Annotated in this window: 95 protein-coding genes, 1 tRNA gene, 1 other RNA gene and 5 pseudogenes (1 of these 102 running past the window's edge); 48 read left to right on the forward strand and 54 right to left on the reverse strand. The window is 41.4% G+C overall.

Annotated features, from left to right (window positions below):
- The 3 genes from AC0L6H_RS16530 to zapE (AC0L6H_RS16540) all read left to right on the forward strand — a co-directional run.
- Positions 1–570 carry the 3' portion of an ATP-dependent DNA helicase gene (locus tag AC0L6H_RS16530; RefSeq protein WP_473390256.1) on the forward strand. The gene continues 186 nt to the left of window position 1, outside the view, so the window shows 570 of its 756 coding nt (coding positions 187–756); its start codon lies beyond the left edge, outside the window; it ends in the stop codon at positions 568–570.
- A 1466-nt stretch (positions 571–2036) separates the two neighbouring features.
- Entirely contained in the window at positions 2037–3053 is a 1017-nt protein-coding gene (gene zapE, locus AC0L6H_RS16535; protein ID WP_473390257.1) for a cell division protein ZapE, read from the forward strand.
- Complete coding sequence (gene zapE / locus AC0L6H_RS16540; protein WP_473390259.1) at positions 3050–3379, forward strand: AFG1/ZapE family ATPase; 330 nt, start codon at positions 3050–3052, stop codon at positions 3377–3379. Before zapE (AC0L6H_RS16535) ends, zapE (AC0L6H_RS16540) begins: the two co-directional genes overlap by 4 nt.
- 492 nt (positions 3380–3871) lie before the next feature.
- Here zapE (AC0L6H_RS16540) and AC0L6H_RS16545 read toward each other — a convergent pair whose 3' ends face one another.
- Complete coding sequence (locus AC0L6H_RS16545; protein WP_214451484.1) at positions 3872–4486, reverse strand: TetR/AcrR family transcriptional regulator; 615 nt, start codon at positions 4484–4486, stop codon at positions 3872–3874.
- 154 nt (positions 4487–4640) lie between these two features.
- Here AC0L6H_RS16545 and AC0L6H_RS16550 point away from each other — a divergent pair, with 154 nt between their 5' ends.
- The 5 genes and pseudogenes from AC0L6H_RS16550 (at position 4641) to AC0L6H_RS16570 (ending at position 11303) form a co-directional block, all read left to right on the forward strand.
- Positions 4641–5708 carry an efflux RND transporter periplasmic adaptor subunit gene (locus tag AC0L6H_RS16550; protein ID WP_214451483.1) on the forward strand — a complete coding sequence of 356 codons (1068 nt, stop codon included), beginning with the start codon at positions 4641–4643 and terminating at the stop codon, positions 5706–5708.
- 5 nt (positions 5709–5713) lie between these two features.
- Positions 5714–8068, forward strand: coding sequence for an efflux RND transporter permease subunit (locus AC0L6H_RS16555; RefSeq protein WP_473390261.1), 2355 nt, complete (start codon positions 5714–5716; stop codon positions 8066–8068).
- Positions 7998–8753: an efflux RND transporter permease subunit gene (locus tag AC0L6H_RS16560; protein WP_473390263.1), complete on the forward strand. Its 756-nt coding sequence runs from the start codon at positions 7998–8000 to the stop codon at positions 8751–8753. The genes AC0L6H_RS16555 and AC0L6H_RS16560 overlap by 71 nt, the downstream gene beginning before the upstream one ends.
- An 885-nt stretch (positions 8754–9638) precedes the next feature.
- Positions 9639–10101 (forward strand): annotated as a pseudogene (rnhA, locus tag AC0L6H_RS16565) (ribonuclease HI).
- A complete protein-coding gene (locus AC0L6H_RS16570) occupies positions 10101–11303 on the forward strand; it encodes a class I SAM-dependent rRNA methyltransferase (RefSeq protein ID WP_473390264.1) in 1203 nt (400 codons plus the stop codon). Before rnhA ends, AC0L6H_RS16570 begins: the two are co-directional and overlap by 1 nt.
- Before the next feature lie 258 nt (positions 11304–11561).
- On the opposite strand, the gene AC0L6H_RS16575 is transcribed toward AC0L6H_RS16570, so the two are convergent.
- The 4 genes from AC0L6H_RS16575 to AC0L6H_RS16590 form a co-directional block, all read right to left on the reverse strand.
- A complete protein-coding gene (locus AC0L6H_RS16575) occupies positions 11562–11864 on the reverse strand; it encodes a PilZ domain-containing protein (protein WP_473390266.1) in 303 nt (100 codons plus the stop codon).
- Between the two features lie 59 nt (positions 11865–11923).
- On the reverse strand, positions 11924–15820 hold the full coding sequence (hrpA, locus tag AC0L6H_RS16580) for an ATP-dependent RNA helicase HrpA (RefSeq protein ID WP_473390268.1): 3897 nt from the start codon (positions 15818–15820) through the stop codon (positions 11924–11926).
- Positions 15821–16951: an isoaspartyl peptidase/L-asparaginase family protein gene (locus AC0L6H_RS16585; protein WP_473390269.1), complete on the reverse strand. Its 1131-nt coding sequence runs from the start codon at positions 16949–16951 to the stop codon at positions 15821–15823.
- A 129-nt stretch (positions 16952–17080) separates the two neighbouring features.
- Entirely contained in the window at positions 17081–17332 is a 252-nt protein-coding gene (locus tag AC0L6H_RS16590) for a hypothetical protein (RefSeq protein WP_473390271.1), read from the reverse strand.
- Positions 17333–17758: 426 nt separating this feature from the next.
- Here AC0L6H_RS16590 and AC0L6H_RS16595 point away from each other — a divergent pair, with 426 nt between their 5' ends.
- From AC0L6H_RS16595 to AC0L6H_RS16640, 10 genes and pseudogenes are all read left to right on the forward strand, one after another.
- On the forward strand, positions 17759–18082 hold the full coding sequence (locus tag AC0L6H_RS16595; protein ID WP_473390272.1) for an exonuclease domain-containing protein: 324 nt from the start codon (positions 17759–17761) through the stop codon (positions 18080–18082).
- Positions 18022–19209: an exodeoxyribonuclease I gene (gene sbcB, locus AC0L6H_RS16600; protein WP_473390273.1), complete on the forward strand. Its 1188-nt coding sequence runs from the start codon at positions 18022–18024 to the stop codon at positions 19207–19209. The genes AC0L6H_RS16595 and sbcB overlap by 61 nt, the downstream gene beginning before the upstream one ends.
- A 40-nt stretch (positions 19210–19249) precedes the next feature.
- On the forward strand, positions 19250–20797 hold the full coding sequence (locus AC0L6H_RS16605; protein ID WP_473390275.1) for a DUF342 domain-containing protein: 1548 nt from the start codon (positions 19250–19252) through the stop codon (positions 20795–20797).
- 232 nt (positions 20798–21029) lie between these two features.
- Positions 21030–22676 carry a DUF342 domain-containing protein gene (locus AC0L6H_RS16610; RefSeq protein WP_473390276.1) on the forward strand — a complete coding sequence of 549 codons (1647 nt, stop codon included), beginning with the start codon at positions 21030–21032 and terminating at the stop codon, positions 22674–22676.
- Positions 22677–22933: 257 nt separating this feature from the next.
- A complete protein-coding gene (locus tag AC0L6H_RS16615; RefSeq protein WP_473390277.1) occupies positions 22934–23326 on the forward strand; it encodes a MerR family transcriptional regulator in 393 nt (130 codons plus the stop codon).
- On the forward strand, positions 23323–24495 hold the full coding sequence (locus AC0L6H_RS16620; RefSeq protein WP_473390279.1) for an isovaleryl-CoA dehydrogenase: 1173 nt from the start codon (positions 23323–23325) through the stop codon (positions 24493–24495). The genes AC0L6H_RS16615 and AC0L6H_RS16620 overlap by 4 nt, the downstream gene beginning before the upstream one ends.
- Before the next feature lie 12 nt (positions 24496–24507).
- The gene (locus AC0L6H_RS16625; protein WP_473390280.1) at positions 24508–26115 is read left to right on the forward strand and encodes a carboxyl transferase domain-containing protein; all 1608 of its coding nucleotides are present in this window, start codon (positions 24508–24510) and stop codon (positions 26113–26115) included.
- A gap of 65 nt (positions 26116–26180) precedes the next feature.
- Positions 26181–26970: pseudogene (locus tag AC0L6H_RS16630) on the forward strand (enoyl-CoA hydratase/isomerase family protein).
- Positions 26963–28981 (forward strand): acetyl/propionyl/methylcrotonyl-CoA carboxylase subunit alpha, encoded by a 2019-nt coding sequence (locus AC0L6H_RS16635; protein WP_473390281.1) that lies wholly within the window; start codon positions 26963–26965, stop codon positions 28979–28981. The pseudogene AC0L6H_RS16630 and the gene AC0L6H_RS16635 overlap by 8 nt, the downstream one beginning before the upstream one ends.
- Positions 28982–29007: 26 nt before the next feature.
- Positions 29008–29919 carry a hydroxymethylglutaryl-CoA lyase gene (locus tag AC0L6H_RS16640; protein WP_473390283.1) on the forward strand — a complete coding sequence of 304 codons (912 nt, stop codon included), beginning with the start codon at positions 29008–29010 and terminating at the stop codon, positions 29917–29919.
- Between the two features lie 14 nt (positions 29920–29933).
- Here AC0L6H_RS16640 and AC0L6H_RS16645 read toward each other — a convergent pair whose 3' ends face one another.
- Positions 29934–31142, reverse strand: coding sequence for a hypothetical protein (locus tag AC0L6H_RS16645; RefSeq protein WP_473390284.1), 1209 nt, complete (start codon positions 31140–31142; stop codon positions 29934–29936).
- A 164-nt stretch (positions 31143–31306) separates the two neighbouring features.
- Here AC0L6H_RS16645 and glgC point away from each other — a divergent pair, with 164 nt between their 5' ends.
- Positions 31307–32569, forward strand: a complete 1263-nt coding sequence (glgC, locus tag AC0L6H_RS16650) for a glucose-1-phosphate adenylyltransferase (protein ID WP_473390286.1) — start codon at positions 31307–31309, stop codon at positions 32567–32569.
- A gap of 9 nt (positions 32570–32578) precedes the next feature.
- Here glgC and AC0L6H_RS16655 read toward each other — a convergent pair whose 3' ends face one another.
- Positions 32579–33391 carry an alpha/beta fold hydrolase gene (locus AC0L6H_RS16655; protein WP_473390287.1) on the reverse strand — a complete coding sequence of 271 codons (813 nt, stop codon included), beginning with the start codon at positions 33389–33391 and terminating at the stop codon, positions 32579–32581.
- A gap of 7 nt (positions 33392–33398) precedes the next feature.
- Complete coding sequence (locus AC0L6H_RS16660; RefSeq protein WP_473390289.1) at positions 33399–34484, reverse strand: AraC family transcriptional regulator; 1086 nt, start codon at positions 34482–34484, stop codon at positions 33399–33401.
- 75 nt (positions 34485–34559) lie between these two features.
- Between AC0L6H_RS16660 and AC0L6H_RS16665 the strand changes: the two genes are divergently transcribed.
- Complete coding sequence (locus AC0L6H_RS16665; protein ID WP_473390290.1) at positions 34560–35717, forward strand: alkane 1-monooxygenase; 1158 nt, start codon at positions 34560–34562, stop codon at positions 35715–35717.
- Between the two features lie 82 nt (positions 35718–35799).
- Here AC0L6H_RS16665 and AC0L6H_RS16670 read toward each other — a convergent pair whose 3' ends face one another.
- Entirely contained in the window at positions 35800–37113 is a 1314-nt protein-coding gene (locus AC0L6H_RS16670) for a spinster family MFS transporter (protein ID WP_473390291.1), read from the reverse strand.
- A 173-nt stretch (positions 37114–37286) separates the two neighbouring features.
- Between AC0L6H_RS16670 and AC0L6H_RS16675 the strand changes: the two genes are divergently transcribed.
- Positions 37287–38090 carry an acyl-CoA thioesterase gene (locus tag AC0L6H_RS16675; protein WP_473390293.1) on the forward strand — a complete coding sequence of 268 codons (804 nt, stop codon included), beginning with the start codon at positions 37287–37289 and terminating at the stop codon, positions 38088–38090.
- A gap of 23 nt (positions 38091–38113) precedes the next feature.
- On the opposite strand, the gene AC0L6H_RS16680 is transcribed toward AC0L6H_RS16675, so the two are convergent.
- Positions 38114–38965: an HDOD domain-containing protein gene (locus AC0L6H_RS16680; RefSeq protein WP_473390294.1), complete on the reverse strand. Its 852-nt coding sequence runs from the start codon at positions 38963–38965 to the stop codon at positions 38114–38116.
- A gap of 247 nt (positions 38966–39212) precedes the next feature.
- Between AC0L6H_RS16680 and AC0L6H_RS16685 the strand changes: the two genes are divergently transcribed.
- On the forward strand, positions 39213–40496 hold the full coding sequence (locus AC0L6H_RS16685; protein WP_473390295.1) for a glycosyltransferase: 1284 nt from the start codon (positions 39213–39215) through the stop codon (positions 40494–40496).
- Between the two features lie 13 nt (positions 40497–40509).
- On the opposite strand, the gene AC0L6H_RS16690 is transcribed toward AC0L6H_RS16685, so the two are convergent.
- Entirely contained in the window at positions 40510–42195 is a 1686-nt protein-coding gene (locus AC0L6H_RS16690; protein ID WP_473390297.1) for an aminotransferase class V-fold PLP-dependent enzyme, read from the reverse strand.
- A gap of 107 nt (positions 42196–42302) precedes the next feature.
- On the opposite strand from AC0L6H_RS16690, the gene AC0L6H_RS16695 reads away from it, so the two are divergent.
- Positions 42303–42947 carry an energy-coupling factor ABC transporter permease gene (locus AC0L6H_RS16695; protein ID WP_473390298.1) on the forward strand — a complete coding sequence of 215 codons (645 nt, stop codon included), beginning with the start codon at positions 42303–42305 and terminating at the stop codon, positions 42945–42947.
- Positions 42948–42977: 30 nt separating this feature from the next.
- Here the strand turns inward: AC0L6H_RS16695 and AC0L6H_RS16700 are convergent, their stop codons facing one another.
- Positions 42978–43541 (reverse strand): phosphoribosyltransferase, encoded by a 564-nt coding sequence (locus AC0L6H_RS16700; protein WP_473390299.1) that lies wholly within the window; start codon positions 43539–43541, stop codon positions 42978–42980.
- Positions 43542–43612: 71 nt separating this feature from the next.
- Positions 43613–44809 (reverse strand): lipoprotein-releasing ABC transporter permease subunit, encoded by a 1197-nt coding sequence (locus AC0L6H_RS16705; RefSeq protein WP_473390301.1) that lies wholly within the window; start codon positions 44807–44809, stop codon positions 43613–43615.
- Between the two features lie 216 nt (positions 44810–45025).
- On the opposite strand from AC0L6H_RS16705, the gene AC0L6H_RS16710 reads away from it, so the two are divergent.
- Genes AC0L6H_RS16710 through AC0L6H_RS16730 form a run of 5 tightly spaced genes read left to right on the forward strand, consistent with a single transcriptional unit; the run spans position 45026 to position 53449 of the window.
- Positions 45026–45610: a PilZ domain-containing protein gene (locus AC0L6H_RS16710; RefSeq protein WP_473390302.1), complete on the forward strand. Its 585-nt coding sequence runs from the start codon at positions 45026–45028 to the stop codon at positions 45608–45610.
- A 58-nt stretch (positions 45611–45668) separates the two neighbouring features.
- A complete protein-coding gene (gene mfd, locus AC0L6H_RS16715; protein ID WP_473390304.1) occupies positions 45669–49166 on the forward strand; it encodes a transcription-repair coupling factor in 3498 nt (1165 codons plus the stop codon).
- The gene (locus tag AC0L6H_RS16720; protein ID WP_473390305.1) at positions 49159–50547 is read left to right on the forward strand and encodes a CsiV family protein; all 1389 of its coding nucleotides are present in this window, start codon (positions 49159–49161) and stop codon (positions 50545–50547) included. Before mfd ends, AC0L6H_RS16720 begins: the two co-directional genes overlap by 8 nt.
- Positions 50548–50575: 28 nt before the next feature.
- Positions 50576–51103 (forward strand): cob(I)yrinic acid a,c-diamide adenosyltransferase, encoded by a 528-nt coding sequence (locus AC0L6H_RS16725; RefSeq protein ID WP_473390307.1) that lies wholly within the window; start codon positions 50576–50578, stop codon positions 51101–51103.
- A 42-nt stretch (positions 51104–51145) separates the two neighbouring features.
- A complete protein-coding gene (locus AC0L6H_RS16730; protein ID WP_473390308.1) occupies positions 51146–53449 on the forward strand; it encodes a penicillin acylase family protein in 2304 nt (767 codons plus the stop codon).
- A gap of 44 nt (positions 53450–53493) precedes the next feature.
- On the opposite strand, the gene AC0L6H_RS16735 is transcribed toward AC0L6H_RS16730, so the two are convergent.
- The 8 genes and pseudogenes from AC0L6H_RS16735 to thrS form a co-directional block, all read right to left on the reverse strand.
- Positions 53494–54108 (reverse strand): hypothetical protein, encoded by a 615-nt coding sequence (locus AC0L6H_RS16735; RefSeq protein WP_473390310.1) that lies wholly within the window; start codon positions 54106–54108, stop codon positions 53494–53496.
- Between the two features lie 8 nt (positions 54109–54116).
- Complete coding sequence (locus AC0L6H_RS16740; protein WP_473390311.1) at positions 54117–54413, reverse strand: integration host factor subunit alpha; 297 nt, start codon at positions 54411–54413, stop codon at positions 54117–54119.
- 5 nt (positions 54414–54418) lie between these two features.
- Positions 54419–56806, reverse strand: coding sequence for a phenylalanine--tRNA ligase subunit beta (pheT, locus tag AC0L6H_RS16745; protein WP_473390313.1), 2388 nt, complete (start codon positions 56804–56806; stop codon positions 54419–54421).
- A 12-nt stretch (positions 56807–56818) separates the two neighbouring features.
- Positions 56819–57799 (reverse strand): phenylalanine--tRNA ligase subunit alpha, encoded by a 981-nt coding sequence (gene pheS / locus AC0L6H_RS16750; RefSeq protein ID WP_473390314.1) that lies wholly within the window; start codon positions 57797–57799, stop codon positions 56819–56821.
- Positions 57800–58137: 338 nt separating this feature from the next.
- Entirely contained in the window at positions 58138–58494 is a 357-nt protein-coding gene (gene rplT, locus AC0L6H_RS16755) for a 50S ribosomal protein L20 (protein WP_473390315.1), read from the reverse strand.
- A 23-nt stretch (positions 58495–58517) separates the two neighbouring features.
- Positions 58518–58715 carry a 50S ribosomal protein L35 gene (rpmI, locus tag AC0L6H_RS16760; RefSeq protein WP_473390317.1) on the reverse strand — a complete coding sequence of 66 codons (198 nt, stop codon included), beginning with the start codon at positions 58713–58715 and terminating at the stop codon, positions 58518–58520.
- A 117-nt stretch (positions 58716–58832) separates the two neighbouring features.
- A complete protein-coding gene (gene infC, locus AC0L6H_RS16765; RefSeq protein WP_473394562.1) occupies positions 58833–59372 on the reverse strand; it encodes a translation initiation factor IF-3 in 540 nt (179 codons plus the stop codon).
- A gap of 117 nt (positions 59373–59489) precedes the next feature.
- Positions 59490–61417 (reverse strand): annotated as a pseudogene (gene thrS / locus AC0L6H_RS16770) (threonine--tRNA ligase).
- 304 nt (positions 61418–61721) lie between these two features.
- Here thrS and AC0L6H_RS16775 point away from each other — a divergent pair.
- From AC0L6H_RS16775 to AC0L6H_RS16785, 3 genes are all read left to right on the forward strand, one after another.
- A complete protein-coding gene (locus AC0L6H_RS16775) occupies positions 61722–62744 on the forward strand; it encodes a DUF3080 family protein (RefSeq protein ID WP_473390318.1) in 1023 nt (340 codons plus the stop codon).
- Between the two features lie 130 nt (positions 62745–62874).
- Positions 62875–63645, forward strand: a complete 771-nt coding sequence (locus tag AC0L6H_RS16780) for a class II aldolase/adducin family protein (protein WP_473390319.1) — start codon at positions 62875–62877, stop codon at positions 63643–63645.
- Positions 63646–63684: 39 nt separating this feature from the next.
- On the forward strand, positions 63685–64863 hold the full coding sequence (locus tag AC0L6H_RS16785; RefSeq protein WP_473390321.1) for a mandelate racemase/muconate lactonizing enzyme family protein: 1179 nt from the start codon (positions 63685–63687) through the stop codon (positions 64861–64863).
- 32 nt (positions 64864–64895) lie between these two features.
- Here the strand turns inward: AC0L6H_RS16785 and AC0L6H_RS16790 are convergent, their stop codons facing one another.
- From AC0L6H_RS16790 to AC0L6H_RS16820, 7 genes are all read right to left on the reverse strand, one after another.
- Positions 64896–65774: an amidohydrolase family protein gene (locus tag AC0L6H_RS16790; protein ID WP_473390322.1), complete on the reverse strand. Its 879-nt coding sequence runs from the start codon at positions 65772–65774 to the stop codon at positions 64896–64898.
- Positions 65775–65787: 13 nt separating this feature from the next.
- Entirely contained in the window at positions 65788–66513 is a 726-nt protein-coding gene (locus AC0L6H_RS16795; protein WP_473390324.1) for an SDR family NAD(P)-dependent oxidoreductase, read from the reverse strand.
- A 145-nt stretch (positions 66514–66658) separates the two neighbouring features.
- Positions 66659–66934: a DUF2845 domain-containing protein gene (locus AC0L6H_RS16800; protein ID WP_473390325.1), complete on the reverse strand. Its 276-nt coding sequence runs from the start codon at positions 66932–66934 to the stop codon at positions 66659–66661.
- Between the two features lie 398 nt (positions 66935–67332).
- Positions 67333–67980, reverse strand: coding sequence for a peptidylprolyl isomerase (locus AC0L6H_RS16805; protein WP_473390327.1), 648 nt, complete (start codon positions 67978–67980; stop codon positions 67333–67335).
- Positions 67981–68340: 360 nt separating this feature from the next.
- Positions 68341–68417, reverse strand: a tRNA-Val gene (locus tag AC0L6H_RS16810).
- Positions 68418–68526: 109 nt separating this feature from the next.
- Positions 68527–69021 (reverse strand): hypothetical protein, encoded by a 495-nt coding sequence (locus tag AC0L6H_RS16815; protein WP_473390328.1) that lies wholly within the window; start codon positions 69019–69021, stop codon positions 68527–68529.
- On the reverse strand, positions 68996–69598 hold the full coding sequence (locus AC0L6H_RS16820; protein ID WP_473390329.1) for a hypothetical protein: 603 nt from the start codon (positions 69596–69598) through the stop codon (positions 68996–68998). The genes AC0L6H_RS16815 and AC0L6H_RS16820 overlap by 26 nt, the downstream gene beginning before the upstream one ends.
- Positions 69599–69836: 238 nt before the next feature.
- Here AC0L6H_RS16820 and AC0L6H_RS16825 point away from each other — a divergent pair, with 238 nt between their 5' ends.
- The 5 genes from AC0L6H_RS16825 to AC0L6H_RS16845 are packed head-to-tail and all read left to right on the forward strand — an operon-like array spanning position 69837 to position 72675.
- Positions 69837–70220 (forward strand): ACT domain-containing protein, encoded by a 384-nt coding sequence (locus AC0L6H_RS16825; protein ID WP_473390330.1) that lies wholly within the window; start codon positions 69837–69839, stop codon positions 70218–70220.
- Positions 70221–70273: 53 nt separating this feature from the next.
- On the forward strand, positions 70274–70648 hold the full coding sequence (locus AC0L6H_RS16830; protein ID WP_473390331.1) for an ArsC family reductase: 375 nt from the start codon (positions 70274–70276) through the stop codon (positions 70646–70648).
- Complete coding sequence (gene dapE, locus AC0L6H_RS16835; protein WP_473390332.1) at positions 70638–71768, forward strand: succinyl-diaminopimelate desuccinylase; 1131 nt, start codon at positions 70638–70640, stop codon at positions 71766–71768. The genes AC0L6H_RS16830 and dapE overlap by 11 nt, the downstream gene beginning before the upstream one ends.
- A 22-nt stretch (positions 71769–71790) precedes the next feature.
- Positions 71791–72486, forward strand: a complete 696-nt coding sequence (locus AC0L6H_RS16840) for a M15 family metallopeptidase (protein WP_473390333.1) — start codon at positions 71791–71793, stop codon at positions 72484–72486.
- A 12-nt stretch (positions 72487–72498) separates the two neighbouring features.
- Positions 72499–72675 carry a DUF2897 family protein gene (locus AC0L6H_RS16845; protein ID WP_473390335.1) on the forward strand — a complete coding sequence of 59 codons (177 nt, stop codon included), beginning with the start codon at positions 72499–72501 and terminating at the stop codon, positions 72673–72675.
- Between the two features lie 34 nt (positions 72676–72709).
- On the opposite strand, the gene AC0L6H_RS16850 is transcribed toward AC0L6H_RS16845, so the two are convergent.
- The 6 genes from AC0L6H_RS16850 to pgm form a co-directional block, all read right to left on the reverse strand.
- A complete protein-coding gene (locus tag AC0L6H_RS16850) occupies positions 72710–73030 on the reverse strand; it encodes a heavy metal-binding domain-containing protein (protein ID WP_473390336.1) in 321 nt (106 codons plus the stop codon).
- Complete coding sequence (locus AC0L6H_RS16855; RefSeq protein ID WP_473390338.1) at positions 73031–73453, reverse strand: HIT domain-containing protein; 423 nt, start codon at positions 73451–73453, stop codon at positions 73031–73033. It lies immediately after the preceding gene.
- Entirely contained in the window at positions 73443–74504 is a 1062-nt protein-coding gene (gene astE / locus AC0L6H_RS16860; protein WP_473390340.1) for a succinylglutamate desuccinylase, read from the reverse strand. Before astE ends, AC0L6H_RS16855 begins: the two co-directional genes overlap by 11 nt.
- 48 nt (positions 74505–74552) lie before the next feature.
- Entirely contained in the window at positions 74553–75869 is a 1317-nt protein-coding gene (locus AC0L6H_RS16865) for a putative bifunctional diguanylate cyclase/phosphodiesterase (protein WP_473390341.1), read from the reverse strand.
- Positions 75870–76019: 150 nt separating this feature from the next.
- Positions 76020–78584 carry a glycogen/starch/alpha-glucan phosphorylase gene (locus tag AC0L6H_RS16870; protein WP_473390343.1) on the reverse strand — a complete coding sequence of 855 codons (2565 nt, stop codon included), beginning with the start codon at positions 78582–78584 and terminating at the stop codon, positions 76020–76022.
- Positions 78585–78782: 198 nt separating this feature from the next.
- On the reverse strand, positions 78783–80417 hold the full coding sequence (pgm, locus tag AC0L6H_RS16875; RefSeq protein ID WP_473390344.1) for a phosphoglucomutase (alpha-D-glucose-1,6-bisphosphate-dependent): 1635 nt from the start codon (positions 80415–80417) through the stop codon (positions 78783–78785).
- A 217-nt stretch (positions 80418–80634) separates the two neighbouring features.
- Between pgm and AC0L6H_RS16880 the strand changes: the two are divergent.
- The 3 genes and pseudogenes from AC0L6H_RS16880 (at position 80635) to AC0L6H_RS16890 (ending at position 84639) form a co-directional block, all read left to right on the forward strand.
- Positions 80635–81544: pseudogene (locus AC0L6H_RS16880) on the forward strand (AAA family ATPase).
- A gap of 15 nt (positions 81545–81559) precedes the next feature.
- Positions 81560–82639, forward strand: a complete 1080-nt coding sequence (locus AC0L6H_RS16885) for a DUF58 domain-containing protein (protein WP_473390346.1) — start codon at positions 81560–81562, stop codon at positions 82637–82639.
- A complete protein-coding gene (locus AC0L6H_RS16890; protein ID WP_473390348.1) occupies positions 82636–84639 on the forward strand; it encodes a transglutaminase TgpA family protein in 2004 nt (667 codons plus the stop codon). Before AC0L6H_RS16885 ends, AC0L6H_RS16890 begins: the two co-directional genes overlap by 4 nt.
- A gap of 400 nt (positions 84640–85039) precedes the next feature.
- Here AC0L6H_RS16890 and fusA read toward each other — a convergent pair whose 3' ends face one another.
- The 4 genes from fusA to AC0L6H_RS16910 all read right to left on the reverse strand — a co-directional run bounded on the left by fusA (position 85040) and on the right by AC0L6H_RS16910 (position 89799).
- Positions 85040–87133: an elongation factor G gene (fusA, locus tag AC0L6H_RS16895; RefSeq protein WP_473390349.1), complete on the reverse strand. Its 2094-nt coding sequence runs from the start codon at positions 87131–87133 to the stop codon at positions 85040–85042.
- 166 nt (positions 87134–87299) lie between these two features.
- Positions 87300–88454 (reverse strand): 23S rRNA (cytidine(2498)-2'-O)-methyltransferase RlmM, encoded by a 1155-nt coding sequence (gene rlmM / locus AC0L6H_RS16900; protein ID WP_473390351.1) that lies wholly within the window; start codon positions 88452–88454, stop codon positions 87300–87302.
- Positions 88423–88797: a DUF423 domain-containing protein gene (locus AC0L6H_RS16905; protein ID WP_473394564.1), complete on the reverse strand. Its 375-nt coding sequence runs from the start codon at positions 88795–88797 to the stop codon at positions 88423–88425. Before AC0L6H_RS16905 ends, rlmM begins: the two co-directional genes overlap by 32 nt.
- 117 nt (positions 88798–88914) lie before the next feature.
- Complete coding sequence (locus AC0L6H_RS16910; protein WP_473390352.1) at positions 88915–89799, reverse strand: transcriptional regulator GcvA; 885 nt, start codon at positions 89797–89799, stop codon at positions 88915–88917.
- A 207-nt stretch (positions 89800–90006) separates the two neighbouring features.
- On the opposite strand from AC0L6H_RS16910, the gene AC0L6H_RS16915 reads away from it, so the two are divergent.
- Entirely contained in the window at positions 90007–90297 is a 291-nt protein-coding gene (locus tag AC0L6H_RS16915) for a hypothetical protein (protein ID WP_473390353.1), read from the forward strand.
- Positions 90298–90333: 36 nt separating this feature from the next.
- Here the strand turns inward: AC0L6H_RS16915 and AC0L6H_RS16920 are convergent, their stop codons facing one another.
- Positions 90334–90744, reverse strand: a complete 411-nt coding sequence (locus AC0L6H_RS16920) for a DUF4826 family protein (protein ID WP_473390355.1) — start codon at positions 90742–90744, stop codon at positions 90334–90336.
- Between the two features lie 92 nt (positions 90745–90836).
- Complete coding sequence (gene ydiJ, locus AC0L6H_RS16925) at positions 90837–93941, reverse strand: D-2-hydroxyglutarate dehydrogenase YdiJ (protein WP_473394565.1); 3105 nt, start codon at positions 93939–93941, stop codon at positions 90837–90839.
- Positions 93942–94191: 250 nt separating this feature from the next.
- Here ydiJ and AC0L6H_RS16930 point away from each other — a divergent pair, with 250 nt between their 5' ends.
- Positions 94192–94344 (forward strand): hypothetical protein, encoded by a 153-nt coding sequence (locus tag AC0L6H_RS16930; RefSeq protein ID WP_473390356.1) that lies wholly within the window; start codon positions 94192–94194, stop codon positions 94342–94344.
- A gap of 144 nt (positions 94345–94488) precedes the next feature.
- Here the strand turns inward: AC0L6H_RS16930 and ppsA are convergent, their stop codons facing one another.
- Entirely contained in the window at positions 94489–96861 is a 2373-nt protein-coding gene (gene ppsA / locus AC0L6H_RS16935; RefSeq protein ID WP_473390358.1) for a phosphoenolpyruvate synthase, read from the reverse strand.
- 194 nt (positions 96862–97055) lie between these two features.
- Here ppsA and ppsR point away from each other — a divergent pair, with 194 nt between their 5' ends.
- On the forward strand, positions 97056–97868 hold the full coding sequence (gene ppsR, locus AC0L6H_RS16940) for a posphoenolpyruvate synthetase regulatory kinase/phosphorylase PpsR (RefSeq protein ID WP_473390359.1): 813 nt from the start codon (positions 97056–97058) through the stop codon (positions 97866–97868).
- 19 nt (positions 97869–97887) lie between these two features.
- Here the strand turns inward: ppsR and AC0L6H_RS16945 are convergent, their stop codons facing one another.
- Together AC0L6H_RS16945 and AC0L6H_RS16950 are read right to left on the reverse strand one after the other, a co-directional pair.
- Complete coding sequence (locus AC0L6H_RS16945) at positions 97888–98214, reverse strand: RnfH family protein (protein WP_473390361.1); 327 nt, start codon at positions 98212–98214, stop codon at positions 97888–97890.
- Complete coding sequence (locus AC0L6H_RS16950) at positions 98214–98645, reverse strand: type II toxin-antitoxin system RatA family toxin (protein ID WP_473390362.1); 432 nt, start codon at positions 98643–98645, stop codon at positions 98214–98216. Before AC0L6H_RS16950 ends, AC0L6H_RS16945 begins: the two co-directional genes overlap by 1 nt.
- 184 nt (positions 98646–98829) lie before the next feature.
- Between AC0L6H_RS16950 and smpB the strand changes: the two genes are divergently transcribed.
- Complete coding sequence (gene smpB / locus AC0L6H_RS16955; protein WP_473390363.1) at positions 98830–99297, forward strand: SsrA-binding protein SmpB; 468 nt, start codon at positions 98830–98832, stop codon at positions 99295–99297.
- A 78-nt stretch (positions 99298–99375) separates the two neighbouring features.
- Positions 99376–99742, forward strand: a transfer-messenger RNA (tmRNA) gene (ssrA, locus tag AC0L6H_RS16960).
- A 146-nt stretch (positions 99743–99888) separates the two neighbouring features.
- On the opposite strand, the gene AC0L6H_RS16965 is transcribed toward ssrA, so the two are convergent.
- From AC0L6H_RS16965 to AC0L6H_RS16975, 3 genes are read right to left on the reverse strand one after another with little or no spacing between them, the layout of a single operon-like run.
- Positions 99889–100692, reverse strand: a complete 804-nt coding sequence (locus AC0L6H_RS16965; RefSeq protein ID WP_473390365.1) for a DODA-type extradiol aromatic ring-opening family dioxygenase — start codon at positions 100690–100692, stop codon at positions 99889–99891.
- Positions 100693–100709: 17 nt separating this feature from the next.
- Positions 100710–101654, reverse strand: coding sequence for a glutathione S-transferase family protein (locus tag AC0L6H_RS16970; protein ID WP_473394566.1), 945 nt, complete (start codon positions 101652–101654; stop codon positions 100710–100712).
- Between the two features lie 60 nt (positions 101655–101714).
- Positions 101715–102206: a DoxX family protein gene (locus AC0L6H_RS16975; protein ID WP_473390366.1), complete on the reverse strand. Its 492-nt coding sequence runs from the start codon at positions 102204–102206 to the stop codon at positions 101715–101717.
- A 151-nt stretch (positions 102207–102357) separates the two neighbouring features.
- Here AC0L6H_RS16975 and AC0L6H_RS16980 point away from each other — a divergent pair, with 151 nt between their 5' ends.
- On the forward strand, positions 102358–103266 hold the full coding sequence (locus tag AC0L6H_RS16980) for a LysR family transcriptional regulator (protein ID WP_473390368.1): 909 nt from the start codon (positions 102358–102360) through the stop codon (positions 103264–103266).
- A 535-nt stretch (positions 103267–103801) separates the two neighbouring features.
- Positions 103802–104773, forward strand: a complete 972-nt coding sequence (locus AC0L6H_RS16985) for a calcium/sodium antiporter (protein WP_473390369.1) — start codon at positions 103802–103804, stop codon at positions 104771–104773.
- 77 nt (positions 104774–104850) lie between these two features.
- On the opposite strand, the gene AC0L6H_RS16990 is transcribed toward AC0L6H_RS16985, so the two are convergent.
- Both AC0L6H_RS16990 and AC0L6H_RS16995 read right to left on the reverse strand, forming a co-directional pair.
- Positions 104851–105681 (reverse strand): putative bifunctional diguanylate cyclase/phosphodiesterase, encoded by an 831-nt coding sequence (locus tag AC0L6H_RS16990; protein WP_473390371.1) that lies wholly within the window; start codon positions 105679–105681, stop codon positions 104851–104853.
- On the reverse strand, positions 105639–107213 hold the full coding sequence (locus AC0L6H_RS16995; RefSeq protein ID WP_473390372.1) for a PAS domain-containing protein: 1575 nt from the start codon (positions 107211–107213) through the stop codon (positions 105639–105641). Before AC0L6H_RS16995 ends, AC0L6H_RS16990 begins: the two co-directional genes overlap by 43 nt.
- Before the next feature lie 267 nt (positions 107214–107480).
- Between AC0L6H_RS16995 and AC0L6H_RS17000 the strand changes: the two genes are divergently transcribed.
- Both AC0L6H_RS17000 and AC0L6H_RS17005 read left to right on the forward strand, forming a co-directional pair.
- Complete coding sequence (locus AC0L6H_RS17000; RefSeq protein ID WP_473390373.1) at positions 107481–107612, forward strand: hypothetical protein; 132 nt, start codon at positions 107481–107483, stop codon at positions 107610–107612.
- A 65-nt stretch (positions 107613–107677) separates the two neighbouring features.
- Positions 107678–108214 carry a hypothetical protein gene (locus AC0L6H_RS17005; protein WP_473390374.1) on the forward strand — a complete coding sequence of 179 codons (537 nt, stop codon included), beginning with the start codon at positions 107678–107680 and terminating at the stop codon, positions 108212–108214.
- Between the two features lie 84 nt (positions 108215–108298).
- On the opposite strand, the gene rpsO is transcribed toward AC0L6H_RS17005, so the two are convergent.
- The 6 genes and pseudogenes from rpsO to rimP form a co-directional block, all read right to left on the reverse strand.
- Entirely contained in the window at positions 108299–108568 is a 270-nt protein-coding gene (gene rpsO, locus AC0L6H_RS17010; protein ID WP_473390376.1) for a 30S ribosomal protein S15, read from the reverse strand.
- A 132-nt stretch (positions 108569–108700) separates the two neighbouring features.
- Entirely contained in the window at positions 108701–109684 is a 984-nt protein-coding gene (gene truB / locus AC0L6H_RS17015; RefSeq protein ID WP_473390377.1) for a tRNA pseudouridine(55) synthase TruB, read from the reverse strand.
- Between the two features lie 3 nt (positions 109685–109687).
- Positions 109688–110116 carry a 30S ribosome-binding factor RbfA gene (gene rbfA, locus AC0L6H_RS17020; RefSeq protein WP_473390379.1) on the reverse strand — a complete coding sequence of 143 codons (429 nt, stop codon included), beginning with the start codon at positions 110114–110116 and terminating at the stop codon, positions 109688–109690.
- A gap of 99 nt (positions 110117–110215) precedes the next feature.
- Positions 110216–112823, reverse strand: a pseudogene (gene infB / locus AC0L6H_RS17025) (translation initiation factor IF-2).
- A gap of 22 nt (positions 112824–112845) precedes the next feature.
- Entirely contained in the window at positions 112846–114339 is a 1494-nt protein-coding gene (gene nusA / locus AC0L6H_RS17030; protein ID WP_473390380.1) for a transcription termination factor NusA, read from the reverse strand.
- A 35-nt stretch (positions 114340–114374) separates the two neighbouring features.
- Complete coding sequence (gene rimP, locus AC0L6H_RS17035) at positions 114375–114833, reverse strand: ribosome maturation factor RimP (protein WP_473390381.1); 459 nt, start codon at positions 114831–114833, stop codon at positions 114375–114377.
- Positions 114834–115343: the final 510 nt, after the last annotated feature.

Genomic DNA, 115343 nt, shown 5'->3' on the forward strand with positions numbered 1-115343 from the left:
TGTCATAGCCTCTATGCCATGTCGCCTGAAACCACGCAGATCGTCGGTTCCACAAGAGCCATGGTTGCGAACCTGAATCTACACTGCCAGAATTTCGTTAACCCCAATGGTAAGCGACTTCAATTCAGCTTGTATGGTGACGAATACTTTCTCGATCTGAGAGAGGGAGACCCGATTCTGTTCACCAAAAATAACTACAACATCGGCATCCAGAATGGTTCCCTTGGCATCCTTACATCGACAGAAAGCGACGCCAACGAAGAGGAATCGAGCTTTGGAACGGTAACACTGGATACGGGCGAGACCATAGCCATCACTGAAGATGTACTGGATTGCATGGAATTGGGCTACGCAATTACGCTGCACAAAGCACAGGGTTCTCAGTTCCCCCGCATCATCGTGGCTTTGCAGAAGGGGCGAATTACGGATCGGGCCTGGTTGTATACTGCGATTACCAGGGCTGAGTCTGAGGTGCATATTGTGGGGTCAGCGAAGGACTTTATCGGCATTATCAGAACAATCAGTAACGCCAATCGAAGAAACAGCTATCTGGAATGCCTGTTGAGGTAGGGATTCGGGGGTTGGCTTAATTCAGCACAAGATCCCCCTCATCGCCGGTCGCGACCCATCGGCTCCTCAGTGTGGATTGACAAAAATGTATCATACTTTGTGGGCGTTTCGACTGGCTTGATCGTCCAAGATAGCGGACATAGCGATTTATTGTGGTTTAGTCTCTTTGAGCGAATTGCAGCCGTTAGATCTTACTCAGCCGAACGGCTGCTTTGCCCAAGTAACCGGTCGTTTCATTTAAGGCAACAATTTGACAGTTAATGAGCAAATTGCTGCTTTGGTTGACTGGCAAAAAACATCCAAAAGCAGACATAGCACTTTAATTTCGCAATTCCTCTACTAATAGCCTACCTTCGCATGACATTTTGAATTAACACGTCATACAAAACTTACACAACTCAATATTTAAACAATCTGAGCTAGCCTAAAAGACAACTGTAACCAAGGAGTGGTAAAGATATTTTATTTTTCTTTTACTCCGGTTGGTAACACAGATAATGTTCAAGTATGAATAATGAAAACACCAAATTTCTAGAAACCATGCTATATGTTTAACTAATTTACCAATAGGATAGAAATACAGGCTAAAAGGGGAAGGAGTAACCATATGTTTTCATTTATGCGCAGTTATATGCTGTATGTGTTTTATTGGATATGTATCAAAGAAGCGGAAAGAGAGAACCGAAAACCTTCATCTGCTTCTGGATTCGGAGCTGTCGTTGTCGTTTTTAGTTATATTCCTTTTGGCATTTATGTATTTCTCCTAAACTTATTTCCAGAAAAAACATCTTATGTCTACGGTTATTTAAGGAATCTATTTGGTATATTTTCGAGCCATAAAGGTGAGGTCAGTGTAGGTATGCTTCTGGCCATATTACCTATCTCAATCGCTCTTTGCTACATTGTCTGCTGTTATCGAATCTCTTTCGAGGATATCCCTAAGAGACTAGAAAGGTATCAAGTGCTTAGCGAGTTTAGTTGGTTCAAGGTTCTAATTCCATATTTCATACCAGGAGTGTTTTTTTTGATATATTTGTTGTTTACATGAAGATGGCGTAGACGTTTAGAAAAAAACTGAGCGCAGTTACCTTCAGATATGGATATAACTAAGGCGGCTAGGGTGAGTGGCGACAATTCGGCGGCCGAATTAAGCCTTTAGAAGCCGCTTGTTTTGAATTCCTAATTACGTTGAAACATTTGATTAATAGACGAAAAATAGCCGACTTTCACTCCCATAAGAATACAAATTAGATGTCAATATGGGAAATACGAGGCATCTTGTATTTTAATTTTAGGAAAAATGACGTTTTATTTTATCTATACTCTGAAGCCTAGGCGTTGCCACATTGCACTAAACATGTTGTCGACTTGAGTCTCTAATACAAATCCATTTGATACCCATATAGAAATCTAACGTACCATATCATCACGTTAATAAACTCATCAATTCCATGATGAAAACGATAATGATAAAGAAGATGATGATAAAGGCAATGATAGCACAACGTCACGTCGCTCGGCTGTGCTTCTCGAAAGGCCCCGTGGCAGCGGCTTATGAACTCAAGGTGGACGCGGGAGAGGCGCGACGAGATGAAGCGCAAGTCGCTCTGGCGGCAAAATTCGATGCCCTGCACGAGTCTCTTGCATCGCTCCCACCAGTGCCCGTGCGTACGTACAATCCGACAAAGAGAAGCTGTATAAGCAGCAGTTCACTATTACTTTTGCTGGCGCGCTCCCTAGCATCCGCCCAGTCCTTTCTTCGAAAGAAGTTCCATTTTTGGCTTTTTGGTCCACCACCGCGAGGCATGTACATTCATGGACCGGTAGGGGTAGGAAAAAGCTTTCTAATGGATCTATTTTACGCGTCGGTTGCTGTTCCTGATGATGATTCTTGCTGTAATAATGACAACCACAAACACGCAAAAATTACCAAACGCCGTGTCCACTTTCATGAATTCATGCTAGACGTCCATCATCGAATCTTTGTCTACAAACAGAAGCACCCACGAGGTGATGCGATTCCCGTCGTTGCGCAACAATTGGCACAAGAGGCCCAACTCCTCTGTTTCGATGAATTTCAAGTGACAGAAATCGCCGATGCCATGATTTTGAAACGATTGTTTTCACTATTAATATCGGATTGGAATGTCGTGATGGTGGCCACCTCGAATCGAGCACCCGATACCTTGTATGAGAGAGGCATTAACCGATCCCTCTTTTTGCCATTCATCGACCTATTGAGACAGACGTCCGACATTATTTCCATGGAGGATTCCCAAAACGATTATCGGCTCGAAAATCGAGCAGATGGCCAATCCTATTTTTGGTCAAAAAAGGAGTTCAAGGCGATAATAAAATTAATCACAACTTCCAGGCTAAGTTGGAAAAAATATTTGGTGGCGCTGTATCTGGCATTGCATCCGGAACTGAGGGCGAGAGCATTCCTGTCCTCTTTGGTCGCACCGTCCAGGTCGCCCGATTGAATGACCGATGCGCCTGGTTTGACTTTTCCGATTTGTGCTACCAACCGCTCGGGGCAGCCGATTATATTTCCCTCTGCCGCCGATTTCCGGTCATCATCATGGAATGCGTTCCTCAACTGGACGCCAATCACCTCAACGAAGCGCGACGCTTCGTTACCCTCATTGACGCATGTTATGAATCTCGCACCCGCTTGGTACTCACGGCACAAGTCCCGCTCGACGAATTGTTTGTCGATTTTGAAGCGCAAGTCGAAAGCAGTGACGGAGATGAAGAATTGATTGTCAATGATAAGGGGGAAACTCGAGTTCCTTTGCGACGACCATGATTCGCACCAAAGAGGGAAAATATTATGAGTGGTCGGCGACGGGTCTAATTGGCGTGTCACTGGCACAATTATCGGCCGCAAATGACCTCGCCTTTTCCTTTCGGCGAGCCGCGTCCCGGTTGGTAGAAATGGGTGGAAAGGAATGGGGGCGGCAATGACGAGAGATATATACCGTACTTTCTAATTTGGAATGACCGAGGAACAACTGACAAGCCCTAATGTTTTTAGTCTATCTGTAGATCAAAGAAGGTTTGGTTCGACCCTTCTAATCCGATTGAATTTATCCACCCATCGACAATAGGGCTATATTGCCTCTCGAGTCTGCTCAGTAATTTCAAACTGAACAGGCCTACCAATTTTTGTTGAATCCGCTTTTAGAATAGAGAGCGGCTCGCGACGAATAGTCATTCCTAGCGCAATATCTCTCACACGCAAGGTCTGATGTTAAAATTGAAAGTTAGCACGACTACCGCAATCACATTGTTGATGCACTTAAGTAATGGCATAACGGCTCATAAACATTTGTAGCGTTTGCTCTTTGGCATGTTGGCGAACTTGATATGATGGTGCATCATCATTGCACAGCACGGTTGGCCAAAAAAGTGTCCCCTTTAGCAAACTGCCAATTTGCTCTGCGGCATAATCAACGTCGTCAATAGCGAACTTACCATCAGCTATGGCGGCCTTTAGCCAACGATGCAGAGTGGTTTCCTGCGCTCTCATGCGATCCATCTGATCTTTCATCTTGGCAGGAGAATAAAAGAAATGCCCCATTGCTAAGCGTGCGAGTGTAACAAAATCATGGTCGCACATCATGTTTGTCTCGGCTTCAATTAGCAAAGCCAACTGGCTTTCAATCGATTGATTTGGCGTATATTCGACCGATGCTCGCAACATGAACTGCTCCCACATTTCATGCAACAAACTTAATACTAGCGTTTCTTTGCTATCAAAATGGTTATACACCGTTCGCTTTGACACATTTGCTGTTTCAGCTAATTGGTCCATGCTAGTTGCCTGAACGCCTTGTTCTTTAAAGGTCTTCAGTGCTGCATTGAGTATGTCTTCGCGCTTCTGCTGGCTACGCGACTTCTTTACTTCGCTCATGTACTTCCTCCGATTACGTTTAATTTTACACTGCTCAGTTTACTTTACAATTTTTTTGATTATACTATACCGTATAGTTTACATTTTGGTGTTCCGTAAATTTGACACTGAATATCATTGTTATTAAAAAAGCTACTTTAAAAGAGATATCAACGTGCACAAAAACGTCTTCATTCGCACCAGTCTGCTGCTAGCAACCGCACTTTTCATTTCTGCCTGCAGCGACAGTAATTCCGAATCCACTAATGATGAAATCACGCCTGTATTGGTAAAAATGACGCCAGTACAAGCATTGAAAAATGAGCAACATTTTGAGTTTCCTGCAGAAGTTTCTGCGGTAAAAACCGTCGACATGCGTTTTGAGGTATCAGGAAGATTAATTGAAGAAAACCTTCGAGCTGGGAACGAAGTAAATAAAGGTGATGTGCTTGCTAAACTCGATCCAGAACCATTTCAACGGAGAGTGAAGGAGCAGGAGACAAGGTTTACTCAAGCCGATCGAGAATTAAAGAGAGTTCGCCAGTTAATAGAGAAGCAACTTGTTCCCCAATCTGCTTTAGACGATGCGCAAACCGCGTTTGAACTTGCTGAGATTGCGGTCAATAACGCCAAGCAAGATCTTGCCTATACTCAAATTTCAGCGCCATTTAAAGGGCAAATTGCACAACGTATCGTAGACAACAATAGTTACGTACAAGCGGGTGAAGTGATTGCGAGCATACAAGACCGCTCACAGGTGTACTTTAATATTCACGTTCCCGAGCGTTTATTCACGTTGTATGCGAGCCGTGACGGAGCAAAAGTGGAAGGCTCGATTTTAGCCCGACCAACTGACTGGGTAGATCTTTCCTATGTTGAGCATAGTGCTCAGCCAGATCCAGTGACTCAAACTTATAAAGTGGTCTTTAGCAAGTCAGCCGACCCTAGCAACCTAATCACGCCAGGTGCGCGAGCAAAAGTAAAAGTCCACTTAGATCAAGAAGGCAGCACTGATCAACTTATCATTCCCTACACTGCCTTACTGGCTGAACAAGATGACTTCTTTGTGTGGCGCTACAATCAAGAAACAAAGCAAGTCAACAAAGTAGCGGTTTCTGTTGTGAGTGTGCGCGGTGACTATGCCGGAATTGAAGGTGAACTATCTGAGGGAAACAAGGTTGTGTCTGCCGGTGTCAGTAAAATGCGTGAAGGCTTGCGCGTCTCAGAATACGTGGCGGAGTAAGCTTCATGGATATCGCAAAGTACGCTTTACGCTTCCCTGTTAATATCTGGCTGATTGTCGTTATTTGCTTGCTCGGTGGGCTTATTGCACTGAGCAATATTGGGCGACTAGAAGACCCCAGTTTCACTATCAAGCAAGTAAAAGTGATTACCTCTTTTCCAGGTGCAAGCGCAAAACAAGTCGAAGATGAAGTTACCGAATTACTCGAAACGACTATCCAACAAATGCCGCAACTATATCGCTTGAGTTCAGTATCCAGTCCGGGTACCTCAGATATCACAGTAGAGGTGCAGCCAAACTTTGATGGTGGTGAACTGCCACAAATATGGGATGAATTGCGCAAACGCCTGCGAGACGTTCAGAGCCAATTGCCACCAGGAGCACAAGACCCGGTTGTTTTTGATGACTTTGGTGAGGTGTTTGGACTTTATTACGCATTGACTGCCCCTGACTTTAGCGCCACTGAATTGCGGCACTTTGCTAAACAAATTCGCCGCGAGCTGTTGATGATTGACGGTGTTGCAAAAGTGCAAGTGAGTGGTGTGCGAGAAGAGCAAATTACCGTTTATATCGATACAAACCGCTTAGCGAGCTTGGGCTTGAGCTTTCCACAAATATCTCAATTGTTAACGGAAAACATCCGACCGTTTAACGGCGGTAGAGTACAATTAAATGGCAAAAAATTACGAGTGCTTGTGGATCAACCCTCCAGCCAGATCGAGGCTATTGAAAACCTGAGTCTTGTATTGGCAGGGACATCGCAGTCAATCAAGGTAAAAGATATCGCGACCTTAGCAGTTGAGCCAGCCGATATTCAAACAAACTATCTGCGTCACCAAGGTAATGAGGCAATCACCTTGGCTGTCTCTGCGCAAGACGGCGTTAATATCGTTGATGTCGGCCAACGAGTCAGACAGAAAATTGAGCTTATCCTCAGTAAGTTGCCGACAGGTATCGAGCTAGATGCGATTTATGATCAAGCAAAAATTGTTGATGAGTCGGTCGATGGATTCATTTTAAACTTAGTCATGTCAGTGGTTGTTGTGGTCCTAACTCTCTGGCTATTTATGGGTTGGCGTTCAGCACTCGTCGTAGGCACTACGCTAGTGGTCACGGTAATGGGAACCGTACTGATCATGTGGCTAATGGATTTAAGATTGCAGCGTATATCACTAGGCGCAATGGTCATTGCAATGGGTATGTTAGTTGACAATGCGATAGTGGTAGCCGAAGGCATGATGATGCAAATGAAGCAAGGCGCAAAACCACAACCTGCAGCAAGCTTTATTGTTAAAAGAACACAATGGCCTTTGCTTGGTGCAACCGTCATTGGCATAGCGGCATTTTCAGGTATTGGATTGTCGGATGACGCCACCGGCGAATTCTTATATTCACTTTTCGCCGTAGTGTTGATATCACTTATGCTCAGTTGGGTAATGGCAATTACCTTGGTACCGACGCTTGGCAAATTGGTTTTCAAAACAACACCTACGTCAGATCAGAACCAAAATGGCTCTCGTTTTCAAGACGGTTTCATATCAATTTTAAGAGGCTTCTTGCGTCATCGATGGCTAACGCTTTTTGGATTGTTATGCATCACTCTCGTTGCATTTATGAGTTTTGGCTTTGTGAAACAAGGCTTTTTTCCGCCATCCAATGCACCTTTGTTTTATATCCACTATTGGGGACAACAAAACGAAGATATTCGCAGCACTGAAAGCATCATGAAAAAAGTGGAACAGGAAGTGCTTTCTGAGCAAGGAGTGAAATCAATCACTAGTTTTATTGGCCGTGGTGCAGATAGATTTACCCTCACCTATGCGCCAGAGCCTGCCAATGAGAGCTACGCCATGATGCTGGTTCGGGCCAACGATAAAGATGAGATTGATACTATCATTGCTGATATGAAAGCTGCCCTTCCACAAGTGAGTCCTGACGCCAGTTTTTATTTTCAGCGCGTACAATTTGGCCCGGGCAGTGGCGCAAAAATCGGCATACGTTTCTCAGGCAATAACGGAGATGTACTCCGAGAACTCGCCAACAATGCAGTTGAAATCCTAGAAGCTGATGGTCAAATTCAAGAGGTTCGTCATAACTGGCGTGAGTTGGGTTTGAGTTTGAATACCCAATTTGATGACATTAACGCAGGTATTGCGGGCGTGAGTCGCGCTGATTTTCGTGACACCATCGAATACGCAACCACAGGTTTACAGCTTGGTAAGCTATACGATGAAGATTACGCTTACCCTATTCGTGCTAAAATGGCGAATGCTCAGCAGGACCCATTAGATGCGATTCGTAACAGCCAAGTTTGGAGCTTCTCAACAAAGCCGATATGTCCCATTTCGACAAGTATCTAAAGGCATTGAGTTAGAATCCGAAGAAGTACAAATCCATCGTCGCGACCGTGTCCCAACCATCACTATTTGGGCTGAGCCAGGCAGTGATGAGACCGCTGCAGACGCCTTAGCAAGAATATGGCAGCCCATTCAAGACATGCAATTACCCGATGGTTATAAGCTAGAGTGGGGCGGCGAGTATGAAAGTTCGGCAGACGCCCAGCAAGCGCTAGGTAAAGGCTTACCGGCAGGATTTTTAGTCATGTTCATCATATCGGTACTGCTATTTGGCAGAGCCAGACAGCCCCTCATTATCTGGGCCATTGTACCTATGGCAACTGTCGGTGTTGTTTCAGGTTTATTGTTAACTGACATGCCATTTGGCTTTATGTCGCTGCTCGGCTTTTTAAGTTTATTTGGCATGTTAATCAAGAATGCCATCGTTTTACTGGAAGAAATTGACTTACAAATCGAAGAAGATAAGCCCATTAAAGATGCCATTCTTGAGGCCTCAGCAAGTCGATTGCGACCTGTTACCTTGGCGGCCATTACGACCATATTAGGCATGGCTCCTCTGTTGTCTGATGCATTTTTCGCAGACATGTCTGTGACTATCATGGGTGGTTTGGCTTTTGCTACAGTATTAACGCTCATTGCTGTTCCTGTGATGTATAGTTTGCTGTATCGAGTGTCATTCAGAAAATAGCTCCGATGTTACGATCTTATTTCGACTTCAAAAAATAGTATTTGGGAGTGAATATTTAGGTTAGGAGCGCTACTGAATCGCGACGTGAGCATATCGACCGACCGCTTTCTGCCTCACAGGAGCCAGTCAAGGCTTCAATAATTATTATTAAAATGGATATTAAATTTTAGCGAAATTTTAAACCCGCTATGACGGCTTTTGGCTCACAGCTGCCTGTCAGATAACTTCTACCCAACGACTGCAAATGGCACAAAGGGATCGTTCAGCAACAGGATTTCGATGTTCTGGTTATGGCACAAACTTCTCCATCAGGCTTCACGCTGGCCCGACTGCTTTTGGCTCGAAAGGGATGGTCGAAGTATATCAATCATTAAAAATAGTATGATACTTTTTTGTAAAGTATGACACTTTATTGTCAGCCTACACTCAGCCTGTTGCCGCATGGGTATTCTAGCACATCGCTGGTCTGAAAATACCTGCTAGGGTGAATTGACGGGCGTCTTTTTGCCCGGCAAGAGGGCGCGGCGAGCGACCCTAAAATGTAAAGGTAACTATAAGAATTATAAAGGTTGTTTACATTAGTATGAGATTTTGTAGGCGTAAAGAAAGGATAAGATAGGTTAATACCTTGTATATACTGACTTTATATTCACTCACTCACTCGTTTACAAACGCGGAGAGTATATAGAAAATTACAATTTGTCGATTGCCTTGTTGGGTTGGTTTAAGCATAAAAAATATCTCTTTTTTTGGCATACCTTTTTTTGTATGGCAATAGTATACTCTGGCGGATACAAGCTGCCCATACTAATACAGAATTTGTTTAATATTTTTATTGGCAACGCGCTACAACGAATTTCCACAAAATAGTGAATACCCTGCATTATGAAAAAAGTAAATATTTATACCGATGGTTCTTGCTTAGGCAACCCTGGTCCTGGTGGTTGGGCCGCGCTATTAGAGTTCAAGCAACAAAATAAGGAACTTAGTGGCGGTTTTGCGCATACCACTAACAACCGTATGGAACTGCTTGCACCCATAAATGCACTAAAACAACTAAAAGAAAGCTGCCAGGTAAATATCTACACCGACAGCCAGTATGTAAAAAACGGCATCAATCAATGGATTCACAACTGGAAGAAAAAATGGTTGGCGAACTGCCAACAAAAAAGCGGTGAAAAATGCAGACTTATGGCAACAACTCGATAATGAGTGTGAACGCCATGAGATTCAGTGGCATTGGGTTAAAGCACACAATGGTCATGCTCAAAATGAACGTGTTGACGATTTAGCTCGAGAAGCTGCAGGTAAAAAAGGCCTCCCAATTGACGGTGGGTTTACAGAATAATGAACCCAAGCTTAATTCTAAAAGAAGAACGTGAAAAATCATTGCTACGTAAACATCCTTGGATATTTGAAGGAGCTATTGAACATGAAGTAGGCACGCCTAGATTGGGTGCTACTGTCGATATAATATCAAGCAAAGGTCAATGGTTAGCGAAAGCGGCCTACTCCCCACATTCACAAATAAGAGCGCGGGTATGGAGCTTTGATAAAGATACCATTATCGACAATACATTTTTTAAAAATAAACTGCTGCGCGCCTACCAAATTCGTCAACCATGGTTAGCACAAACACAAACTAACGCCTATCGCATAGTTGCTGGTGAGTCCGATGGTTTGCCCGGCATTACGATTGATGTCTATGATGATGTTGTGGTCATGCAGGTCTTAAGTGCGGGCGGGGAAAAACATAAATCCAAACTAGTACACGCTATTAAAGGTTTATTTCCAAAGGCCTGTATTCATGAACGCAGTGACGTTGAAGTGCGAAAAAAAGAAGGATTAGAACTGCTAGTACACACACATGTGGGTACATTACCAGATAAAGTCGTTATAACTGAAAACGAGGTAAAAATAGAGGTTGATTTAATCAATGGCCACAAAACAGGTTTCTATTTAGATCAGCGCCTTAATCGCAAAATTGCAGGAAGTTATTGTACAGATAAACGCGTTCTAAACTGTTTTAGTTATTCAGGTACCTTTGGTGTTTATGCAGCGCTGAACGGCGCGAAAGAAGTGATAAATGTGGATGTTTCGCAATCGGCTCTCGATACAGGTAAACGCAACTTAGCCTTAAATTTACAAGGCGAAAATCAGCACAATGTACGAGATATCAAAGCCGATGTTTTTGAGCATTTGCGCACTTATCAGCAATCTGGCGAAAAGTTTGATGTCATCATTATGGACCCGCCTAAGTTTATTGAAAATAAACGTCATTTAACTAAAGCTGCCCGAGGCTATAAAGACATTAATCGATTAGCCTGTGAATTATTAAATGAAGGTGGCCTGCTCATCACTTTTAGTTGTTCGGGCCTAATGCCTTCTGACTTATTTAATAAAGTTATCGCCGATGCCGCTCTTGATGCGAATACATGTTTAAGTATTGTACAACGTCTACATCAAGATTATGACCATATGGTGGCTAGCTACTTCCCTGAGGGGTATTACTTGAAAGGACTCGTTTGTGTAAAAAACACTCCGATGTAAGGGTGCTTGCATCATTCCCGCCGAGGCGTAATGCTGTTCGTTTAACATACAATACGAACATATCCGTCATTCCCGCGGCGGCGTAATGCTGTTCATTTAACATACAATACGAACATATCCGTCATTCCCGCGGCGGCGGGAATCTGCCAATACATCCTTTAACTATCTGATTTTACAGTGTTCCAAGGAGGTTCCCGTCTCCGCAGGAATGACGTTTTTGATGTTTTTTTGCTTAAACGATTAGGTGTTTGCGAGTGCTTAATTCATCTCGCTAATTTCGGCGCCTACTAAGCACGCTTCATCACTCATTTCATCGCATCTAATGACTTTTGCTTTTGCGACTAAGGAGGCTATCTGCTCATTGCTAGATTCAATAGTAACTTCTAATAGTGCGCCCAGTTCTATGTTTTTTGCTTGCAATTCAATCGAAAGGCCTGTCGCACTGATATCTCTGCATACTGCATTAGTGCTTTGATTTGAAGCTGCATCTATTACATTGACGAGGCATGGCGAATTCACCATCATTCTATAGAAATTTCTTTTGTCGTCGTAACCTAACATGAATACTCCTGAATAAACCCTTTGTTATCTTACTTTTATATGACTTACGTTATACGCTGTCAACTACTGTTTTCAAGTTCTTGCAACTTAATCGAAATTCTTTTTAGCGAAATTGGATACTTTGTTCCTAGCTGTTGAGCGAAAAGTGAAATTCGAAATTCTTCAATCATCTCGCTTACGATGTATAAGTCATCACTTTTGCGTAGTTGTTTCTCCAACTGCGTTTTAGTCTGTTCAAAAAGCCGCACCGCCTTGTCAATTTCTAACTGGTTCATGCGGTCACGGCTAGCATCTACTTTCAACTTTTCACAGCGATGTAATAAACCTTTAAGGTAGCGGTTCCAATCAACTAACTTGGCTAAACCATATTCAAATACAAACCCTTTAAAGACGAGTTGCGATAGATGCTGTTTAATGTGCCCAACATGAGCAACTAAATTTAATGGAATAGAACCTTTACAGTGCTTTTGAATTTGATTTGCTATTGCCAAGCCTGTTTCAACCTGCGTGGCAATCTCTAGTGCTTTGTCATTCAGTGCCATGCGCACCTTGTCTTCCGCTTTCTTGTACCCTTGTTGGCTGCGGATCTGAGTGGCACCACCAAATTCTTGTAGCAAATCATTTATAGAAGCATCAATAATGTCATCAATCAGCATCTGTATTTGGCCAAAAGGGTTAAAATACAGACTTAATTTCGCCTTATTCGGTAGTTTCTCTTGTAAATACTTCATTGGCGACGGTACATTGTTTTTTATCAATTTAATCAGCCCCAATTGATGAGACAACTTGGCCTCTTGAGCACTGGTAAATAATTTAATGTCTATACGCTTGCCGCTAGCACTTAGTCCTGGAAACGCTTTAACTTCAAAACCACTTTGGGATTGCGTATAAACTTCAGGTAAAGCCTCGATATCTAGACTCGTAATATCCTGCTTTTCAATATCACTGGTCACTACTTTATCAATGGTATCTTGCAAGCGCTCACGCAATTGTTCTTTAAGTGCTGGCAAGGATTTGCTGACTGCAATTTGATGGCCCTTGCTATCGACAACCTTAAAGTTCATTGTAAGGTGCGTATCTAAATCTTCACTTGAAAAGTCGTCACTCGACAGCTGTATTCCTGACATACGAAACAATTTCAACGCAAAGGCTTGGGTGATACTTTGAATATTGCCTTGCTTGTCCATAAGCGCTAAATCATGCATACATGCATTGGCATAATCAGGTGCAGGAACAAAGTTTCGCCTTAAGCGTTTAGGTAAAGATTTGATGAGGGCAACAAGCAGTTCATGGCGCAAACCCGGTACCAACCAATCAAATCCAATATTCTGTACTTGATTGAGCAACTCAATGGGAATGACCACCACCACGCCATCCACATCTTTATTCGGTTCAAACTGATACTCCAGTGGCAATACCAACGAGCCTTGTTGCCACGTATCGGGGAAAGACTCTTCGGTGATATCACTAGCATCACGTTTTAACAATTGATGTTTTTCAAAGTTAAGTAAGTCAGGCGTTTGCTGACTCGCTTTGCGCCACCATTTAGTAAAGCTAACTTCGCTACAAACATTGGCATTCACTCGTTCGTCATAAAATGCGACAAGGTCTTCTTCATCAGCCAATATGTCACGACGGCGTGTTTTCTTTTCAAGGAGCTGGATATCCTCAATTAAGCTCTGATTTTCACGTAAAAAAGCATAGTTTAATTTGCTTTCACCTTGCACCAAAGCATGCCGAATAAACAATTCTCGGCTATGTACTGGATCAATCGAGGAATAGTTAACCAAGCGTCTTGACACAATTGGCAGCCCAAAAAGTAAGGCATTCATATACGCCATAACGGCGCCGCGCTTTTTACTCCAATGGGCTTCAACATAATTTTTTTTAAGTAAATGCTGAGCTATGGGCTCTATCCATTGCATTTCTACGCGCGCAACTTGACGAGCGTAAAGCGTGGTTGTTTCGACTAGCTCACCTGCCATAATCCATTTTGGTTGGGTTTTGAACAAGGCTGAACCTGGGAAAATCTTAAACTTACTGTTGCGCGCACCCAAATATTCGTGATTGAGATCTTTTAGCCCTAATTGCGACAATAGGCCAATAGCCATCGCGGTATGAATTTTTTGGTAGTCAGCTTCAATCTTGTTTAAATTGAGGCCAACTGATACCAACATGTGCTTAACTTGATGCGTAATGTCTTGCCATTCACGCATGCGCTGATAATGAATAAAGTGCTGCAAACACCATTTACGCAATTGATTTTGCGTCAATTCTTTTTGTTGCTGTTTAAAGTTCTGGTAAAGATTTAACAGACTAATCAAATCAGAATTTTTATCTTTAAATTCACTGTGAGCTTCGTCTGCTTTTTGTTGTTTATCGTGAGGCCGTTCACGCGGGTCTTGAACGCTTAGGCCCGCGGTAATCACCATAACCTCGTAAACACAATCAGTTTGCCCTGCCGCTAAAAGCATGCGTGCATATTTAGGATCAAGTGGGAAACGCGCCATTTTGCGACCTACTTCGCTTAAGCGTAATCGTCGTTGCTTAAAATTAACCGCTTGTAACTCTTGTAACAAACGTATGCCGTCGGTAATGAATTTTTCTTGTGGCGCTTGGATAAAGTCAAATGCTTGGATCTCACCTAGCCCCAAATTTAACATCTGCAAAATAACGCTACTTAGATGCGTACGCGTAATTTCAGGATCAGTGAATTCAGGTCTCGATAAAAAATCTTGCTCGCTGTAAAGGCGAATACATATACCTTCAGAAGTCCTGCCGCATCGCCCTGCGCGTTGTTTAGCAGATGCTTGTGAAATAGCTTCAATAGGCAAGCGCTGGACTTTAAGTCGGTGGCTATATCGAGACATTCGCACCAAACCGGTATCAATAACATATTTAATGCCTGGCACCGTCAAGGATGTTTCAGCGACATTGGTAGACAAAACAATGCGTCGCCTGCCTTGGGGATGAAATATCTTTTGTTGATCACTGGCACTTAAGCGCGCATAAAGAGGAATAACTTCAGTATGTTTATATTGCTTCTTTTGCAGAAATTGCTGAGTCTCGCGGATTTCTCGCTCACTGCTCAAAAAGACCAGAATATCACCTCGATCATGAGCGAATAATTCATCTACCGCTAATGCTATCGCTTCGGTTTGATCTTGCGCTTGTTGTTGCTCAATATAATCTCGATATTGAATGTCTACCGCAAAACTTCGTCCACTCACTTCCACCACAGGCGCATCATTAAAATGCTTTGAGAACCGCAAAGGATCTATAGTGGCTGATGTGATGATGACTTTTAAATCGGGTCTTTTGGGCAAAATACGCTTTATATAGCCCAATAAAAAGTCAATATTTAAGCTGCGTTCGTGTGCCTCATCAATAATGATCGTATCGTATTGAAGTAGTAATTTGTCTTGCTGAATTTCAGCCAGCAACATTCCATCGGTCAGTAATTTAAGTAAACTAATATCAGATACTTGATCTGAAAAGCGAACTTTACAACCAACAAGGTCGCCTACTTTTGTTTGTAGTTCTTCAGCAATTCTAGAGGCAACACTGCGCGCCGCCAAACGCCTTGGCTGGGTATGCGCAATCGCACCTCTCACGCCGCGCCCTAATTCCATGCACATTTTAGGTAACTGAGTCGTTTTACCTGAGCCCGTTTCACCGGCAACAATCACTACTTGATGCTTGCTAATTAGCGCTTTGATATCTTCCTTTTTATCTGAGACAGGCAAAGAAGGATATTCTATGTGCAAGTTTATATCGGCACGTGAGCTTAACTTTGTTTTTGCTGCGTTTAGCCTCGTATTCCAAGATTCTAAAGCTTGTGTTTGTTTTTCTTTGTCAGCTATTTTTTGTGCATTCAACAAATTACGCTTAAGGTGAAAGGCGTCTTTAATACTGCACGTCGACAGCTCATCCAATTTATTTTTTAAATCAATCATTTAATCTTTGTAAATTTTCACCGTTAGCTTACCTTGAGTATCAATACTCGCTCTGTACATTCCTGGCGTGTTAAAAGGCATCGCAATGTTGCCTTTACTATCAATGGCTATCACCCCGCCGCTGCCTTCCTGTGCATTTAATACATCAAATAAAACCGTATCGGCTGCTTCATTTAAGGCTACGCCTTGATACTTTACTCTGGCACAAATATCAGAAGCGACATTATGGCGAATGAAATATTCACCATGACCAGTTGCCGATACCGCACAAGATTGATTGTCTGCGTATGTCCCAGCCCCGATAATAGGTGAATCTCCTACTCGGCCAAATCTTTTTGCGGTCATCCCGCCGGTCGATGTACCCGCAACAAGGTTGCCTTGCGCATCTAAAACTACAGCACCTACAGTGCCAAATTTATAGTCTTGAAAAGCAATTAGGTCTTTGGTGGTCACCCTAGCTGCAGTGGGTTCATTTTCACTATCTATTTTTTGCTTCGCCTTTTGCAAGGCCTCAAACCTGCGCGTTGAATTAAAATAGCTATTATCAACAGTTTCTAGGCCATGCATCACAGAGAATGCTTCTGCACCAGTAGAGGTCAGCATCACGTGTGGTGATTTCTGCATTACTAATAACGCAGACAAGATGGGATTTTTAATCGTCGTTATACCCGCAACTGCACCAGCCTGTTTTTCTTTGCCATGCATGATGGAGGCATCTAACTCATGTTTTGCATCATAGGTATATACTGCGCCAATACCGGCGTTAAAAAGCGGTGAATTTTCCATCAAGGTAATGGCTGCGGTAACCGCTTCAGTGCCGTCTTTACCCGCTAAGAGTTGTTGGTGGCCCTTTTTAACCGCTTCACTCAACAACGCAATATAGGCCGCTTCGGTTTCTGGACTCATGTTCGACTTTAATATTGTCCCTGCTCCGCCATGAATCGCAATGGCTACTGTTGCCTCAGTCTTGTCAGAATGTACCGGTGGCGCGGCACTCAGTGTAGGTATTATCGCAGTGCAAAATAGCAAACTGATCAACTGTCTTGTTCTAAACAAAAAACGGATATTTTTTGTCTTTACAGATGTTGATGATTTAATGTGAAGTGTTGAATGGCTGGGTGTCGAGATCATGCGCTAATCCTCTTATTCTAATTAAGCACGCAGAATAAGAGGATTAGTCAAAAATGTCCAATGTCTTACAGCGATTTACGTAATTGTCCAATGATTTACGTAAATTAACTTACAAATGTTGATTTAAAGCTAGCGCCTAGCAGCTATAGCTTGCCATTTATTCAACTCAAGTTGAGGCGCGACTGAATTAAGCACCTGATGCTTAAACGCGTCGAAAGTCGAGTATTCAAATTCGTGGCAACTGGTCAACTCATTGTAAATGAGGCGTAGCTTTCGCATTGAAAAAAACGGTGCAATCCTATGTTCGACCGCCATAATGCCAGTATCATTGGGGCCGTACTCACCGAAAAAATCACTATTGGGTAGTATCGATTCTCTCATGGTATATCTCCTTATTGTTTTTTACATAATAATAGAAATTTACCCTCATGGTTTATCGCTTAAAAGCATATAAAAAGATTTTTAAGAACAAAAAGATTGTTGTAATTGGCAAGCTTATAACCCCTGCTACGCCCTAGCCTGCGTCAAATATTTGACGTGAGCTTTACATAAATAAATAGTCTATTGAGTATAAAAAAAGAAAAATTTAAGAATAACTATATGAGTTAATGACTTAGTGAGGAAGTGGATTTTAAGCGCTTGTTTTTAAAGTATTATTAAATTGATAAAAGAGATTCAATATCGCCAGTATATTTCTGTCAACTTGATACAAAGCATTTTTTCTAAGCTGAGATGCTAATATAAGAAAAAAGCTCAGTAATCGGCAAATAGATAACACTTAATAGCCGTGGACAAATACCTCTTATTATGAACGAACCTAGCATTCTTTGGCACGATTATGAAACATTTGGCGTTAACCCGCGAGTGGACTTCCCAGTGCAATTTGCGGCTATTCGCACTAACCTTGACTTAGAAATCATAGACAATCACATCAATATAAACTGGCTTTGTAAGATGCCCTTTGATTATTTGCCTCACCCGATGGCTTGCTTAGTCACCGGAATAACACCAGCATATAGTCTTGCAAAAGGAAGCTCTGAACCTAGCTTTGCAAAAAAATATACGCCCAAATGTCAACTCCCAATACCTGCGTCGCTGGTTATAACAGCATGCGCTTTGATGAAGAAGTGACGCGCCACATGTTATTTAGAAATCTATTCCCCGTGTATGAAAGAGAATTTGCCCAACAATACTCGCGCTGGGATATCATTGATTTGCTACGTGCTTGTTATGCACTGCGTCCAGAAGGCATTGAATGGCCAAGATATGATGATGGAAAACCATGCTTTACATTAGAAGCACTTAGTAAAGCTAACGAAATAGGACATGAAGCTGCCCATGACGCACTAAGTGATGTACATGCAACAATTGGCTTAGCCAAACTCATCAAAAACAAACAGGTAAAACTTTATGAGTATTACTGGCAATTGCGCAATAAGCATAAAGTCCTCGAGCTCTTGCAGCAGTACCAAAAAAATGTATTTGTCTTTGTTAGCGGCTTTATTTCGGGTCACCAGGGGGCATGCACACTCATTATGCCTGTGTGCGCACACCCCTTAAACAATAACGCGGTGCTCTGTATTGACTTAAGCCGTCCCGTCGATGCCTTTGCACAAAACGACAGTGAAATATTGCAGCAGGCGCTATTTTCAAGCACCCCCTCGTCAGATGGTGAAATAGTTGAAAAACCGAGAATGTATTCAATCTCTGCTAATAAGTGCCCTTTTATTGCTCCTATGAAAACCCTAGGCCGTGATAGAGCATTGGAGCTAAACATCGATATCGATGGCGCAGTTAAACGCTTTAAACAATTATCAACCCTCCCTTTTTTAGGTGAGTTATGCAAACAGGTTTTTAGTGACACCAAGCCAAAACCAATTCCTAGCAATGTTGACGAGCAATTGTATAGTAGCGAATTTCCTTCGCCTGCCGATACTACTCTTATGAAAACCATTAGAGACGCACTTCCAGAGCAGTTAGAAGGATATAGCGGCAAGTTTGAAAGTCATATTTTAAATCAAGTGTTTTTCCGATACCGCGCGCGCAATTTTCCGAACTTATTAAATGAAGAAGAAATTAAGCGTTGGCAGCAACACATTGAAGATAGACTGACTCGAAGTAACAAGACCGAGTGCTTATCTTTAACTGAATATTTCGCGAGTATTGATGAATTAAGTCAGCAATATCAACAATATCCAGAGAAAATGAAGATATTAAACTCGTTAAGGCAGTATGCATTGCAATTAACGACAATTTAATATTTTACAAGCCTCTTGATAATAAAGAAGCAAGGTGTATATGAAGGGCATTGAGTTCAGGTTGACCGAAAACGAACGCGAGGTCATCGTCAAGCTAGATCCACTACTTATTGAAGGTTGCATTGAGGCAAAAACACTTTTCCAAGCGTTTAACCTGTCGCCTTTTGCTGGCTATTATTTAGAAGAAGCCAAGGTTTTTGATGCGTGTGAAAGCTTAGACAGAGCAAAAGATGCAAATGAAATGTCGCCAATTATCGCTACTATTGCTAGCGTAAAAAATGCAGAAGTAGAAGTAAGCATTAATGGGGATAAAATGTCTGCAGAGCTTACCTTAATATCCCCGTTCATGGGCCAAATGCCAACACTCAAAGATATCTACACCTTTCTTGAGCGCAGTGAAGTTAGAAAAGGAATTAGTCACAAACGTATCAGCAAACTTATCGAAAATGCGTCTCAAGCGAAAGGTGGACTCAAGTTTACCCGTATAATTGCAAAAGGATTACCTCCTCGTAGCGGCAAAGACTCTTACATAAAATCTTTGTTCCCTAATGCCTTAGAGCGAGTGTTAACACCTAAATATAGCGCAGACAAAAAAATAGACATGCGCGACTATGGCGATATTTTATGTGTTCAAATGCATCAGGCCTTTGCGCGTAGAATGCCACCTACCAATGGACGAAAAGGTTTCACTGTTACCGGCGATGTTCTTCCTGCAGAACAAGGAAAGTGGCGTAAAATACATCATGGCAAACAAGCATACATTGATGACAAAGATGAAAACCTTGTCCTAGCTAAAATTACAGGCTTACCTAAAGTAAATAGCAAAAAAATCGACATTGATGATGTTTTTACCACAAAAGGCGTGAACGTTGCTACAGGCAACATCGACTTTCAAGGTTCGGTTATTGTTAATGGTGATATCACTGAAAAAATGCGCCTTGTTGCCAGTGGCGATATCACAATCGACGGCTTCGTTGAATCGGCCTACATAAAAGCGGGAGGTGATATTGTTGTATTGCAAGGTGCTAGTGGAAAATTGCAACACAACGATTGTCAGTTTGATGCGGGAGGCAATGTATATATTGGGCATGCGCAAGGCGTCAGTATACAAGCTGGAAATGATTTGATTGTCGACAAACAACTCGCCTATTCACATATAAGATGTGCTGGAAACTTAACTGTTGGCAAAATAAATCAGCCAATGGGAAAACTATTTGCTAGCACCATTTTTTGTGCCAAAACGATTAAGGCAGGCTATGTGGGTGCCGTCTCAGGCAGTGGCTTGCTGATAGATTATAGTGATGATTACAACACTATGATGGAAAAACACGAAAAATTAATCGCACATTACGATGATCTCGCATCAAAAAACGCGGACCATGAAATAAAAATCGCCAATATCAATAACCGAAAACCCGGTCAGGAATTAGAAGATAAAATGGCTCTTATGACTAAAGAGCTAGAACTCGAAAGAGTGTTCATTAATTGGCTTCGTTTAAACGTAGAAGAATCCAAGCAAAAATTAGACGCTTTTAATGCGCATGCAAAGGTAATCGCGACAAAAAAGTCTATCCAGGTGTTTCGATAAAACTGAATAAAAAGCAATGGGTCGCAAAAAAAGAATATGGTAAGTGTAAAATCATCCTAGACGGCAAAGATTGGGCCTACGTCCCACTTTGATAAGCTAAGCTTACGAGCACTCTACCCCTCACCATTTAATATTTTCATAAAATGGCCGATAACATGCTATCGAGCATGCAACGCGGACGTTAGCAAAGTAATGTCTGTTCATTTATCATTAAAGTAGAGTTAAATCATTAATGAAAGGCGTATCTTTATTTCCCAATGACAGCAAAACACAGCTATTAGTTGCTGTAGACCCTCTTTTGTTTAAAGGCTTTTTTGACATAGCAAGCTTTACTTCCTTTGTCGCAACATCGCCATACCGACACTACGTGCTTTCAAAAGACAGTATATTAGCCTTAAGCGATGAAGTGATGCTTGCCACTAGCGAGGGCCAAAATGACATTATTGAAAGCGTTATTGGTTCAATTGAACAAGCAAAGGTTGAAATTACCGTGGCGGAAGATAAGATGTCAGCTACTCTCTCTTTTACCAAAAAATCAGAGTCTGGTATACCCGATGTCAACACACTGTTAGCGCAGATACACGAAAAAGGTATAGTAAAAGGCTTAAGTCGCAAACGCGTACGAAACTTTTTACAACTTGCAATGGACAGTGAGATAGGTGCCAAAATATCTGAAGTCATCGCCAAAGGCCTTCCCCCTAAAGATGGCAAAGATTCATCTGTAAAACCCCTCGTTGCGAATGCATTTGAACGCGTTTTATCACCTAAAAAACTGCTGGGTGATAAAACAGATATGCATGAGTTAGTTAATATTTTATGTGTGGCAGCAGGGACAATAGTCGCCAAACGAATGCCTCCGACCCGGGGGCGTTCAGGCGTGACCGTTACCGGAGACATATTGCATGCTGTACGCGGTAAAATTAAATCCATCATACTGGGCGCGAACACCGCAATATCGCAAAAAAATGAAAGTGTTATTTTCGCCACTATGGATGGGCAAGCAAAATTTGACAACGGCATTATGTCTGTTGACGATACCTATATCGTCGAAAAAGATGTAAATCTAGGTACGGGCAATATCAAATACGGCGGTGCAGTGATAGTGAATGGCGATGTCACTGAAAGCATGGAGATTATTGCACAAGGTGATATCACCATTAACGGCTTTGTAGAATCGGCGTATATACGTTCAGCTGGCGATATTATTATTACACAGGGTGCCACAGGAAAAATGCATGATGAAGATTGCCAGCTAATTGCGGGCGGCAATATTTTTATACAGCATGCGCAAGGTTTAGATATTGTCGCGGGCAAAAATGTCAATGTAGCTAAGCAATTAGCATATTCGCGCGTAAGAGCAAAAGGCAGTATCACGGTAGGAAGTATTGACCATCCTATGGGTAACTTGTTTGCGAGTACACTATTTTGTAGTGCTACCGTTCAAGCCGGGACAATCGGCGCTGTTTCAGGCAGTGCAATGATGGTTAATTTCAGTGATGGCTATAATTTATTATCTAGTCGTAGTGACGCTCTAAACGAATTATTAACGCAGTTATCAAGCAACAATAGCAACCACGAGACTAAAGTTTCCGAGATTAACAGTGCACAGATCCCTTCAGCCTTGAAAGCAAAATTAGCCGCCCTTAACAACGAAGTAGAAGCAGAGCGATTGTTACTGGCATGGTTGCGCGGGGCGCAAGAAGAATTACAAGCACGTAAGCTTGAATTTGAAACAAAAGCACGTGTCATAGCGAATAAAGAGCTATTCCCTGGTGTGAGTATCAAATTAAATAAAAAAATATGGCGCGGGGAGCGCGAGCATAAACGTTGCCGTGTAATATTTGAAGATGGCAAATGGCTACATGATCCAATGGTGTAGTTGCCGCGTGGCCTGCCTATTTACGTCGGCAACTAAGTAAGGCATCTGTTATTTTGTTTAACAGCCTTGCAAACTAATTTAATAAATTCGACTGCTTATTCTTTCCTAGCGCCTTAAATTGCGGCGCTTGTACTCTAGTGCTGATACCTCAGTGAATCCAAACCGCACCCTTTACGTTTACGTGAGCTTGACTTTACGTAAACGTAAAGTAATATTACGCCATTATGTATAACAATGTTTAATGAGTTGTAAAAGATATGTCAGTACAAACCTTCAGCATAGGCGAATTAGCTAAGTGTTTCGATATTACCCCGCGCTCTATTCGTTTTTATGAAGAACAGAATCTTTTAAAACCGGAACGACGAAGCCAAAGCAGAATTTATTACGTAAAGGATAAAGTTCGGCTGAAACTCATACTTCGAGGCAAACGATTAGGTTTTTCATTAGCTGAAATCAGTACATTATTTGAACTCTATGATACTAACCCCAATTCAGCAGCACAATTAGAAAGAATGCTGCAACTGACAAAAACAAAACGTGCAGTTCTAGAACAACAACTTAATGATATTCAAATGTTAATGAATGAACTTGATGAAGTTGAATCTCGCTGCGAAGAAGAACTTAACGACCTAAAAAGAGGTGTTGCATGATTACCGCGCCCTATCCCAGCTTAAATTTTGGACTTGGTGATGACATTGATATGCTAAGAGAGCATGTTTACAATTTTGCACAAAATGAAATTGCACCATTGGCTGAAAAAGCAGACCATGACAATCAATTCCCAAACCAACTATGGCCTAAACTCGGTGAAATGGGCCTGTTGGGCGTAACAGTTAGTGAGGAATTTGGCGGTTCAGACATGGGCTATTTGGCTCACACTGTCGCTATGGAGGAAATTAGTAGAGCCTCTGCGGGTATTGGTCTTAGCTACGGTGCCCATTCTAACCTATGTGTTAACCAGCTTGCGAAAAACGGTAATCAGGCACAAAAAGAAAAATATTTAGCAAAGCTTGTGAGTGGCGAACACATTGGTGCGCTAGCCATGAGTGAACCCAATGCTGGCTCTGATGTTGTAAGCATGAAACTTCGCGCTGATAAAAAAGGTGATAAATACATTTTAAATGGCAACAAAATGTGGATCACCAATGGTCCAGATGCGAATACCTTTATCATCTATGCTAAAACCGATACCTCAGCAGGCTCAAAGGGCATTACCGCCTTTATCGTTGAAAAAGATACCCCAGGATTCAGCCAAGCACAAAAACTCGACAAATTGGGTATGCGTTCGTCAAATACCTGTGAATTAGTATTTGAAGACGCAGAAGTCCCAGAAGAAAATATTCTTGGTACTGTTGGCGGCGGCGTTCGCGTGCTAATGAGCGGATTAGATTATGAACGCTTAGTATTGTCTGGCGGGCCACTTGGGATCATGCAAGCGACCATGGATGCTGTAGTTCCCTACATCCACGACCGCAAACAATTTGGGCAATCCATTGGCGAATTTCAATTAATTCAAGGCAAAGTTGCGGATATGTATACGCAAATGAATGCGGCTCGCGCCTATGTTTACACAGTTGCGAAAAGTTGTGACCGCGGAGAAACTACGCGCAAAGACGCAGCAGGCGCAATCCTCTATTCAGCCGAATTAGCCACTAAGATGGCGCTAGATTCTATCCAGCTTTTAGGCGGCAATGGTTATATTAATGAGTATCCCACAGGACGTTTATTGCGTGATGCAAAACTGTATGAAATTGGTGCTGGTACATCAGAAATAAGACGTATGCTCATTGGCAGAGAGCTCTTTCAAGAATCTAAATAAAGGAGTCTTTACGTGCCTATTATTCAATCATTAATAAATACTAAAAGCGACGACTTTGCCAAAAATCGTGAACATATGTTGCTGCAGGTAAACGATTTACGTCAAAAAGTCGCTGATATTATGCTAGGGGGTGGCGAAGCCTCAAGAGAAAGGCATGTTTCCAGAGGCAAACTTCTTCCAAGAGAGCGCATTGAGGCCTTAATTGATAGAAATTCGAGCTTCTTGGAGATAGCCCAATTTGCAGCTTGGGAAGTCTATGATGATAATGTTCCTTGTGCCGGTGTGATTGCTGGCATCGGCAAAGTTCATGGCATCGAATGCATGATTGTAGCGAATGATGCTACCGTGAAAGGCGGCACGTATTATCCATTAACAGTGAAAAAGCACTTACGTGCTCAAACGATTGCGCAAGAAAATAATTTACCCTGCATCTACTTGGTAGATTCAGGTGGTGCTAACCTGCCACGTCAGGACGAAGTATTCCCAGACAAAGAACACTTCGGACGCATATTTTTCAATCAAGCGAATATGTCTGCCCAAAACATTCCGCAAATTGCAGTTGTTATGGGTTCGTGTACAGCAGGCGGTGCATACGTACCGGCAATGGCTGACGAATCGATTATTGTGCGAGAACAAGGAACGATATTTTTAGGCGGTCCTCCTCTTGTTAAAGCGGCAACTGGTGAAGTTGTTACCGCCGAAGAGTTAGGCGGTGGCGATGTGCATTGTCGAACTTCAGGGGTGGTTGATCATCTTGCAAATAACGATCAACACGCGTTGAGCATCGCCCGAGATGCCGTCGCGCGACTTAACAAACAGCATCCGCAATCCTTACAACGCCGACCAAGTGTGCCTCCTCGCTACGCCGTTGACGAAATTTACGGGATAATTCCCAAAGATAGCAAACAAACCTATGACGTCCGAGAAATCATTGCTCGAATAGTAGATGACAGCGATTTTCATGAATTTAAGGCACTTTATGGGACCACCCTTGTCTGCGGTTTTGCGCGCATCGAAGGTTTCGAAGTCGGCATATTAGGCAATAATGGCATTTTATTCGGCGAAAGCGCGCAAAAAGGTGCTCATTTCATCGAACTTTGTTGCCAACGTAATATTCCTTTGCTGTTTTTACAAAATATTACCGGCTTTATGGTTGGTAAACAATACGAATCAGGTGGTATTGCTAAACACGGCGCCAAAATGGTTACAGCGGTTGCCTGTGCACAAGTGCCTAAGTTGACGGTCCTTATAGGCGGAAGCTTTGGTGCCGGCAACTACGGTATGTGCGGTAGAGCGTACGATCCTCGCTTCTTATTTATGTGGCCGAACGCGCGCATTTCAGTAATGGGCGGCGAACAAGCTGCCGGCGTGCTAGCACAAGTAAAAGAAGGACAAGCACATCGCAACGGCGAGACTTTAAGTAAAGAAGCAATTGACGCTATTAAAAAACCGGTTGTTGACACCTACGAGCGTCAAGGACATCCCTATTATGCCTCAGCAAGATTGTGGGATGATGGCGTTATTGACCCTGCAGATACACGTAAAGTACTCGGTCTTGCACTTAGCGCTGCGAATAATAAAAGTGTAAACGCTACTAAATTTGGTATTTTTAGAATGTAAACAGTGCGCTAAATAGCAAGTTTAGGCGATATTTATGCCAACAAAAATTTAATGAGATTAGTGACATGAGCCAGGTAGAATTAAGTATAGAAAGTGCCATTGCAACGGTTACGCTTAACCGCCCCGAAGTGCATAATGCCTTTAACGAAGAGGTTATCTCTCGATTAATAGAATGCTTTGAAAGAATAGAGAACGACGATAGTGTTCGCGTCATGATATTGCAATCTACAGGGAAATCGTTCAGCGCTGGCGCCGATCTGAATTGGATGAAAAAAATGGCATCCTACAGCGAGGCAGAAAATTTAGCTGATGCGCAGCAATTAGCCCTAATGCTATCGAAACTTTACAATTTGCCTATACCGACTATTGCAAAAATTCAAGGAAGCGCATTTGGCGGCGCAGTAGGTTTAGTAGCTTGTTGTGATATCGCCATAGCAAGTCTAATGAGTAAATTTTGTTTGAGTGAAGTGAAACTCGGCTTAATTCCAGCAACGATATCACCCTATGTAATTAATGCAGTTGGCCCGCGTATTGCGAAACGCTTATTTATGACGGCAGATGTAATATCAGCGCGGCGTGCTAGGCGAATTGGCTTGGTGAGTGAAACCGTTAGCGAAGACCAACTTGACGCTGAGATCGCGAATATTGCTTCTAGTCTGTTAAAGAACGGACCTGTGGCAGTTTCATTAGCAAAAGCATTAGTTGATCAGGTCGCTTACCAGCCTATCAATGAGGCCTTACTACAATCTACAAGCAAACAGATAGCTGCTGTGCGCGTTTCTGCTGAAGGCCAAAGAAGGACTTAGTGCCTTTCTTGAAAAACGACCAGCCAATTGGATAGACACACATGATTAAAAAAATCCTTATCGCCAATCGCGGTGAAATTGCGTGCAGAGTAATGAAAAGTGCACGTAAACTCGGTATAGCAACGGTTGCTGTTTATTCACATGCTGATACCAACGCACAGCATGTAAAAATGGCCGACGAAGCAGTAAGCCTGGGCGAAGCTCCCGCGAGTAAAAGTTACCTAAATGGTGACCTCATTATTGAAAAAGCCAAAGCGCTTGGTGTTGACGCAGTACATCCAGGTTATGGATTTTTGTCGGAGAATGCGGATTTTGCTGACAAATGCCAGCAGAATAACATCATTTTCATAGGGCCAAAGTCAGCAGCCATTCGAGCTATGGGCTCAAAGTCTGCAGCCAAGACAATAATGGAAGCTGCCAAGGTGCCGCTAGTGCCTGGGTACCACGGAGATAATCAAGACGAAGCATTTTTGCATGAACAAGCGAATAGTATGGGCTATCCAGTATTGCTTAAAGCTGCGGCCGGTGGCGGCGGTAAAGGTATGCGCCAAGTATCCAAAGAGCAAGAGTTTACTGAAGCTTTGCATGCAGCCAAGCGAGAAGCAATGAACAGCTTTGGCGATGATATTATGCTGGTAGAGAAATATCTTACAGAACCTCGCCACGTCGAAATTCAAGTTTTTTGTGATAATCACGGCAATGGCGTGTATTTGTTTGAAAGAGACTGTTCTGTGCAGCGCCGACATCAAAAAATTATCGAAGAAGCGCCAGCGCCAGGCATGACTCAAGATCTTCGAAAACAAATGGGTGAAGCAGCTTTAAAAGCAGCATTTGCTATTGATTACACCGGTGCGGGCACAGTCGAGTTCTTACTCGATAAAGACGGCTCTTTTTACTTCATGGAAATGAACACTCGTCTTCAAGTAGAACATCCTGTAACCGAATTTATTACCGGTGAAGATTTAGTAGAGTGGCAAATAGCGGTTGCCAACAACCTTGTGTTACCAAAACAACAGAGCGAGTTGAGCATCAACGGACACGCCTTTGAAGCCCGGATTTATGCTGAGGACCCTGACAACGAATTCTTGCCATCCACAGGGCTTATAGAAGCTTTAATTGAACCTAAAACAAGCCAACACGTGCGCATTGATTCAGGCGTTGTTGCGCAAGACCAAGTGTCAATTTATTACGACCCAATGATCGCCAAGCTTGTAGTATGGGCTGAAACAAGAGACCAAGCACTAGCTTTGCTACTGCAGAGTCTAAAGCAATATATGATTTGCGGTGTAACCACAAACATTCCCTATCTAGTGAAAGTAGCAAATAGCGCCCCCTTTAGAGATGCCATTCTGACCACCGATTTTATTGAGCGCCATGCAAGTATAATTGCTGACACACCTAGCAACATAGGCAATGACGAAAACGAGCTTGATACAAACACAATCATTGCCATTTGTGCGATGTTAAGCGTGGAAAATGACCAGCCTGAAAACGGCAGTGGGCAAGGTACACACATTGTTGATTATCCTGGTTTTCGTTTAAATCATCATCGTAAGGAAACGCTAAACTTCAGCCTATTTGATAAAGAATACCAATATGTACAAAGCCATTTAAGTGAATCTACTTGGTCAGTGTGCATCAATCAACAAGATTACATTTACAGTGCTAGCAAAAGCGCAGGCAAATTGAAGGTTGAGACTGCCTCTCATATAGCGAGATATCAAATCTTTGAGAATAATGATACCGCATGGTTACTGGACCACACTGGTTTACTCAAAGTGAACAAGCCAATCCTCGATTTAGGTACCCAAGGTGAACAAGTTCATGCAGGTGACATCCTAGCGCCGATGAATGGCACCGTCGTTGCCATGAATGTAAAAGAAGGCCAAATTGTCGCTAAAAATGACCTATTGGTCATGGTAGAAGCGATGAAGATGGAACACAGTTTACGCGCTCCATTTGACGCAAAGGTAGCATCTTGTTTTGTTGATGCTGGTGACTTAGTCGATGGCGGTCAAGTACTTATAAGCTTAGTCGCCGAGACGGACGAAGAAAAATAGTATTCAATACCTATATTGAGAGAAATATGCACGAAAATTATCCTCAACAAGTGAATATCGTTGAAGTTGGTCCCAGAGATGGGCTTCAAAATGAAAAACAAGCTCTGAGTGTGACTGATAAAGTCGAATTAATCGATAGTCTAAGCACAACTGGGCTAAAACATATTGAATCAGGCAGTTTTGTGTCCCCTAAATGGGTCCCTCAAATGGCCAACTCGGATCAAGTCTTGGCCAACATTTCGCGTAAAAAAGGCATAATTTATAGTGCATTGACACCTAACTTGAAAGGCTATGAAGGAGCAAAAGCGGCTAAGGCTGACACCGTGGCTATTTTTGCAAGTGCGTCTGAAGCCTTTTCAATGAAAAACATCAATTGTGATATCGCGACTAGCATTGAACGCTTTAGTGACGTAATTGCTCAAGCACACAAAGACGATATTCCTGTACGTGGTTATGTATCTTGTGTTTTAGGCTGTCCATATGAAGGTGAAGTATCGCCGCAAGCGGTACTAGAGGTCAGCCAAACCTTACTGGACTTAGGCTGCTACGAAGTATCTCTTGGCGATACCATTGGTGTTGGCACTGCACTTAAAACCCAAAAGCTTTTAGCGTTATTGATGTCACAGATACCCAGTGATAAATTAGCTTTGCACTGCCACGACACCTACGGACAAGCATTAACAAACGTATTAATCGGGCTACAAGAAGGCGTTAGCACCTTTGATTCTTCTATTTCAGGGCTAGGTGGATGCCCATATGCAGCTGGCGCTTCAGGCAATTTAGCAACAGAAGACTTAGTTTATATGCTAAACAATATGGGCATAGCAACGGGCATAGACTTAGCTAAACTGGTAAAAGTTGGCGATAAGATAAGTACTCGCCTAAATCGTAGCAGTCAGTCCAAAGTAGGACTTGCATTAATGAGTCAATGTCGTTAACACATTGACTCGGTTTACTTTTCTTTTTTTACTTTAACGCTGTACGCCAAGCCGAGTACAAGGGCTACGAACATCACGAAAAGCGATATATTTACGCTGTAAAAAGATAGAAATGAATACAACAAGCCCGCTGTTAAAATAAATACGCCAACAACCGTGTTGCTAGTGGCCACAAATTGGGTCCGCTCATGTCCATTGGCGATGTCTACAATATATATTTTCCTACCTGTTCTCACGCCGTTGTGCCCTACGCCCAAGAGAAAAAATAAAGTAATAATTATCCACGACTCATCCAACAGTTCACTAAAACCTAGACTAACGATGATCAAACTGGCAGCAGCAATAATTGCGATAGCCGCGCCCACCCGCATACAGTGTAAGGCGCTTCTATCAGCTAGCTTACCCCAAATATAAGAAGTCAAGGTACCGGCGAGAGCCTGGGAAATAATCAAAAATGACAATATAGAAATAGCGCCACCGCTATAAGCTAAAGTGAACAGTGGAGCAAGTAACGCAGAATGCGATAATAAGCTTCGCATGACAATAAAATCTCTTAATGATTTATCTTTTAGAATCATGGTAAAAAGCGCCGGGCCGTTCTTGTCTTCGTTGCTCTTCTCGTCTGGCGCATCGACACAGGTCTTTAAAGGCCACAAAATAAAAATACAAAAACACTGTGCAGCCAATGCAAGTGCGGCAATTGCGAGCAACTTGTCACTCCCCATCTGGTTGCCAATGCTATCAATGTACCAAGCCGTGAAAGCGACGAACATGGCAATAAAACTAGAAATACTAGAGGCCGCGCCCACTAAACGCCCTCTTGCGCCTTTTTCTATATGTACTCCTTGAATGTCTTTCATGGTTAAGGAACATAAAGCACGACTAATACTCCATAGCGCCAAGCATAATACGATCACCACACCCGCTAGCATCCCTGATAAAAAGAAACCCGCTAATAACATCAAAAGGCTGCACAGCAATTGAGAAAACGCACCTAATCGCCACGCTCTGTGACGGTGCGGATAACGGCTAAGAAGCGATGCAAACAAAATTTGAGGAAGAAGCGCACCTGATTCACGTATCGGGACAAGCAAAGAAGTCAAAAACACAGGGGCACCAGCAAGATTTAATAAAGCCGGTAAGGTTGTTTTCGGAGATAAAAGTAAATCACTTACTTTGCTGGCAATTGAAGAAAGACCGATGCGTCTTGGGTTATTTATCACGTTTGTTCTCTTGATACTTTGGCTTATTATTACTGTCAATTTTTAGAAAAGGTTTTGATTTATATCAAGCAATACATGAAATCGCGACTTAAGTAGTTATTGCTCTATAGAAAAAAGTGACTTAGTATGGAGATACGTTAATAAGAAGTTAATGAAAATAAATTATGGAAAAACCTAATAATCGTTATATTAGTAATCTTACACGTGACACATACGCATTAGTCCTTGCCGGTGGAAGAGGTTCGAGACTGTATGAACTGACCAACTGGCGAGCGAAACCAGGCTTATATTTTGGCGGTAAATTTAGAATCATCGATTTTCCTCTCTCAAACTGCATCAACTCTGGCATTCGTAATATAGGCGTACTTACGCAATACAAATCTCATAGTCTTATTAGACATCTCGTGCGCGGATGGGGACATTTTAAGAAAGAATTAGGCGAGTCGGTCGAAGTACTGCCTGCCTCACAACGTTTTTCGGAAGACTGGTACCAAGGCACCGCTGACGCGGTTTATCAAAACATTGATATCATACGTGACGAGTTACCCAAGTATGTCATGATTTTGTCGGGCGACCACATTTACAAAATGGACTATGGCCCCATGTTGGCGCAACACGTTGAATCGGGTGCCAGAATGACAGTAAGTTGTATGTCAGTGCCCATCGAACAAGCCAGGGGCGCCTTTGGCGTAATTGGGGTTGACGAGAATAATCAGGTGACTGGTTTTATCGAAAAGCCCAGCGATCCTGCGCCATTGCTTGATGACCCTAATTCCTGCCTAGCTTCTATGGGAAATTACGTATTTGATACTGAATTTCTATTTGAACAACTAGAACTTGATTCTAAAAATGAAAATTCCGACCATGATTTTGGGAAAGATATTATCCCGAGCATCATCGACAATCACCGAGTATGTGCCTTTGACTTTATGAAAAGTGCCAAAAATGACTCTTACTGGCGTGATGTAGGGACTCTAGATAGTTTTTGGGAAGCAAATATGGAGTTAGTGGCGCCTATTCCTGAACTAAACCTCTACGATAAATTATGGCCAATTTGGACTTATCAAGAGCAACTTCCCCCTGCTAAATTTGTATGGGAACAAGATGACCGACGTGGTGAAGCACTCAATTCACTTGTTTCGGGTGGTTGTATTATATCTGGGGCAACTGTGCGCCGAAGCGTATGCTTTTCTAATGTCAAAGTCATGTCTTACTCTAGCGTAGAAGAATCAGTGTTGTTACCCGAGGTCGAGGTTGCGCAAAGCTGTATTATCAAAAAAGCGATTATTGATCGTGGCGCCATCGTGCCAGAAAATATGCACATTGGGGTAAATCACGATGATGACCGAGCACGTGGTTTCAGAGTATCTGAAAAAGGCGTAGTGCTAGTAACAAGAGAAATGCTCGCGGCACTTAAAAAGTCATAAATATGGGCTTTATTCTTGCAACGTCTTAATTGACTCTGCAATAAGCTCTGCCACTTCGAGTGGATATTCTAAGGGAAACATGTGTTTCCCTTTTTTACTTTCTATATGCCTGATATGCGGATTCGCTCGCAAAAAGGGCTTGCGCAATGTTGGTACACAAACATCGGTGTGCTTACCAGTAATGAGTACGCCTGGAATCTTAAGTTTACCTGCAAAACTAGGCAAATTATGCGGAATAGTGCGAAAAATATTTGCTTCAGTGTCAACATCAAAACTCAAATGTAGATGATCCTCATGTAATTTTGTGACCGATTTCACGTAGTCTTTTATGCAGTCAGGATCAAAATCTTTAAATAAAGCTTTCTTTGCAAAGTAATGATGTAAGTCATGTTCAGCATGCCACTTCCTATTCCTTAGCACGGTTATACCCGCAGGGGTGATTTTGTTGATCAAGCGATTGCCTTTTGCGAATCTAAAAATATAGCGAGCTAAACCCGTAATTAAAGGAGGGTCGAGCATGATAAGGCCGGAAAATAAATCTGGCCTTAAACAGGCACTCATGTAACTAACTACCGCGCCAAACGAATGCCCTACTGCCACCACTTTGTTGTGGCTTCCTTTGTTTTGTTCCACAAACTCAATCATCTCTGCTACTTGATTCTCCCAATTATCGTTTAACGGGTAGCGCGGATTGTGAGCCATTTTATCAATCGCAATAATCTCAAATTCATTGGGTAAATTATCAAATAGTTTCTTGTACGAACCCGCAGGAAAACCATTAGCATGTGCAAAATGAACTAAAGTACTTTGTGTTGTCGTCATACTTGCCCTATGTCTTATTGTTTGCGATAAATAGTGAAGGAGTGCAATTAAACCAGCGTTTAAAAGCGCGACGAAAATTAGCGATATCGACAAATCCCAAGGTACTTGCGGTTTGTGTCACTGAGTAGCCATAAATCAATAAACATTCTTTTGCGACCGCAGCTTGGTGCTCATCGAGCATCTTTTTGAAGTTTGTTCCTTCGTTTTTCAAGTATCTATGCAAACTTCTTGGACTCACGTTCAAAGACGAAGAAACATCTTCCAAACAAGGCCTAGAAGACTGATATTGCATCAAACATTGCTGTACTTTGCCACTAAAACTCGCATACTGCAGCCATTTTTCAAGTTCTTGTTCACATGCTTTTTCTGCTTGAATAAAGCTTAGTTTGTCGACGTTCGGTATTTTTAGGCGCAAACTTAGCTTATTAAAAGCAATACCACAGTAGCCATGGTTGAACTCAATATTTTTAACCGTTGAGTAATTATACTTTTCTACATAGCTAGGTGCTTCATAATCAAAAAATATTCTGGATATCGATAAACTCGGTACTGATTGCAAAAGAGCAGAAAAGATATTAAGCACGGCACCAGTAACAGCCTCAATCACAAAGCGGTGTAATTCATCCTGCCAATGCACGTCTTTCGCAAGGACAACAAGTTCATCCTCTATCTCCACTATACTAATTTCAATAAAAGGAATTCGAATGACTAAATAACGTTGCACAAACTTAATCATTTGTTCAATGCTTTCGCAATTTAGTAGCGCCAAACCAAAGGTTCCATGATGGGCAATTTGTAATTTTTTACCAACAGTCAGGCCCAAATGCGCCCTACTCTGATGAGAAAGCGCGACTTGCAATAGTTGGTCAAACTGTAAAGGGCTTATCTTAGTATCTGAAGAATATAAATTGGATTTAGTAATGCCCTGGACGGCTAACCAATCATCAATCGGGAAATCGAGATCTTGCAGTGCCTCTATTAAATGGCCTAAATAGTAAAGCGGGATATATTGCATCGTTGCAAGTTCATTACTCAGAATTGTTTGATAGCAAAATATACGTCTTTTTCTGCCAAATGGCAATAAATGACTCATTTTTGACACCACATGTGCTCACGCGATATTAAAAAAGCGCTCACAATGATCATATTGTCATAAGGAGTTCGTTGTATGTTGCACTACTTAAAATTTTTCCATTATTACTTCATTGTCTTACTTGCTTGCACCTGCTTATTGTTTGCTGATTATTTTATTTTAATCGGCTTTGCTGTGTTTGCAGGAATATATGTCATTGGTGATGCACTTTTAGGCGATGATTTAAGTACACCCACACTTTCTAACAAATCGGTCATTAATGTAATGCTGTACGGGTCTGTTCCCTTAAGCATCATTGTATTGAGCATAGCAGCGTGGCTAGTAAGCCCATATGAATGGCCAATCATGCAATCATTATCGCAATTTATTGCTTATGATTTTGCGCAGGCGAAAGCAAACACTAGCATGGTAGAACTAGGTGTCGCAGTTGTATTTTGTGGTCTAATGTTAAGTGGAATAACAACCGTTGTTGGTCACGAATTAGTCCACCGTGTTGGCAGTAAGCGGGATGTTTGTCTAGGTCGTTGGTTAATGAGCCTTACATTAGACGCAAACTTTTCTATTGAGCATGTTTATCATCACCATGCAAAAGTTGCGACGCTAGCCGATCCTGTTACCGCTCCGCGCGGCCGCAATGTCTACGCGCACATACTCTATGCAATAATGGGTACCAACGTCTCAGCGTGGAAAATAGAAAAGACGCGCCTTAGCCGAAAAAAATCTACTATATTTAGCCCACACAATAGAGTCATTAGAGGTTGGCTAATGTCAATTTTCTATCTGCTTGTTGTTGGTATTCTCGCAGGATGGCAAGCCACATTGTTTTTAGCCGCTATTGGTTTAACGGGAAAGTGTATTCTTGAGATAGTAAATTACATGGAACACTACGGGATCGTGCGAGATCCTCGTCAGCCAGTCAAACCCAAACACTCTTGGAATTCTAATCGAAAAATTTCAAATTGGGCAATGTTTAACCTGCCGAGGCATTCTCACCATCATGCCCAAGGCGCAGTACCTTTTGAAAAATTACAGCCAATGCCTGAAGCCCCGATGATGATAAGCGGTTATATTTCAACAATCGCGATTGCCCTAATCCCGCCGCTATGGTTTTCACTCATGAAGCCAAAATTAGCTTATTGGGATGCATACTTTGCCAATGCAGAAGAGTTGGCGATTTTAGAGAAACAAAAACAAGAGCGCAAGCAAGGTCCACTCGTTGCATTATTTTATTAATTAAGGCGGAAAAAAATAATAAGCCCACTTGTTTTATAGACAGTGGGCTTTTCATTGTAAGTAAATACTCGACCTAATTAGCTTATGCTTTTGCTTGGCGCGACTCCGCTTCTGCCCAATCTTTTTCTATCTTAGTTGAGGACCAATAAAACGTTAGAATAGATAATACATACGGCACCACTAAAAGCGTTAACGCGAGTTTAAGCCCCTGAGCCTCACCCATCGTTTCTGTAAACATTTGGCTTAAATAACCAACCAACGTCGGTCCTCCGCCTAAGGCTATAATATTTAGCACAAAGAAAAACAAAGCTGTAGACATGGCTCTGGCGTTCACTGGGGCAAGCGTTTGCGCAATAGCGAAACATGGGCCTAAGTACATACCACTGGTAAATAAGAGCACGGTAAGAAATGCAATCGAAAGCCAGCCATTGCCGACATAAAGCGATATCATAAAGCACGGCACCCCAATAATCATCGCATAGGTTGGCAATAGTGCATAACCCCGTCGATTTACGCTACCCCATTTATCTGCAATAACGCCACCTAACCAAACACCTAGCGCATACGCAGTACCATTCACAATACCAAAGGCTATTAATAGATGACCAATATTAATATCGCTATGAATACGAACATAAAAATCAATGATCCAGGTAGAAATCGCATAATTACCAAAAGACCCAAAGGAAATACCTAAACACATTCCCCACCATGTAGGTATTTTTAACAAGGTTTTTAGCGCTTGTGAAAAACGCATACTAGCCGTTGATCCGCTAGGGGCTATGGCACGAGTAGGATCCTTGACGGTCAACTTCATTAGGATAGCAAGCGCTATACCCGGCACGCCTACTGCAATCATTACTGAGCGCCAATCTGTTTGCCCGCCAGATAAAAAAAACGCCGCAGCAAAATAGGCAGCCATAATGCCAAATGGTATCCCTAAAGAATATATTGCTAAGGCTTTAGCACGTTCTGTAGGGTTATAAAGATCGGATATCATTGAGTGTGATGGTGGACTACCACCTGCCTCACCAATCCCCACGCCCACTCTCGCGATGGCTAATTGTGTAAAATTACTAGCAAAGCCAGAAAGCGCTGTAAATCCGCTCCAAACGGTAAGTGAAATAGTCACAATATTCACGCGACTGTAACGGTCGGCTAACCAAGCAATAGGAATACCCACCACCGTATACAGTAGCGCAAAGGCAAAGCCTTTCAATAAGCCTAAATGAAAATCACTCAAGCCCAAATCTTGTTTAATAAAAGGAGATAAAATTCCTAAGATCTGGCGATCAATAAAATTGAACGCGTATACTAAGGTAAGTATTAGTAGCACATATCGTCTATATGCGACCGAGGGTTCATTTGCGCTACTAATATCCTTATTTCTTTCCACAAGATTCTCACTTTTGTTTTTATTACAATGTCCCTCATTTGTTAATGAAATACAAATTTATGTGAATTATTTGTGAATATACAATTAACTAATGGACAAATGAGGCATATAGCACTTGCGCAAGCATCGTATTTAATCAACAATACAACTACTCCGACCAGATGAAAGTCCATATGCATATCGATCACTATTTAAATTTATGTAAGCAGCATGCCTCTCTTCCAAACCAGTCCTATACGCTTTCAAGCGAATGGTCACAAGGACGCACTGTATATGGCGGTATTTCAGCTGGCATGCTCTATTGTGCGGCTAAGTCTCACGTTGAATCTGGCCGCTTATTGCGCTCTATGTCCACCAATTTTGTCGGTCCATTATTAGCGAAAGCGGCATTTACGATATCCGTTGAAATTATTCGTAGTGGTAAAAATGTCAGCCAAATTCAAGCACGCGCCATTCAAGATGGCAAAGTGTGTGTCTTGAGTCAATTCTGTTTTGCTCAGGGAAGAAAGTCAAAAGTGGCAGTAGAAAACAATGAAAAGCACGATATGACAACGCCATCAAAAGCCAAATTCATTCCACAAATACCGAAGGTTACGCCAAAGTTTTTAAGACATTTTGACTTGTCCATCGAAGATGGTGGTCTGCCGTTTTTAGGAAGTAAGAAAAGCCACTACTTTGGTTGGATGCGCTACACGTCGCCACCTGAAATAATGTCAGAAGCCCATCTCATAAGTATAATAGACGCGTGGCCACCTACCGTTTTGCAAATGTTAAGACTGCCCGCGCCGGCGAGCACTGTCAGTTGGAACCTAGAATTGGTCTATCCGCACAAAGAAATTTTACCCACTGATTGGTTTGCTTACAAAGCACACACTCGTCAAGCGGCCGATGGTTATGGTCATACCGAAGCCAGTGTATGGGATGCACATGGTGAGCTCGTCGCTATTAGTCGACAGACGGTGGCCGTTTTTGACTAGCATGTTTATACTTAGATTAAAGCCTATGAGTGCGCTGGCTCAGATGACAGCATATTGAAAATGCTTGCTAAAGACTCATATTCTTCATGACACGCTTCTTCAACTTTCTCTAAGTCCTCATAGTCTAGTTGCAAACTAGTGTATAAAAACTCTGGAATATGGGCATCTGGCGTATAGTAGTCCGGATAAGTATTAACCACGGCAAGTGCATATGCCAACTGCATTATTTGTGACTCAATGGTTACCGCAGGAGCGTCATCGTGATGTTGCATCGCGATAGTTGATACCAATGCGTCAGGGATTAACCACTGTTGCAATAGCGACGCTGATACTTCTGCGTAAGAAAAGCCCAATACACTTTCTTGGCTCTGACGAGGCAGTACATCAACCTTCAAATGACTACACAAGCGCGCATGTTCGGGACTAACTCGCAGTACGGCAAGTTCACCAACATTATGTAGCAAACCGCTCGTATACAAACGCGCAACATCTTTTTCTTTGCAGCGCTTAGACAAATTTGCCCCATATAGGCCACATAAAATACTTTGCTTCCAAAAACTATTTACATCGATATATTTTTGATGCTCTTTCGTTAACATCTTACTCATTCCAAACGCTAGCGCAAATTCGTAAACAGATTTTGCACCTATCACCTGAATCGCTTTATCTAGCGATTCAATTTTACGTTCAAATCGAAAGATAGGGCTATTTGCATATTTTAATAAATGTACCGCTAAGCCAGGATCCGCAGACACGACTTTGGCAATATCTTTCATAGTGGAATCATCGCTATCAAATAGGATACGAAGTTGATTTGCGGTGCTTGGCACGGCAAATAATTCATTTGCACGTTGTGCGTATTCAATTGCGTTCATATTCGGACTATTACTCCAATCATCTTTAGCGCCATGTATGTTTAGTCGTGCGCATAAACTTACTAATAGGTATATCTTATGTTTTCGGCAATCTCATGACTTTCGGTAGTTTTTTTTAGCTTTTATTGGTCAGCAAGCCACGGCTCGCTTATAATATTGCCTTATCATTTCAGACAACATCTTATCTCTGCTTTTCGCTGAGCAACTCAAATTAACATGTTGTATGCATCTTTAGGATAATAAATAAATGCGCATATTATTTGTTGGTTTTGTTTGGCCCGAGCCAACATCCTCGGCCGCCGGTCAAAACATACTGAGTTATATAGAAACGGCGCGAGAAAACCAATGGGAAGTCAGCTTTTGCAGTGCTGCACAAAAAACCGAACACTGTTTTGACTTATCTAGCATAGGCGTAAGTACATTTGACATAAGCCTTAATTGCAGTAGTTTTGATCTGCAAGTATCAGAGATTTCACCAACGGTGGTTATCTTTGATCGCTATTTGAGCTTTGAACAATTTGCTTGGCGCGTAAAACAAAGTGTTCCATCCGCCCTTTTGGTCTTAGATGCTGAGGATTTGCATTGCCTGAGAATTGCTAGGCATAAGCTGCTAAAGCGCGACGAAAAAAAGCAGTCAACTAAGACATTTATGCGTAGTAAGGATATACAAAAACCTGAAAATATTGATTTGCTATATAGTGATACCGCGCTTCGAGAAATTGCGTGCGTGATGCAAGCTGATCTCACTTGCGTGCTTTCAAACTTTGAAAAAGATCTACTCATCAATGAGTTTCAGGTACCCGCTAATCAAGTTGCTCATTTGGCGTTTATATTGTCATGTGCAAGCAAAGCTAAAGTAGAACTAAAACGCCAATATTCGCAAAAACAGGATTTTGTATTTATAGGTAATTATCGCCACGCACCCAATTATCATGCACTTAAAATCCTTGCAGAACAATGCTGGCCAAAAATTTACCAGCAGCTTCGACAAAGCTATCCAGATATAGCCTGTCATGTATATGGAGCCTATATGCCCGGCAAAGTGAAGCAACTAGAAAATAAGAAACAAGGCTTAATCGTGCATGGTTTTGCAAGCAATCAGTTTAGCGTAATTAACCAGGCAAGAGTCATGCTAGCACCAATTACCTTTGGGGCCGGCGTAAAAGGAAAACTGCTTGATGCAATGCAATGTGCAACGCCGTCAATAACGACAATGCTTGGACAAGAAGGAATAACTGACATGCCTTGGCCCGGCATCGTGGTAAATAGTACTGATGAATTTATAGATGCTGCAGTAAACTTATATCAAGACGAGAAGAAGTGGCAAATATGTGTAGATAACGCAGATAGTATTTTACATCAGCAATACCAACGAAAATACAATCAATCAGCTTTCATCCATACGCTTGAATCGAAATTAGCAAGTTTAGATAAAGATAGACAAGGCAATTTCTTACAAAAAATGTTAAACCATCATCAGTTTCAATCAAGTAAATACATGAGCCAATGGATTGAAGCAAAAAATAAATAGGCAGCGATGTCCTTCATTGTTTTAACTGATAAAGGAACTTAATTCGTTTAATAATTTGTTGAACGCCGTCGCGACGTCCTTCGCTAAAGTAATTCGACAGACCGATTTCATGCAAATAGGCTGTAAAATCAAAGCTTTCGAGCTCGTCTCGTGAAAGCGCGTTTACCTTTTCTATAATTAACGCCAAGATTCCTCGAATGACTTTGCTTTGTGAACTACCTCGCAAGCCTTGATAACTTTCTTGCTTATTGCTTAAAGACAGCCATACCTTAGCCTCACAGCCGCCAATTTCAGTGCTCGCATCACATTGCTCTTGCGCTAACATAGGCAGTTTTTTACTATTTAGTAGTAGCAGTCTATGTTTTGCACTCCAATCTCTTGCCTGTGCAATAGCGTCGCCAATAAGCTTATTGTCATTCGCTACAGGCTGATTGGCTGCATCGCTTATTGGGTCTTTAGTTCCTTGCGTCAATAAGTCGAACAATTCGTATATCGCCGCCACGAACATATCTATATCATTGGCGTTTGTATAGCAGCCTATAGACAGTCGCGCGCAGCCTTCTATACCAATACTCTGCATTAGAGGCATTGCGCAATGATGACCGGCCCTAAGCGCAATGCCTTTGGTGCTTAAGAAACTTGCAATGTCATTGGCGTGAATTACTGGAGAGTAAAAGGACACTATAGCGATAGATGGGAATACACCCTTTGTTTGCTCACGAGCACCTATATTGCCCAAAATAACAATTTGCTTAGTTTCAATTAAGGGATATAGCTTTTCTAAGACGTAAGCCACCAATGCTTGTTCATGACTTTCGATTTTCGAAATGTTCTTGCGCAGGAATTTTGCGGCGCTCGCCATACCGATTGCCCCGGCTATGTTAGGCGTTCCGGCTTCAAACTTGGTGGGTGCATCCTGTAGTTCGAAATGCTCCCATGTAACCGAACGGATCATTTCTCCTCCTAACTTACTTGGCGACAATTTTTCAAGCCAAGTTTTTTTGCCATAAAGTGCACCAATCCCGGTGCCCGCGTACATCTTGTGGCCACTAATGGCATAAAAATCACAGCCTATTTTAGCTACGTCTATCTTGATGTGGGCGGCAGCTTGAGTACCATCGATCACACTAAGGACACCAACAGATGCGGCTTTCTCGCACAATAATGCAATAGGGTTAACATTTCCTAGTGCATTTGATACGTGCGCGATTGCCAATATCGCTACATTCTCATTAATATTTTTTATCGCAATATTGAAAAGGTCTTGGTCAAAACTGGCGCTTTTACCAAGCGATATTTTTTTCAATGTGAAATTATGTTTTTTGGCAAAGCTTTGCCAAGGAAGCAAGTTTGCATGATGTTCACTTTCAAAAAGTAGGATCTCTTTGCCATGCAAATCTTGAATATTGAGGCCGTTCGCAATTAAGTTAATGGCGTCTGTGGCACCACTGGTAAATACTATTTCAGAGGCATTATTAGCCCCTAAAAAATAACGAATCTCTTGTCTTGCTTCTTCATATTTGTTTGATGCTTTACGAGCGCTCTGGTATGCGCCACGATGAACATTCGCGTTATAGCAATCATAATATTCTTGCATGTCTTGCAAGCACGCATTTAACCTGTGGCTTGTCGCCGCGCTATCTAAATAAACTTCGTTGCGTTGAGTAAAAAAGGGAAATAATCCCCTAAAAGACGACATATTTTGATCTTACCTTATGTTTTCAACTGTATTAATTAGCCGTAGCGAGCTGAGCTTTGTTACAATACATCAATCCAGTAATCACATCGCCTTATACGGAATTCGTTTTGACAACTCTTCAAATTGTGTGTTTAGCAGTATATCTCATGGGCGCTTTCTTCATTGCCTCAAAAACTGATTTTAAACGATTACTAAACCAGAGAAAATGGCAACACATTATATTTGGATCTGCGGTCGCTGTGCTATTTTTGTGGGCATTTCGCGTCAGCATTTACGATGGCCTCGTTATTCACTTTTTATGGTTAACTACCCTAACCCTTGTGTTGGGTTTCCGCTGGGCGGTTATCGTCGGCACAACGGTACTGCTCATTTCTACCGCCATTGGAAATGAGCACTGGAGCATGATTGGCGTTAATGGTCTCATTGGCGTCTTACTACCCATTATTATTACTTACGCGATATTTGCTTTTTCATTTCACCGCTTGCCTCGCCACCTGTTTATTTACATTTTTTTATGTGCGTTTTTCCCCGGTGCAATCAGTATAGGCGCTAAAATGCTTGCGATGAGTGGCTACTATTATCTTGAAGGTGTTTATGCTTGGGATATTATTATGGACAACTATACCAAGATGACTATATTGATGATGTTCCCAGAAGCCTTCTTCAATGGCTTTAGCATTACCTGTTTGGTCATTTACAAACCTGATTTAGTGCACACCTATCACGACAAGTTTTATATAGAAGGTAAGTGAACAAAACTCACTTACCTTCTAATCAAGTTCCTAAAACAAGATATCGTGTAACTCAGACAATTCTGTTTTACCCGACATTATTTCTTCTTTAGTTAAGCCTGATAACTCATGTGGGAATACCAACCATTGATCGCTTTCATGTACAAAGTAATCGGGTACTAAAGATGACTCGGTTTTGTTATTTGCAGGCTTGTAATAAGGTGTTGCAATACGGATTTCTTTGGGCGCGTTTAATCTCATTAAAGTATGAATTTGATTGATGAGGGCTTCTATACTTCGACCCGAATCAAATACATCATCGACGATCAAAAGTTTATCACCTGCGTTCGCATTTTCGACCAAATAATGTAGACCATGTACTTTGATTTCTTTGGATTGCTGATTAATGCCGTAATAAGAGGAGGTACGCACAGCGATGTGATCAGTGGGCGCATTTTTATATTCGAAAAACTCTTGTACGGCTATCCCAATGGGTGCTCCACCGCGCCAAATACCAACAATAAAGTCCGGTCTGAAACCGTCTTCATAAACCTGTGAGGCAACTTTAAAAGAGTCCACTAACAATGATGATGAATTGATATAAACTTTGCTCACCTTACTTCCCTAATTTTCTGGCCACATTTTACTCATTGCGGTCTATTTAATATATGATTGAATGATAGCAATTATTCGCTGCGTAAGCTATTTGCGGGCGTAATTGATTGCGCTTTATACGCAGGATACCAACTCGCTAATAAACACAATAGAATAGAGCCGAGAGAGATGAATCCAAGCTGTGTTGCTTGAATATCAATGGGAAGGCCTTGTCCGTTTTCACCAAAAGCTAAAGTAGATCCCACTAAGCGCAAGATGTCGTTAAGCCACCAGCATCCGGCTAAGCCTAACAGTAAACCCGCTACTATCCCTTTTAAGCCGTTAAATATGCCATTAAGTAAAAAGATTTTCATTATATCGTGGGGCATCATGCCTTGGGTTTGTAAAATCGCGATATCGGCTTTTTTCTCGGATACTACCATAACCAGCGCCGACACCACGTTAAATGAAGCTACCGCAATTACCAACAATAGCATCAAAGACATCATGTTTTTTTCCATCTTAACCGCATCAAATAGAGGCCCTTGTCGCTCTCGCCAACTTTTAGATTTTATATTGTTTTCGGTCAAATAATTCACAATCGGTAAATAATCAAAGGCATCATTAAGATACAAACGCAGCATTTGAATATCTTCAGTTTTTTTACGCGATAAGCGCGCAAAATCGTCTAAATGTATGAAAATGACTTTATCGTCCATCTCTGAATTCACATCAAAAATAAAAGAAATAGTCACCATACGCTGACTTGGGATGCGTCCTAGGGGAGAATAAACACTCGCATCGGTGCTGATCAATCTAAGTTGCTGACCTAAATTCACATCCAAACTTGATGCTAATATACGGCTAATACCAACGTTAAAACTGCCCGAGACCAAGTTATCCCACTTACCTGCCACTATATTATTTGCAACAATGGAGTAGGGTTTTGCTGCCTGAGTTTGCGTACCTTGCAAAAACAAGCCCGACACTTTACTACGTGACTGTACAATCACCTCACTCTCGCCATAGGGGATTTTTGCCAACACTTTATCTGATAGGGGCAAAGGCAATTCAAGCTCGGTGCTAGTAGAAGCAACTATGTGGGGTAAAATGCCCAAAATCCGCTTTTTAAGCTGACCTTCTAAGCCATTCATCACCGACAAAACGACAATAAGTGAGGCAATACCCAGCGCGATACCAATGATTGAGAATCGATTTATAAAAGCGACAAAACTCTGTTTAGTGCCTGATTGGGAGAAACGAAACGCAATAAAAGCAGAAATTGACATCTAATATAGCTAGCCTAAGCAAAAGTGGGTGTTATTTGCCGCTAAGTTTACTATTATTTACCCCATACTGTATATGATCCCATTGGGTGAAAATACGTTTATATCACCTCATAATATGTGCGTGGTGAAATACTATTATATGTCTAGACTGCTATAAAACGCATAATGACTATTTACATCGCCTGCCGCTAAGGCTCATGAGTAAAGGAATCGCCCTTGTCTTCTTTAGACACAAAAAAAGAACAATTTTCAGCTTTTTATTTAATAGCGCATCCAGTTAAGGCTAATGTGATAGATATCGGGCCAGAACAAATCGCTCAAAGCAATGCAGAATTTGAACAAAATATGCCATATGCTTTTCGAATAGCGGGAGAGATGGCCGAGATCCAATCTCAAACATTGAAGCCCTTACGTGGATTGGGCGATAAAATGGAAGATTTGGTGGCTTACTTGCAATTTCAAGCCAAGAAAATTGATTTGATGATGTCATATATTTTGCAACAGCAAGACGAAGAAGAATACCGCGCAAATGCCGTTAAATTTGGTGGTGGCGGATGTATTATTGCGCACAATGATGATGTGCCCCTTGGTGAGACAAAAGCGATTAAATTGTTTTTAGAAACCGAGTCGGCTGCTATTTACGCCTATGGAGAAGCCATAGAAAGTGTAAAACAAGGAGACGAATATCACGTAAGTTATGTGTTTACGCATATACGGGCGCAAGATCAAGAATTACTCGTGCGCGCAAGTTTGCACCTGCAGACCCATGCCCTTAGAGCGGTGCACGCAAATCAGGAATAATTCTTTGTTGTTTACTGCATCTTCCCTACTTACAGAAATAAAGAGTACGTTTTAAGACATGTCATCACTTATACAACCGCGTCTACCAAAAACCAAGCAAGAACGCGCAATTACCGATCGCATCAAATGGTCTAGCTTAAGCGGAAGCGCTAAATCTCTCGCCCTTGCAAAAGCAGCGCAAGCACACAATGGTCCATTGATCGTAGTCACCACTGATACGGCACAAGCCTATCAACTAGAAAAGGAAATTCGCTTTTTTAGTGATGACAAATCCTTAAGCGTTAATTTATTTCCGCATTGGGAAACCCTTCCCTACGATCACTTTTCGCCGCATCAAGATATTGTATCGAAACGATTAGAAACCCTTTACTTGTTAAGTAAAAAACAAGCCGGTGTTTATCTAATACCAGTAAGTACCCTATTACAAAGGCTCGCACCTGTTACTTATGTTGGTCAGCATTTGCTGTATTTGGAGAAAGGACAAACACTTGACCCAACAGAGTTTAGACGCAACCTTGAAAAAGCAGGTTACTTGCATGTTGGCCAAGTCATGTCACACAGTGAATTTAGTGTTCGAGGCTCAATCATTGATTTATTTCCGATGGGCAGTGACAAGCCTTATAGAATCGATTTGTTTGACGATGAAATAGACTCAATGCGCTATTTTGACCCATCTACCCAACGTAGTTTAGATGAAGTTAACGCAATACGTTTGTTACCGGCAAGAGAATTTCCTACCGATAAAAACGCGATAAGCGGTTTTAGAACGCGCTATTTAGATCAGTTCACACAAACAGCAAATAATGATCAAGAATCAATATTGTATCAGGTCAGCAAAGGCACAATGCCCGGCGGGATTGAGTATTACCTCCCTTTATTTTTTGAACAAACCGCTAGCTTATTTGATTATTTACATGAAGATACCCTACTCGCCTTTGCTGATGATATTGTTGGTGCGAGCAAGCAGTTTTGGACTGATTTACAAAACCGCTATGAACAATATCAGTATAATTTGGCGCGACCTCTGCTGCCACCTGAGCAGATATTCTTAAGCCAAGAAGAATTAAACGCGCACTTAAAACAATGGCCCAGCGCAAAAATTAGCGCAGAAGTAAGTCCTAAATCAGCCAGTAACGTGCCTTTCTTTACTCAAGCGCTGAACAACATAGGAATCGATACCCTTGCCACAAACCCGTATTCGGCTATTCAAGCTGAAGTAAAACAAGCGAAAAGCCAAAAGAAGAAGGTAATCTTTGTTGCCGAATCAACGGGGCATAAAGAAAGCTTAATAAACATCCTCAGCAAAGCATCAATTGCGGTGGAAGCTGCTGCGTCCTTTGCAGAGGCGATGGCGAATAGACAAACACTTAGTATTGTAGTTGGTCAACTTGAAGATAGCTTTGACTGCAACGATAAAGCTAATCCGCTACTTCTAATTACTGAAAAGCAACTACTCGGGCACAAAGTAAGCCGCAAAAACAAACGCAGTAAAAGCAAATCGATAGATGAAAGCGCGATTATCAGAAACCTTGCTGAACTGTCTGAAGGTTCGCCTGTTGTGCATCTAGAACACGGTGTAGGACGTTTTCTAGGTTTACAAACCTTAGATGCTGGCGGTGTAACCACCGAGTATTTGAGTATTGAATATGCTAAAAATGCCAAGTTATATGTGCCTGTATCCTCGTTGCATCTTATTAGCCGCTACAGTGGTGGAGAGGCTGAAAACGCTCCCCTTCATCATTTAGGTAACGATACGTGGTCAAAAGCGCGTCAAAAAGCCGCTGAAAAAGTACGCGATGTTGCAGCGCATCTTTTAGATATTTACGCGAAGCGCGCAGCGAAACCCGGATTTGCTTACCCAATTGATTGGTTTGAGTACAAGCGCTTTGCTGATAGCTTTCCTTTTGCCGAAACGCCCGATCAAGAATCCGCGATAAACGCGGTGCTACAAGACATGGGTGGCAAAAATGCGATGGACCGACTCGTGTGTGGAGATGTTGGATTTGGTAAAACAGAGGTGGCTATGCGTGCAGCATACATTTGTGCAATGCATGGCAAACAAGTAGCGATACTCGTACCAACAACCCTGCTCGCTCAACAGCATTTTGAAAATTTTAAAAATAGGTTTTCTCAATTTCCCTTCGAAATTGAGGTAATGTCGCGTTTTGTGAGCCAAAAAGACCAAAAGCTGGTTATGCAAGGACTTCAAGAAGGCAGAATTGACATTGTGGTTGGCACCCATAAATTGCTCCAAAAAGACGTCAAATACAAAGACCTTGGTCTTGTCATTATTGATGAAGAACATCGTTTTGGTGTTCGTCAAAAAGAGCAATTTAAAGCCATGCGAGCTGATGTCGATATTTTAACCTTAACCGCTACACCCATCCCGCGTACGCTTAATATGGCGCTAAGCGGAATGCGCGATCTGTCAATTATTGCGACACCTCCAGCCAAAAGACTTGCGGTGAAGACCTTTGTGCAACAGCGCCATACTGAAATCATTCGTGAAGCAATCATGCGTGAAATATTACGTGGTGGCCAAGTATACTTTTTGCATAATGAAGTAAAAACGATAGAGAAAACGGCAGCGGAAATTGCAGAAATAGTCCCTGAAGCGCGTATTGCTATCGGTCATGGACAAATGCGAGAGCGCGAGCTTGAGAACGTCATGAATGACTTTTATCATCAACGTTATAACGTGCTTGTCTGCTCAACCATTATCGAAACAGGTATTGATGTCGCAACAGCTAACACGATTATAATCGACCGCGCGGATCATTTAGGCCTGGCACAGCTGCACCAGTTGCGTGGTCGAGTTGGACGTTCACACCACCAAGCGTACGCTTATTTGCTAACGCCTCACCCTAGACGGATGACCAAAGACGCCAGCAAACGCCTTGAAGCTATCGCATCATTAGAAGATTTAGGTGCCGGGTTTGCTCTTGCAACACATGATCTGGAAATTAGAGGTGCTGGCGAATTATTGGGCGATGACCAATCGGGGCAAATTAATGCGGTTGGTTTTAATTTATATATGGAAATGCTAGAAAAGGCGGTTGAAGCACTCAAAGAAGGCAGAGAGCCAAGTTTAAATGACACACTCGGAAAACAGACCGAAGTTGACTTACGCACACCCGCCCTATTACCTGAAGACTATATTGGTGACGTTAATATGCGCTTATCGATGTACAAAAAGCTTGCTAACTGCGATGATATGGACGAGATTGATAATTTACAAATTGAGTTGATTGACCGCTTTGGTTTGCTTCCGCAAGCTGCAAAGAATCTTGTGCAACAAACAGCCATTAAATTGTCAGCCGCGAGATTAGGCATTAATAAAATTGAAGCGAACGATCTTGGTGGTACTATCGAATTTGACCAAACGGCAAAAGTGGATCCAGCGGCATTAATTAAATTGGTACAAAGCAAACCGTCTCAATTCAGGTTTGATGGTCCGACAAAAATACGTTTTATGCGCAAAACACCGGCAAATAATGAAAGATTAGACTATACCGCAAAGCTTATAGAAACATTGGCCAAGAGCTGTTATGCGTAACTTAAAAAGATGGATAAAAATGATAAAGCAACGAAAAATAATTGTGACCATATTTGCATTTTTAATCGCGAGTTCTTTTGGGGTAAATGCACAAAGTGCCGACGAGCAAACATGGTGGTTCAATGTTGAACTTATCATTTTCAAACGCGCTTTATTGCCTACAAACACAGAAAATTTTGAGCAAGCACGCTTTGATATTGACACTGCTAACACAAGTAATTTCCTTTATTTGGCCGCCTTAAAAGAAGCACAAGGCGATACCTACTTACGAGGCTATTTGCCACAATGCAGCAAACCCTCACAAATTGAAGATAAATTCGACGCATCAGTGGACTTTGAATATCAAGCCAAAAACACGCTACGCTTTGCCGAGCAAACGCCAAGTCCTGAAACAGCGCTTGGCGAGCTTGACGGTCAGTCCCCCGATGAAATTGTATCGAATCTAAGCTTGCTCAAAAGCTTAAGCAAAGGTTTTGAAGACTTTTCAGCACAACAGCTAGCAAATAAACGAATCTCTGATGAGTTTGAAAGTTCCACTGTTAATCCTGACAATTCTAGTACTGAGATTAATAGCGAGGCTATAGCTTCGATAGAAAGGCAAATCGAGAACATCAATAAACAAATACAAGATATTGCCGAAAGTGAAGTTTCACTACTATGCATTAAAAATGAGGAATCTGCGCCACCCTTAACAGCATTTGGCTTAGAAAAGATAGGGCCGCGCTTATTTGCAAGCAACAGTGACTTTAATGCGCACATACAAATATTGACGCCAGAAGAGTTAATCTTGGATGATTATGCCCAAAAGGTTTTTCGGCAACGCGATATTAGCCCGCTGTTGTATACCGCATGGAGACAAGAAGTTGAGTTTGGTAGTGAGAACGCCGAGTTTGTTCGCGTTCGTGCAGGACAATTGCTTGAGACTAAGCAACAACAAGCTTATGAAGATTGGTTAAGAACTTATCAAGCTCTAAGTGAAGCTAGTGAAGAGGAAGACCAGAACCTATTTTTTGAGCGTTTGAAAACAGCGCTTAACGAAAAGCAGGATGTTGATTGGTTAGGCCATCACTTAATGATGAATAAGACGGATGAAAGCACAATTTCTGCGCAAAAGCAGTACGAGCTAGACGGCAAAATAAAAGTCTATTTGGATTATGTAAATCAAGTTCCGTACCTTCATATAGACAACGAATTCAATCATTACTCGCTCAATCTTGACGCAAACGGCAATAGTGAACTGACTTCTTATCCTCTTAAACAAAAACGAAGAGTGATAAGTAAACAAATACATTATTTTGATCATCCCGCATTTGGCATTATTGTGCGCTTGGAGCGATTTACGCCGCCCCAACCCGATATCGCCAATGAAAGTGCGCAATAACAGAACATATTGAATAAGGCAGGCTTACTTGAAGATTTACACTAAACAAGGCGATAAAGGCACCACAGCGGTCTTCACCAGTACCGTAACTAGAATAGACAAAGACGATATATTGCTTGACTGTTATGGCACGCTTGATGAACTCAATTCTTACTTGGGTTTGTGTATCGCTAATATGGATGGTGTAAAACTCAAAGCAGAGCAAGAAGATCTCTTAAATTGTCAAAAACAAATTTTTTCGATAGGTTTTGCGCTATCAGATAGTGATAAACTGCAGGCGAGCAGTGTGGAGGGATTAGAAGTCTCAATAGACAGACTAGAAGCACTTTTAAGCCCGCAAACAAGCTTTATATTACCTGGAGGTAGTGGTATTTCTGCTCATTTACATGTAGCCAGAACGATTGCAAGGCGCGCAGAGAGGCAACTTGTCAATGCATCAAAACACTATGATGTAAGTGCTATTGCGCTTGCCTATATAAACCGTTTATCAGACTACTTATTTGTTGTGGCGCGATATTGTAACGCGGAAGCAGGAATGAAAGACATTAAGGTCTAGATACCACCCTTAAATATAATAATAATAATAAGGTACATACACATGAAAGTCGTTAAATGGAGTTTACTGAGTCTTAGCGTAGTATTAATTATGCTGGCCATCATTGCTTATATTGGCCTACGAGCTAGTTTGCCAGAATTGTCAGCGACCATCCAAACCAAAGCAGTGTCCTTACCCGCAAGCTTGTCAAGAGATAGCATTGGAACCGCGGTGATAAACGCCAAAAACGAATATGATGCAGCCTTCGCCCTTGGCTATGCCCATGCTCAAGATCGCTTGTTCCAAATGGACTTATTACGTAGGCAGTCAGCAGGTGAATTATCACAAATTGTTGGACGCCGCGCTCTCGACTTAGATAAGAAACACCGCTTTCATCAATTTAGACAGCGCGCAGACAATGTTTTTGCAAAGCTTCCAAAACATGAACAAGATCTATTGCAATCGTATACCAAAGGGGTAAATCTGGCAGCCGAATCATTCGCCATTAAACCCTTAGAATATATCCTTACCGGCACTGAGTTTTCACCTTGGACACCTGCGGACAGTTTGCTTGCTAGCTACAGTATGTACATTGATTTGCAATTAGCACAAACAGAAATTGATTTTAGGCTGACTGTGGTCTCTAGGCTTTTTGGAGACACAATGTTTGATTTTTTTACCTTACCCAGTAACTACCAATCGGCTATTGATTATAGTGTTATAAAAACACAGTCAGTTGAAATTCCTAATGCGCCAGTGCCAAGAAATACGAATGAAAGCGCTGCACTCTACAACTATGACTCAGTCAAAGAGCAGCCCGACTATGGTAGTAATAATTGGGCAGTATCTGGTAACTTAACGCCGTCTCAAAGCGCGATGCTGAGCAATGATATGCACCTCAGTCTGCGCGTCCCCGCCATTTGGTATCGTGCACAACTTAACTACTTAAGCGAAAAGCAAGAGGTGTCGGTAACAGGCGTAACATTGCCAGGAACTCCGGCGATAATTGTTGGTTCTAACGGTAAGGTTGCATGGGGTTTTACTAATTCAAACGTCGACAATGTCGACTGGATCGTGCTAAATGACGACACCGAAACCAAACTTGTTACCGAAAACATCATGACGCCTGAAGGCAGTGAAAGCTTTAGTTTTCAAATGAGTAAATATGGACCCGTTCGTGAATTTGAAGGTCAGCGTTATGCGCTAAAGTGGGTTGCGCATCAAGCTTATGCCGTGAATATTCGCGTCGCTGACATGGCAAAAATGTCCAATATTGACGAAGCGCTAGCATTGGCGAAAACCGTGCGCATCCCCGTACAAAATATGGTAATAGCAGATAGTGAAGGAAAGATCGCATGGCAATTGACTGGCGCAATGTCAGAACGCATGCCTCTTGGCCGCAAAGCAATATTAGAATCCCAATACGATAATCGCTGGGAACAAGCTCAGTTCTCACCTGCTAGCTTTTTAAATCCTCAAAACGATCGTGTATGGAGTGCTAATGCACGCGTTATCAGTACCAAAGACTTAGCTCAATTTGGTGATGGCGGATATGCCTTGGGCGCGCGTCAAAAACAAATAGTGTCGCTTTTGATGCAGCAAGAGATGTTCACCGAGCAAGACTTTTACGACATCCAGCTCAATAATGATGCGCTATTTTTAATGCCGTGGCACAATATTCTATTAGAGGCGTTAAGCAATAGTCCACAAAAGTACGCAACAGACATCGATTACCTTAAAAATTGGGGCGCATGTGCTTGCCCTGAATCGGTAGGCTATACGTTGGTGCGACGTTTTAGAAGTGCAGTAATCAACCAATTGCTCGCTCCGGTTAATGATGCATTGAAAGAATATGATTTATCGACTTCATATATATTACGCAGTATTGAGCCAGCCATATGGACACTATTACAAAAACAGCCTCAAGACTGGCTACCTGCAAATGTAAGTGACTATACTTCTTTATTGATAAATGTGTATGACAATACGAAAACACGTCTTATAGAGCAGCACAGCGTTAGTGATAGCAATCTTCGCGATCTAGCATGGGGAAAAGTAAACACACTACAAGTTAAGCACCCTTTTGCATCTTCGGTAGGACCATTTAGCAGTTTTCTTAATATGGACGAGGTTGCAGGGTTTGGTGACAGCTATTTGCCTGCAGTTCAATCGAATAGTTTTGGCGCATCTCAACGATTAATTGTAAGACCGGGCAATGAAGATCAGGCGATTCTTACTATTCCAGGTGGGCAATCAGGCCATTTTATGTCGCGCTTTTATCGGACAGGTTTTGAACAATACGCAACTCAAGAAAATACTCCCTTATTGCCACAAGCGATTGAGCATGAAATTGTATTTTCACCTTAATGTCTGGTGCTCAATATTATAAAGGGGTTTACTTAACGAGACCGTTAAGGCATTTGGGTTTCTAGCGCATTTTCGGCTAAAACAAAGTTCTTCCACTGGCGTCTAGCTTCAAGTTCTGCGTTTCCTTCGTAGCCGCTAGACTCGAGTTCTTCGGTTACTTTACGAACTAATTCGTCGCGCTGTTTGACTAGCTTTATTGATTGTTTGTGTAAGTCTTCAAATGCTGGATAGTCCGCATAGACCTTGTCAACATCTTCAAACTCTAGGAATGCACGCTCAAACGCCGCTTGATAATTTGTCTTCATGCCGACAAAAGCTAAATATTTAAGCCCTTGTTCACCGCTTATAAGAGCAAGTTCATTGTCGGCTAATTCAACTTCTTCGCCAGCCGCTAAAAGCGTCTGTTGCCAAATACGTAGACCTTCTTCATCATTATTTGCCGCCGCTTCTGCTAAGGCTTGCTTAACATCGCTGGCATTTAATAATTCAGCAAGGCTGAGTAAAGGTGTGTTTTGAGCGTCCACGGGTCCATATGAGGAAGAGGCTTCCTCATATACTTTGTTGCTTTGTGATGTGTCTGCTGTTTGTTCAGCGCATCCACACACTAAAAAAGCACACAAAAACATTGGGCGCTTTAGTAACAACCTAAGTTCACCCATTGGCCATCCTATTTTGCAGCAGGAATATTCTCTACCCTACTCTTCAATTTTTGTCCTGGACGGAAGGTAACAACACGCCGCGCCTTAATCGGAATGTCTTCACCCGTTTTAGGGTTCCTTCCAGGACGTTCGTTTTTGGTCCGAAGATCAAAATTACCAAAGCCAGACAGTTTTACCTGCTCGCCAGATTCCAAACATTTCTTGATTTCTTCAAAAAATAACTCAACAAGATCTTTCGCTTCTTTTTTGTTTAGGCCTAGTTTTTCAAATAAATGTTCGGCCATATCTGCTTTGGTTAACGCCATAAATATTAATCTCTCAATGCTGCACTAAAATTGTCTCGCAAATGTCTAACTACTTTATCGACAGTATCTTGAATTTCTTGATCTTCCATTGTTTTTTCTACACTTTGTAACCAAATGGACAAGGCTAAACTTTTCTCACCTTCGTTTATTCCATCTCCGGTGTACACGTCAAACAAGTTTATGCCAACGAGTGCAGTTATTCCAATTTTTTCTATACTTTTTAGTAATTTACCTGTTTCAACAGCCTCTGAGACGGTAATTGCCAAGTCTCGTCTAATTGCCGGAAACTTAGATATAACGCGGGCTGCAGGCAAACTTCTTTGTTCAATGTCAGTTACATTTAATTCGAAGGCAAAAGTACGTCCATTTAGGCCCAAACGCTTCTCAAATTGAGGATGGATAGCACCAATCACACCAATTTCTTTTCCATCAACTCTGATTGAAGCACACTGACCAGGGTGAAAAATATTTTTTTGCGAAGCGACAAATTCTGCCTTTATTTTACCAGCAGACATACTTAATATTTCTTCAACTAATGCTTTTGCATCAAAAAAGTCTCGTGGCTTGTTGGCAATCGACCAATGTTCAAAAGCAGTATTTCCAGAAATTACGGCTGACAATTTAGCAACTTGTTCAACACCATTTTCAGCGTCTTCTTTTGCAGAAAACACCAAACCAGACTCAAAAAGAGCAAGATTTTGTTGCTGACGTTTTTGATTGTAAGACAAGGCTTGTAGCAAACCGGGCAATAAACTCACTCGCATAACCGACATGTCAGCACTAATTGGATGTTCTAACGTAAGGGTGTTGGCGTCAGGAAACAATAAGCTTTGCTTTTTTGGGTCAACAAAAGAATACGTTACCGCTTCTTGGCAACCTTTAGCACATAACAATGCTTTGAAATCATTAATGCCAATGATTTTTTCTTGCTGATAGGACATTTTAAGGCGCGCTAAAGGCGCAGCATTGGCGATATTATTGTAACCATATACCCTCGCCACCTCTTCAATGAGGTCTTCTTCAATAGCGATATCGAATCGGTAAGAAGGTGCACTAACTTTCCATCCGGCTTCGACCACGGCGACCTTCATGCCTAAACGGTTTAAGATATCGGTCACCCTGTGGCCTTCAATACTTGCGCCTAATACTTTAGCTAAACGTTTTTCTCTTAGTACCACTTGATTGCGCTGGGGAAGATCTTTTTTACTTTCTGCCACCGTGATAGGGCCAGCCTGCCCACCTACAATCTCAAGTAATAATTGCGTTGCCCTTTCTAAGGCTGATTTTTGTAAATCAGGATCCACACCACGCTCGTAACGATGTGATGCATCTGTATGCAAACCATATTGTCTTGCCTTTCCTAAAATGGAATCGGGACTGAAAAATGCCGACTCAAGGAAAATATTACGAGTCTGTGTTTGCACACCAGAATCTAAACCACCAAAAATACCGGCCATCGCCAGTGCTTTTTCTTCATCGGCAATCACTAGGGTATTTTCTAAGAGCGTGACTTCGTTGCCATCGAGTAAATTTAGTTTTTCTTCTTTTGTAGCGTCACGAACAATCACATCGCCAACGAGTTTATCGTTGTCAAAGGCATGCATTGGATGACCCATTTCTAAGAGCACGTAGTTAGTCACGTCAACAACAGGGTCTATTGAGCGTACACCACTGCGTCTTAGCTTCTCTTGTAGCCATAATGGAGAGGCAAGCGTTAAATCAACATTCTCGATGATGCGTCCTAAGTAACGTGGACAAGCTTGTGGATTAGCAAGCACAATACCGCGCGCAGCATCGCTGGTAATGTCAGACGCAGTGACTTTGATGCTCTTAACGTCAAGTTGGTTGAGCACACCTACTTCTCGCGCTATGCCTTTTATGCCTAAGCAATCAGCACGGTTTGGCGTAAGATCAATCTCAATAATATTGTCGTCTAGGTCAAGGTAGCTACGGAAATCTTCACCAATTGTAGCGCTTGATGGTAGTTCGAGTATGCCTGAGTGATCATCTCCCATGCCTAGTTCAGAAAAGCTACAAAGCATGCCATGCGAGGCTTGCCCACGTAATTTTGCTTTTTTAATTTTAAAATCGCCCGGTAGCACTGCGCCTACCACGGCAACCGCAACCTTTATGCCTATGCGGCAGTTTGGCGCGCCGCAAACGATGTCAAGCAACTCACCGCTACCAACATCTACCTTGGTCACTTGAAGTTTATCGGCGTCAGGATGACGGCCACATTCAACAACCTCGCCTACCACTACACCACTAAAATCACCCGCAACAGGCTCAACACCATCAACTTCAAGACCAGCCATGCTAAGTTGTTCACAAAGCGTATTTGTATCTATTTTGGGACTGACCCACTCTCTTAACCAAGATTCACTAAATTTCATCTGACACCCTAATTATGCAAACTGTTTCAAGAAACGTACGTCATTTTCAAAAAATGCACGTAAATCGTTCACGCCATAGCGCAGCATTGTTAAGCGCTCAACGCCCATTCCAAATGCAAAGCCAGTAAACTCTTCAGGATCAATGTTTACTGCGCGCAAGACATTAGGGTGAACCATTCCACAGCCAAGAACTTCTAACCACTTACCATCTTTGCTCATAACATCAACTTCAGCGGAAGGTTCAGTAAATGGGAAGTAGGAGGGCCTAAATCGAATTTGTAAATCTTCTTCAAAAAAGTGGTGTAAGAAATCGTGCAATATGCCTTTAAGTTCAGCAAAGCTTACATTTTTATCAACCATCAAGCCTTCAACTTGATGAAACATCGGCGTATGGGTTTGATCATAATCGTTACGATATACACGGCCAGGGGAAATAATACGCAAAGGCGGTTTCTCGTTTTCCATGGTACGAATTTGCACACCCGACGTTTGGGTACGTAACATTAAGTTAGGGTTAAAATAAAAGGTGTCGTGATCTGCTCTTGCAGGATGGTTCTTAGGAATGTTTAGAGCATCGAAATTGTGAAAACCATCTTCAATTTCAGGCCCCTGCTTAACAGCAAAACCTAATTCACCAAAAAAGCCTTCGATACGCGCAATTGTGCGACTCACTGGATGTAAGTTACCCATTTCAACACTACGACCTGGCAAGCTAACATCAATGGATTCTCCAGCAAGCTTGGCATTTAGCTCAGCTTCTTTTAGACCTTGAATTTTTGCATTGATTAGCCCCTGCACTTCTTGCTTGGCGACATTTATTTTTTGACCTGCCGCAGGGCGCTCTTCAGCACTTAGTGCGCCAAGGCCCTTCATTAATTCGGTAACCTTACCTTTTTTGCCCATAAAGGCGACTCGCACTGCGTCTAGTTCAACGGGCGTGTTTGCCCCTTCAACTGCTTGGCGTGCTTCTTCGATGATTGCTGCTAGCTCCATTGTAACCTCTTTATCGAGCATGACTTTTGTTGTGACCAAAGTAACGAGCTCGGCACACACAAAACGATGACATTTCTGTAAAGGGGTATTTTACACAAGTTTGCGTAGATTTATGTATAAAATGTTGTTAATTCACACAATTAATGCGTATTTACAGCATCTTATCTTGAAGAATTTGATGAAAATTGCATGTGCTTAAGAGAATAAGAAGAGTTTAGGCATCAATAGGATTTATACGCCTAATTTTAAAACCAAAAAAGCGAGCTTCCTGCTCGCTTTTTCGAAAAGAACTTAAACCGTTATCGCGCTTTGTAACGCTAATAACTTGGTTAAATGGATTACGCTAATGCGCCTTTTGCTGCATCAACAAGTGCAGTAAATGCTGCCTTGTCATGAACAGCGATGTCTGCAAGTATCTTACGATCGATTTCAATAGACGCTTTTTTCAAACCGTTAATGAAACGAGAATATGATAAACCATTTTGACGTGATGCTGCATTGATACGAGCAATCCAAAGCTGGCGGAACTGACGCTTACGTTGACGTCTGTCGCGGTATGCATATTGTCCTGCTTTAGTTACTGCTTGGACCGCTACGCGATATACGCGTGAACGAGCACCATAGTAACCTTTAGCTTGCTTTAATACTTTTTTGTGACGTGCGCGTGCTACGACGCCGCGTTTTACTCTAGCCATTTTTCAGTCTCCTAAGTGCTAAGTTATACGTACGGCAACATACGTTGGATAAGAGCGTGATCGTTCTTATGAACGAGTGTCTTAGTACGTAGATGGCGTTTACGCTTAGTACTCTTCTTTGTCAAAATGTGACGCAAATGAGACTGCTTGCTTTTAAAGCGACCTGAACCCGTTTTCTTAAAACGTTTTGCAGCTCCGCTGTTTGATTTCATTTTAGGCATTGCTAAAACTCCGCATTGTTGTGACTCATCGACATAAATAGTGTCGTTAACATGAGCTGTTAATATATGCAGCAAGGTGTCAGTAGTTGTGCAGACTAAAGAACTTGTAGACCTATACTACTTCTTGGTTGGTGCAAGAACCATGATCATTTGACGACCTTCAACACGATGTGGGAAGGATTCACAAATTGCGATATCTTCCAAATCAGTTTTCACTCGTTTCAATAAATCGATGCCAATTTCTTGGTGGGCCATTTCACGTCCACGAAAACGTATAGTGACTTTGGCCTTGTCTCCACCTTCTAAAAAGCGACGCAGGTTGCGCAGTTTTACCTGGTAATCGCCTTCATCAGTCCCAGGACGAAATTTAATCTCCTTGACCTGAATTTGCTTCTGTTTCTTCTTTTGCTCTTTTTGGGCTTTGCTCTTTTCGAACAAAAACTTCCCGTAGTCCATAATTTTACAGACCGGAGGAGCAGCATTAGGGCTAACTTCTACTAAATCCAAAGACGCTTCGGTTGCTAATGTCATAGCTTCGTCAATCGTGACGATACCGGCGGCTTCACCGTCGGCTAAAACTAAACGTACTTCATTTACTGTTATTTCTTCGTTAATGCGGGACTTATCGCCCTGAGATTTATTGCTAACGCCTTTAATTTGTTATTCCTCCAAGAATATTTAAATATAGCGAATGTACATAAGTGCTTGGTTTTCAAGCTTTTAATGTCGAAAACCTATGCCTCGACAACATTCGCACCGCATATTATACCGATTCTACGCGCTTGTGCTATTTAATTTTTTACTTTTCACGTCATCTGCTAATAAAAGAGCAAAATCTGCTACCGACATCACGCCTAAATCATCACCTTTGCGTGTACGCACTGCTACCATACCTGACTCTTTTTCTTTTTCACCTATAACAAGCATGTACGGTACTTTTTTAAGAGTATGTTCTCTTATTTTAAAACCAATTTTTTCATTTCGTAAATCAGCTTTAACTCTAAAACCTGCTGCGAATAATTCGTCAACCACTTTAGTTACTGCTTCAGATTGCGAGTCTGTAATATTTGACACAATCACTTGCGTAGGCGCTAACCATGTTGGGAAGGCACCCGTATATTCTTCTGTAAGAATACCAATAAAACGCTCTAGTGAGCCAAGTATTGCGCGATGTATCATGACAGGCGTTTTACGCTCGCCGTCTTCATCAACATAAGTTGAGCCTAAACGCGCCGGCATAGAGAAATCAAGCTGAACAGTACCACATTGCCATGCTCTATCTAAGCAGTCATACAATGTGAATTCTATTTTCGGGCCGTAAAACGCACCTTCGCCGGGCAAGTAGTCAAATTCTATACCATTTTGCGTCAAGGCTTCAGCCAAAGTTTTCTCTGACTTATCCCAAATTTCGTCACTACCTACTCGCTTTTCAGGACGTGTAGATAATTTCACGGCAATTTTCTCAAAACCAAAAGTAGCGTAGGTTTCGTACACCATTTTTATACAATCGCTTACTTCGCCTAAGATTTGGTCTTCAGTACAAAAAATATGTGCGTCATCTTGAGTAAATCCGCGCACCCGCATTAGGCCATGCAATGCACCCGATGGCTCGTTTCTATGACAACAGCCAAACTCAGCCATTTTAAGGGCAAATCACGATACGATTTAAGACCCTGATTAAAGATTTGCACGTGGCCTGGGCAATTCATTGGCTTGATTGCATATTCACGTTTTTCAGATTCAGTCGTGAACATGTTTTCGGCGTATTTATCCCAATGTCCTGATTTTTCCCAAAGGCTGCGGTCCATCATCAATGGGGCTTTTACTTCATCGTATGCATATTCGCGTAATTTTTTACGAATAAAGGCTTCAAGCTCTGTATAAATAGTCCAACCATCGTTGTGCCAAAAGACCATGCCAGGCGCTTCTTCTTGCCAATGCCACAAATTAAGTGATTTACCCAGTTTACGGTGGTCACGTTTTTCGGCTTCTTCTAAACGATTTAAGTAAGCTTTTAATTGTTTTTTATCTGGCCATGCTGTGCCGTATACACGCTGCAACATTTTATTGTCACTATTGCCGCGCCAATATGCACCCGCCACTTTCATTAATTTAAAGTGCTGACAAAAACGCATGTTAGGTACGTGCGGGCCACGACACATATCGATATATTCTTCATGATGATACAAAGCTGGGTTGTCACTTTGGGCTATATTTTCATCAAGAATTTCTATTTTATAGCTTTCGCCTCTATCAACAAAAGTATCGCGCGCCTGTTGCCATGTGCCGACTTTCTTTACTACATCATAATTGGTTTTGGCCAACTGAAGCATACGCTTTTCAAGCGCCACAAGGGCTTCTTCATTCAATGGCTCTTCTAAATCAACATCGTAGTAAAAGCCGTTATCGATGGTAGGCCCAATTGCCATTTTTACGTCAGGATAAAGCTGCTTTATCGCATGACCCAGCAAATGCGCACATGAGTGTCTTAGGATCTCAAGTCCTTCATCATCTCTGGCAGTAATAATTTGTAATTTAGCGTCATTCTCAATTAGGTCACAGGCATCAACCAATGTGCCGTCAACACGACCTGCAATGGTTGCTTTACCAAGCCCTGGGCCAATATCATTGGCAACATCTAAAACTGAAACAGCATTATCGAATGAACGTTGACTTCCGTCGGGGAGTGTAATTACGGGCATATTATTCCTTCCAGTGGTGACACCTACCAAGCGCCACTTGCATTTTTAACGATTAAGATACAAAACTATCAACTCAAACCCGTAGATCGCTTTTACACATATTTACGAGTCGAATAAATTAAGCGGCAGATTATAAAGCCATGCGCGGTTAACATGCAATCAATGGCCGGCACTTATTCGACCTATTCGTGCAATTAATAAAACTTTAGGCTAGCAAAAGATAAAAATTAAGCTAATTGTGACCCAAAGCGAAGTAGGAAGAGTTTATAAAGACATGAGTTTTTGTGATAAATAGATAAGCACAATGCATAAAAGTTACGTCAAATTAATCTACATTACATCCCTTGCAATCCTAAGTTGCCTGCTATTTGCTTGTGGCGAGCATAAACGAATAGCTAATGATTTAGCTGACTACAGCGAACGTTTACAAAGCTATACTGGTATTGAAATTGCGCCCACTAACAAAGTTATTGTTTTAGGTGCTCCAAGCAAAGCAAGTCTTAAGCTTGAAGTAAACAGCCTTAGTATAAATTTACGCGAATTTTATGCATTTAACGCTTGCTCACTTAACCAGCTTGTTGCCCAGCGCAATACCGCTCTTGGAAAAATGCAATTACCTTCTAGCCGTTTTGCCTATGAGAGTGAGTTAATTGTAGAGCTCGCTAAATGCCAGCAACTAAGCCAAGGTGAAAAGCCTGAATTGGTCGCTAAACTTAGCGAATGGGCTGAGATCAAAAAACAGCAGCTACCTTACGCATGGTCTAACTTGCTAAGTCAATCTAACGAAACTTATCGTCATTTTACTGCAAGCAGTGGCTATATAAGTGGAAGTAGCAGCGACGCTTTTCAAGCAACTAAACAGGCGTTGACCTTTTTATTAAAGAGTAAAAACCTAAACAACCACCCTGTCGACATTTCAGCGTTGGAGCTACATTTACAACAACTTGACAATGCGCCCCTGCTTTCAAGAATATGGCGTACGCAAATTCTTTTGCAACAAGAACTTGATAGTATATCTACCCTGCTAGCGAGTTATTTAAACAGTAATTCATGCAGCGATATTAAAGAAGAAGAAAGCATAGAAATAATGCGCAATATCTTTCGGATATTTTTTGCTGAGCGTATTCAACCTGTGGCGGCTGAATTGAACAAGTATTATTACCAACTATCTCCGCTAATAGAGCAGATAATAGCGAGCCCTGAATTACCACAGGCATTTAAAGATTACTTATTTATGCACAACACGACAAATTTCCAAGCGTATACAGGCGCGATGCAAAGTCATATTAAATTATGGCAGCAGATATTTGGACGTTGTGACGCTTAGTAAATAATTAATAAGCACTAAAGTGATCTAAGCTAAGTGTTTATACTTTCAAAAATGATGCTAAGAGTGACTGACTAAAGCTCAAGTTGCATGCTATGATTTTGTTACTTAAGGCAATAAGACATCAACTATGTACGACATACCTACTATCGATTTACGCAACAAAGTGTCAGAAACCGAATGGCAAACCCGTGTTGAGTTGGCCGCATGTTATCGCTTAATGGTGATGCATGGTTGGGATGATCTGATTCATACCCACGTTTCGGCGCGTATCCCAGACACTGAGGACTTGCTCATTAATGCTTTTGGATTGGCCTTTGAAGAAGTAACAGCTTCAAACTTAGTTAAAATAGATGTAGACGGAAATATTTTAGATCCTGAGTGTCCATTTGATATAAACCCAGCCGGTTTTACCATTCATAGTGCTGTGCATCATGCAAGGCCAAGCGATCAATGTGCACTGCATTTACATAACCCCGATGCCATCGCAGTTGCTAGCACTAAAGAGGGTTTACTGCCTTACAGCCAATATTCTGCCTTTGCTTTAGCAAGTATGAGTTATCATCAATATGAAGGGCTAGCCGTTGAGAGTGATGAAATAAAACGATTACAAGATGACCTTGGAAACGCCAATTTTATGCTTCTGCGCAATCACGGCGCTCTTACCATGGGCAAAACCATTGGTGATGCCTTTATGCATATGTACGACCTTTTAATGGCCTGCGAGATTCAAGTAAAGCTCCAACACAGTAACAGCGACATTTTTAAAGTGAACCAAAAGATAATCGACGGTATTAAAGCGCAAGCTGACATTGTTCACACAGGTCAAAGCGGCGGCCAAAAAGCTTGGCCGGCGATGATGCGCAGAGTAAAGCGCGCGTATCCAGATTTTGACGTCTAGACCATTTATTTACAAACCCTAACCATATAAGAACTTTTTATGAAAATAACCCATGTAGAAATTTTCGATATTCATTGCCCTGAGCGCCCACCTTGGAATCCGATATTCGTAAGAATTCATACCGATGAGGGCATTCACGGCGTGGGTGAAGCAGGCCTAGCCTATGATTGGGGTCATAGTGCAGCAGCGGCGATGATTAAAGAAATTGCTGAAGCAGTACTTATTGGCTTTGACCCTTTTAAAACAGAATTATTGTGGTCTCGTATGCTACGCGAGAGTTTTTGGGGCTTAGGCGGCGGGCCTGTTCTTTATTCAGCGATGAGCGCAATTGATACCGCCTTATGGGATATCAAAGGCAAAGCACTTAACGTGCCGGTGTATCAATTATTGGGCGGTAAAACAAACGACGATTTACGGACCTATGCAAGTCAACTTCAGTTTGACTGGAGCCAAGACTGTATAAAAATGCTTTCCCCTGATGATTACAAACGCGCTGCTGCAAAAGCAATGAGCGAGGGCTATGACGCAGTTAAAGTAGACCCCATTGTATATGATGCTAACGGCGACTCGAGTTTTGATAGAACCAAGTTATTTACGCCTGCACAAATGAAATTATTTGGTGATCGTTTGCGGGCAATTCGCGAGGAGGTTGGCGACAATGTTGACATCATCTTTGAAGCCCACTCTTTAATGGGCTGCGCGTCGGCAATTCAAATGGGCAAGATAGTAGAAGAAGTCGGTTGCATGATGTTTGAAGAGCCCGTTAATTACTTAAACTCAGCAGTGCACAAAAAAGTCGCTGAAAATGTAAATGTGCCCATTGCAGGTGGCGAGCGCCTTTATCATCGCTGGGACGTACGCCCCTATTTTGAAGACCAATCAATTGACGTGCTACAACCTGATGTAGGCCTTTGCGGCGGTTTTACTGAAGCGAAAAAGGTCTGTGACTATGCCGATGTTTACGACATTCGTATTCAAGCCCATGTTTGTGGTGGCCCTGTAGCAACCGCCGCGGCATTGCAATTAGAAGCAGCCATCCCTAACTTTTTAATACACGAACACCACACTTATGCCATAAAGCATTGGAACCGCGAATTATGCATACAAGATTACCAGCCGGTAAACGGCAAGTTTAAGGTGCCTGATTTACCCGGCATAGGTATTGAGTTGAATGACGAGATTGTGAAGCGTTCGCCAATGGTTACCGTTAAAAAATAGCAGACTTAACTCTTGTTTCACGTCTATAAGTGTTAGGAAAATCCGTAGAGGTCTTTTGCATTAGTGTAAAAGACCTTATTTAAAGGTAAATTGAGCTTTTTCGCGCACGCAAACATAGTTTTCCAATACGCATCGTAAGAGCAACTAAAGGTGGTAAGAGGAAAGTTACTTGCTAGCATCATTCTGTCGTGACCAAACATTGCCTCAATGCTTTTTAAAACAGCGCAAACATGCTGGCTGTCATATTCTCTTGATTGCATTTCAAAACCTGAACATTTCACCCTGCATTGAGGCAAGTTAGCAAAGCGTCGCATGTTATCTTGCCAAGCGCTAAATTGATCACCTTGTTGAAATGGAGGAAAGCCTGCGTGATTTATGACGAGTTTCAAATTAGGTAATGCCGCAACGACATTTAACACTGAATCCACTAATTTTTGATGCAAAAAATCAATTTGAATTTCGACGATTTTCGACGAAGTTTGCAAAAATTCAAAGTTCAGCAATATATTGCCTTTTCTAGTTGAAAAAACGTTTATTTCGTCGAAAATATATCGTATACCAACAAAGGAATCGTAATTTATTAAGTTAGAAAGCTGAATTTTAAAAGCATCTACATGAGAAAACACATCGATAAAAGCAATACTTTTAAATTGCATATTTGTTTGCTTTGAGTAGATTTCTGATTCTAAAAACGCGAGTTCTTCACTTGGTTTTTGATTATTAAAACCGGCTTCAATATGCACAGCGCCCTGTAAAACAAACTCAGAGGAAAGCAGCAAATCTTTGGGCGAAAAATCACGATTTATTTTTTCTTTGTCGGGCCAAAACGGAGGGCGATTTGAATCTAGCCAAGCATAATCACCTTTAGCTAAATCGAAAAAATGAACATGAGGGTCAATTATTTTTTGCATATTTTATACTGCCCTATGCGGTTGTATAACCGCCATCGATAGCCTGCAAACTGCCTGTAATAAAGGAGGCTTCGTCAGATGCTAAGAACAATGCCATTGCCGCAACGTCTTCTGGTTGCCCTATTCTCCCTAAAGGTTGCAATGCCGCTTCTTCTGCATGAATACTATTTACATCTGCTCCTGTGCGTTCGCAATAGGCATTAATCGCTTTATGATACAACGGCGTTTCGATTGTGCCCGGACACAATGTGTTGGCGCGAATATTATAGCTGGCGTAATCAAGTGCGGTGGTTTTTGCCATAGATGCAAGCGCATGTTTACTTAAATTATAAATAAACGAGTTTGGCTTGGCGATTGTTGATTGGTCAGAGCCTATATATAAAACAACACCTTGTTTTTGCTTTTTCATCACCGGCAACACGGCTTGCGTTATTAAATAAGCACCTTTTACATTCAAATCGAATACCTTAGCAAAATCAGCTTCAGTGGTATCTTCAATCGTTGCTGAAAAATGCATCCCGGCGTTAGAGATTAATACGTCGATTGAACCTGCGTTGGCAATACGTTTTACACAGGCCTGCACTTGTTCACTTTTTGTCACATCACAATAATGATACTGCCCTTCCTGACCCTCGGTAATATCTAAGTTATGAACAGTGTAGTTTGCTTGAGCAAAACGTTTAGCGATAGCCAAACCAATACCAGAAGATGCGCCTGTAATAATAAGCGTTTTTTTCATGCTAAAATGTACGTATAAATTTTGGATAAGCGAATATTAGCACGATTCAATAAGAATCGCTTTTTAGTCTAACTATGCTTTGATGCAGTTGGCGATGAGTTTAAATGTGTATTGATAAATTGCAAATAAAGCCTATTAACTATTTTTATTTCACCATGCCAATGTAGACCACTTTGCCATTTCGCAATGATATTATGTAGTCTTTACCTTTGATGGTATACAGCAAGTCTTCACTTTTAACCATGTTGGCCCCGGAAGTGACATCGGTAAATTTAGGTTGTCCGCAATATGAGATAACTTCTAGTTTACTGGTATCAAAAGAAATCCAGCCACCTTTGCATTTAACATTACTCACTTTAGTTGCATCTATTGCAAATGACGTAACGCTGAATAAGACAAGAAAGACAACGATAATTTTCATATAAAAATTCCTTTTTGTAAGGCTATCGTTTTAGTTTAGAATAATTTAGTCAGTACTGTCTATGTACTATTAGAACGGAAAAATCGTTGAAGCTTATGTAGCTTCCAAACCCTGCTTTAGCACAATACTTTTTAGCTTGTCCGCAAGCCAATGCTTAGCTATCCTGCGCAGTTAGATTGGCTCAAACTTGCTCTTACACATTTCAATGATTAACAAACAAATGCTATCTAAAATCGACCATCGCCTATACAGCCTCAGTCATCACCGCGACGGCGGTAACCTCCAACTAATTAAAATATCCTTCGATAAAAATCGGTTTTATTTTATTGAAATAACCTTAAGTATGCAGGATAAGATCAGGTTTTCAACGAACGTGACCCCTTGAAATCACCTTGAAATCAACGGTCTTCTTCCCACATTTCTTGTTTGGTTTTTTCAATCTTAGATCTGGGCCACTCTTCCAAAGTTACTTTTTCAATTCGCTGATCTTGATTGGGTCGATTTTGAGCGCTTCTGGGAGTGTTTACTATCTTGTCTACTACCTCAATACCATCTATGACCTCGCCAAAAACAGTGTAGAGACCGTTAAGTTTGGGATAATCTTGATGCATTATAAAGAACTGACTCCCAGCACTGTTTACATCTTCGGTTCGAGCCATGCTTAAAATTCCGCGTGTGTGAGGTATTTCACTAAACTCAGCGTCAAGTCTAGTATCACTGCCTTTATGGCCATGACCACCCATGCCGTCATCACTGGGATCATCATTTTTTGTATTTGGATCGCCACCTTGGATCATAAAACTAGGAATGACCCTGTGAAATAAGGTATCAGTATAAAAACCGCTTTTGCTGTGTTCAATGAAGTTTTTGACATGCTCTGGGCTAGTTTCTGGAAAGAAGCGAAGCGTGATATCACCTCTATTAGTGTGTAAAACAATAACTGTCTCTTTTGGGCCTGCATTTTCACACGCTGTGATTATGAATACTGAGACTATTAGTAACAATAGTGTTGAGTAGCGCAGTTTTTTTTGTATTTTGAGGTGCATTACAAAACCTTATGTAATTACAGTATAAAGAATTCACTTTTAAACGTGACAGAAAAGCATGTAATTTTCAAGTAAGACCTTATTGTTTTGTGTTCGCAGTATTAGGAGAATTTGCTGTATCTTGTAAAAAGTTCATCTTTAAATCGCTAGGTAATGTAAACACAAATCGTTTCAACGCCACCATTTTTTGGTAGGGACCGTTTGCACAAGAGGGCTATGAGCAGGTTACGCTTCAACATCAAAAATATGTCAATATTAAATAAAAAATTATAAGGTGGGTGGTGGTTTGCAGATGGTCTGCATGGGCATTTTGGGGAATTTTCACATTAGGCCAAAAATCGCTACAGCCCGCTAAAGATTTGGTGCGTCTACCCAGACTCGAACTGGGGACCTCTACCATGTCAAGGTAGCGCTCTAACCAACTGAGCTATAGGCGCACTTTATTTGTTTTGATTAATAGGTATTTATAAAATTACCTTGGGCTTAATCAATCCGTGTAAGCGGCGCGTATAATAACGACCATGAGTCCTCTGCGCAAGTGCTTTTTTACGATTTACGTTTTAAGTTAATCGCTTTTACAAATTGCGCAGGGCTGCTATGTTCAACAACGTTTAAAAATTGTTCAGCTAAGCGATCTGACTCCTTCATCACCCGGTTCCAATAGGCAATACGTTCTTGTGCTGGCATTTCAGTAAAGTCTTTTCTGTCAGGGATTTTTCCGTAAGGCAATTTAGCTACAAATTCTTCACTTGGTGCCATCAACAAAACATTATCGTAACTGTCAGGATGACAACAGCGTGACTTAATTGACTTATCAAACCAACCTGGTGTGGGTGTTTTGTAAAAATGAGGATACAACACAAGTTCGGGCGTGTTTATCTTCATATCAAAATGATAATCAATGATCCCGCCATCGCGAAACATTCCGTTTGCCACGCCTGATATATTTTTTACGCCTTCAATAATCGCCGGAATCGAGCCTGAGGCCATTAAACTATCTAGGAAATTTTCTTGGCTAAGGGTCGCTCGTTCTGTTTTCATAGGGACTTTTTCTGAAAAGGTTAAGCCACCTGAGTTCGAAGAAAAATAACGCGAGTAAAGCTTTTTCTAACTTTTTACGTGATATAGCGTTGCGACCTGCGGCCAAAGCGAGGCCCGCAAACTGTTTTGGCTTTGATTCAAAAGCAGTTAAACCATGACACCTTGCCACCACTATATGAATTGACTTGTCAGCACTAGTTAAAACTTCATGAACGCCATTTTCACCCATCATATATTCGAGAACATCAACGCCCTTATCGGTAATTTCTTTTACTGAGGGTTTTTCGGAATATACGGTATTGCTGTAGCGTTGTGCCAAACGAGCAATTGCTGCAGCGGGATCTTTTTGCGCAAAACAAGCGGACCGAAAAGCACCTACTGAGCTGCCAATGATGTCTACATGCTTTGTTGACTTGTGCATAAAATCATTAAAAATGACTTTATCAAGGCCGGTTAATACAAACCACTTAGGCCCGCCGCTAGCGCCTAAAACGGCGCTAAACATCTCAGGTGTTATTCCTTCTGACTGTATCCTTGCCAAGGCAGACTTGCCCGCATAAAAAGAAAGAGCTTCCATGTTTTATATGTTCTTATTGTTTTACTATTTTTGTAGTATGTAAATTATTTAGTTTAATTTCAAATAATAACGTCGAATACAAGCTAATAAGCGCTAAGCAATGCTATTTGCGTGTATATTAAACAAAGGATATTTGCTATAGTTTTCATTAGCTTAGTGAGTAACTCAGTACTAACACACAAGGTTATCCACAGTTTTAGTGGATAAACCCTCATTATGCAATGAATGGAGAATGTATATGGCTAAACAAACCTTAAAAGTACTTAACGAAACATTTGCCATCCATAGTCTCGATGCCGACAGTAGCATTCCCGCCAAAGTACTTAATTGTCCTTTGTTTTTTATAGGAAAAACACTTGATGAGCTCTCAATTGTTGTGCCGCAATCGCTAACAATTGGTGCTCTTGAAACCGATTTTGATTGGCGTGTATTGGAAGTGCTTGGCCCCTTAAACTTATCCCTAGTCGGTATTATGGCCGAAATTTCAAACGTACTGGCCAAAGCCAAAGTCAGCATATTTGTTATTTCTACTTTCGAGACTGACTTTATACTGGTTAAAAATGAGCAGCTATCAAGCGCTCAAGAAGCCTTAACACGTAACGGATACAAAATTACTAAATAACACCCGTCTTAAACCTATCAGTGCAAGAGCGAAAAAAGGAAGGTAACTGAACAATGATAACGATGTATGGCATACCCAATTGCGACACCATCAAAAAAGCAAAAAAATGGCTAAACGCCAATCAAGTTGACTTTGATTTTCATGATTATAAAAAAGCAGGTGTTGATCCTAGCTTTCTTAAAGACGCTATTTCGGCGGCCGGTATTGATGTTGTCGTCAACAAACGCGGTACCACATTTCGAAAACTAAGCGAGCAAGAAAAAGCCGAGCTTACAAACAATAATATAGACCAAGTTATCTCTTTGTTATGCGAAAATCCTTCCATGATTAAACGCCCTATTTTGCGCAAACAAGACCATTCAAATAACCCCTCATTTTTAGTCGGCTTTAACGAAACCACCTATCAGGAATTTATTAATGCTGCTTGATGTCATTGCTGTTACCAAAGAATTAGTTAGTCGAAAGTCAGTCACGCCTGAAGATGCTGGTTGTCAGGTTTATCTTAAACAAGCATTGGCCGAACTTGGTTTTGTCAATGAAACCATGGTATTTGCGGACACTACTAATCTATGGGCAAGAAGAGGTAATGCTAGCCCGGTGTTTTGTTTTGCAGGACATACTGACGTGGTCCCAACAGGTCCAAAAGAAAACTGGAAATATGACCCTTTCGAACCGACCGAAGAAAACGGATTTTTATATGGTCGAGGCACAGCCGACATGAAAGCATCGATTGCTGCCATGCTAGTTGCTACCCAAAAATTTGTCCGTGACCATCCAGATCACAAAGGCTCAATCGCTTATTTAATTACCAGTGACGAAGAAGGTCCATTTATAAATGGCACCACCAAAGTCATCGACGCATTAGAAGCGCGCCAAGAAAAAATAGATTATTGTATCGTAGGTGAACCTTCAAGTACCGAGCGCACCGGCGACGTTATTAAAAATGGTAGACGAGGCTCACTCACCGCCGATGTCAAAGTAATTGGTGTACAAGGGCATGTGGCCTACCCGCATTTAGTTGACAACCCCATTCACTCAATCGGCCCGGTCATTAGTGATTTGGTTAACACAAAATGGGATGAAGGCAATGCGTTTTTCCCTGCAACTAGCATGCAAATTTCAAACATCAGTGGTGGAACAGGGGCAACAAACGTAGTACCAGGACACGCAGACTTCATTTTTAATTTTCGTTATTCGACCGAAGTTACTGCCGAAGAACTACAACAGCAGGTCTATGCCATCCTTGATAAACACAAACTCAAGTACGAAGTTAAATGGACCTTTAACGGATTGCCATTTTTAACTGAACCTGGCACCTTAGTTGATGCTTGCATAAAAAGTATTTCTACAAGCACTGGGATAGAGGCCACTTTATCAACTGCTGGCGGCACTTCCGATGGGCGCTTTATCGCACCCACAGGTGCCCAAGTAGTCGAGCTTGGTCCTGAAAACAACACCATACATAAGGTAGATGAATGCGTTAATATTCAAAACGTAAAAGACCTTGAAAAAATCTATTACCACATTATGGTCGAATTACTAAGCTAAATATTACAAGGGGATACACGCTGTGCATCAAAGCAGTTCTCATTCTATGGAAGTGATGGGCCTTAGCGAAGCCCATCTTTCCCCTATCAATACTGAACATGCTTTGCATATAGATGTCATTGCACCATTTTTCAACATGCAAAAAGCAGCGGCTGTCGATGGTATTGATTTACAAGTATGTTCTAGCTTTCGTAGTTTTGAAAAACAGCTGTCTATCTGGAATCGCAAGTGGCAAGGTGATTTACCTTTAAACACGCTAGACGGTAAAACACTGCTTGCAAATACGCTTAGCAACAACGAGAAAATACATGCCATCATGTTATGGTCGGCACTGCCAGGGGCAAGCCGTCATCATTGGGGCAGCGATTTTGACGTATTTGATCAAAGAAAAGTTGAAGCGAGTGGCCATAATCTATGTTTAGTACCAAGTGAATATGAGAACTCAGGCCCTTGTGCGGACTTATCACTATGGATTAAAAATCATGCTAGTGAATATGGGTTTTATTTACCTTACGCAAAATACGTTGGGGGCGTTGCAGAAGAGCCTTGGCACATGTCACATCATCAAACAGCGTATAAAATTCAACAACAGTTTGCCATCGAACAATTGTATGCACAGCTTGAGCAGGCTGATATACTAGGCAAAGCTTCAATTTTGAAGCAGCTTCCCGCTCTCGTTAAGCGCTACACCTTTAACGAAGGGATAAAACTAGCATAGGAAAAGCACATCATGGAACTTAGTACACCATGGATTATCGTCATTGTTGTTGTCGTATTTGCCGTGATTATTAGTAATATCATGCTGCTTAAAAGAAGCAATAAAGCATTCACCTTTCCCGACAACTATGAAAAAAAGAAAGAAAATAAAAAACCAGAAGATGACGACGACTCTTCTGGCTTAATTTAAACTAAAGCGCCAATAACGATACTAAGAGACTACTTTAGACGAATCGTACCGCGGTGCCGCTAATGCTGACCATCAACATGCTGCCATTTTGCCCTACGACTTCATAATCTAAATCTACGCCTACAATGGCATTTGCGCCAAGCAGCTCGGCTTCACGTCTAATTTCATCGAATGCGACTTTACGGGCTTTAGTTAGTTCGGCCTCGTAGGCACCAGAACGGCCACCAACGATATCGCGTATTGAGGCGAAAAGGTCTTTAAATAAATTGGCGCCCATGATCGCCTCACCAATTACAACGCCATGATATTCCTGTATATTTTTACCTTCTATACTATTGGTTGTGGTAATAATCATTTACATATCCTTAATTTTTTTATTAATCGCTTCTTGCAAGCTCTTAACTTGCAATTCCTTATCGCTTTGCGAATAAGGAACACTCTCACCTTGCCCCCAAATAGGACCCGGCCACGTAGCATCATACTCAAATCTGGCCACATGGTGTATGTGTAATTGTTTCACAATGTTTCCTAGGCAAGCGATATTTAATTTATCTGGAGCATGACGCTCACGCAAAACCGCACTCAGCAAGTTTGAGGCTTTTAGCACATCAATTTGCTGTTCTATTGAAAGATCGTCAATCTCACTAAGCCCATCAATTTGAGGAATAAGAATTAACCAAGGATAACGACTATCATGGCTTAGTCGAACTTGGCTTATGCCCAGTTCAGTAATAAACGAAGAATCAGCATTTAAACGCGCATCTAACTTAAAGTTCATAAGGGATCACCGTTAATAGCGCACGCTGGCCTATTGCTACTTTTGCATTAGGAAACACAATCGCCTCACCTTCATGTTGCGCTATATACTGAGTACCTGTTTCACTTGCGAGAACTTCGCCTTTTTTGAAACCTTCAAAATTAACAGTATCATCGTCGAAATGTAGCGAAAAATCGTCATAATGCTTGTTAATCACCTGATTAACTGTGTATATTTCTATTGGACAATCCGCATAATCGGCGAAGATAGGCGCTTTTTCGCTAATTAAGGAGATTAGGCTACGCTTTAAATCTACAAATTTACGCATATCATTTTGACCAAAGGGCATTACCTTTCCTAGCTCCACTGTGAAGGCATGAGCATCATGATTTCGCGATGAGTAATAGCTAAATGTGGTTGTGGGCGACTGTGACAACAAAATAGTGTTTACACCACACGCTGATAGAATGGCAAGCTGAGATTTTGAATGCGCTTTACCATGCAAAAACGGATAAACGGCAAATTTCTCATTTTTGGAAGGTCTTATAGCCGTATGCAAATCATAATGAATCCGCTCTGCGGCCTCGCTCGCCCCAGTAAAGAAGTCATCTATCTTATCCATTATGATTCGTGCTCGAACACCTTCAAGGCTATCAGAGCTCGACTCACGGCTAAATAATCTGTTGAGGTTTTCTTCGACAAAGCGCTCTGAAATTTCCATCGATGCTAAGTTTCCAAAAATGAAAAGAACGCGATGTAGACTGCGAATTTCTTCATTCAATAAGGCGTGCACCAACTCATTGCAAATTTCGATCGGCGCAGTTTCGTTTCCATGCACACCACACGACAAAACTATACTTTTTGCTTCTGCGTCTGTTTCGTCTAGATTGAAACCTATTATACCATCGCTTAATAAGCTCACCCGAGCGCCATTTTGCAAGCTATATTCATAGGGGGAAGAAAGTGTATGTCCCAATGAAAATGCAAGGTAGTCTACACTGATTTTTTGAAGGATGTGCTGACGACTGATACTGTCGCTTGGTATTTTATTAGTGGAAGAATCTATAACCATAACTATCTCTGTATTTGCCTATATTCAATAGGCAAGATGGTAACAGATTTACATTATTTTTTTCGACTGCTCTTCGATGATATAGTTGAAATTGCCCACGTTTAACATTTCAAGATATTTATTAAAAGGCACTGCTTGGGAGAACAAGAACCCTTGGCCTTTATTAATACCCATTGCTTGTAGCAAGGCAAGTTGTTCCATGGTTTCTATGCCTTCAGCATAGGTGTCACAGCCTTTAGCATCACATATCAGTTTAGTCGCCGCAACGATCGCGCTATTGACCGGGGAATTGTTGAGTTCAAGAACAAAGGTCTTATCGATTTTGATAGCACTTAAATTTAGGTCTCGAATAAAACTCAAATTAGAATAGCCTTTACCAAAATCATCCATCGAAATTGAAATTCCCATCTTGCCAATATCAATCAATTGTCGCTTGACCAACAATGAGTTTGATAGTGCGACATCTTCAGTCAATTCAATTTCTAACAAATGAGGCGCTACTTCATATTTGCTTAACAATAGCGTAAGCGCTTGAACAAGCTGCGGATCATACAACTGCATAGGTGAAAGATTGACCGAAATCTTAACAAAATGGCCGTTTGCATTCATTTTAGCAATGGCATTAATTGCTTTTTCAAGGGTCCAATATCCAAGTTCGTTCATCATGTTATAAGACTCAGCCGCTTGCAATAAAGTGCCAGGAAAAACGATCCCATCAAGGGGATGATTCCATCGCAGCAAACATTCACCACCAATAATACTGAAATCATTTAAATCAACTTTCGGCTGATAGTATAATTCTAGCTCTTCTCGATTGAGCGCTCTGCGTAAGTCTGCTTTTAAGGTCAAGCCCCTGCCAGAACTTTCTCTGGTATCATCATTTACTAAGGTAAAATTTTCGTGGCGGTTTGACTTAGAGCGCTTTAGTGCGGATTCAGCAAGTGAAATGATACTGTTGATATTTGTTTCTGGATTTTTGCGAATGGCCGCACCCACATTAAAATCAGCAATGAAGGCCGTACCACCAACTGACATTGGGGTTTTAAAATGATTGTAGAGTCGAGCATGCTCATTACGCAAAGATTGCTCGCTCACTGAATTAGTGAATACAACCCCAAAAATATCGCCACTAACGCGCCCTACCGCCATTGCATCTACAAATATTGCGTTTATTTGATTTACGATTTTAAGCAACAACTCGTCACCAGATTTATGCCCAAAGGCAGCAGACACGTCAGAAAATCGCATAACGTCAAGTAGCATCAAACTAAAATATTCTTCACGATTAGAAATCTGATCGATTATTTCAATAAAATGATAACGGTTTGGAATTTCATTTAAGTGTTTGATCGGGTTTACAGTCATATGGAAATCATAATCCTAAGCGTCTCTAACGAATGGCACAAGGTGCTTTATATTAACGTTATCGTAGAATTTCGATTTACCTTTACAAAAAAAGCCGGATTAACCGGCTTTTATTTGAGATAGAACACATTACTCGTGTAACTTGTAAATTTATACCTTACACACGTCTAACTTCCATATCCTCTCTACATAATCTTGTACAGATCTATCTGAAGTAAACTTGCCCATTTTAGCGGTATTCAAAATCGCCATTTTGGCCCACACTGCCTTATCTTTATAAGCTTTATCTAGTGCTTCGTTTGCTTCACTATAGGAGGCAAAATCGGCCAAAACAAGATAGGGATCGCCACCGTCTAACAAGCTAAATTTCAGACTTGAAAGCGCACCAGGCTGCCCTGGGGTAAAATAATCAGAGTCAAGCCAATCTAACACGGCTTTTATTTCTTTATTTTGATAATAATAATCGTAAGGCTTATAACCGGCTTCGTTGATAGCCGTCACTTCTTCAACAGTATTTCCGAAGATGAAGATATTGTCGTCACCCACCTCTTCGGCAATTTCAATATTCGCACCGTCTAAGGTACCAATAGTAACTGCGCCATTGAGTGCCAACTTCATATTACCTGTACCCGACGCTTCTTTACCAGCAGTTGAAATCTGTTGCGAAACATCAGCAGCAGGAATCATTTTTTCAGCAAGAGAAACGCGGTAATTCGGTAAAAATACAATTTTGATCTTGTTGTTTACGCGACTATCATTGTTAATCTTATCTGCCACCTTGTTGATAGCATAAATGATCGTTTTCGCTAGCGCATAGCCTGGCGCTGCTTTCGCACCGAAAATGAACACGCGTGGATGCATATCGTAGTCAGGATTTTCAAGTAAACGTCGGTACAATGCCATGATATGTATCAAGTTTAAGTGCTGGCGTTTGTATTCATGTAAGCGTTTAATTTGTACATCGAATATCGCCTTAGTATCAACAACTATCCCTGTTATCTCTTTGATTTCTTTAGCTAAGGCTTCTTTATTCTTCTGCTTCACTTTCATGAATTGATTTTGAAAAGTTTTATTATCTGCAAGATCAGTCAAGTCATCTAACTGCGTCAAATTAAGCGGCCACTGATCACCTATTTTCTTGGTAATCAGTTCTGATAAGAGTGGATTACAAGCTTTCAACCAGCGTCTTGGCGTCACACCATTAGTCACGTTTGTGAGTTTGCCTGGATAAAGTTGGTCAAACTCAGGGAATAAATTCTCTTTTACTAACTTAGAATGAATTTCAGCAACCCCGTTAACCGCAAAAGAGCCAATTACAGACATATTGCCCATGCGTACCATTTTCTCACCAGCTTCTTCAATGATCGACAATTTCGCTTTCATTGCATTATCGCCTGGCCATTTCTTTTCAACTTCTTGCATAAAGCGATGGTTGATTTCGTAGATAATTTCAATATGGCGTGGCAATATTTTTTCAATCATACGCACAGGCCATTTTTCTAATGCTTCTGGCAATAATGTATGGTTGGTGTAAGCAAAGGTCTTCGTAGAAATTGCCCAAGCACTATCCCAATCAAGTTCTGCTCGGTCGACCAAAATACGCATCAATTCTGGAATAGCGATTGCTGGGTGCGTATCGTTTAATTGAATCACAACCTGATCGGAGAAACGGCTCCAATCATCGCCGTGGGCGCGCTTGTAACGACGGATAATATCTTTCAATGAACAAGCACTAAAAAAGTATTGCTGAATTAAGCGGAGTTCTTTGCCTGCTTCGGTCTCATCATTTGGATATAAGACCTTCGAAATAGTTTCTGCTTGAATGTTTTCGCGCTGAGCATCCACATACCCGCCCGCATTGAACACATCCCAATTAAAATAATCGGATGATTGGCTTTCCCATAAACGTAATACGTTTACCGTGTCGCCACCGTAACCTACAACAGGAATATCCCAAGGAACCCCTTTGACGATTGAAGCAGGATGCCATTCTTTTTGAATATTACCTTGCTTACCATATTTCGTCTCAACATAGCCATATAAAGGCACTTCTTGTGTTGATTCTGGACGGCAAATTTCCCAAGGATTGCCATAATCGCGCCAACTATCAGGGCGCTCGATTTGTGCACCTTTCTTTATTTCTTGTTTAAACAAACCGTGTTCATAATGGATACCATACCCGATAGCGGGAAGCTGCATAGTCGCGAGAGAATCGATAAAACAAGCTGCAAGGCGACCTAAACCACCATTACCGAGCGCCATATCAGGCTCTTCTTCAAGCACATCGGTAATATCTATACCCAGCTCTTTTAACGCAGCATCGGCAGTTTCAAACAAACCAAAGTTATGCATATTGTTCGACAATAAGCGGCCCATTAAAAACTCAGCTGAAAAATAATGTACAGCGCGCGTATCGTTCATGTAGTGCGTTTTTTGCGTGGTACGTAAACGGTTGAGCACTAGCTCTTGAATTGCTGCACTTGTGGCTTTATACCAAGCGTGATTATCTGCTTTATTCTCGTCAGTCCCTAATGTTGAATGCAGGTGTGAAATTACTGACTGTTTAAAAGCGTTTTTATCTAAGTGGGGATTGTAAGAATTATCTTTGTTAGCACTTGCTTTTGTACTAGTGGATCTTGCTTTTTTAGCTTTTGGTTTTGCTACAGAAGGCGCTTTTGTATCAGCACTATCATTGGTATTTTTTGACTTACTCATGTTTAACCTTTTGGTTAGTGAACTTGCCGTAATTTTATTACAGCAAGCTCATTAACTCTATGGCTAAAAAGGCCAAACATACGTATGTATGTTAATATTCCGTTAATTTTTAAGACCGTTTTGAAATAAGGCCAGTCAAACAATCAAATTTTAACGATTTATTAACATCATCATTACCAGAACGTAACAAATCGCCATTTAAATGACTTTTGCTACTAGTTCCTCAGCTTCTTTTATAATCTTGCTTAAATGGCTTTCATCTTTAAAGCTTTCTGCATATATTTTATACACATCTTCGGTGCCTGATGGACGCGCCGCAAACCATCCATTTTCAGTACTCACTTTAACGCCACCAATAGCGGCATTATTGCCAGGTGCATGGGTTTGAATGTTGGTAATTTCTTCATCAGCCATGGTGCTGGCGACAATATCGTCTACTTTCAAAGAAGAAAGCTTCTGTTTTTGCGCCAGGCTCGCAGCAACATCAATTCGTTTATAACTAGGGTTTCCAAACATTTCAGTTAGACCTTGGTAATGTTGTCCAGGATCTTTGCCCGTTACTGCTGTTATCTCTGCGGCTAATAAACTAAGAATAAAACCATCTTTATCAGTAGCCCAAGTGTCGCCGTTACGTCGCAAAAAGATACCACCCGCAGATTCTTCACCGGCAAACGCAATTGATTTGTTGGATAAGCCCTCAACAAACCATTTGAATCCTACTGGCATCTCTAATAAGTTGCGTCCTAATTTATTAACTACTCTGTCAATCATGCTGCTTGAAACTAAGGTTTTACCAATACCCAAGTCTGCAGACCATTGCGGACGATGCTCACACAGGTAATTGATGGCCACTGCCAAATAATGGTTGGGATTCATTAAGCCACTAGATTTACAAACGATACCATGACGATCAAAATCAGGATCGTTCCCAAAGGCAATATCAAATTGGTCTTTTAGTTTTATTAAACCCGACATCGCATAAGCAGATGAACAATCCATTCTGATTTTGCCATCTCTATCACAGGGCATAAAAGCAAAACGCTGATCAATAGACGTATTCACAACATTGATATCAATTCCGTAATGCTCGCTAATCATATCCCAGTAATGAATGCCAGAACCACCCAAAGGGTCGGTACCTAAAGATAATTTGGCATCGGCAATTGCTTGCATATCAATCACTTCAGACAGTTGCGAAATATAGTCTGTAGCATAATTTATGCTCGTTACTTTACCTGAAGCCATTGCTTTAGCGTAAGTGAAGCGTTTAATCGCGACATCATTTTTAATAATGTCATTTGCTCTATTTTGTACTTGAGTTGTTACCTCGCCTTCTGCTGGTCCACCGTGAGTTTGATTATATTTAAAGCCGCCGTCGGTAGGCGGGTTATGTGACGGGGTTATAACAACACCGTCGGCAAAATCTGAGCTACGGCCTCTGTTATAATTAACAATCGCATGAGATATAACGGGCGTAGGAGTATAGCCATTATTTTCTTGAATGACTAAAGACACATCATTTGCACTCAATACTTCAATGGCAGTAATTAGCGCAGGCTCTGACAGAGCATGAGTATCTTTACCAATAAAAAGCGGGCCAGTAATATTATTAGCAACGCGAAATTCAGCCAATGCTTGGCAAATTGCGGCAATGTGGATGTCATTAAAGCTACTTTTAGAGGAGCTGCCTCTGTGACCCGAGGTACCAAAGCTTACTGCTTGAGTCGGATCATTAACGTCTGGGTGCAGGCTATAATATTCACTGGTTAGTTTTGCAACATTGGTAAGATCTTGCTGCTGAGCTTGTTTTCCTGCATTTGAATGCACTGACATTACTATTCTCCGTTATCTACTTAATTTGATTGCTTTCTTATAATGGCATCCAAACGCACGAATTGGTATGGATAAGTTAACACATTACGTCCTTTGTCTTGCTAATACACATTGCTAGGCATATAGCCTATACTCGAGTATACAATCTCATAATCTAGTCACAATATGCTAGGTTATGATACTTTTACTATCATACAATAACGATAAATAAGCGACCATGCGATCAGACATTGAAAACTGTATTTCACAAATAAGCCGCATCATCAAAGGTAAAGAAGAGCAAATTGAATTATCGTTAATTTGTTTGCTCGCTCGTGGCCATTTATTGCTTGAAGATCTCCCAGGTATGGGCAAAACAACCTTGTCTCAAGCCTTGGCAAATGTATTAGGTCTAGACTTTTCAAGAATACAGTTTACGTCAGATTTATTACCCGCGGATATTTTAGGCGTAAATATTTTCGAACAAAGCTCACAAACCTTCCGCTTTCACGCTGGTCCTATATTTAATCAGTTAATATTAGCGGATGAAATTAATCGCGCAAGTCCTAAAACGCAAAGCGCCTTACTAGAAGCTATGGCTGAACGTCAAATCACCATTGACGGCGTAAGCCGAGATTTACCAACGCCCTTTTTTGTTATCGCCAGTCAAAACCCGCTAAATCAATCGGGTACTCATCCTTTACCTGAGTCACAGTTAGACCGCTTCAATATGCAGTTGTCCTTAGGCTACCCAGATTTTGACTCAGAAAAAAGTATGCTTTTAGATGGTGACGAGCGCCCAATATTAAAAACCATTGTTGACCTTGAACAACTCGCGCTAATGCAATCCAAAAATTGATTCGGTAAGTGTGAGCAATGCTGTGGTTAATTATATATTAAACCTAGTCACGCACACGCGTGAATCTAGTGACTTCCCAAATGCCATTTCACCCCGAGGTACAAAAGCCTTATTTCGGAGTGCACAAGCTGCGGCATTTGTTAAAAGAAGAGATTTTGTCACCCCTGAAGATGTGCAATTTGTCTTACCAGCGGTATTTGAGCACAGACTACGTGGTCAACTAATATCACCTACAGCAACCACTTACTGTGACCATTTATTACAGCAAGTAGACCCTCTTGCCGCTTAGGCTCTTTCTAAAAGAATGAAGCTCATTACGCAAAAATGGCAACAACTTATAAATTGGACCTTGGCTAAACGAGATCGTTGGTTACAAAAACGTATCCCCAGTAAAAATGTAATAAAACTAAACATCAACAATACTTTTATTCTACCTTCCACTTTTGGTTGGTCTTGTATTGGCATCGTTATTTGCCTCTTTGTTTTAGGGACAAACTTTCAAAATAACATTATTTTACTGCTGTGTTATTTCTTGCTCGCAATGGTCTTACTCGCCGTTTTCCATAGTTTCTTTTATTTTGTGCAACACGAATTTAGATTTTTAGACATATCGTCTGATTTTGAAAACAGGCAAGCCTATCTGCCAATACAAATAAACTCGACACAAACATACGGCGGTGGCGTTCTCACTTTCAGTATCGATAACAAACAAGTTCGTCACATACAACAAGAACAAAAGTCACACACATTTAAAATGCCCCTACCCCAGTATAAAAGAGGATTTCATGCTTGCCCAAAAGTTAAAATTGTTGCGACCTATGGCTTTGGTCTATTTACTTGTTGGACTTATTTAAGCCCAAAACTCGATTTCTATATATATCCAGCCATGAGAAAATCAGCTATGCCGGTTTTTCGGGCCAACACTGATGCCAAACTAGCGCATTCAAGTGATTCTCAATATGTTATTTCTGATGACTTACAAGGTATTCGAGCATACCAAGTTACCGACCCAATCCATCATGTTAGTTGGAAGCACGTTGCCAAAGGCCAGGGAATGCAAACAAAGGACTTCAATGAAAATAAAGGAGTATCCGGTTGGCTTAGGTTAGAAGACTTGTCGGATCTCGATATAGAAGTCGCATTACAATGCATTTGTTATCAGGCGCAACAGTTAGATAGAGACCGTGTTCAATTTGGCCTAGACTTAGGGAGTACTAAAATTTTACCCCAAGAAGGTGAATCGCATTTACATGATTGCTTAATCCAACTCGCTCTTTACCAGGGTGTAGAAAAAAATAAAACTGATCACAGCAGTTCAACGTCAAACCAGAAAACGTCGGCAGTTGCCAAGCTTGTTAGCAAATTTGCGGGCAATAAAGTATGAGAAAGAATAAATCCTTAAACTTGGCCAACAAATCAATTTACACTAGTTTGTTAGTCGTGTTTTGCATGGTATTGGTAACTCTGTCAGAACCCCTAATGGGCTGGGTGTGGGTACTTTGCGCCTGTGCCGTGGTTATTGCGTATATTCGAATTGTGTACAATCTACCAAGTGTAAGAAATGTCACGTTAAATTTGCTCGCCATATTTTGTATGGCCCTATTGATATATCTTTCCTCTAGTTTTGGTTTGGTTGCCACAATGGTTAACTTGTTAGTGGTTGCAGCGTGTTTGAAGCTTATTAATTTAGATCGCCGCGCTGACTATCATTTAGTGCTTATTGTGCTATTTTTCCTTATTGCTTGTGGGTTTATCTTTCATCAAAGTATCTATTTTGTAGCCTATTACTTTGCGTGCTTAATGATATTGTTTGTTACGGCCTTTATGGTGAATAAAGGTAAACTTGATATGCCTGATAGCATTATGCAAAGTATCAAGATGATGTTGCAAGCCATACCCATCACCTTAATTTTATTTGTAGTTACTCCACGATTACCTCCATTTTGGCAAACAAAAGTAGAGACCAATACACAAACCGGATTGTCAGAACAAATAACACCTGGTGATATCGCAAATTTAGCACAATCCTCTGAGCTCGTTTTTAGAGCGGAATTTGATAGTCAAGTGCCTAGCCCTGAGCAACGCTATTGGCGTTCTATTGTGCTAGATTATTTTGACGGTAAAACGTGGAAGATAAGTGGTAAAAATACTGCATACTTGCCTGATTCATCATTACTCGAACGTGCTAAAACCGACACAAGTCCTCAGCTTTTCAATTATCGCTATTTAGTCATTGCTCAGCCAAACAATACCCGCTGGCTCTATTCTTTAGATATTCCTGTCATCGAAGAAAACATGGGTTCAAGCCCTATCCATATAAATCGCCAGTATCAGCTATTTCAAGCTAGTGTAGCTACAAATCCTTCACTATATATTGTGCGTTCTTTTACTCAGTATCCGTTACAAAACTTCACCCCAGAAAGCGACTTTGCCCGTTATTTACAAGTTCCTTTGGAACATAACTTACGGACTCAAGATTGGGTGGCCGAAAATATTACTGAAACGATGGGATTTTCTGAGAAAATTGCTATTCTCAATGCTTATTTTACTAATAATCCATTTCGCTATACTTTAAAGCCACCACTAATGTTGTCTTCACCTATTGATGCATTTCTGTTTGAAAAACAACAAGGCTTTTGTTCACATTATGCTGCAGCCTTTACTTATATGTTGCGCTTAGCAGGTATTCCAGCTCGAATGGTAGCGGGTTATCAAGGAGGTGAAGAACAAGGAGATAAGATAGTCACGGTTCGTCAATTTGATGCCCATGCATGGGTAGAGGCTTATCACAAGGATGAGGGATGGATACGTTATGATCCCACAGCATTAGTTGCACCAAACAGAACACTATCGGGCCTATTCTCGGCCTTAAGTGAAAACGAAAATGCTATTTTTGACGAAGAAATGAATGGCTTTTTTAATATGCCGGTATTTTCAGGTATCCGTGAAACCTTAGATATTATCGATCATAATTGGAGTCAATTCGTTTTAGAGTTTAATAATGATGCACAAGGGAACCTAATTACCGATATATTTGGTGAATTGAGTAAAAAGAATTTACTCACGTTTTTGCTCATTTCGCTGGCGATCATTGCGATATTTCTTGCCAGCCTTTTCGTACCCTATAAAAAATGGTTTTCAATTAAACAAAAATCTACCCTTGATAAAATATTCAAATTACTGAAAAAGAAAGGATTGGAACGACGTAACCATGAGTCCCTCTTACAGTTTTATGAACGAATAAAAGACGGGCTGCCTGAAGAGATGAAGATAAACCTTCAAAAGTACGTTGAAAAATACTACGAACATGAGTATCGGCCTACTACGACCATAGCAGAACAAGAATTGATTCTTTTATATAAAAAGGTAGTCGCTAGTAAGTAATACACACCGGAAGATGCATGAAAATAGAAGTAAAAGCTACCTTGTGCTCCACACAAGCACAAGGTAACAACACACTTTCAGTCCACAACAGCGTGGACTGACACACACACATAATTGTATATACAATTTCAGTGCCAACAATTAATATTGTTATATATCAACACTTTAAAAACAATCCAGCATAACTGAATAATTAATTATTACTTTTTATGCACTGCTTTAGCGCAGATAAGCTTCATCAAGATGCAAGTGTCAAATATTTAGCTATCGTGTATTTCGTGTATAAAACCTGTGCCCGATTTATTCGATTAGCTAAAAACTAAAAAAAAGCCAATCTCTCGATTGGCTCTTTATACAGTCTTGGCTCAATAAATGGCCTTAGGCCATTATTAAATCAAACTTACTTTTTCGCTTCTGCTTTACGGGCTTTAACTTCTTCAATGACCTTTTCAGATACATTGGCCGGACAAGGGCTGTAGTGAGAGAACTCCATAGAGAACTGACCACGACCAGAAGTCATTGTACGTAAGGTTCCGATATAACCAAACATTTCAGAAAGTGGAACGTCAGCTTTAACACGTACGCCTGTTACACCCGCTTCTTGGTCTTTAATCATGCCACGACGACGGTTTAAGTCACCGATAACATCACCAACATGATCGTCTGGCGTAAACACGTCAACTTTCATGATTGGTTCAATCAACTGAGGTCCTGCTTTAGGAATTGATTGACGGAACGCACCTTTAGCTGCGATTTCAAAGGCTACTGCTGAAGAGTCAACGGCGTGGAAACCACCGTCGTACAATTCAACTTCAACGTCTAATACTGGGAAGCCAGCAAGTACGCCTTCGTTCATCATGCCTTTAAAACCCTTCTCGATAGCTGGGAAGAATTCTTTTGGTACGTTACCACCGACAACCACTGAGTTGAAGGTAAAACCACTATTTGGCTCACCAGGACGGATTCTATAGTCGATTTTACCAAATTGACCAGAACCACCTGATTGTTTCTTATGCGTGTATGAATCTTCAATCGCTTGAGTGATGGTTTCGCGATATGCAACCTGAGGTTGACCAACTGCTAACTCTACGCCATAAGTACGCTTAAGGATATCTACTTTGATATCTAAGTGAAGCTCACCCATTCCTTTAAGAATGGTCTCACCAGAATCTTCGTCTGTTTCAACTTGGAAAGAAGGATCTTCAGCAACCATTTTACCAATTGCGATACCCATTTTTTCCGTAGACCCTTTATCTTTAGGAGCAACAGCGATAGATATTACCGGCTCAGGGAAGATCATTGGCTCTAGCGTACATTCGTGCTTCGGATCACACAAGGTGTGACCAGTTTGCACGTTCTTCATACCCACGATAGCGATGATGTCACCCGCTTTACATGTGCTAAGCTCAGTACGGTCGTTAGCATGCATTTCTACCATGCGTCCAATACGTTCAGTTTTACCTGTCGCTGAGTTCAGGATGGTATCGCCTTTATTCAAGGTACCAGAGTAAACGCGGATAAAGGTCAAGGCACCGAAACGGTCATCCATGATTTTAAACGCTAAAGCGCGGAAAGGTTCATCAACTGCAACTACTGCATGCTCACCTGTAGGCTCACCTGTCTCTGGGTCTGTTAACTCTTGTGGATCAACTTCAGTTGGGCTTGGCAAATAATCTACAACAGCGTCAAGTACATTTTGAACACCTTTGTTTTTAAACGCAGAACCGCAATAAGTTGGGAAGAAGTCTAGTTTACGAGTACCGTTACGGATACAACGCTTAAGGTCTGCAATAGAAGGCTCTTCACCGTCCATATACGCCATCATTAGATCATCGTCTTGCTCAACAGCAGTCTCAACTAGCATTTCACGGTACTCAGCTGCTTTTTCTTTTAGATCATCAGGTACGTCAGTAACTTCAAAGTTTTCTGGAAGACCAGTGTCATCCCAGATATATGCTTTTTGTTCTAGAACATCAACAATACCTACGAAGTCCTCTTCGATTCCTATAGGCAAAGCCATAACCAATGGGTTAGCACCTAAAACATCTTTAACTTGCTTAACAACGCGATAAAAATCAGCGCCCATACGGTCAAGTTTGTTTACGAAGATGATACGAGCAACTTCAGATTCGTTAGCATAACGCCAGTTGGTTTCTGATTGTGGCTCAACACCGCCAGAACCACAGAATACACCCACGCCGCCATCAAGTACTTTCAAAGAACGGTATACTTCAACAGTGAAGTCAACGTGCCCAGGAGTATCGATGATGTTCATGCGATGGTCTTTCCAGAAACAGGTAGTCGCAGCAGACTGGATAGTAATACCGCGCTCAGCTTCTTGTTCCATGAAGTCGGTGGTTGATTCACCGTCGTGTACTTCACCGGTCTTATGAATTTTACCGGTAAGTTTTAAGATTCGTTCTGTCGTAGTCGTTTTACCCGCGTCTACGTGAGCAAAAATACCAATATTTCTATAATGACTAAGTTCTGACATGCTTCCCACTTTAATTGGTTCGTTAAAAATTTCGGGCGAATTATATAGATCTTTGCGCACTATTTACACCACTTTGTATCTTATTTTTTCGATTCAGGTGGTTTAAACACAAATAATCAGTATTAATACAGAAATTTTTATCAATTATTTTAGAAGTTTACGAGCCTTAGTCTTTGTTTTCATTGTAAGAATTGAGCATTTGCGAGTTTACAATAACCGCGACAGTTACTTCATCACGATTGTGATATAAATGTTTGGCTTTAATCACAATTTGGCCATAGCGATCACTTAATTCATTGTGTAGACGCTTTAAAATTGGGTCGACCACTTTAAAGCGTTTATTCATCGGAAGTTTTAAATTAAAAATACTCGCATTAGCTCGTCCTGTTGACAACCACGACAGCATTAAATCACCCACTCGCGTAGGTTGTTCAATCATATCGCATACTAACCAATCTACGTTTCCTTGTTGTGGTTGATATAAGAAACCGTCTTCACTGTAGTATTCGACAAGCCCCGTCTCCATTAAATTTTCAGCAATTGCGCCGTGGTCAACCGCTTCCACTACGATTTTTCGTTTGATTAATTGGAAACTCCAACCACCCGGACAAGCACCTAAATCACAGGCCCTCATCCCAGCACAAAATAGGCTTTCTGCCTGTTTTGGATTAAAAAAGCTATTAATCGCCTCTTCTAATTTTAAAGTTGAGCGACTTGGGGCTGCACTTGGCATTTTTAGTCTTTGTATACCTAAAGGATAGCTACTGCGATCCATTGGAAGACTCAGCGCTACAATACAACTTGCGCTATCTTCGAAGAATAAGTGCAAAATAGCGTTTTGTGTTGATGATTTTTTATGTAAATAAGCTGCTTGGCGTAATTTGTTTCGCAGTGGCACGGTGAACTTTTTGCAAAATTTAGCTAACTGCTTGCCTTCTTCTGAGTCTGGATATTCAACAAATACATCTGAAAACATCGGTAAGTGATGGCTTGCAAGCAATGACGTTATCGCGCTTATCCTGTCATCACTCTCAAATGAAAGCTCATCAATAATAATGAGTTTTTGCCGAGCAAAAACTAAATCATCAAATTTAGGTAATTTACTATTTAGCGACAAAAGCTTATCAGCAGAGCCACTAAGTTGGGGAATACAAAATCGAAGAAAGGCACTATTTTTATGCATTTTTGCATAGCCATACAAACTTAGCTTAGCTAGCTTTTGCTCGAGTTCTGCGACTAGGTCTGATTCATAACCGCCACGACAATAAAACAGTAAATCCATAATTATTTTACTTTCCCGATGCTTTACTTTGCTGAACATTGCCTGAAGTTACCTTGAGCGCTGACCACACGAAAGCAAACCAAGCAATGATAAAAACCAGCCCACCTATAGGTGTAAAGTAGGCAAACAGGCTTATTTTAGTAAGGGCTAAAAGGTATAAGCTACCAGAAAAAAGAATAGTCCCTATCAAAAAGGAGGTGTTGACGATACGTGCAAATGCCACAAACTCTTTGTTAAGGAAACATAAAATACTATACATGATCAGCGCCAAACCGTGATACATCTGATATTTAGCCCCTGTTTGTACGATCCCTAATTGATATTCGTCAAGTTGCGATTTTAGCCCATGTGCAGCAAACGCACCAATAATTACACTCAACATGCACAACAATGCACCTATTGCCAACCATCCCCCTAACCTTTTAATATTCTTTTGATACTCAACTTGAGAATTTACCACTTTATTTCTCTCTTCTTTTGTCATGGGCTTTTACTGGCATTATTCACTTACTTGCGACAACATCCAGTCACTAAATACTTTTATTTTTTGTTGCTCAGCTTTAGATTCTTTACAAACCAGGTAATGGCTAAATTTCGATTCAATCTTTTCATTAAAGGGGCAAATCAAACGACCACTTTCAATTTCAGGTTTTGCTAACACTGTATCTGACAGTGCTATACCTTGCCCATTACAAGCAGCTTGTAACACCAGCATAGTATGACTGAAAATTGGCCCTTGGTTTACGTTGATATTATTTATTCCAAAATGGCTAAGCCAGTTTTTCCATGCAACGCGGGTATTGTCATGCAACAAAGTATGGGCGGCTAAATTTTTTAGTTCCACTAAAGGTTTGCCTTTTCGCAATAATAAGGGTGAGCACATTGGCGTTAGATATTCACCTAACAATTTAGTACTCAATAAGCCCGACCAGTTGCCCTTGCCATAAAATACGGCAATATCAACCGAGTCATCCAAGAAACCGTCATCAGCGTCGACCGCTTTAATGCGTACATCGATATCGCTATGGCTTGCTGAGAATTTATGTAATCGGGGAACCAACCATTGACTGGCAAAACTCGGTGGGGTTGCAATGGTAATAGCCCCTTTTGCGCCCATCGCCATAAGCCTTTGTGTAGCCTCTTGCATATGCTGAAAAACATCGCGTAAATCGTGATAATACGCTTGTCCCTCTTCTGTCAATAACAAAGCTCTATTTCTGCGGTGAAATAACTTAATAGATAAGAAATTTTCAAGGCTTTTTATTTGATGGCTTACCGCTGCTTGAGTAACAAAAAGTTCATCAGCGGCATTAGTGAAACTAAGGTGCCTAGCAGCAGACTCAAATGCTTTGAGCGAGTTTAATGGAGGCAATCGTATGGGCATAAAAGCATATCTCTGACGCAAGGGCCAATAGATTAGTTTTATTCATGCAAAAAATCAATTTTTGTCGTTTATCTTTTTCCGATTCGCGCCGTAATATTCAGGGTGCAACGAATATTTATTGTTTTAATTCAGTATGTTAAATACAGTAAATTAAGTTGTAGCATAACACTTATTAATTTAAACAAAATTTATACAAAGGAAACACAAATGCCCCTAACAATGGCTAGTTTAGCATTAGTTGCCAGCTTCTCTAACATAAGTGCGCTTAGCACAGAGACCAACGCAGTATTACCCAGTAAGATAACCACCTTTAGCAAAGATGAAATTGTTAAGATACTTGAAGAAAAGCAACAAGAAAACTTACGTTTGGAAGGATTTGAATTACATCTTCATTATTCTGACATTAATAAGAATACGCGTTTAGTGAAAACCAACAGCAAAAGCCAAATGCGTGACTTAGTAATGACGCCTAAAACAGAAATTAGCGCCGATGAGTAAGCGCTAATGGTGGCAGTAAATGATAGAAGGTAAATACTAGCCTTCCTGCCACCATTTTTCATCTTCCTGTACTGTAAATAACATTTCAGCTTTACTAATAAGTAATTCAGCATATTGCTTTTGTACATCATCACTAGCAGGATTGCTTAAAATACTATCTGCTTTCATATGCCAAGACATCGAAAAATGTTTAATCGCCGATCTTGCCGTCGTTGCCACCGACAATGGTAGTGCGTCAGCAGGCAAATTACCGCTAATCACCCAATAAAAATTCTTTTTTGTATCTTTAATTTTCCAAACAGCCACATTCGGTGCTAAGTATCGACTTTCTTGCGGTACAACTGATTCAAACAATATGCCTTGTTCCGCTAAATATTTGTTGGCGCGCTGAAACTGTTCTTTTACACACGCACTTAACTGTTCTTGATTAGTTATTTCATCTGTCATATTCGTTTCACTATTTATTCTGTATTTAAATTATTGTGTATTATTAATCAACGTAGTTGTCTTGTTAATTTTCTTCTGCGTTAACACTTGTTCTAAACCCATTGAGCGAGTATCTCAATGGGGTGTTTTGGTCTATATTGTTCAAATCTTTTTACCTGGCTGCGACAAGAATAGCCGGTTACAACTATTTGTTCAGGAACTTGATCGATAATCGCCACAGCGCTTTCAGACTTAGCGCCTGACAAGCTAGCATGACTAGACCAACTTAATTCATAAATACCTTTTGAATTATTCACATGTTCCAACTCATGGCCATAAGTACCGGCCATTCCACAACAACCTACACTGGTAATTTTAAGTGTTAACCCAAAACGAGCAAAGATGGCCTGCCAACTTGCTTCTGTTTCTGGCACGGCTGTTTTTTCTGAGCAATGAGCCAGTAACTTATAAACAATTTGCTCTTGATTCTTGTTATTTTGTTGTTCGAGGCGCTCAGAAACGGATGACAAATCTAAGCTAGCTAACCATTCACTAATCGTTTTTACATTAAAACTAGCGCTTTCAATGCCTAAAATTTTAGCATATTCGTCTCTGTAACAAAGTACCAGTGACGCATCAGCCCCTACCATTGGAATATTCAACTTCGCAATTTGACTAAGGAAAGTGGCGGTCTTTTGTACGGTTTTTTCAAACTTTGCAAGGAAACCCTTAACATGTTGCGGCTTGCCGTTAGGCGAAAATGGCAGCAATACAGGTATTTTACCTACACCTTTAATGAATATTATCAGCTTTTCAACGACTTCAGCGTCATAAAAGGAAGTAAAAGGATCTTGAACGATTAATACATGCTTACTTCTTTTCTTTTCGCTCATATCTTGCAGTATCTTTAGTTCATCCTGCGTTTTGATAACCAAGGCCTGCCCTTTTGCACGCTCATAGATGTTAGGAGAAGAAAGCGCTGGAGTATCGACATAACCTATGCCTTTGCGCAATAGCCATTCACTTAGCGGGAATTGCACGAGGCTATTCATTAGTCTAGGTGCTTTCGCCATTAACGGTGCTAAGGTCTCTACATTTGCGACGAAATAGTCTTTTAGTGGACGCATGTAACGAGTGTAATAAATCGCTAAAAATTTAGCTCTAAAGTCGGGCACATCTACGCCCACTGGGCACTGGCTAGAACACGACTTACACGCTAAACAGCCATTCATTGCGTCAAACACTTCGTGGTTAAAGTCATCTTCGCGAGTAGACTTCGGCAATAATTTTTTCAACTTTTGGTTTTTAAAGCTTCCAGGGGCGATAGTTTCTGCGTTTACACCTTGCTGGCTTAGTTGTAACAACCATTCTCGAATTAATCCTGCGCGCCCTTTTGGACTATGGCGGCGGTCTTTGGTTATTTTACTCGAAGGACACATAGGCGAACTTGTATCATAGTTAAAACACAATCCGTTTCCATTACAACTCATCGCTGGTTCAAACGCTTCCTTAAAGGCAATGGGTATCTGGCGATCATATGTGGCGCGCTTTGTGTCGCTAACTTTAACCAGTTCGTGATTTGATTCGTAGGGTGTACAAATCTTACCAGGGTTCATTTGATTATTCGGATCAAAGGCTTTTTTAATTTTTCTGAGTTCGGCATAAAGGGATTCGCCAAAAAATGCAGGAGCAAATTCACTACGATAGCCTTTTCCATGTTCGCCCCACATTAAGCCGCCATATTTAGCAACCAAGGCGACAACCTCATGCGATATAGTATTCACAAGTTGCTCTTGAACAGGGTCGCACATATCTAAGGCTGGACGCACGTGCAACACGCCGGCATCTACATGGCCAAACATGCCGTAATCTAAATTATGGCTATCCAGCAGTGCTCTAAATTCCATAATAAAGTCTGCAAGGTGCTCAGGAGGGACTGCGGTATCTTCGGTAAATGCAATCGGCTTCTTACTGCCTTTTGTCTTGCCTAATAAGCCAACGGCCTTTTTACGCATGCCATAGATTTTTTGAATATCACTTCTTGTAGACGTTATTTGATAGCCAATCACCCCATTTTGATTATTGTTTTGAATTTCTGCGTCTAAGCGCTGGCAAAGGCTAGTAATCTTCTCATCTATTTCTGACTTGTCATCGCTGTTATATTCCACCATATTTAAGCCATCCATAAGCTTATCGGGAACATCACTAATAAGGCCAGAAACGCTATGCCAAACAATATCAGCACGAGCGAGATTTAATACTTTATTGTCAACCGTTTCGACCGACGTTGCATTTGCCGCTATCATGCTTGGCGCATGCCTAAGCGCGGATTCAAATTTATCGTATTTTATATTCACCAGCGTGGTGTATTTAGGGATTTTATTTATGTGTAACTTTGCTTCGGCAATAAACCCTAATGAGCCTTCAGCTCCAGCTATTAGGCGGCCTGCATCAACAAGCTGCTGCGCTTCGTCATAAGCATGTTCGAGATCATACCCCGTGAGAAAACGGTTTAAGCGTGGAAACTTCGCAATAATTTCCTCACGCTTTTCAACGCAAGTATTCAGTAATTGCCGATAAATCTGGCCTAGTGTGTCGTCTTGTTTAGCAATGTCTTGCGCTTTAGCTACACTAATCGCTTGGGTTGAAAGTACATCACCGCTAGGTAGAACGGTCTCTAAGGCGAGCAAATGATCACTTGTTTTACCGTAAACTAAGGAGCCTTGACCCGATGCATCTGTGCTAATCATGCCGCCTATGGTTGCGCGATTACTAGTTGACAGATCAGGCGCGAAGAAAAAGCCATGGGGCCTAAGGTAATCGTTCAATGCGTCTTTAACAACACCAGACTCGACGCGTACCCATTGTTCGTCTAAATTAAGCTCTAGTATATGATTCATGTGGCGTGAAGTGTCTACCACGATGCCAGGCGTCAATGATTGCCCATTTGTACCCGTGCCACCACCTCTTGCACTAAAAGTCACTTCGGGCATATCAGCAGCTAGTTTGGCAACAATTTGTAAGTCACTAATATTCTTTGGGAGTACAACAGCTTGCGGCAGTTGTTGATAAATAGAATTATCGGTTGCAACGGCGAGCCTACTACCGTAGTTGCATTCGATGTCACCAATATATCCGGCCTTTGACAGCGCATCTATATATTTACGAGTACTATTATTTAAGGTGTTTTTTAGGGAAAGTTGGGGTAATACGTTCAACAAGCAGCTCCTTTTTAAGCATGCACAGTATACCTACTGGACGTGAAGTACTCTATATCAAATGTGCTAAATGTAAAAAATAGTAATGCTCAGGGGCACAATAATATTTACGCTTCCAAATTAAAGGGCATTTCCAAAATATGAGACTAGTTTTTAAAGTAATTCAGTGGCTTGCCGATAAATATATGATATATAACAATAAGTTAACAAATTTTATGTTATACTACAGTCTAGCAATAAGAGGTAAAACATGACAAAACTATTAAAATCATTATTTAAACGTAGACATCCGGTAACTACTGTTGCCTACATGGGCCGAAAAAACTTTGAAAAATCAATGGATTGCAAAGTTATGAAGCGCAAGAAATTAGAAAAACTTGCTGAACAAGAATCTCATCAATAAGGCACAACGCTGCATTCGCTTGACGATTAAAGACAGCTAAAGAACAGGTTAAAACCTTATCTTCTAAGACCTTAAGTTAACATTTTTCTTGAAACAACAAAAAAGCCACTGTCAAAGTGGCTTTTTTGTGCACGATAATATTAACTACTTATGTTGTTCAGCTAAATACAACCATGTTTCAACAACCGTATCTGGATTTAACGATACGCTATCGATCCCTTGATCAACCAGCCAAGCCGCAAAGTCAGGATGGTCAGAAGGTCCCTGTCCACAAATGCCAACGTATTTACCTCTAGCCTTAGCAGCTTTTATTGCCATAGACAATAACGCTTTTACAGCTTCGTTGCGTTCATCAAACAGATGCGCAATTAAACCAGAATCCCTGTCTAGGCCCAAGGTTAGTTGAGTCAGATCATTCGATCCAATCGAAAATCCATCAAAGATATCAAGGAATTGGTCGGCTAACAGTGCGTTGGAAGGAAGTTCACACATCATAATCACGCGTAAGCCATTTTCACCTTTCACAAGCCCTTGCTCTGCTAGCAAGTCAATCACTTGTTGCCCTTCTTCTAAGGTTCTTACAAAGGGGATCATAATTTCAACATTGGTCAATCCCATGTCATTACGAACCCGCTTAATTGCCTCGCACTCAAGCGCAAAACAATCTCTGAAGCTTTCTGAAACGTATCGACTCGCGCCTCTGAAACCAAGCATTGGATTTTCTTCATCGGGCTCGTATTGATAACCACCCACTAAGTTGAAGTACTCATTAGATTTGAAATCTGACATTCGCACAATGACTTTCTTCGGCGAGAAAGCAGCACCGATTGAAGAGATGCCTTCTACCAGTTTTTGAATATAGTATTCAACCGGTGAGGCATAACCAGCAATCATATCATCAATTTCCTCTTTTACGTCCGAAGGTTGTTCGTTGTAATTCAGTAAGGCTTTTGGATGTACCCCAATCATGCGGTTTATTATGAATTCGAGTCTTGCCAAACCAACACCTTCACTGGGCAAACGCCCAAAATCAAAGGCACGATCAGGATTGCCAACGTTCATCATAATTTTGAGTGGTAAATCAGGCATTGCATCGATTCTAGATGTGGTTACATCAAAATCAAGTAGCTGGCCATAGATGTATCCTGTATCCCCTTCTGCACATGAGACAGTGACTTCATCACCCGTCGCAATCACATCGGTCGCATTAGTACATCCAACTACCGCTGGAATACCCATTTCACGTGCAATTATCGCAGCATGACAAGTACGCCCACCGCGGTTGGTAACTATTGCTGAGGCTTTTTTCATGATGGGCTCCCAATCAGGGTCCGTCATGTCGGTCACCAAAACGTCACCAATTTCTATCTTATCCATTTCGGCAATAGAACCAAGCACTTTGGCTTTACCTGCACCAATTTTGTGACCTATCGCGCGACCTTCACAGACTAATTTCGCGTTGCCATTTAATTGGTAGCGTTCTATTACTTGTATATCTTCACGGCTTCTTACTGTTTCAGGTCGTGCCTGAACAATATATAGCTTGCCGTCAGTGCCGTCTTTTGCCCATTCGATATCCATAGCACGGCCATAATGCTTCTCAATCACCATCGCTTGTTTAGCTAGTTCCATGACTTCATCGTCATTAATCGAGAATTGGCTACTGTCTGATTTTTCAATATCAACGATGTCGACTTGTTTACCATGCTCAACATCTTCAGAGTAGATCATTTTGGTCAACTTACTACCAATATTGCGGCGTAAAACAGCGGATTTTCCGGCGGCCAAAGTAGGCTTATGAACATAAAATTCATCGGGGTTCACAGCACCTTGTACAACCATTTCACCTAAACCATAAGAGCTGGTAATAAAGACCACATCTTCAAAACCTGACTCGGTATCAATCGTAAACATAACGCCCGACGCAGATAAATCACTCCTGACCATCCGCTGCACACCAGCAGAGAGCGCGACGCCTTTATGGTCGTAACCTTGGTGAACACGATAAGAAATTGCGCGATCGTTAAATAGTGACGCAAATACGTGCTTCATTGCCACCAATACAGACTCGTAGCCTTTTACGTTTAAGAAGGTTTCTTGCTGCCCTGCAAATGAGGCATCGGGCATATCTTCTGCGGTGGCTGAGGAGCGCACAGCAAACGAGGCTTCGTCACCCGCGTCAGCGACCAATGTTGTAAAAGCTTCTTTAATTGCAGCTTCAAGTTCAGGCTGAAATGGCGTGTCGATGATCCATTGCCTAATTTGACTACCTGCTTGTGCTAAGGCGTTAACATCATCAACGTCAAGCTCATCAAGTAGTGTGTATATTTTAGATTCAACCCCACTTTTTTCTAAAAACTGGTTAAATGCGTATGACGTTGTTGCGAACCCGCCAGGTACTTGAACACCTGCGTTTGATAAATTTGATATCATTTCACCAAGAGAGGCATTTTTGCCTCCCACTCTATGCACATCATCCATGCCTAATTCTTGATACCAAAGGACATATTCTTGCACTGTTTGGGCCTCCCGCAAAGCTCATATTTTGTTAGTGACAACCATGTAGTCATCAAATGTGTAGGTTTTCAATATCTATTACAAAACGCATAAGTATGCTAGCGTTGTAAGATGTGGATTGTAAGTGTGCTTTCATATGAAAGTAAAATTTATTTTTTTCTGTAATTAAATTACAACATTGTTAAGGAATTGTTGTGCGCACAGCATTTTATATATCAGACGGTACCGCCATAACTTCAGAGGTTTTTGGGCATGCATTGCTATCTTTGTTTCCCGTTGAGTTTGAACATATCACCATCCCTTTTGTTGAAACAGAACAACATGCTTTAGAAGTCATAAGTCAAATAAAACGCGCCTATAAAAGCACCGGTCATCGCCCGCTTGTTTTTTATACGATGGTAAATATAGACATTGGTCGAATCATTAGTAATTCACCGGGCATCAATTACAATTTTCTTAACCAGTTTGTCGCCCCATTAGAAAAAGTCATTGGCGTGCCTTCAAAACCCGAAAAACATCGTACCCATTCGATACATGAAAAAACCTACGACATCCGAATTGAAGCGGTAAATTATGCACTTGCGAATGATGATGGTTCCAATTTAAAAGACTATCAAGAAGCGGATATTATTTTAGTGGGTGTATCGCGCTCAGGCAAAACACCCACCAGTTTATATTTAGCGCTGCAGTACGGGATTAAAGCGGCAAATTATCCTTTTACAGAAGAAGATATGGGAGACATTTTAAAACTTCCACCCATATTGCGACGCTTTAAAGACAAGCTGTTTGGTCTTACCATTGCTGCCGATAGACTGCACGCAATCAGATCTGAAAGACGGGCTAACAGCCGCTATGCATCAATGCCTCAATGTAGAATGGAATTGCGAGAGGTTGAGAATTTGTATAGAAAAGAGAAGATACCTTTTATTAATAGTACAAAATACTCAGTAGAAGAAATCTCTGCTAAAATTTTGGCAATTACGGGGCTTAAACGTAAAAAATATTAAGCTGGCAACACGGGCCGTGTTATACCTTAGCGCCCGTTGTTTTGTTTGCTCGCCCCTCTTCTTTAGCTTTTTGCGCCCTTATTTTACGGACTTCTTTTGGGTCGGCAATTAACGGACGATAGATCTCTATTCTATCCCCATCCTTAAGCTGAGTGTCTAATTTTGTCGCCTTGTACCAAATACCGACCTTATTGATGCTTAAATCAATGTCACTATGTAACTGCAGTATTCCCGATTGTTCTATTGCGGATTGTACTGTGGTTTTGAGCGGTACATGGATACTCAGCAGCGTTTGTTTATCGGGAAGTGCGTAGGTTATTTCAATTTTAATGCTTGAATCTGACATTATCGATACACCTGCTTTGCTCGTTCGGTAAAAGCTTTAACCATATTATTTGTAACGGATCGAAATACTTTGCCAAAGGCCATGTCGACCAATTTGCTAGAGAAAGTAAAGTCTAAATTAAGCTCTATTTTACAAGCATCTTCTGATAAAGGCGTAAAAGTCCAGCCGCCACTTAAATCCTGAAACGGGCCTTGAGCCAAATTCATTTCAATTTTGCGATCGGTAACCAATCTGTTGCTGGTAACAAGCATTTGCTCAATGCCCGCTTTGACCAATACCATTTTGGCTTCCATATGATGTTCACTAACCGACAACACTTCACTGCGTCGGCAACCAGGCAAAAAATCTTGATACGCGGCAACATCATTGACGAGTCTATACATGTGACTGGCACTATAAGGCACCAATGCATTTTTATTTATTTTTGGCATGCTTCAACTTATAACTACTTTATACTTTCTTTATAAAGACTAAGGGCTATTAGAGAAAATTCAACGTACAAGCAACAATTAACTGCGTTGAATAAGTGCTTAGCTCATTAGATAAGGCTAATAATCTTGGCAATTTAAGCAATGAATATATTCCCCTCGATGAGATAACAGGTATAATACACGGATGAAAAAGAAACAATCAAATAATTCCACTATCGCCTTAAATAAAAAAGCCCGCCATGACTATCATTTGATCAGTAAGTTTGAGGCCGGTTTAACCTTGCAAGGTTGGGAAGTAAAAAGTATCAGAGCCGGTAAAGCCAATATTACCGACTCCTATGTTTTCATCAAAAATGGTGAAGCCTTTGTCTCGAACATTAGTATTCAAGCCCTTACGCAGGCTTCTTCTCACGTCATTTCTGAACCTACTCGCGTGCGAAAATTATTATTAAATAAACGCGAGATTGAAGAACTAATGGGTGGTTTAGACAGGCAAGGTTTAACAATTGTCGCGACCGCTATGTATTGGAAAGCTTGCTGGGTGAAACTCGAAATTTATCTTGCTCGCGGTAAACAAGAACATGACAAACGTGATGCCATTAAAGACCGAGATTGGTCTCGTCAAAAAGAACGGATCATGAAAAACGCTTAAAATTCAAACATATGTTACTAGTACACAAGCAATGTGTTTTTTATTAAGTAGTAACTGTGCTATTATCTATACTACATCGGGGCTGCTCTGGATTCGACAGGATTCAATGATGCTTGAGGTGCATGCAGAGGTGCGGTTTGCCTCTTTAAAAAGCCGCAAAAAAATAGTCGCAAACGACGAAAACTACGCACTAGCAGCTTAATACCCTGCATAGAGCCTTCTTGCCCTAGCTTTTGCCAGTAAGACGGGGAGTTCAAGGAGTCAAACCCAAACAGGCTCGTGTGGAAGCTTACACCTGATAGCTGAAGCACTAAAACTAAATCAGGTATGTGGTTAAGTAGCGTGTTTGTTCGCAGCTTGATTACGAGAATAAAGACAAACTAAGCATGTAGTGCCAATGGTTGACGCTTTCTGGACGCGGGTTCAATTCCCGCCAGCTCCACCAAATTTTAAAGCCCTAATAAGTCCTCACCGGCCATTAGGGCTTTTTAATACTCTGCAATTTGACTTTCAGGTGTTGCGGGTTAGTGCGGGTTCGCCCCTACTGGCACTTATACAGCTTCAAACAAACTCTTTCTTAAGCAACAGGCCTCATACACCCCACAGAAACATTGACGATTGTTTTTTCATAATCTCTACTTTGAATGCTTTGTCGCTCGGCTTAGTGGCCATGCCATAACATACATGCAAAGGGATTAAATGCTCTTCTCTTGGGTGGCAAAATCTCGCTCCCGGCGCGGATGACCAATGCACTAGTCGTTTCTTTCTTGCCTCTTCTAACAGCACCTCATCGCTTATTGTTTCCCTTAACCACTCATCAAAAACGATGTTCATTGCTCGAGATTCCTGTGACTCTGGACTGAAAAATGCCCGCATATTGTGGAAGGAAAACCCGGAGCCAATGACCAGCAAATTATCCCAGTCAAGTGACTGCAGAGCCTCACCTATTTGAATATGGAGGCTTGGATCAAGATCGTGCACCAAGGACAACTGCACACAAGGTATGTTAGCATCGGGATACATGATTTTAAGTGGCACATACAAGCCATGATCAAACCCCCTCTGCTCATCTTGCACTGCGTCGATACCGTTTTCTTTAAGTACCTTCACAACACCATTTGCCAACGCTGGTTCACCCGATGCAGGATATTGAATCTCATAAGCTTCTTTTGGAAACCCACCATAGTCGTAAATAATTCCAGGATTTATTCCTGAAGTCACAGTAGGCAAACGCGCCTCCCAATGAGCACTGATCACTAGTATCGCGCTGGGTTTATCTATTACCGAGGCAATCTCTTTTAGCGTCTCGACCATTTCATAATGATCTGGATCTCCCAACAAAGGCATGGGGCCACCACCATGAGAAATGTAGGCAATATTTCGTTTCATTTTCATGTTAACTCCAGATATTTTTAAATCGCTGGACCTACGGGAACAATACCAGTGGGATTAAGCGCCTTTATCGAGTAGTAACCTGCTTTTATGTGCTCTATATTCACTGTGCTTTGAATACCTTCCATCGCCAAAATACGATGCATGTAATTATGGAGTTTAGGCATCTCTTTAATCATGTTTTGATTACACTTGAACAGCCCATGGTAAGCCACATCAAATCGAATTAAGGTGACAAACAAACGAATATCCGACTCAGTGAATGCGTCACCAAATAGAAATTTACGTCCATCTGCTAATCTTTCTTCCAGAGAATCGAGCGCATTGAATACTTTTTCAAAGGCTTCTTCGTAAGCTTCTTGTGTCGATGCAAAACCAGCTTGATATACACCATTATTAAGATCGGAATAGATATATGCATTTAGTGAATCAATCTCTGATACCCATTCACTGGGAACCAAATCAGGGCCTATATCTTTGAGATCGGCAAAGGCTTTATTAAACATTCGAACAATATCTGCCGACTCATTGTTAACAATGGTTTTTGTTTTTTTATCCCACAAAACAGGAACGGTTGCTCGACCGGTGAAATCTGGCGCTACCTGAGTATACAATTCATGCATATAAGTCGCCCCATTCAGGCCATCACTATCACATCCGTGGAAATCACCAAACTGCCATCCTTGTTCCGTCAACTTGGGGTTAACCACAGAAACCGAAATAATATCTTCCAGCCCCTTTAAAGCTCTCGCCATTAATGTGCGGCTTGCCCAAGGGCAAATATAAGCAACGTACAAGTGATACCGACCTGCTTCCGCTTTAAAACCACCTTCACCCGTGATACCGGGCGAGCCATCTGATGTAATCCAATGTCGAAACGACGATGTTTGTCGTATAAAGCGACCTTTTTCGTCTTTGTTCTGAACCGGCTGCCAGTTCTCTTGCCAAACGCCATTAACTAACATTGGTAAATACCTCATTAAAATGGCCTTCCTGCTACTCAGGAAGGCATTATCGGTTGAACATTAAGCCACTTGTTTTAGATGCGATGGCTCATTGACAGAAGCACGGCCAACCACATTCTTTGCTATCGCATTATCAACCGAAAAGCTTCCTGCACCTTGAATAGTTAATGCTACGGTTGCAGCAAACAATGCAAGAGCGTATTCATAGCCGTTATTTGTCAAGAAAAGCCCATGCTCAAAGTGGACACTAAAAATAGCCACCAACATAGTAAATGCGCTCACGACTGCAGCAGGCCTGGTTAACAAACCAAGTACCAAAGCCAGGCCACCGTAAAATTCTGCACTGCCTGCCAAGAGGGCCATCAAATACCCTGGCTCTAACCCGATACTTGCCATCCACTGACCAGTACCTTCAAGGCCATAACCACCGAACCAGCCAAATAATTTCTGTGCACCATGAGCAGCCAGGATAATCCCAACAGGTACTCTTAAAGCTAATGCTGCAAGGCCTGCATCTGATTTCAATATATTGTGTATAGTTTGCTTGTTCATCGTGAAATTCCTCTCTAAGTCATAAGTGAAGACTGACCGCGCTGACCGCCTCAGTCAGGTTGATATCTATACTACTAACAACATATTGATGAATAAATAAGGATATTATGGAATAATTATCAACATAATGTTTGCAATATAGGATTTATCCATGGACCGCTTAGACACGATGAAAGCGTTTGCCGCCGTGGCAGACCTTGGTAGCTTTACCAAAGCCGCTGAGAAACTAGAGACCTCAAATCAACTAGTGAGCAAATATGTATCTCAGCTAGAAGAGCAACTAGGTGTGAGATTGTTTAACCGAACAACTCGGCGAGTTCACTTAACCCAGGAAGGTGAACAGTGCTTACAGCATGCAATGCACATTCTGGAGAGTCTTCATGATATGGAAAGCCACTTTGGTGAACTTCAAAGTACTGCCAAGGGGCTTCTACAAATAAGTGCACCAGTCTCCTTTTCAACATTACACCTTGCGCCACTTATCCGGGATTTCAAACAAGAGTACCCGGAAGTCGGCGTTAACCTTGAATTAAGTGATCGTAAAGTGGATGTCATCGAAGATGGGTTTGATGTCGCACTGAGAATTGGGCACTTAAAAAGTTCATCTTTGATTGCAAAAAAAATAGCGCCTGTCAGATTAGTACTCTGCGCAGCTCCCTCGTATATTGAAAAATACGGGGCTCCGACCCACCCAGAGGAATTGAATAGTTCGCACTTTCTACGTTACAGCTACATGGATTACTCTGTATCCGAAAATCCTTTAATGAAAGTTTTGCGTGCTAATTCGAATACAAATCAATCAGGCTTGACCGCAAACAATGGTGAGATATTGATGGCAGCCGCTATTGCTGGTGAGGGCTATATTCTGCAACCAACATTTATCGTGGGAGAAGCACTGAAGCAAGGCAAGCTAAAAACCATGCTTAATGACATTGAACTGGAAACGATGGGCTTATACGCCGTCTATCCTCATCGAAAACTTCTGGCGCCAAAGCTTCGGGCCTTTCTCGACTTTTTAGGCACTTATTTTGGAGAACCACCTTATTGGGATGATTATTGATTAAAGCGGACTACCGAGCGGCATTAAAGGAAATTAAAAGTGATCTGCCTTCCGAAAACAAGCACTTGTCAACCGAGTTTCTGCTAGCGTCTGACAAAATGGATTCCGAAACTCCTGCGTAAGCACTAGCCCGCATCAGTATTTAAAAGCTTTTGAGACACTAAATCGATTGCTATCGCGGGAACCAAACCCGCGTCCCGCCCCACCACCACATTGATAAACGAGGACGCTTTTTAGCGTCCTTTTTTGTGGCTGCAATATCCCTTTAAAGGTGGCAATACTTTAGTAACTATAATCGTTCATTCGAGCGAAGCGAACCAAAAACAAGAATAGATGTATTGGTTGTGGTCGCGTATTGATGCAATAGAAGCCTGAATAAAATAAGCAATACGCTAGCTAATGTATTATGCTTTCGAACGCTATTTGCGTTGACAGATATTAACTTTATCTTAGAATATCAGCTTTAATCGATTCTGCTATCTACTAGATTATCTTTTCAGAGTGCACTCTTTCACATTAACCTTAAGGTAACACTATGACGCTCTCTATTTTAGCCATACTAAGTGGCTTTATTTTATTGGTTTGGAGCGCTGACCGTTTTGTAGATGGAGCGGCTGCTACCGCTAAGCATTTGGGAATGCCTTCATTACTAATAGGTATGGTGATTGTTGGCTTTGGCACTTCTGCGCCTGAAATGGTTGTTTCGGCAATGGCAGCATTAGACGGTAACCCGGATTTAGCATTAGGAAATGCAATTGGTTCAAACATCGTCAATACCGGATTAATACTTGGTGTGACCGCGCTGATTACGCCAATTATGGTGCAATCTAAAATAGTCCGAAAAGAGATCCCCTTATTACTGTTTATAGGCTTGCTGCTAGGTTACTTTCTCTGGGATGATGCCCTAGCGCGTTTTGAAGCTGTACTTCTTTTAGTCGGATTTTTTGTGTTAATTGGCTGGAGTATCTTTTCTGCCATGAAGGCAAAAGGAGACGCATTAGAAAATGATACGGAACAGGAATTGAACGCGAAAGCCATGCCTATTAAAACAGCCATTTTTTGGTTAGTGCTTGGTCTTACTTTGTTAATTATAAGTTCTCGGATACTGGTTTGGGGCGCAGTTAGTATTGCTCATGTGCTTGGCGTAAGCGACTTGATCATAGGTCTAACTATAGTTGCGCTAGGAACTTCATTACCTGAGCTTGCAGCCTCTATTATCGCAGTCCGCAAAGGTGAGCATGATATTGCCATTGGCAATGTAGTGGGTTCAAACATGTTTAATCTGTTGGCGGTAACAGGAATTGCAGGTGTTATATCGCCCATGCAAAACCTGTCCTCAGATGTTTTATCTCGCGACTGGTTAGTGATGATGGGCATGACAGTAGCATTACTGATTACTGCATATGGATTTAGACGAGCAGGCCGTATTAATCGATTTGAAGGTGCTTTTTTGATAGTTGCTTTTTGCGCATACAATGCTTGGCTGGTCTCATCTGTACTCGGGTAATGTGATAACGATCTTGTAATATACAAATAATCGGCTCACAAAATTTCGATTATTAGAACGCAACAGCTTAAAAAATACTAAATGTCACTGAGTTCATCTTCTGTCTGCTCAAGTAAATACTTTTGCTCAAACTCCAAGGGTTCTAGAGGCCGGCTAAAGTAGTAACCTTGTAACAATATGTCGCCATTAAGCATTAGCCACTCGACCTGCGCTTGTGTTTCTACGCCTTCGGCCACCGTTGTTAAGCCTAAGTTATTAGACAGTTGCATAATTGAACGTACTAAATTCTCGTCTTGTTTATCAACAGTAATGTCGTTAATAAAAGAGCGGTCAATTTTTAATTTATCTACGGGTAAATCTTTTAAATGGCTAAGTGACGAGTAACCAGTGCCAAAATCATCAAGGGAAAAGGTAATTCCCATTTTCTTCATGTTGAGGATTTTCTTGACCGTATCGGCCATGTTGTTTAGCGCCACGCTTTCAGTGATTTCTAATTCGATGCAGGTTGGCGATACTTTGTATTTTTTAAGTACTTTGGACAAGGTTTCAATAAAGTCGTTTCGAGCGAGTTGTTTAGCGCTTATATTTATCGCCACTTTAAAGCCATTAGGCATAATTCCACGTTTTTGAATATCAGCGATATACTCACAAATTTTGTTTAATATACGCTCGCCCACATCTACTATCAGCGCACTTTCTTCTAAGAAGGGAATAAACTCGTCAGGGCTGATGATATCATCCCCTCTTCGCCATCTCATAAGCGCCTCTGCCCCACATATTTCTTGCGTTGTTGAATCAATAACGGGCTGCAAGACAAAGTAAAACTCGTCTCTGAACATGGCTTTCATAATGTCACGTTCAAGCTTTAATAATTCAGCCGCTTGGGTTGCCATTTCATCTTTGAACATGGTGACGCAATTGCGCCCTGCTCTTTTGATTCATACATCGCGGTATCAGCATATTGAAGAATCTCATCAGCATTTAGCTGATTCTTTTTAAATACAATGACCCCAACGCTGGCTGACAAGGCATAACTATGTAGACCTATTTCAATTTCTTTGTTGATACAGCTACGTAGCCTTTCGCCCAATACTTCTGCGCCATTTTTGGCAATATTAATATCGCTCGATACGTTTTCTTCTATACATAAGAATTCATCAGCACCTAAACGAGCTATTAAATCAGAAAAAGCAAATTCCTTACGTAATCTACGCGCCAGTTTTACAATTAACTGGTCTCCTACCGAGTGACTCAAGGTATCGTTAATTCGTTTAAATTGGTCAAGGTCGGCAATCGCCGCTATGCCATATAATTCATCATCACAGTTATCTTCGCTAAGTATTTCGTAGACTTTATTTCTATTTGGCAAGGAAGTAAGCGGGTCGAAGTAAGCAAGAGATTCAATTTTTTCTTCGGCAGTTATCCGCTTGGTGACGTCAGAGGCCGTCACTAGAATACTATGCCCTTCAGGAGTTTTGAATTTAACAAAGGACATTTCCATATGACAAGAAGCACGATTCGCATTTTTCACCTGCACAATTTTGTCATACTGTCGTTTACTTGAAGAAATAAACTCCGTTATAGACTGCATCATGTTTGGATCGACGGGTTCAATAACGTCCTTAGCACTTCTGCCTTTTAATTCGTAAATTGAATAGCCGTAAAATGTTGCCGTGGCTTTATTGGCAAAAACGAAATTAAGATTATTGTCGAGCGAAAATATGAGCGCTGGCGCCGTGTCTAGAATTAAACGAAAACGCTGGCTTCGCTCGGTTAATAGTACCTGTCCACTGGATATTCGAGACAACATATCGTTTGCAGCATTGATGATTAAGCTGAATTCGTTTTTTTCGTGCCCTACTAACTGACTAATTTTTTGCGTTGCAATAGATTTAGTATTCACCCGTTGTAAGCGTTTAGAAAGCCTGATAAGGGGTGAAGCCAACGAATAATGGTATAAAACACCTAATGCAACCGTCAGTAACATATAGCCAAAAACGGCGATACCAAAGGCTCTAATGGCTCGATCATATACCCCCGACAACGCGATATGGTTATCAACAATAATTACCATTTGACCATAGGCTTCGTCTCGACTAGGAGACATCATTTCGCCCGATAATGGGACAATGTCTTTTGAAAAGTTTTCGACAACTAGAGAAAGTACGGGGTTGTAGGAAGTATTGAGATGAACGTTGTCACCGAGTGTTTCTTGCCTAGAAAAATCAGCCATGACGTTATCGTTGTCATCTATGATAGCCACATAACTAAAATAATCGAAGTAAGACAGGCCATTAATGACTTGCTCTGCCATTCTTGGTTCGAGAAGATAAACTGCGTCACTAGCGGAACCTTTTGCAGAGGTCACTATTGAGGCGATTGTGTTTTTAACTTCAGCTTCACGCTCTCTAAAGTCAAATATTGTTTGTACAAAAGCCATCAATAAACCAAGACATACCAGTAAAACTAGCGACCGGACACCTAAGGTAAATGAAAGTTTTCTATTTAGTTTCATAATAACCAATAAAGAATACTATTGGTAAACATCATATATGATGTACTGATCATATTCCAACCTTATGCGCGCAATAAGTTTAATATAGGAATTTAAACGAGTATTTTTGATAAAAATTTAGCAGCTTTGATAACTTGTTGTATGATATCGACAATAGTAAAAAATATGCTATCGAGAATAAGGAAACAGTGAATGTCGGTTGATCCGAAAGATAAAGATTTTGCACCCATTAACGTCGAATTTAATGACCGAATCCCTATGGGGGAAACCGTAAGTCAAATACTAAAAGTACCGTTACAGAGAGCAAAAACAGTAGTGCCCTAAACAATTTAGTACTAGTCCTGGCGCTAATCGCATGCGGTGCGTCTGGCTATTTATTTAGTCTTAACATGCAAAACGAAACGCTATTACAAGAAAATGAAAAGCGCATAAAAACCTTAGAGGATAGGCTTTCTGCTACGGGTGAAGAAATGGGTAATTCAACCGTAGAGCTGCAAGTGAAAGTAGGTGAATTGTCAGCCCGGGCTGAAGAGCTTTGGGAGCAGATGGATAAGCTTTGGGCCTCTGCATGGCGGCGCAACCAACAAGAAATTAAAACCTTAGAGGCTAACTTTAAAAATTTAACGCAAGACACCAACAGACTTGTAAAAGAAATAGATAGCAAAGTGGCTGAGAATAAATCAACTGTCGCCAACTTGCGTCCACGCATCGATGGCGTGAATACTAAAATCAATGCACAAGCCAATGAATTACTCGCTATCACCGTAAAACAAGACGAATATCAACAAAGTCAGGCTAAGCAAAGTGCGACACTGCGCGAGATGACAGAAAAACTTATCTTGCTTGAAAAACGAAATACAACATTGTTGCAAAAGCTACAGCAATTAGAAAAGAAACTAGACGAAGTGGCAAAAAAGTCTGTTTAAGTAAATTTAGACATTACATTTGCCTTTTAAGCAGATACAAAAAAAGCATCCAATGGATGCTTTTTTTATGTCTAACTTCGCTGCTTAGCGACGTAGGCCTAAACGCTTGATAAGTTCTAAATAACGCTGAGCGTTTTTACGCTTTAAGTAATCAAGAAGTTTTCTACGTTGGCTTACCATTCTCAAAAGTCCACGACGTGAATGGTGGTCTTTCTTATGGTCAGCAAAGTGGCCTTGTAATTTATTGATGTTGTGAGTAAGCAAAGCAACTTGTACTTCAGGTGAACCTGTATCGCCTTCTTTAACGCCGTAATCGGCAACAATGCTTGCTATTTCTGCTGTAGTTAGTGACATAATTTCTCCAAAAAAGAATGTGAAACGAGTCCAATCACTAATTCAGACTCGCGTAAAGAGCGCGTAGTATATACATTATTAGCTACAGCGCAAGTGCTTATTGGTATTTATCAATTAAGCAATATATAAAATTTAGTACACCACCACACGTTTTGGTTGTAGCATTTTCGCCTCGTCGACGGTGGCCACTCCTAAAAAGCGATTATTGCTCTTTTGATAGACCCTATATATCTGCTCTGACGGCCATTGTTGGTCAATATTTGACGCTGCATCAATCGCCCTACCTTGCTGAAAATATAGTGTATCTTGCTCGCTAAGCGCCATTATTGGTAAGGACTGTATAGGCGTATCCATTGGCAAGAGTAACTTGTCAATGGCATCAAAGTTTTGCGCTAGCGTGTTGTTAGTTGTTTCGTTTTCACTTATTGCAGTCTGCGGGTTACTCTCTGCGAACACTTTATCTAGCTCATCAAAACTTATCATTTGTGAAGCCTTATAATGTGCGACTTCGGTTCTTCGCAGCACGCTTACATGAGCACCGCATTCAAGCATTTGTCCGAGGTCATCAATAAGCGAACGAATATAAGTTCCTTTAGAGCAACTCACATTTAAAGATAGCTCGTCGCCTTTTAAGCCAAGCCATTCAATACTGTAAATAGTAATATCGCGAGCTGGTCTGTCAATCGTAATGCCTTGACGCGCATAAAAATACAGGGGCTTTCCCTCATGCTTTAATGCGGAAAACATCGACGGAACTTGTTTGATATGTCCAACAAAATGCGTGATAGCCGCTTTTATCTGAGCTTCGGCCACGTTAACAGGTCTGGTTTCAACCACCTCGCCATCAGCGTCTGATGTGTCGGTTCGCTGGCCTAGTTTAGCAGTAACAAAATAGCTTTTATCAGCGTCAAGCAAAAACTGGGAGAACTTCGTTGCCTCACCTAAGCAAACAGGTAGTAGGCCTGTCGCTAAGGGATCAAGTGCTCCAGTATGCCCTGCTTTTGCCGCTTTATAGATTCTTTTAACGCGCTGTACCACATGATTCGACGACACCTCTTGTGGTTTATCTACAAGTAAAATCCCATTAATGAGGCGTCCTTTACGTTTTCTAGCCATCAATTAGTCTTTATCAGTAGTTGCATCGCTGTCGCTTGCATCATCAGTAGGATCATCAACATGCTTTGCTTTGTCTGATGCAACCGCCTTGTTCACCAAAGCAGAAATTCTGGCACCTTCTTCAATCGAGCTGTCCTTGAAGAAATGTACTGCAGGCACATTACGCATTCTTATACGACGGCCGAGCAGTCCACGTACAAAGCTTCTAGCTTCATTTAGCTTCTCAAAATCTTCGTTTATTTTCTCTGCGCTATTGCTATAAAAGGTAACAAAGATTTTAGCATGGGCAAGATCTCGCGATACTTCTACGCCCGATACAGTAATCATGCCTACTTGCGGCTCACGATGTTTAAACTCATGTTGAAGAATACTAGCGACTTCTTTATGAATTTGTTGACCTACACGGTCTGTTCTAGAAAATTCTCTAGCCATTATTTTTCCTTACACTAATCTCTACGCTTGTTTGAAAGAGCACAGTGACAAAAACGGAGGCGCTTGGCCTCCGTCCTACCTACTTAGCTTTACGAGCGTCTATAATTCGCGTTTCACTTCGACGATTTCAAATACTTCTATTTGATCGCCTACTTTTACATCATTATAGTTTTTCACGCCTATACCACATTCAATGCCTTTTTTGACGTCTTGTACATCGTCTTTAAATCTACGCAAGGACTCAAGCTCCCCTTCGTAAATCACTACGTTGTCACGTAGAACACGAATCGGATTATTACGTTTAATTACGCCTTCTGTCACCATACAGCCGGCAATTGCGCCGATTTTCGGTGATTTAAATACGTCACGGACCTCTGCGAGACCAATAATTTGTTGTTTAAATTCTGGTGCTAGCATACCGGTCATCGCTTGCTTAACTTCATCTATTAGTTCATAGATGATGCTGTAATAACGAAGGTCGATTTCTTCCGCTTCAATCATTTTGCGTGATGTTGCGTCAGCACGTACGTTAAAGCCAACAACAATCGCTGACGATGCAGCCGCTAAACTCGCGTCAGTTTCGGTGATACCACCAACACCGCTACCGACGATGTTTACTTTCACTTCATCGGTAGACAATCTAGTCAAACTGTCGGCAATTGCTTCGATTGAGCCTTGAACGTCGGCTTTAAGCACGATATTCAACTCACTGACATCACCACTTTCCATGTTAGCAAACATATTTTCTAGCTTAGCTTTTTGCTGCTTAGCTAATTTCAACTCACGTTGCTTAGTATGACGTTTGCCGGCAACTTCACGTGCTTTACGCTCATCTTGCACAACTAATGCGCTTTCACCGGCAATAGGAACACCAGATAAACCCAGTACTTCTACCGGCGTTGATGGACCAGCTTCTTGAATTTCTTTACCTGATTCATCGCGCATAGCACGTACACGACCATACTCTTCACCGCACAGTAGTATATCACCCGGCTTCAAAAGACCTTCTTGAACCAGCACTGAGGCTACCGGACCACGGCCTTTATCAAGGCGTGATTCAATCACGATACCGCGTGCTGGACCCTCTTTAATTGCTTGTAAATCAAGCACTTCAGCTTGTAAACTAATCGCCTCAAGTAAGTCATCGACGCCCATACCGGTTTTTGCCGATACGCTTACGAATTGATAATCACCGCCCCACTCTTCAGATATAACTTCTACCTGCGATAGTTCGGTTTTTACGCGGTCTGGATCGGCTGACTCTTTATCCATTTTGTTGACCGCGACAATCATTGGTACACCTGCCGCTTTAGAATGCTGTATCGCTTCTTTGGTTTGAGGCATAACACCATCATCTGCAGCAACAACTAACACAACAATATCTGTTGCCGTTGCACCACGTGCACGCATTGCGGTAAATGCGGCGTGACCAGGTGTATCTAAAAAGGCAATTCGACCATTATCTGTTTCAACGCTGTAGGCACCGATGTGCTGGGTAATTCCACCCGCTTCGCCATCAGCAACCTTCGCACGACGAATATAATCGAGTAAAGATGTTTTACCATGGTCAACGTGGCCCATGATGGTAACCACAGGCGCTCTGGATTCGCTCTTGCCACCTGATGAGTTAGCAATCAATTCTTCTTCGAGTGCATTTTCGTTAACCACTTCATATTTATGGCCCATTTCTTCAATCACTAAAACGGCTGTTTCTTGATCAAGTACTTGGTTGATTGTTGCCATCTCACCCATTTTCATCATGGTTTTAATGACTTCAGTGCCTTTAACCGCCATTCTGCTAGCCAAATCACCAACGGTGATGGTTTCACCTAATTTTACAATTTTTTCTACAGGCATAACGGGTTTGTTGAAGCTATGTTTAAGATCTTCACCGGCATTTCTCTTCGACTTCTTACGACGACGTCCGCCTCGTTCAATCTGTGCATCTTCTTCGTCTTCTGCTTCTTGAGCATAACGGTTTGAATGCAAGTGAACTTCTTTAGCCTCGTCTTTTTTACGACGCTCTTCTTCTTCTTTCCAGCGACGCTCGTTTTCTTCCGCTAACTTGCGTGCATCTTCTGCAGCTTGTTTCGCTTCTTTTTCGAGCTTCTTCTGAGTTTCTTCTTCTTGCTGTTTCTTAATACGCTCTTCTTCTGCTCTTGCTTGCGCTTGAGCCGCGCGTTCTTCATCAGTTAAGTTTGAATCAGCAGCTTTGCGTTCTTCGGCTTCTTTCTTGGCTTTTTCAGCACGAGCCGCTCTTTCAGCGTCTTGTTGCTTGCGTGCTTCAGCCGCTTTTTTGGCTTTTTCAAGCGCTTCTGCTTTAGCGCTTTCAGCTGCTTGTCTCTCTTGTTCTTGGCGCGCTTCTTCTTCAGCTTTGCGCTGCGCTTCTTCTTGCGCTAAGCGCTCTAAATCAGCCTCTGAACGTTTAACGTAAGTGCGTTTCTTACGCACTTCAACTTTAACTGCTCTCGATTTACCAAGGCTAATTGTGCTAGTTGTCTTTCGCTGCAGGGTCATTTTTTTAGGTGCTGATGCGCCGTCACCGCCATGCTGCTTACTTAAAAAGTCGAGCAACTTCTGCTTTTTCTTCTTCAGTCACGCCGTCGGAAACAGATTTTTCAATGCCTGCGTCTTTAAATTGCTTTAATAATCGGTCAACAGTCGTGCTTATATCACTTGCTAACTTTTCTATGGAAACTTCTGCCATATCGAATAATTCTCCTATTGACCTATTCTTCGTTAAACCAAACGAGGTTTCTCGCCGCCATGATGAGTTCGCCCGCTTTCTCTTCGGTTAACTCTTCAATGTCGCTTATTTCGTCGGTACCTTGTTCAGCTAACAGCTCTAGGTTTGTAATACCACGGCTTGCTAGTATGTATGCAACATGCTTATCCATGCCGGCTAGATCAAGCAATTCTTGCTGTGGTTCTGCCGACTCTAGCGATTCTTCATTCGCTAGTGCGCGGGTCGTTAAAGTTGCTTTTGCGCGATTACGTAGTTCTTCTACTAATTCTTCGTCTAAGCCTTCTATTTCAAGTAATTCACTTACCGGAACATAGGCAATTTCTTCAAGACTGGTAAAACCTTCTTCAACTAACACTAGCGCAAAATCTTCGTCAATCTCTAAGCCTTCAGTAAATACCGAAAGTACTTTTTGATTTTCTGCTTCATGCTTGGTATTGAGGTCTTCAACCGTCATTACGTTTAGCTCCCACTCGGTTAGCTGACTTGCTAAACGAATGTTTTGGCCGTTACGACCAATGGCTTGTGCTAAGTTGTCGGGTTCGACAGCTATGTCCATTGATTTAGCGTCTTCGTCAACGACGATTGACGCCACTTCTGCTGGTGCCATAGCATTTATAACGAAAGAGGCTGGGTTATCATCCCAAAGCACTATATCAACACGTTCTCCGCCTAACTCACTTGAAACAGCTTGAACGCGTGAACCTCGCATCCCTACGCATGCGCCTACTGGATCTAAACGTTTGTCGTTCGTTTTCACAGCAATTTTAGCGCGAGCACCTGGATCGCGAGCTGCCGCCATAATTTCTAAGGTTTCTTCTGCAATCTCTGGCACTTCTAGTCTAAATAGTTCAACTAGCATGTCAGGGTGCGTACGGCTAATAAATAGCTGTGCACCGCGCGCTTCTGGCTTAATTACGTATAACAATCCACGTACACGATCGCCCGGTCTAAAGGTTTCTCTTGGTAACATATCTTCTCTGAAGATCACGCCTTCTGCATTATTTCCTAAATCAATAATAACGTTGTCGCGGTTTACCTTCTTGACCGTACCGGTAACCAATTCGCCTACTTTACTTTCATATTCAGCTATCATTTGCGCACGTTCCGCTTCACGTACTTTTTGAACAATAACTTGTTTCGCGGTTTGCGTTGTAATTCGGTCAAACGAAATAGACTCGATTTGTTCTTCAACAAAACCACCTAGTTCAATATCAGGTTCATCAACTTGTGCTGCTGACAAGGTGATTTCCGCGAACGGGTTTTCTTGAACAACATCATCAGCAACGACCATCCAACGACGGAAAGTATCAAAATCACCCGTGTCACGGTCGATTGACACGCGCACTTCTATGTTGCCTTCGTTTTTCTTTTTAGTGGCACTTGCTAATGCAAATTCCAAAGCTTCAAAGATTTTTTCTCTGGGTACTTGCTTTTCATTTGAAACTGCTTCTGCTACTAGTAGTATTTCTTTGCTCATTTTCGCCTCATCGCTCTGTTCAGAGCATAATAAGTTTAATCAAATTCTGGAACTAAATTGGCCTTTAATACATTGTCATAAGCCAGTTCAAACTTTTGGTTGTCAACGACTATCGTAAAACCACGGTCATCACAACTTTCTAATACACCCTTAAAATTACGCCTATCGTCTTGTGGCATCTGCAATTTCACGGTAATGGTTTGGGCAATTTGCTGACGATAATGGTCAGGTTTAAATAGAGGTCGGTCCATGCCCGGCGACGATACCTCTAAGTTATATTCAGTCGAAATAGGATCTTCTACATCCAATACTGCGCTCACTTGACGACTTACATCGGCGCAATCGTCAACCTCAACTCCGTCTTCAGAGTCAATATATATTCTTAATGTCGAATGTTTGCCAGCACGAACAAATTCCACACCGACCAATTCGAAACCAACAGCTTCTACTGCTGGCGTTAACATTTCTGTTAGTTTTATTTCAAGTTGTGACAATCCCAACTCCATTTACACATATAAAAAAAGGGCATATAGCCCATTAAGCGTTGATTTTTAGCAATCAACAAATACAAAAAAGCCCCGAACAAGCGGAGCTATCACCTAAATTCGTATTACCACGAACACATTATTTATCCAATAATGGGTAAGTGGTAGAGACCTGAACCTGCGTTAGACCACGCTAAGTATCACGACCGCTTGCACTAACGTTACTTTGTAATGAATTCTTACAGGCAAATTAAGGCAATTGCCTACCTGTACATTCAGGGAGTTCGTTAATTTTCGGGGATTATACTAGTACCGCGACAATATCGCAAACCTTAATAAAAACTAAGTGCTTATAAATAAGCATATAAAAGCGAAATAAACGATAAGCCCGTTTAAAAGCTAAAATGCATAATACATCTTGTTAGGGTCTTTTACTTCAAGCGTTGCTTCTAGCAAGCGAACATCCCCTAAAAAGCGCTATTAGCCATGTGCGGCAAACACTGGCCTGTTGTAAACACT

This window comes from Glaciecola sp. G7-5 (genome assembly GCF_055808975.1).

Excerpts from the sequence above, each read along its gene's own strand:
- AC0L6H_RS16720 (WP_473390305.1), top strand. The coding sequence starts at position 49,159 with ATGCGTAACTTAAAAAGATGGATAAAAATGATAAAGCAACGAAAAATA.
- AC0L6H_RS16575 (WP_473390266.1), bottom strand. The coding sequence starts at position 11,864 with ATGTTAGGTTACGACGACAAAAGAAATTTCTATAGAATGATGGTGAAT.
- AC0L6H_RS16830 (WP_473390331.1), top strand. The coding sequence starts at position 70,274 with ATGATAACGATGTATGGCATACCCAATTGCGACACCATCAAAAAAGCA.
- dapE (WP_473390332.1), top strand. The coding sequence starts at position 70,638 with ATGCTGCTTGATGTCATTGCTGTTACCAAAGAATTAGTTAGTCGAAAG.
- AC0L6H_RS16640 (WP_473390283.1), top strand. The coding sequence starts at position 29,008 with ATGCACGAAAATTATCCTCAACAAGTGAATATCGTTGAAGTTGGTCCC.
- pheT (WP_473390313.1), bottom strand. The coding sequence starts at position 56,806 with ATGAAATTTAGTGAATCTTGGTTAAGAGAGTGGGTCAGTCCCAAAATA.
- AC0L6H_RS16615 (WP_473390277.1), top strand. The coding sequence starts at position 22,934 with ATGTCAGTACAAACCTTCAGCATAGGCGAATTAGCTAAGTGTTTCGAT.
- AC0L6H_RS16890 (WP_473390348.1), top strand. The coding sequence starts at position 82,636 with ATGAGAAAGAATAAATCCTTAAACTTGGCCAACAAATCAATTTACACT.
- AC0L6H_RS16635 (WP_473390281.1), top strand. The coding sequence starts at position 26,963 with ATGATTAAAAAAATCCTTATCGCCAATCGCGGTGAAATTGCGTGCAGA.
- AC0L6H_RS16850 (WP_473390336.1), bottom strand. The coding sequence starts at position 73,030 with ATGATTATTACCACAACCAATAGTATAGAAGGTAAAAATATACAGGAA.
- astE (WP_473390340.1), bottom strand. The coding sequence starts at position 74,504 with ATGGTTATAGATTCTTCCACTAATAAAATACCAAGCGACAGTATCAGT.
- AC0L6H_RS16870 (WP_473390343.1), bottom strand. The coding sequence starts at position 78,584 with ATGAGTAAGTCAAAAAATACCAATGATAGTGCTGATACAAAAGCGCCT.
- AC0L6H_RS16785 (WP_473390321.1), top strand. The coding sequence starts at position 63,685 with ATGAAAATAACCCATGTAGAAATTTTCGATATTCATTGCCCTGAGCGC.
- AC0L6H_RS16965 (WP_473390365.1), bottom strand. The coding sequence starts at position 100,692 with ATGAAAATGAAACGAAATATTGCCTACATTTCTCATGGTGGTGGCCCC.
- hrpA (WP_473390268.1), bottom strand. The coding sequence starts at position 15,820 with ATGATTGATTTAAAAAATAAATTGGATGAGCTGTCGACGTGCAGTATT.
- AC0L6H_RS16985 (WP_473390369.1), top strand. The coding sequence starts at position 103,802 with ATGACGCTCTCTATTTTAGCCATACTAAGTGGCTTTATTTTATTGGTT.
- fusA (WP_473390349.1), bottom strand. The coding sequence starts at position 87,133 with ATGTCAGAACTTAGTCATTATAGAAATATTGGTATTTTTGCTCACGTA.
- AC0L6H_RS16735 (WP_473390310.1), bottom strand. The coding sequence starts at position 54,108 with ATGGGTGAACTTAGGTTGTTACTAAAGCGCCCAATGTTTTTGTGTGCT.
- rlmM (WP_473390351.1), bottom strand. The coding sequence starts at position 88,454 with ATGTTCAGCAAAGTAAAGCATCGGGAAAGTAAAATAATTATGGATTTA.
- glgC (WP_473390286.1), top strand. The coding sequence starts at position 31,307 with ATGGAAAAACCTAATAATCGTTATATTAGTAATCTTACACGTGACACA.
- AC0L6H_RS16595 (WP_473390272.1), top strand. The coding sequence starts at position 17,759 with ATGAACGAACCTAGCATTCTTTGGCACGATTATGAAACATTTGGCGTT.
- AC0L6H_RS16660 (WP_473390289.1), bottom strand. The coding sequence starts at position 34,484 with ATGAGTCATTTATTGCCATTTGGCAGAAAAAGACGTATATTTTGCTAT.
- truB (WP_473390377.1), bottom strand. The coding sequence starts at position 109,684 with ATGGCTAGAAAACGTAAAGGACGCCTCATTAATGGGATTTTACTTGTA.
- rplT (WP_473390315.1), bottom strand. The coding sequence starts at position 58,494 with ATGGCTAGAGTAAAACGCGGCGTCGTAGCACGCGCACGTCACAAAAAA.
- AC0L6H_RS16680 (WP_473390294.1), bottom strand. The coding sequence starts at position 38,965 with ATGAACGCAATTGAATACGCACAACGTGCAAATGAATTATTTGCCGTG.
- AC0L6H_RS16790 (WP_473390322.1), bottom strand. The coding sequence starts at position 65,774 with ATGCAAAAAATAATTGACCCTCATGTTCATTTTTTCGATTTAGCTAAA.
- AC0L6H_RS16570 (WP_473390264.1), top strand. The coding sequence starts at position 10,101 with ATGAACCCAAGCTTAATTCTAAAAGAAGAACGTGAAAAATCATTGCTA.
- AC0L6H_RS16915 (WP_473390353.1), top strand. The coding sequence starts at position 90,007 with ATGCCCCTAACAATGGCTAGTTTAGCATTAGTTGCCAGCTTCTCTAAC.
- rbfA (WP_473390379.1), bottom strand. The coding sequence starts at position 110,116 with ATGGCTAGAGAATTTTCTAGAACAGACCGTGTAGGTCAACAAATTCAT.
- AC0L6H_RS16885 (WP_473390346.1), top strand. The coding sequence starts at position 81,560 with ATGAAGCTCATTACGCAAAAATGGCAACAACTTATAAATTGGACCTTG.
- AC0L6H_RS16555 (WP_473390261.1), top strand. The coding sequence starts at position 5,714 with ATGGATATCGCAAAGTACGCTTTACGCTTCCCTGTTAATATCTGGCTG.
- AC0L6H_RS16815 (WP_473390328.1), bottom strand. The coding sequence starts at position 69,021 with ATGAAAACAGAACGAGCGACCCTTAGCCAAGAAAATTTCCTAGATAGT.
- AC0L6H_RS16665 (WP_473390290.1), top strand. The coding sequence starts at position 34,560 with ATGTTGCACTACTTAAAATTTTTCCATTATTACTTCATTGTCTTACTT.
- AC0L6H_RS16950 (WP_473390362.1), bottom strand. The coding sequence starts at position 98,645 with ATGCCAAAAATAAATAAAAATGCATTGGTGCCTTATAGTGCCAGTCAC.
- AC0L6H_RS16675 (WP_473390293.1), top strand. The coding sequence starts at position 37,287 with ATGCATATCGATCACTATTTAAATTTATGTAAGCAGCATGCCTCTCTT.
- AC0L6H_RS16730 (WP_473390308.1), top strand. The coding sequence starts at position 51,146 with ATGAAAGTCGTTAAATGGAGTTTACTGAGTCTTAGCGTAGTATTAATT.
- AC0L6H_RS16995 (WP_473390372.1), bottom strand. The coding sequence starts at position 107,213 with ATGGCTTTTGTACAAACAATATTTGACTTTAGAGAGCGTGAAGCTGAA.
- AC0L6H_RS16855 (WP_473390338.1), bottom strand. The coding sequence starts at position 73,453 with ATGAACTTTAAGTTAGATGCGCGTTTAAATGCTGATTCTTCGTTTATT.
- AC0L6H_RS16805 (WP_473390327.1), bottom strand. The coding sequence starts at position 67,980 with ATGCACCTCAAAATACAAAAAAAACTGCGCTACTCAACACTATTGTTA.
- pheS (WP_473390314.1), bottom strand. The coding sequence starts at position 57,799 with ATGGAGCTAGCAGCAATCATCGAAGAAGCACGCCAAGCAGTTGAAGGG.
- sbcB (WP_473390273.1), top strand. The coding sequence starts at position 18,022 with ATGTCAACTCCCAATACCTGCGTCGCTGGTTATAACAGCATGCGCTTT.
- AC0L6H_RS16990 (WP_473390371.1), bottom strand. The coding sequence starts at position 105,681 with ATGTTCAAAGATGAAATGGCAACCCAAGCGGCTGAATTATTAAAGCTT.
- AC0L6H_RS16820 (WP_473390329.1), bottom strand. The coding sequence starts at position 69,598 with ATGGAAGCTCTTTCTTTTTATGCGGGCAAGTCTGCCTTGGCAAGGATA.
- AC0L6H_RS16845 (WP_473390335.1), top strand. The coding sequence starts at position 72,499 with ATGGAACTTAGTACACCATGGATTATCGTCATTGTTGTTGTCGTATTT.
- rpsO (WP_473390376.1), bottom strand. The coding sequence starts at position 108,568 with ATGTCACTAACTACAGCAGAAATAGCAAGCATTGTTGCCGATTACGGC.
- AC0L6H_RS16905 (WP_473394564.1), bottom strand. The coding sequence starts at position 88,797 with ATGTTGAGTGTAATTATTGGTGCGTTTGCTGCACATGGGCTAAAATCG.
- AC0L6H_RS16590 (WP_473390271.1), bottom strand. The coding sequence starts at position 17,332 with ATGAGAGAATCGATACTACCCAATAGTGATTTTTTCGGTGAGTACGGC.
- zapE (WP_473390257.1), top strand. The coding sequence starts at position 2,037 with ATGATAAAGAAGATGATGATAAAGGCAATGATAGCACAACGTCACGTC.
- AC0L6H_RS16775 (WP_473390318.1), top strand. The coding sequence starts at position 61,722 with ATGCATAAAAGTTACGTCAAATTAATCTACATTACATCCCTTGCAATC.
- AC0L6H_RS16685 (WP_473390295.1), top strand. The coding sequence starts at position 39,213 with ATGCGCATATTATTTGTTGGTTTTGTTTGGCCCGAGCCAACATCCTCG.
- AC0L6H_RS16865 (WP_473390341.1), bottom strand. The coding sequence starts at position 75,869 with ATGACTGTAAACCCGATCAAACACTTAAATGAAATTCCAAACCGTTAT.
- AC0L6H_RS16930 (WP_473390356.1), top strand. The coding sequence starts at position 94,192 with ATGACAAAACTATTAAAATCATTATTTAAACGTAGACATCCGGTAACT.
- AC0L6H_RS16605 (WP_473390275.1), top strand. The coding sequence starts at position 19,250 with ATGAAGGGCATTGAGTTCAGGTTGACCGAAAACGAACGCGAGGTCATC.
- AC0L6H_RS16980 (WP_473390368.1), top strand. The coding sequence starts at position 102,358 with ATGGACCGCTTAGACACGATGAAAGCGTTTGCCGCCGTGGCAGACCTT.
- nusA (WP_473390380.1), bottom strand. The coding sequence starts at position 114,339 with ATGAGCAAAGAAATACTACTAGTAGCAGAAGCAGTTTCAAATGAAAAG.
- AC0L6H_RS17000 (WP_473390373.1), top strand. The coding sequence starts at position 107,481 with ATGTCGGTTGATCCGAAAGATAAAGATTTTGCACCCATTAACGTCGAA.
- AC0L6H_RS16585 (WP_473390269.1), bottom strand. The coding sequence starts at position 16,951 with ATGATCTCGACACCCAGCCATTCAACACTTCACATTAAATCATCAACA.
- AC0L6H_RS16910 (WP_473390352.1), bottom strand. The coding sequence starts at position 89,799 with ATGCCCATACGATTGCCTCCATTAAACTCGCTCAAAGCATTTGAGTCT.
- AC0L6H_RS16800 (WP_473390325.1), bottom strand. The coding sequence starts at position 66,934 with ATGAAAATTATCGTTGTCTTTCTTGTCTTATTCAGCGTTACGTCATTT.
- AC0L6H_RS16825 (WP_473390330.1), top strand. The coding sequence starts at position 69,837 with ATGGCTAAACAAACCTTAAAAGTACTTAACGAAACATTTGCCATCCAT.
- AC0L6H_RS17005 (WP_473390374.1), top strand. The coding sequence starts at position 107,678 with ATGCAAAACGAAACGCTATTACAAGAAAATGAAAAGCGCATAAAAACC.
- AC0L6H_RS16620 (WP_473390279.1), top strand. The coding sequence starts at position 23,323 with ATGATTACCGCGCCCTATCCCAGCTTAAATTTTGGACTTGGTGATGAC.
- AC0L6H_RS16945 (WP_473390361.1), bottom strand. The coding sequence starts at position 98,214 with ATGTCAGATTCAAGCATTAAAATTGAAATAACCTACGCACTTCCCGAT.
- rpmI (WP_473390317.1), bottom strand. The coding sequence starts at position 58,715 with ATGCCTAAAATGAAATCAAACAGCGGAGCTGCAAAACGTTTTAAGAAA.
- AC0L6H_RS16705 (WP_473390301.1), bottom strand. The coding sequence starts at position 44,809 with ATGTCAATTTCTGCTTTTATTGCGTTTCGTTTCTCCCAATCAGGCACT.
- AC0L6H_RS16655 (WP_473390287.1), bottom strand. The coding sequence starts at position 33,391 with ATGACGACAACACAAAGTACTTTAGTTCATTTTGCACATGCTAATGGT.
- AC0L6H_RS16690 (WP_473390297.1), bottom strand. The coding sequence starts at position 42,195 with ATGTCGTCTTTTAGGGGATTATTTCCCTTTTTTACTCAACGCAACGAA.
- AC0L6H_RS16970 (WP_473394566.1), bottom strand. The coding sequence starts at position 101,654 with ATGTTAGTTAATGGCGTTTGGCAAGAGAACTGGCAGCCGGTTCAGAAC.
- mfd (WP_473390304.1), top strand. The coding sequence starts at position 45,669 with ATGTCATCACTTATACAACCGCGTCTACCAAAAACCAAGCAAGAACGC.
- AC0L6H_RS16545 (WP_214451484.1), bottom strand. The coding sequence starts at position 4,486 with ATGAGCGAAGTAAAGAAGTCGCGTAGCCAGCAGAAGCGCGAAGACATA.
- AC0L6H_RS16975 (WP_473390366.1), bottom strand. The coding sequence starts at position 102,206 with ATGAACAAGCAAACTATACACAATATATTGAAATCAGATGCAGGCCTT.
- AC0L6H_RS16780 (WP_473390319.1), top strand. The coding sequence starts at position 62,875 with ATGTACGACATACCTACTATCGATTTACGCAACAAAGTGTCAGAAACC.
- pgm (WP_473390344.1), bottom strand. The coding sequence starts at position 80,417 with ATGTCAGTGCATTCAAATGCAGGAAAACAAGCTCAGCAGCAAGATCTT.
- AC0L6H_RS16795 (WP_473390324.1), bottom strand. The coding sequence starts at position 66,513 with ATGAAAAAAACGCTTATTATTACAGGCGCATCTTCTGGTATTGGTTTG.
- AC0L6H_RS16920 (WP_473390355.1), bottom strand. The coding sequence starts at position 90,744 with ATGACAGATGAAATAACTAATCAAGAACAGTTAAGTGCGTGTGTAAAA.
- AC0L6H_RS16740 (WP_473390311.1), bottom strand. The coding sequence starts at position 54,413 with ATGGCGTTAACCAAAGCAGATATGGCCGAACATTTATTTGAAAAACTA.
- smpB (WP_473390363.1), top strand. The coding sequence starts at position 98,830 with ATGAAAAAGAAACAATCAAATAATTCCACTATCGCCTTAAATAAAAAA.
- AC0L6H_RS16610 (WP_473390276.1), top strand. The coding sequence starts at position 21,030 with ATGAAAGGCGTATCTTTATTTCCCAATGACAGCAAAACACAGCTATTA.
- AC0L6H_RS16560 (WP_473390263.1), top strand. The coding sequence starts at position 7,998 with ATGCGATTCGTAACAGCCAAGTTTGGAGCTTCTCAACAAAGCCGATAT.